Origin of the sequence: Saccharothrix sp. S26 (genome assembly GCF_021390395.1) — a bacterium.
Taxonomy (GTDB): Bacteria; Actinomycetota; Actinomycetes; order Mycobacteriales; family Pseudonocardiaceae; genus Actinosynnema.
In genome coordinates, this window is sequence record NZ_JAJUWT010000004.1 from 227,591 (window position 1) to 340,382 (window position 112,792).

Below are 112,792 nucleotides of genomic sequence, written 5' to 3' on the forward strand. Positions count from 1 at the left end.
CGTTCTCGGGCGGGGAGCTCATGCGGCCGGAGGTGGCCGAGCGGTTCGCCGCCGCCTACGGCTTCACCGTCGGCGAGTGCTTCGGCACCACCGAGACCGGCGCGCTGACCATGGACGCGGCGGGCACGTCCCGCCCCTCGGTGGGCAAGCCCCTGTCCGACACCACGATCCGGGTGCGCGACGGGCTGGTCGAGGTGGCGCTGGACCAGTCGCCGTACCTCGACCACGACGACCCCACCCGTTACCTGGACGGGTGGTTCCGAACGGGTGACCGGGGCGAGTTCGACGCGCGCGGGAACCTGCGGCTGCTGGGCCGGGCCGACTCGCTCGTCGTGGTGCGCGGCAGCAACGTCGACCTGACCCAGGTCGAGGCGACGCTGCGCGCCCACCCCCTGGTCACGGAGGCGATCGCGGTGCACGACACGGTGATCGAGGCCTACGTGTCGACCGGGTCGGACGCGCTCACGCCCGACGAGCTGGCGGCGTGGTGCGCGCAGCGGTTGGCCGAGTTCAAGCGGCCCCAGCGGGTGCACGTGCTGCGTGCGCTGCCCCGCACGCCGACCGGCAAGCTCGTGCGCAACCCCAGGGTGCTCGCCGACGCGAGGTGATCGACGGTGTGGCAGGGTGGGCGCGTGGAACAAGTCGTGCTCTTGGACGAGTCCGGTGCGGGGGTCGGTGTCGCCGACAAGGCCTCCGTGCACCACGCGTCCACCCCGCTGCACCTGGCGTTCTCGTCGTACCTGTTCGACGCGGCGGGCCGGCTGCTGCTGACCCGGCGCGCCCTGCACAAGAAGACGTGGCCGGGCGTGTGGACCAACTCGTGCTGCGGCCACCCGGCGCCGGACGAGCCGATGGTGTCGGCGGTGTCGCGCCGGCTGGCCGACGAGCTGGGCCTGGTCGACGTCGACCTCGACCTGGTGCTGCCCGCGTTCCGCTACCGGGCGGTGATGGAGAACGGCGTCACGGAGAACGAGATGTGCCCGGTCTTCCGCGGCCTGCTCGCCACCGACCCCGAGCCGAACCCGGACGAGGTGGACTCGTTCGAGTGGGCCCCCTGGACCGAGTTCGCCCCGGCCGTCCTGGCCGGCGCCCGCCCGGTGTCCCCGTGGTGCGCCCTCCAAGTGGCCGAACTGTGGGCCCTGGGCCCCGACCCGCTGGCCTGGCCCACCGCCTCCGCGTCCGCCCTGCCACCCGCCGCCCGCCTGTCCTGAGCGTTCACCTCACCCGTCCTGGACGCAGGACTCTCGCGTTCCGAACGCAGGATTCGTGAGAGAGCGCTCTCTCGGCCGCCGTTACGGGATGACCGGAACTGCCGCATTTCCTTGACTGACCTTGGGGGCCGCCTTACGTTCCGCTGTGAGAGCGCTCTCTGAACCCTCCCTGCAAAGCCCTTCGAAAGGGGAGTCGTGATCCCCACCATTCGCCGATGGCGTCGACTGGTCACCGCAACCACCGTCGCGGTGCTGACCGCGTCCGCACTGACCTTCGTCACCTCTCCCGCCTCCGCCGCCCCGGAACTGCTGTCCCAGGGCAAACCCGTGTCCGCCTCCTCCACCGAGAACGGCGGCACGCCCGCCTCCGCCGCCGTCGACGGCAACACCGGCACCCGCTGGTCCAGCGCCACGGCCGACCCCCAGTGGCTCCGGGTCGACCTCGGCACGTCCACCGCCATCAGCCAGGTCACGCTCAACTGGGAGGCCGCCTACGCGCGCTCCTTCCAGCTCCAGACCTCCGCCGACGGCAACACCTGGACCACCGTCGCCACCGCGTCGGGCAACGTCGGCGTGCAGAACCTCACCGTCTCGGCCACCGCGCGGTTCGTCCGCGTCTACACCACCGCCCGCGCCACCCAGTACGGCGTCTCGCTGTGGGAGTTCCAGGTCTTCGGCGTGCCCAACAGCAGCGGCCCGATCGTGCGGGTCGCCGAGTTCCTCGCCGAGTGCCCCTACAGCCACCGCCTGCCCGACGACCCGATCGTCGCGCCGAACCTGCCCGGCGCGTCGCACATGCACAGCTTCTTCGGCAACACCACCACCAACGCCCGCTCCACCGTCCAATCGCTGCTGGCCGGCACCAGCAACTGCAACCCCGGCGTCGACCTGTCCTCCTACTGGGTGCCCACCCTCTACGCGGACAACCAGCCCGTCGAACCGACCGGCACCACGTTCTACTACCTGGGCGAAGGCGTGCGCGACGACGTGATCGCGCGCATCCAACCGTTCCCGCTCGGCCTGCGGATCGTCGCCGGCAACGCCAAGGCCACCGCGCCCGACGCCAGCACGATCTCGCGCTGGTCCTGCCTGCACGCCGGGCACGTCGGCGCTTCCAAGGACTTCGTCAACTGCCCCGCGGGCACCATGCTGGAGTCCTACCTGGACTTCCCGCAGTGCTGGAACGGCCGCGACCTCGACTCGGCGGACCACAAGAGCCACATGGCCTACCCGGTGAACGCCGACTGCCCCTCGACCCACCCGGTGCCGGTGCCGAAGCTGCGCCAGGTGCTGCGCTACCCCGTCAACGGCGACCCGGCGCGGTTCCGGCTCGCCTCCGGCCCCGGCTTCACCATGCACGGCGACTTCTTCAACGCCTGGCCGGAGGCCGAACTCGCCCGCCGGGTGCGCGACTGCATCAACCCGATCATCAAGTGCGGCGCGGACGGCCGCCCATGAGGACGCTCATCGGCGCAGTCGCCCTGCTCGCCGCCCTGGTCGTGCCCGTGACCGCGGCGGGGGCGGCGGAGTGCGGCACCGCCAACGCGGCGCTGAACGCACCCGTCACGGCGTCGTCGGTCGAACCGGGCAGCCCGTTCACGGCCGCCTCCGCGGTGGACGGCAACGCGGGCACCCGCTGGTCCAGCGCGTTCAGCGACCCGCAGTGGCTGCGGGTCGACCTGGGCGCGAGCCGGGAGCTGTGCGGCGCGACGCTGCAGTGGGAGGCCGCCTACGCGACCGCGTTCCAGCTCCAGGTCTCGACGGACGGCACCACCTGGACCACCGTCCACCAGACCACCACCGGCACGGGCGGCACGCAGAACGTCACCTTCACCGGCACCGGCCGTTACGTCCGGGTCTACACCACGGCGCGCGCCACGCAGTACGGCGTGTCCCTGTGGGAGTTCGCCGTCCGCACGGGCACGAACTCCGGTGGCGGCGGCGAGGGCCTGCTGTCCTACAACAAGCCGGCGTTCGCCTCGTCGTACCAGGACGACGGCGCGTGCCCGCAGTGCACGCCCGCCAAGGCGCTGGACTTCAACCCGGCCACCCGGTGGGCGACCAACGCCACCACCGGCTGGGTCGACCCGGGCTGGATCTACGTCGACCTGGGCGCGACCGCGCAGATCAGCAAGGTCGTGCTCCAGTGGGACCCGGCGTTCGCCACCGGGTTCGAGATCCAGACCTCCGCCAACGCCTCCACCTGGACCACGATCCACACCGTCACCAACGGCACCGGGTTCAAGCAGACGTTCGCGGTCAGCGGCACGGGCCGGTACGTGCGGGTGAACCTGACCAAGCGCAGCGGCCAGTACGGCTACTCGCTGTGGGAGTTCCAGGTCTACGGCACCGGCGGCAGCCCCACCCCGCCACCGCCGCAGGCACCCGACCCCGGCACCCCGCTGCGGCTGGTGTGGAGCGACGAGTTCAACGCGCCCTCGGGCACCCGCCCGGACGCGACCAAGTGGCGTCCCGAGGTCGGCACCGGCCAGAACGCGGAGCTGCAGTACTACACCGACAACCGCAACGCGTTCACCGACGGCGCCGGCAACATGGTGCTGGAGGCCAGGCGGGAGGTCACGCCGGGCTCGGCGTGCCCGGTCGACCCGGTCAGCGGCTCCGGCACGTGCCAGTACACGTCGGCCCGGATCATCACCGAGGGCAAGGCGTCGTGGACCTACGGCCGGTTCGAGGCCCGCGTGAAGGTCTCGGGCACCAAGGGCCTGTGGCCCGCGTTCTGGATGCTCGGCACCGACATCTTCAAGGGCACGCCGTGGCCCGCGAGCGGTGAGATCGACATCATGGAGCACCTGGGCCGCGAACCGAACACCGCGTACCAGACGATCCACGGCCCGGCGTACTTCGGCGGCGGCGGGATCGGCAAGGTGCACGACATCGGCCAGGACTACGCGAACGCGTTCCACGTGTTCCGGGTCGACTGGAACAGCAAGGGCATGGTGTTCAGCATCGACGACGTGACCGTCCTCACCATCGACAAGGCGACGGTGGAGGCGACCCGCGGCCCGTGGGTGTTCGACAAGCCGTTCTTCATCCTGCTCAACAACGCGGTGGGCGGTGACTGGCCCGGTCCGCCGGACGCCACCACGGTCTTCCCGCAGCGCATGCTGGTCGACTACGTCCGCGTCTACCAGTGACACCGCTGGTGCGGTCCCGCCTCGGCGGGGCCGCACCGCCCGGTATAAAGGCTGACGTGGACCGCAGACCAGTCACGTTGGAAGAGGTCGCGCGGATCGCGGGGGTATCCCGGGCCACGGTGTCCCGGGTCGTCAACGGGGTCGCCACGGTGGACCGTGAGCTGCGCCAAGTCGTGGAGAAGGCGATCTCCACGACCGGGTACACACCCAACCGCGCGGCGCGTTCGCTCGTCACCCGCCGGGCCGGGGCCATCGGCCTCGTCCTGCCGGATGAGGGCCGCACCGTGCACGACCCGTACTTCGGCCGGGTGGTCAGCGGCGTCCTGCCGGTGATCCGCCCACTCGGCGTGCAACTGGTCCTGACCACCGGCGACCACCGCGAGGTCGTCGACGACATCCGCCAACACCGGCTCGACGGCGTGATCCTCATCCACACCCACGCCACCGACCCCCTCCCGCGCCAACTGATCGAGGCCAACCTCCCGGTCGTCCTGGCCGCCCGCCCGGTCCGACCGATGTCGATCACCTACGTCGACGTCGACCAGGCCGCCGGCGCCGCCCTGGCCGCCGACCACCTGATCTCCTCGGGCTGCCGCCGCCTGGCCACCATCACGGGCCCACTGGAAACCCCCGCCGGCCAGGACCGCCTGCGCGGCTTCCTGGACACCACCACCCGCCACGGCCTGCCCGAGCCACTCGTCGTGGAAGGCGACTTCTCCCGCGAGGGCGGCGCCGAAGCCGCCCGCCACCTGACCGACGCCGGCCTCGACGGCCTGTTCGTCGCCTCGGACCTGATGGCCACCGGCGCACTGCCGATCCTGCGCAACGCGGGCCTCCGCGTCCCGGAAGACCTCAAGGTCGTGGGCTTCGACGACAGCAGCCCCGCCGTCGAGTGCGACCCACCACTGACCACCGTGCGCCAACCGGTCGAGGACATGGCCGCCGAGATGGCCCGCCTCCTGGTCGACCGCGTAGACCGCCCAGACCGCCCGGTGAGCTCGGTCGTCTTCGCCCCAACCCTGGTCCTCCGCGAGTCCGCTTGACCGCACCCCGCCCGAACCGCACCCCGCCCGAACCGCACCCCGCCCGAACCGCACCCCGCCCGAACCGCACCCCGGGCTGCCCTTGCCACGCCTCCTCGCCGCCGGGCCGGCCGTTTTATCCGGCTAACGTGAGAAATGCGGTTCAGGTTGTCAAAGGTTGCACTCTTCCCCCGATCGAGCGTCACCACATCGGACCCGGAACGAGGCCGGACTCAACCCCCGACCACCACATCCGCGCCCTGTCGACAACCTGTCGATCCCCACCAACCGGAACCCCACCCCACCCCTCGTCCGTTCTGTCCGTTGTGCCGACCGCCGACCCCACCTCGACCACCACCCCCTCCAACTCCCCGACCCGCTTCATCGCCCTCGCCGGCTCCCTCTCCGTCCTCCTCACCGTCGCCCTCGTCGGCGGCCTGGACCTGTACCGCCTCACCGACTCCACCAGGCACCTGCGCCGCACGATCAGCGAATACGCCCTCGGCCCGCACCGCTGGGTGTTCGACACCGCGGTCCTGTTGCTGGTGTTCGGGTCGGTCGCCATCCTGACCGTCCTGGTCCGCCGGGGCATCGCCGAGTGGAACTCCGCGGGCTCCGTGGCGTTCGCCGCGTGGTCGGTCGGCTTGACGCTGGTCGTGATCTTCCCGAAGAACAACTGGGCCATCGGCCCGAGCCTGAGCGGCAGCATCCACCGGTTCGGCAGCCTGCTCGCGTTCGTCGCCCTGCCGATCGCGGCCACCCTGCTCGCCCGCCCGTGGCGGCACGACCCGGTGTGGGGCGGGCACGCCCGGTGGACGTTCCGGTTCGGCCTGCTGTCGGCCCTGGCGTTCACGCCGATCCTGTACGCGATCGGCGTGAACGCGGTCGTCGGCACGTCGTGGTGGCGGGTGATCCCGCTGGGCTACGTCGAACGGCTGCTGGTGCTGACCGAGGTGGTGGCCGTCCTGGTCGCCGGCGCGTGGGCCATCGCCGTGGCGCGGAGCGCCCAGCCCTCGGCTCAGGAGTACAGGCCGTCCAGCACGTCCTGGTAACGCGACTCGATCTCCTTGCGCCGCATCTTCAGGCTCGCCGTGAGCGTGCCGTCGTCCACCGAGAAGTCCTCCGGCAGCACGGCGAACTTCTTGATCGTCTCGTGTCGCGCGAGCTTGCGGTTCGCCGCCTCGACGGCCCGCCCGACCTCGGCCTCCGCGTCCAACCCGGCAGGCGCCAGATCGGCGTCGATGGTGACCAGCGCCACGCAGTAGTTGCGCCCGTCGCCGTGCACGAGCACGTTGCCGATGTACGGGCTGCCCGCCTTGACCAGTCCCTCCACCGCCTGCGGCGCGACGTACTTGCCGCCGGAGGTCTTGATCAGCTCCTTCTTCCGGTCGGTGATGCGCAGCCGGCCGGCCTCGTCCAGCTCGCCGATGTCGCCGGTGTGCAGCCACCCGTCGCGCAACGTCGCGGCGGTCTCCTCGGGCAACCCCCGGTACCCGCGCATGATGCCGCGCCCGCCGATCAGCACCTCGCCGTCGTCGGCGATGCGGACCTCGGTGCCGGGCAACGGCTCGCCGACCGTGCCGAGCTTGTTCGCGCCGGGCCGGTTCACGAACGACGCCGCCGACGACTCGGTCAGCCCGTACCCCTCCAGGATCGTGATCCCGGCCCGGTCGAAGAACTCGCCGACCGGGCGCGACAGCGGCGCGGAGCCGGACACGAAGTACTTGATCCGGCCGCCGACCCGGTCCCGCAGCTTGCTGAACACCAGTTTGTCGGCGATCCGGCGCCGCACGGTCCACTCCGGGTGCTCGGCCACCACCAACGCCCAGTCGAACAGCTTCGCCTTCACCCCGCCCGCCTCGCGCATCGACGCCACCACCCGCTGGTGGATCTTCTCGAAGATCCGGGGCGCGGCGGCCACCACGGTCGGCCGCAGCTCGAGCAGGTTGGCCGCGATGCGGTCCACGTCGCCGTCCACGGCGGTGGGCACGCCGGTCGCCAGCATCCCAACCTGGAGCACCTTGCCGAACGCGTGGGACATCGGCAGCCACAGGAAGTGGAGCTCGTCCGGCGTGAGCACGCCCAGCTCGCGGATCGCCTCGGCGGTGTACAGCCAGTTGTCGTGGGTCAGCTCGACGCCCTTGGGCGTGCCGGTCGTGCCGGACGTGTAGATCAACGTGGCCAGCCGGTCGGGCGTCAGCTCGTCCACCATCGCGTCGTAGTCGCCGTCGACCTCGTCGGGTTCCCAGTCGGGCGTGACGACCTTCGCATCGACCTTGCCGGCCAGCTCCGGGTCGGCGACCACGAGAACGCTTTCCGAGTCGCGCACGATGTGGGCGACGACCTCCGGCGTGCTGCTCGGGTAGATCGTCGTCGTCACGCCGCCCGCCGCGAGCACGGCCAGGTCGGTGAGGATCCAGTCCGCGCTGGTCGTGGCCATGATCGCGACCCGGGCCTCGTCCCGCACGCCGAGCTCGCGGAAGCCCAGCGCCCGCCTGCGCACGTGCTCGCCGACCTCGGCCCAGGTCAACGACGTCCACGCGGTCGCGGTCCGGTAGCGCAGCGCCTCGGCGTCCGGGGTCTCGCGCACGCGTTCGCGCAGCAGATCGGGGATGGAACGGGCCACGGTGACCTCCAGGGGAGCGACGCTCTAGAGCGGTACTCTAACCCCGTGAGATCGACCGGTCGGCGGGCTGTCCTCGACGCGGCCCTCGCGCTGGTCGACGAGGGCGGGCTCGACGCGGTCACGATCAGCGCGCTGACCGCGCGGTCCGGCGTCTCCAACGGCAGCGTCTACCACCACTTCGGCAGCCGGGCCGGGCTGTTCGCCGTGCTGTACGGGGAGAGCTTCGCGCACTGCGTGGCGGCGATGCTGCCCGCGCTGGACCTCGGCGACGCGGAGAAGGCCGTGCGCGCTCTCGTGGCCCGATACCTCACGTGGGTGGTCGACCACCCCGGCCGGGCCCGGTTCCTCTACGCCGCGCCGTCCACCGCCGATCCCGCCGTGAAGGCGGAGGTGTTCGAGCCGGTCGCCCGCTGGTTCGCGGCCCGGATGGCGGCGGGCGAGCTGCGGGAGATCCCGTTGTGGGCGTTGGACCCCGTGGTGATGGGGCCCGCGCACGAGTGCGCCCGGCGCCACCTGACGGGTTCGCTCGACCTGGCCGCGGCGTCCGATCAGGTCGGTGATGCGGTGTGGTCGGTGGTCGCGCCCGTAGGGTGATCGCATGGCCACTTGGGGCGACCTCGCCGCATACGTGCACGACACCTATGACGTGATCGCGGAGAACGAGGACGAGATCCGGATCCTGTTCAACTTCGAGCAGTACGACGAGGACGACGAGCGGACGCAGGTGGTCATCCTGGTCCGCGAAGTGCTCGACAAGCTGCACGAGTGGGTGCAGATCGCCTCGCCGATCGGGTTGGCGGCGAACGTCGACCTGCACGCGTTCCTCGCCGAGGTCGGCAACTCGACCATCGCCTGCGGCGCGGCGATCATGGGCGACCACGTGGTGCTGCGGCACTCGTTGCCGTTGGCGGACCTGGACATCCACGAGTTCACCGAGCCGCTGGCGCTGCTCGCGGGCACGGCGGACCGGCTGGAGGAGACGTTCTTCGGCGGCGACGACTACTAGTGCTAACTTAGCCTTACCTAACCGAGGGAAGGCGCCGCGTGTCCAGACGGCCTGTCGTGATCGCCGGGTACGAGTCCATGGCAGTGCAGGTGCGCGCGGGGCTGGGTGAGCGACGGTTGGTTGCCGCCGTGCGATCGCTGTTCGTGCGGCACGAGGTGCTGCGCGCCGACGGCTTCACGGCCGACTCGTGCGTGCGCCGGGTGGTGTTGCCCCCGGGCCTCGTGCCGCCGGCCGCCGTCGAGGACGCCTGGGGCGGAGTGCCGGGTGACGCGCCGCTGCGCGTGGTGTGGTTCGACGGCGGCGCGTCCGGCCGGATCGTGCTGGCCGTGCGCCGTGACGTGCTGCTCCGCCTGCCGTGGCACGTGCTGCTGCCCGGGCTGGTGTCGGCGTGGAGCGCGAGCGCCCACCTGCGGGCCCGTCCGGTCGCGATCCCGGTCGCCTGAACCGTTGACAGCGCACGTCCCGGGGTGCTGTGATCCCACGCAACAGATAGGAAACTTTCCTAACTGAACCGCCGTCACCACGTTCCACCTCACCCCTGCACCGTGGGAGGCACCCTGTGGCACCCCGATGGCCCGTACTTCCCCTCCTGGCACCGCTGGTCGCGGCCGTCCTGTCCGTGCCGACGGCCTCGGCCGACGTCCACGCGGCCGCCGTCACCGAGCACCAGGCCGAGAGCGCATCCATCTCCAACGGCGTGGTGGAGTCCAACCACGCGGGCTACACCGGCACCGGATTCGTCAACTACGACAACGGGACCGGCGCGTACGTCGAGTTCACCGCGACGGCCGCGTCGGCGGGCCCGGCGACCCTGTCCTTCCGCTACGCCAACGGCACCACCGCCAACCGCCCGGTGACCGTCACCGTCAACGGCTCGGCCGGCGTCAGCGTGGCGTTCCCCTCCACCGGCGCGTGGTCCACGTGGAGCACCGCCACCGCCACCGTGTCCCTGGCGGCCGGCACGAACCGCGTGCGCGCCACCGCCACCACCTCCGTCGGCGGCCCGAACCTCGACCGGCTCACCGTCGACACCGGCACGACCGGCGTCGGCCGGCCCGCGGACGTCAACGGCCAGTTGCGGGTGTGCGGCGTGAAGCTGTGCAACCAGTACGGCAAGCCGATCCAGTTGCGCGGCATGAGCACGCACGGCATCCAGTGGTACGCCCAGTGCGTCAAGCCCGCGTCGCTGGACGCGCTGGCGAACGACTGGGGCGCCGACGTGCTGCGCATCTCGATGTACGTGCAGGAGGGCGGCTACGAGACCAACCCCCGCAAGTTCACCGACCTGGTGCACGGCTACATCGAGGAGGCCACGCGGCGCGGCATGTACGCGCTGGTCGACTGGCACCAGCTCGACCCCGGCGACCCGAACGCCAACATCTCGTTGGCGCGCACGTTCTTCACCGAGGTCGCGCAGCGCCACCGCGACAAGACCAACATCATCTACGACATCGCGAACGAGCCGAACAACGTGTCGTGGGCGGCTATCAAGTCCTACGCCGAGCAGATGATCCCGGTGATCCGGGCGCAGGACCCCGACGGCGTGGTGTTCGTCGGCACGCACGGCTGGGGTTCGCTCGGCGTCTCCGACGGGCGCAGCGAGCAGGACATCATCTCCAACCCGATCAACGCCACGAACTTCATGTACACGTTCCACTTCTACGCGGCGTCGCACCAGGACGAGTACTTCGCGGCGTTGCAGCGGGCGGCGGCGCGGCTGCCGATCTTCGTGACCGAGTTCGGCACCCAGACCTACACCGGTGACGGGGCGAACGACTTCACCTACAGCCAGAAGTACCTGGACTTCCTCGCCGCGAACAAGATCGGCTGGACGAACTGGAACTTCTCCGACGACTTCCGCTCGGGCGCGGTGTTCAAGGAGGGCACCTGCGCGGGCTCCACGTTCACCGGAACGGGTGTGCTCAAGCCCGCCGGCGTGTGGATCCGCGACCGGATGCGGACGCCGGACAACTTCCCGACGAGCTGATCGCTCCCGGTGGAGTGCGGCGTGCGCTGGACATCGCGCACGCCGCTCTCCCTTGAGGGGAGTGCCGCCGTGCGGGAGCATCGGAGGTGGGGGACGACGTCCGGGGGGCGCACGTGGGCAAGAAGGCGGACACCGGCGACACGGCGGCCGTGGTCGGTTTCGGGGTGGCCGCGGCGCGCAGCGGCAACGTGGCCGAGGCGGAGGTCTGGTACCGCGCCGCCGCCGACCGCGGTGACGTCGACGGCATGAACCTGCTGGCGTTGCTGTGCGAGGAGCGTGGCGCGTTCGCCGAGGCTGCCCGCTGGTACACCCGTGCCGCGCGCAGGGGTGACGTGGTCGCGATGCACGGTCTGGCCCGTCTCGCGCGGCAGGACGGCAGGCCGGACGACGCCGAGCGCTGGTACCGGGAAGCCGCGGACCGCGGTGACGCCGAGGCCATGACCGCGCTGGCCGACCTGGCGCCGTCCCCGGACCGGTCGGACGAGTGGTACCGCCGTGCCGCCGAGTCGGGCGACCCGCGGGCGTTCGCGGTGCTCGGCACCCGGTTGCGGGCCAGGGGCGAGGTCGACGAGGCGGAGCGGTGGTTGCGCCGGGCCGTGGAGGCGACCGGTGAGCCGTTCTTCATGGTGGAGCTCGGTTCGGTGCTCGCGGGGCGCGGTGACGTGGACGAGGCGGAGACCTGGCACCGGCGTGCCGCCGAGGCCGGTCACGTCGAGGCGATGGGCTGCCTGGGCGCGGTGCTGGTGGCGAAGGGGGAGGTGGGGGAGGCCGAGGACTGGTACCGGAGGGCGGCCGGGGCCGGCCGGACGTCCGCGCCGGCGGACCTCGCGTTGCTGCTGGTGCACCGGGGTGACACCGCGTCGGCCGAGACCTGGCTGGAGCGGGCGTCGACCGCCGCCGGGGTCGAGGTGGACCAGGAGCTGTGGTCGGCCCTGCCACCCCTGACCTCCCGCGACCTGGACGACCGGGAACGCGCGGCGGGGCACCGGGTGCTCGTCGTGCTCGGTGTCCTGGCCCGGCGTGACGACGTCGACCGGGCGGAACGCTGCTTCCGGCGTGCGGCGGACGCGGGCGACACGCAGGCGATGTACGAGCTGGGGATGCTGTTGACGCGCTGGGGGAGCGCCGCCGACCGTGCGGCGAGCAACCGCCCGGGCCGACGGCTCCGGGACGCGTCCGACCGACCGGAAACCTGGTTCCACCGCGCCGCCGGGGGCGGCCACCCGGACGCCATGTTCAGCCTGTCGGCGCTGCACCAGGGAACCGCCGAGGGCGACCTGTGGTGGAACCGCGCCGTCGAAGCCCGCCAGTCCGACGCCATGCGATCCCTGCCCACCTGACCACCGCCCGCCCTCAACCGTGCCTACGGCCGAACCTCTCCACGCCGACCAGCCACACCCGCCGAATGCCTGCCGTCCGACCAGGTGCCAACCGCCGCCCGACCCCGCTCAGCCGATCCCGGCCGACCGGCCCTTTAGCCGCTCAGACCGGGCCGACCACCCAGACCCGGGCCGACCGCGCCTGACCCGCGCCCACCGGCCGCTCGCCTACCAACCGCGCGCCCACCGACCGATCGCTCGCCACGCACTCCAACCGCGTGAATGCTTCGCAGGGGTACTCGCCCAGGGGACCCCTGTTTTCATTCTGCCGGCGGGGTCCGACAATTCCGGGCGTCAGGACACCGGCCAGGTGTGCACCGGCTCGTTGCTGTGCATCAAATCCCGGTACGTGCGCAGCATCCGCCGCAGCGCCTCGGGCCGGTCCAGCGCGGTGTGGTCGTAGTGCCGGTGGAACGCCCGCGCCTGCCACGTCGCCCCGTTCACCCCGGTCAGGCAGCGCTGCTCGATCACGCCCAGCAGCCGGTCGCGCTCGGCCGGGTCCACCTTCATCCGCACCAGGCCCTCGTGCGCCATCGGCAGCAGCCGGCGCAGCACCAGCTCCGCCACGGGCACCGTGCCGAGCCCCGGCCAGTACACCTGCGCGTCGATCCCCGACCTCGCACCCGCCGTGAAGTTCTCCTCCGCCGCGCTGAACGACATCTGCGACCACAGGGGCCGCTCCTCCTCGGCCAGCACGCGCACCAGCCCGTAGTAGAACGCGCCGTTGGCCAGCATGTCGACCACGGTCGGCCCCGCCGGCAACGTCCGGTTCTCCACCCGCAGGTGCGGCTGGTCGCGCACGACGTCGTACACCGGCCGGTTCCAGCGGTAGATCGTGCCGTTGTGCAGCCGCAGCTCCGCCAACGAGGGCGTGTCGCCGCGCTCCAGCACCTGCAACGGGTCCTCCTCGTCGCAGATCGGCAGCAACGCCGGGAAGTAGCGCACGTTCTCCTCGAACAGGTCGAAGATCGACGTGATCCACCGCTCCCCGAACCACACCCGCGGCCGGACGCCCTGTTCCTTCAGCTCGTCGCTGCGCGTGTCCGTGGCCTGCTGGAACAACGCGATCCGCGTCTCCCGCCACAGCTCCTTGCCCAGCAGGAACGGCGAGTTGGCCCCGATCGCCACCTGCACGCCCGCGATGGCCTGGGCCGCGTTCCAGTACGCCGCGAAGTCCTCCGGCGACACCTGCAGGTGGAACTGCGTGCTGGTGCACGCGGCTTCCGGCACGATCGAGTCGGCCGTGAGCTGCAACCGCTCCACGCCGTTGATCGCGATGTGCAGGTCCTCGCCCCGCGCGGCCAGCACCTGCTCGTTGAGCAACGTGTACCGCGGGTTGCCCGACAGCGCGTCCACGGCCAGGTGCTTGGGCTGCAACGTCGGCAGGATGCCGATCATCACCATGTGCGCGTCCACGCCGCGCGCCTTGTGCTCGGCCTCGTTCAGCGACCGCCGCACGACGTCCTCGAACGCCGAGATCCCGCCGCCGGTCAGCAGCCGGGGCGCGACGTTGATCTCCAGGTTCCACTGGCCGAGCTCGGTCACGAAGTCCGGGTCGGCGATCGCCTCCAGCGCCTCGGCGTTGCGCATCGTCGGGTCGCCCGCGTCGTCGACCAGGTTGAGCTCGATCTCCAACCCGGTCGTGGGCCGGTCGAACTCGAACCGGGACTCGCTGAGCATCCGGGCGAACACGTCCAGGCACCGGCGGACCTTCGTGCGGTACCGCGTCCGGTCATCTCGGGTGAACTCCTGCCGACCGACCTCGTCGCCCATACCGCCGCCCTCCACCAACCTTGATCAGCGCGCGGGTACCGCGATCGCGGTCACCACAAACCCCTCCCGCGCGAGCCAGCGGCCGGTGAACCCGTCCAGCGCCACGCCGTCCACCACGGGCGGCTCGACGAGGATCCGCGCGGTGAACGTGCCGTCGTCCGGGTTGATGGCCACCTCCGCATCCTCGAACCCCAGCCACGTCCGCGCCAGCGGGAACCACGCCTTGTAGACGGCCTCCTTCGCGCTGAACAGCAGCCGGTCCCACGCCACCTTGTCGCCCGCCGCCCTCAGCTCACCCATCCGGGCCAGCTCGCCGGGCACCGCGATCGCCTCCAGCACCCCGTCCGGGGTCGGCTCGTTGGGCTCGGCGTCGATCCCGACCGTCCACACCTCGGACTTGCGGCCCACGGCCGCCGCCCGGTAGCCCTTGCAGTGCGTGATGCTGCCCACGACCCCCTCGGGCCACGTCGGCTCGCGCTTCGGGCCGGGCAGCAGCGGCACGGGCGGGAAGCCGAGCTCGGCCAGCGCGGTCCGCGCGCAGTGCCGGCCGGTGGTGAACTCCTTGCGCCGTTTGTCCACCGCTCGGGCGATGTGTTCCTCCTCTTCGGGGAACAACATCACCCCGTCGGGGTCGTCGAACAGGTCGACCGCCGCCATGGGCGGCCCGAGCAAATCCCTGATCACCGCGCGTCCCCCTCACGCAGCACGTCCAGCAGCGGCGCGGCGGTCCAGCCCCGCGGCTGCCACTCCCGCGGGTAGCCGAGCGACACCTCGTCGAAGCGGACGCCGTCCTTGCGGATCGTGCGCGGGATGTGCAGGTGCCCGTAGACCATCACCGCCGCGCGGAACCTCACATGCCAGTCCGCGGTGCGCTCCGTGCCGCACCACAAGGCGAATTCGGGGTACCGCAGCACGAACGTGGGGTCGCGCACGAGCGGCCAGTGGTTGATCAGCACGGTGCGCAACGACTCGTCCACGGCGCGCAACCGGCGTTCGCTCTCCTCGATCCGAGCCGCGCACCACGCCTCGCGGCTCGGGTACGGGTCCGGGTGCAGGAAGTACTCGTCGGTGCAGATCACCCCGGCTTCCTGCGCCACCGCCAGCGCGGACGCCTTGTCCGTGGTGCCCGCCGGCCGGAACGTGTAGTCGTAGAGCGTGAACAGCGGCGCGACCGCCACCGGCCCGCCCGCGCCCTCGAACACCGCGAACTCGTCCTCGGGCGTGAGCACGTCGATGCCGCGGCACAGCTCCACCAGCTGCTTGTAGCGCACCTCGCCGCGCGCCTGCGCCGGGTCGTCCTTGGTGGTCCACAGCTCGTGGTTGCCCGGCGACCAGACCACCTTGGCGAACCGGCTCCGCAGCACGCCCAGCGCCCACTCGACGTCGTCGAACTTCTCGGCCACGTCACCCGCCACGATCAGCCAGTCGTCGGGCGAGTGCGGGCGGATCGCTTCGACGAACTCGCGGTTCTGCTGGTACGTCACGTGCAGGTCGCTGGTGGCGAGGAGTCGCGGCGCAGTGCTCACACCTTCGAGGGTATCCGTGCGCGGACGGTATCGGGGAGTGACCGTTCATCCGCTCGTCGCTCCTGTGGGGCCGTTCGACCGGGTGAGGGTGTCCGCGTGACGCTGGACCACTCCCGTTCGTCGCGCGTTCCCTTACCAGGGGGCTGCGGTGTTCCTAGCGTGATGGGCATCACGACGTCCTGGGCGGAGGACCTGATGACCAACTACGTACGACCAGCGCAACCGTTCGGTCGGACGGTGGGCGCGGAGATCGCCCGCCAAGTGCAGCAGCACGCGCACCCCGCGGTCGCCCCCAGGCGCACCGACGACGCCGCCCTGGCCATGTTGCTGCGCGCCCGCCAGCGCGGCGACGCCCAGCGGCAGGAGCCGTGGGTGCGCCGGGCGCCGGAAGCGCCGCCCCGACCGCCGCACGCCGACGTGATCGAGCAACTGGCCGTGCGCCTGGTGCCGCCGTCGCTGTGGGCCGTGGTGGAGCCGCTGCTGCCGCCCGCGAAGGTGCGCCGCCAGGGCGGCGGCCGGGGCCGGGTGTCCGACCGGGCCATCTTCACCGCGATCGTGTTCGTCCTGACCAGCGGCTGCGCGTGGCGGCACCTGCCGCCGACGTTCGGCGTGACCGTGCCGACCGTGCACCGCCGGTTCCAGGAGTGGAGCGAGGCCGGGCTGTGGCTGCGGCTGCGGCGGGTGGTGGTGGACGGCCCGGCGGCCGACGCCGAGTGGCTGCGGCTGGTGCTGGAAGCAGCGGAACGACGCGGCGCGCGCGCCGTGGGCTGAACGAGTACGGGAACGACGGTGGCAGCGCGGACGTCCCACGGAGTGAACCGGGACGTCCGCCGCGCCGTTCGCCCCACTGGAGGTGTTCGACATGGACGAGTTGTCCAGACGCGAGGTCGCGCTGCTGAAGGCGACGGCCGCGAACCGGGTCGACCTGACCGGCAGCGCCGAACCGGACGTGCGCGTGGACGGCCTGCCGTTCTGCGACCCGACCACGGCCCGCGCCCTGGTGCACGCGGGCCTGATCGAGGCGTCGCACCCGGTCGCACCGGGCGACCGCGCACCGGCCCGCCTGACCGCCGCCGGCGCCGCGGCCCTGGGCCTGGCCACGCTCGCCGCCTGACCGGCCGACCGCTGGAGCGCTCCCGGTCGAACGGCTACGCGTGCACGCCGGCCTGGTACTTCGGCACCCTCACGCTGATCTTCGTGCCCAGCCCCTGGGCCGTTTCCACGACCAGGCCGTAGTCGTCGCCGTAACAGCGCCGGAGCCGTTCGTCGATGTTGCCCAGCCCTATCCCGGCGGTCTCGCCGACCTGGCCCGCCAGGGTGCGGCGCAGGGCGTCGGGGTCCATGCCGATGCCGTCGTCCTCGATGGTGATGTGGGCCTCCTCGCCCGCGTCCGCCGCCAGGATCGAGATGTGGCCCGGCCCGACCTTGCCCTCCATCCCGTGCCGCACGGCGTTCTCCACCAACGGCTGGAGGCACAGGAACGGCACGGTCACCGGCAGGACCTCGGGTGCGATCTGCAACGTCACCTTGAGCCGCTCGCCGAACCGCGCCCGTTCCAGCGCCAGGTACTGGTCGATCGACTTCAGCTCCTCCGACAACGTGGTGAAGTCGCCCGCCCGGCGGAACGAGTAGCGGGTGAAGTCGGCGAAGTCCAGCAACAGCGTGCGAGCGCGCTCGGGATCCGTGCGCACGTAAGAGGCGATGGCCGACAACGAGTTGTAGATGAAGTGCGGCGAGATCTGCGCCCGCAGCGCCCGCACCTCCGCCTCCACCAGCCGGGTCCGCGAACGGTCCAGTTCGGCCAGTTCGAGCTGGCCCGACGCCCAGCGCGCCACCTCGTTCGTCGCCCGCACCAAGCCCGCCGACGCCTCCCGGCTGTAGGCCGCGAGCACGCCCACCACCCGTCCCTCCACGGTCAACGGCGCGAGCACGGCCGTGTGCACGGGGCAGTCGGGCGCGGAGCACGTGATGTCGAACGCCCGGGTCCGGCCGGTGTCGAAGACGTCGGCGGCCAGGCCCATCGCCTCGGCCGCGTGGTGCTCGCCCTCGCCCTCCCACGCCACGACCTCGGTCTCGTCGGTCAACGCGAGCGCGGGCGTGCCGAGCAGCGTGCGCAGGTGCTTGGCCGACTTCTTGGCCGCCTCCGGCACCAGCCCGGCGCGCAACGGGGGAGCGGCCGACCACGCGGTGTGCAGGGTCTCGAACGTGATGCGCTGCTCGTGGGTGAGGAAGTCGTTGCGGGTGCGGGAGGTCCACCACAGCGTGATCACCACCGCCAGGCCGACGACCAGGATCGCGCCCGCCGTGATCAGCGCGGTCACAACCGGTCCTGACTGCGCAGACCCAGGTTCTCCGGCGCGTGCAAGCGCACCATGACGTGGTTCACCCCCGGCGGCACCTTGCGCGGCGTCAGCAGCGACACCACGTACATCACGACGAACCCCAACGGCACGGTCCACGCGGCGGGCCGGGCCAGGAACACGTGGTACCACGCGCCGCCGCCGCGCGAGCTGATCGTCACCAGCCCGGCCACCAGCGCGGGCAGGCCGCCCGCGACCATCCCGGCCACCGCGCCGACCGTGGTGATGCGCGTGCTCCAGATGCCCAGCACCAGCAGCGGGCACAGCGAGGACGCGGCCACCGCGAACGCCAGGCCCACCATGTCCGCCACCGGCACCTTGCCCACCAGCCACGTCATGCCCAACGGCACCAGCACGGCCAGCACCGTCGACACCCGGAACCCGCGCACGCCGCGCAACCGCAGCACGTCCCGGCTCAGCACGCCCGCCAGCGACACCATCAGGCCCGACGAGGTGGACAGGAACGCGGCGAACGCCCCACCGGCCACCAGCGCGCCCAGCAGCTGCCCGCCCAGCCCGTCGATCATCCGGCTGGGCAGCACCAGCACCACCGCGTCCGTGTCACCGGTCATCAGCAGCTCCGGCGTGTACAGCCGGCCGAGCGCGCCGTAGATCGGCGGCATCAGGTAGAACACGCCCAGCAGGCCCAGCACGATCAACGTGGTGCGGCGGGCCGCGCGGCCGTTCGGGTTGGTGTAGAAGCGCACGATCACGTGCGGCAGGCCCATCGTGCCCAGGAACGTGGCGATGATCAGCGAGTACACCGCGTAGAGCGGGAAGCGCTCGCCGCCGCGCATCGGCAGCGCCCACACGTCGTTGGTGTTCGACGGGATCGACCGCACGTGCGGCACGGCCGCGCCCTCGGGGAACGTCAGCCTGGTCCCGGCCGCCACCACGTGCTGCCCGGCGGTCAGCTCGCCGCCGCCGTCGACCCGCTGCCCGTCCACCCGTCCCGCCCCGTTGTAGACCGTCGAACGCGGCACGTCGACCGTCGTGTCGGAGTCGAACGCGACCGTGGTCTGCTTCGGGAACTCGGGGAAGCCCGGCCCGGTCAGGTCGCGCGCACCGTGCGCGTGCCAGGCCATCACCAGGAACACCACCGGCACCGCGATCGCGGTCAGCTTGAGCCAGTACTGGAACGCCTGCACGAACGTGATGCTGCGCATCCCGCCGGAGATCACGTTCGTGGTGACCACCACCGCCACCACCAGCGCGCCCACCCAGTCCGGCGCGCCCGTCACCGTGTTCAACGTCAGCCCCGCGCCCTGCAGCTGCGGCAGCAGGTAGAGCCACCCGATGCCCAGCGCGAACACGCTCGCCACCGCCCGCACCACCGGTGAGGCGAACCGCGCCTCGGCGAAGTCCGGCAGCGTGTACGCGCCGCTGCGGCGCAGGGGAGCGGCCACCAGTGCGAGCAGCACCAGGTAGCCCGCCGTGTACCCGACCGGGAACCACAGCATGTCCGGCCCGTGCGCGAAGATCAGCCCCGCGATGCCGACGAACGACGCCGCCGACAGGTACTCGCCGCCGATCGCGGAGGCGTTCCACCACGGCGAGACGGTGCGCGAGGCGACGAAGAAGTCCGACGTGGTCCGCGAGATCCGCAGCCCGTAGGTGCCGACCAGCATCGTGCCGACCGCCACGACCAGCACCGCGACGATGCCGTAGCCACTGCTCACGAACGCTCCACGAGCTCGGCGAACTCACGCTCGTTGCGCTCGGCCTGGCGCACGTAGAACCAGCCCGCCAGCACGAACACCGGGAACACCAAAAAACCCAGCAGCAGCCACGGCAGCGGCAGGCCCAGCAGCCGTTGCGCGCCGACGTCGGGCGCGAACGTGAACACCAGCGGCAGCGCCGCCACGCTGCCGCACACGACCGCGCACAGCAGCAGCCCGAGCCGCCGCTGGGTGCGGATCAGCGACCGCATGTAGACCGCGCCCAGCTCGCTCTGCTCGTCGATCTCCCGTGAGGCGGGGTACGGGCGGGGCGCGCGCGGCGCGCGGGTGCGCGGGCTCGTCACCACGACCCGCTGGGTGGGCGGTCGCTGCGGCGAGGTCACGACGGCTGCCGGTTGCGGCGCACCAGCAGTTGCCGCAGGTGCCGGGCGTGCCGCCGGCTGACCGGCAGCACCGCGCCGCCGATGTTGACGCTCAGGTGCCCGTCCTCCAGCCGCAGCTCGTCGATGTGGCCGAGCGACACCAGGTGGCTGCGGTGGATGCGCACGAACCCGGCCGAGCGCCACCGCTCCTCCAGCCCGTTGAGCGCGGCGCGGACCAGGCCGCTGCCGGTGGCCGTGTGCAGCCGGGCGTAGTCGCCGTGCGCCTCGACGTACCGGATGTCGGCCAACCGGATGAACCGGGTGATGCCGCCCAGTTCGACCGGAATCACTTCGTCACCCACGTCGGGCGTTTTCTCGGCGGGCGCGGCGGCGGCCGGTTCCGGCGCCTTCGAATCGAGCACTTCGTGCACGATCCGGTGCACGGACTCGGCCAGCCGTTCGGCCCGGACGGGCTTGAGCAGGTAATCGAGCGCTTTCAGCTCGAATGCCTCGACCGCCGGTTCCTGGTGCGCGGTGACGAAAACGATGCGCGGCGGTTGGGCGAACCGGGACAGCACGCGGGCCAGGTCCAACCCGTCCAGGCCGGGCATCCGGATGTCGAGGAACACCGCGTCGACGGGCTGACCGGCGTCCATCGCGCGGTGCAGCGTCCGCAGCGCCTTGGTCGCGTCCGTGACGGCTTCGACGTGGGCGACGCGCGGGTCGGAGCGCAGCAGGTAGACGAGGTCCTCCAGCGCGGGGGCCTCGTCGTCCACGGCGAGCACCCTCAGTGTTCGTTCAAGCGCCCCACGGCGCTCCGGGCCCTCGCAGAGCGGGCAGGGAAGTCCTGAGGTCATGGAGTTCCAATGCGGTGTGGTCGGCAGCGTCGGCGATTAGACCACCGGACGCCTATCCTCACCCTTCGGGGTGGCCAAGGGCAATGACCGGCGCGCTGCCTGGGCGTCACCCAGCGTCATCTCCAGTTCGAGGAACGCCTCCTCCGCCCGGCGCGCGGCCAGCGCGACCGAGGCCGCGGCGGCGCTGCCGACCAGCCGCCGCGTCGGCTCGTGCAGCCCGCGCACCGCGTCCGACCACTCGTTGGCCAGCCGCGCCAACTCCGTGAGCGCGCAGACCAATTCGGCGGAAGTGCGTGGCGCCGGCCCCACGATCCGCGCCACGTCGACGTGCGGATCGGAATCCATGACATCCCCCACGAGTGAGCCGCCGAAGTATCGGAACTTGATGCTCTCGTTCACCGACCACCCGGTCAACGACCCGGAGGAGTGGTCTCAATTGGACCCCCCGGAAATCGCGGGTCGAACGCTCACGTCCCCCGTGCCCGAGCGTTGAATTCGGGGTACCCGGACGTAGGACTCTCGCGTCCCGAACGTAGGACTCGCGCGAGAGTCCTACGTTCGCGTCGCGTGTGTCCTACGTTCGGAACACCCGAGTTCAACGTTCAGGTCAGGTCGGCCAGGGCGGTGGCGGCGTGGGACTCGAGCTCGGCGAAGCCGGCACGGGCGGCCAGGTCGCGGGCCACGCGGGCGTGGCGGAGGGCTTCGGCGCGCCGGCCGTCGGCGGCCAGGGCGCCGATCAGGTGCACGTGCGAGCGGGCGACGCCGTAGCGGTAGTCCGAGGACGTGGCCAGTTCCAGCGCGCGCAGGTGCGCGGCCACGGCACGGGCCGGTTTGCCCAGGTGGCGCAGGACCAGGCCGAGCGCGTTGTGCACCTCGGACTCGATGCGCGGGCTGCCGCCCAGCTCCTGCACCAGCGCCAACGACCGCTGCGCCGTCCGCAGCGCCTCCACGTGCTCGCCGGCCAGGCACAACGCCGCCGCCAGGTGCGCCATCGCCTCGGCCCGCGCGTGCCGCGCCCCGGTCCGGTGCCACGCCGCCAACGCGTGCCGCAGCAGCTCCACGGCCCGCTCGTAGTCGCCCGCCGCCGTGTGGCACCGCCCGAGCAGCGCCGCGCACGCCGCCTCCAGGTTCAGCCCCTCCGCCGCGCGCGCCAGCTCCAGCCCCTCGGCCAGCAACGACCGCGCCAGCTCCGGCTCGCCGCGCATCATCCGCACCGCGCCCAGCCCGGCCAGCGCCCCGATCCGCACGTGCGGCCCGGCCCACTCCTCGTCGCTCAACGCCACCAGCCGCTCGAACGACGCGACCGCCGCCGGGAACTCGCCCAGCTCCAGGTGCACGACCCCGGCCAGCCCGGCGTGCAGCCACTCCGTGCGCCCGGACGGCCGCGCCGACCGCAGGTGCCGCCGCGCCGCGCGCAGGTCGCCCAGGTTGCGGTGCTCGGCCGCGAGCCACACCAGCATCGCCGTCTCCGCGTCGCGGTCGCCCGCCGCCCGCGCCGCGCCCAGGGCCGCGTCGATCGCGTGCAGGAACTCCACGTGGTGGCCGTGCGAGCCGAAGTAGCCGCCGACCGCGTCGATCAGCTGCCACGCCAGCGGCAGCGGCCCGTGCGCCGCGCAGTGCTCGGTCGCCGCCAGCACGCTGGGCCGTTCCGCCTCCAGCCACGCCCGCGCCGCGTCCGGCGTCACCCGCGGCGGCCCGGACGCGCCCAGCTCCGGGTACAGCACGTCGCCCACCTCGATCGACGTGCGCAGGTACCAGTCGAACAGCCGCCGCCGCGCCGCCTCCACGTCCTCGCCCGCGGCCTCGGCGCGGTCGGCCGCGTAGTCGTGCAGCAGGTCGTGCAGCCCGAACCGGTCCGCGCCGACCCGCTGCACGAGGTGCGCCGACGCCAGGTCCTCCAGCAGCCCGCGCGCCACGTCCTGCGACGCGTCCAGCAACGCCGCCGCGCCGAACGCGCTGAAGTCCGGCCCCGGCAGCAGCCCCGCCAGCCGGAACAGCCGCGCCGCCTCCGGCGTCAACGCCGCGTACGACAGGTCGAACGCCCGCCGCACCGCCGCGGTGTCGTCGTTGTCCACCGCCAGCGCCGCCAACCGGTCGCCGCCGCGCAGCTCCTCCACGTACGACGCGACGTCGACGTGCGACGAGCCGACCAGGTTGCCCAACGCGATCCGCAACGCCAGCGGCAGGTACCCGCACAGCCGGGCCAGCTCGGCGAGCGCGTCGAACTGCGCCACGGCCGCCTCCGCCCCGAGCGACCGGGCCAGCAGCTTCCACGCCTCGTCGCCGCGCAGCACGTCCAGCCGCACGGTGGTGGCCCGCAACCGCAGCTCGTTGCGGCTGGTGACCAGCACCGAGCAGCCGGGGTCGCCGGGCAGCAGCGGCAGCACCTGCTCCACCGACGCGGCGTTGTCCAGCGTGATCAGCACCCGCCGGCCGCGCAGCCGGGCCCGGTAGCCGCGGACCAGCTCGTCGGTGTCCACCGGGATGTGGTCGGCCCGCACGCCCATCGCCCGCAGGAACCGCGCCAGCACCGCGGACGTCGGCAGCGGCGGCGACGTGGAGTGCCCGCGCAGGTTCACGTACAACTGGCCGTCGGGGTAGCGGTCGCGCACCGCGTGACCCACCGAGATGGCGAACGCCGTCTTGCCCACGCCCGGCGGCCCGCACACGACCACGGTCGCCGTGCCGCGGGTCAGCAGCCCTTTGACCCGGGTCAGCTCCGCGCCGCGGCCGACGAAGTTGCCCACCGGCGCGGGCAGCTGCGACACCGGCGCCCACGTGCTCGCGGCTGGCTGGTGCAGCGCCGGGTCACCGGTGAGGATCGCGTGGTGCACCGCGCGCAGCGAGTCGCTCGGGTCCACGCCCAGCTCGCGCGCCAACGCCGTGGACGCCTGCCGGTAGGCGTCCAGCGCGTCGGCCTGCCGGTCCGCCCGGTACAGCGCCACCATCAGCTGCGACCAGAACCGCTCCCGCAACGGGTGCTGCGCGGTCAGCCGGCGCAGGTCGGCGATCACCTCGTCGCACCGGCCCAGCCGCAGCTTCACGTCCACCAGCTCGGAGATCACCCGCAGCCGCTGCTCGGCCAGGCCCGGCGCGGCCGTCTCGTGCAGCGACTCCGACGGCACGTCGGCCAGCGGCGGGCCGTGCCAGCACTCCAGGGCGCACGCGTAGGCCTCGGCCGCGGCGGCGAAGTCCTCGGCGGCGGCCAGCCTCGCGCCCTCCTCGGCCGCGTCCTCGAACCGGTGCAGGTCCAGCGCGCCGGGCGGCAGGTCGATCCGGTAGCCGGTCGGCGTGGTGTGGATCAACGGCGGCTCGCCGAGCGTGCGGCGCAACCGCATCACGTACACCGGCAGCGTCTGCGCGGCGCGGTCGGGCGGCGTCTCGCCCCACACCCGGCGGATCAGGTCGCTCGCGGGCACCGAGCGGTTGGCGTCCAGCAGCAGGGTCGCCAGGACGATGCGGTGCTTGGCGGCGGTGACGGGGACCGAGCGGCCGTTCCGGCGGACCACGAGGGACCCCAGCACGCCGAACTCGTCCTGCGACAGGGTCAACCGCCTCCGCTCCGTCCCGACGTTGACATGCTCGTACCCCGGCTGACGTCGGAGTACCACCGGATGGACCCCGCTACAGCGGGCCGACTTCGGTGATCCGCACGGCCGCCGTGCCGATCTCGTCGGACTCGGCCAGGTCCACCTCGGCGGTGAAGCCCCAGTCGTGGTCCTTCGCCGGGTCGTCCAGGATCTGCCGGACCCGCCACAGGCCCGGCTCCTCGGTGATCACCAGCAGCGCCGGGCCGCGCGCGTCCGGGCCCATGCCGATCTCGTCGTGCTCCTCGAAGTACGGCTCCAGCGCGTCCCGCCAGTCCTCGGCGCTCCAGCCCGCGTCACCGTCCAGCTGACCCAGCTCGTAGTAGTTGCGCCGGGCCGCCAGCTCCACCCGCCGGAACAACGCGTTGCGCACCAGCACCCGGAACGCGCGCACGTTGCCCGTCACGGCGGGCGGGGTGTCGGTCAACGAGGTGTCCACGGCCTCGTCGGTGGGGTTGCGCAGCTTCTCCCACTCGTCGAGCAGGCTGGAGTCGACCTGGCGGACCAGCTCGCCCAGCCACTCCTGAAGGTCGCTGAGCTCCTCGGTCTTGGCGTCCTCGGGCACGGTCTGCCGCAGGGCCTTGTACGCGTCGGCCAGGTACCGCAGCACCAGGCCCTCCGAGCGCGCCAACTGGTAGTGGGAGACGTACTCGGCGAACGTCATCGCCCGCTCGAACATGTCCCGCACCACGGACTTCGGCGACAGGTGGTGGTCGGCGACCCACGGGTGGCCGCGCCGGTAGGTGGTGAACGCGGCCTCCAGCAGCTCCGCGAGCGGCTTCGGGTAGGTCACCTCCTCCAGCAGCTCCATCCGCTGGTCGTACTCGATGCCCTCGGACTTCATCGCGCCGATGGCCTCGCCGCGCGCCTTGTGCTCCTGCGCGGACAGCACCTGGCGCGGGTCGTCCAGAGTGGACTCGACCACCGACAGCACGTCCAGCGCGTACGACGGCGACTCGCGGTCCAGCAGCTCGATCGCGGCCAGCGCGAACGGCGACAGCGGCTGGTTGAGCGCGAAGTTGACCTGGAGGTCCACGGTGAGCCGGATGTCGCCGTTCTGCCGCTCCACCACGCCCGCGGCCAGCAGCCCCCGGTACATCTGGATGGCCCGCAGGATGTGCTTGCGCTGCGCGGGCCGGTCCTCGTGGTTGTCCTCCAGCAGGTGCCGCATCGCGGCGAACGCGTCGCCGGGCCTGCCGATCACGTTGAGCAGCATGGCGTGGCTGACCTGGAAGCTCGACGTCAGCGGCTCGGGCTCGGCGTTCTTGAGCCGCTCGAAGGTCTGGTCGCTCCACGACACGAAGCCCTCGGGCGCCTTCTTGCGCACCACCTTGCGCCGCTTCTTCGGGTCGTCGCCCGCCTTGGCCAGCGCCTTCTCGTTCTCCACCACGTGGTCGGGCGCCTGCACGACGACCGTGCCGACGGTGTCGTAGCCCGCGCGGCCCGCGCGTCCGGCGATCTGGTGGAACTCGCGCGTCTTGAGGTGGCGGGTGCGCTGGCCGTCGTACTTCGACAGGGCGGTGAACACGACCGTGCGGATGGGCACGTTGATGCCCACGCCGAGGGTGTCCGTGCCGCAGATGACCTTCAGCAGGCCGGCTTGCGCGAGCTGCTCCACCAGCCGCCGGTACTTCGGCAGCATGCCCGCGTGGTGCACGCCGATGCCGTGCCGGACCAGGCGGGACAACGTCTTGCCGAACCCGGAGGTGAACCGGAACCGGCCGATCATGGCCGCGATGTCGTCCTTCTGGGCGCGCGTGGCGACGTTGACCGACATCAGCGACTGCGCGCGCTCCAGGGCGGACGCCTGGGTGAAGTGCACGACGTAGATCGGGGCCTCGTTGCCGTGCAGCAGCTCCTCGATCGTCTCGTGCAGCGGGGTGGTGACGTACTGGAAGTTCAGCGGCACCGGGCGTTCGGCGGAGCGCACCACCGCGGTCGAGCGGCCGGTGCGGCGGGTCAGGTCCTTCTCGAAGAACGTGACGTCGCCCAGGGTCGCCGACATCAGCAGGAACTGCGCCTGCGGCAGCTCGATCAGCGGCACCTGCCACGCCCAGCCGCGGTCGGGCTCGGAGTAGAAGTGGAACTCGTCCATGACGACCTGGCCGACGTCGGCGCCGGTGCCGTCGCGCAGCGCGATGTTGGCCAGGATCTCGGCGGTGCAGCAGATGATCGGCGCGGTCTCGTTGACGCTGGCGTCGCCGGTCATCATGCCGACGTTCTCCGCGCCGAACGTGTCGATCAAAGCGAAGAACTTCTCCGACACCAGGGCCTTGATGGGCGCGGTGTAGAACGTCCGCTTGCCCTCCGCCAGGGTGGCGAAGTGCGCGCCGATGGCCACCAGCGACTTGCCGGAACCGGTGGGCGTGCTGAGGATGACGTTCGAGCCGGAGACGATCTCGATCAACGCCTCCTGCTGCGCCGGGTACAGCGACAGCCCCCGTTCCCGCGCCCACTCGGCGAAGGTGTCGTAGAGCAGGTCGGGGTCGGGGGTGGCCGGCAGGCGGTCGGTGAGAGTCATCGCAGGCAGAGCATAGTGGTAACGCGCCGTGGCCCGTGCCGGCGCGCGGTGTGACCGGAATCGTTGTTGCACGGAGCTGGCCATTGCGCAGGACTTGCAACTAGCGTGGTCACCGTGTCCGAACCGGTGGCAATGCACATGAGCGACGGCCTGCTGAACGCGCCGACCTCGCTGCTGTTCGTCGCGGTCGCGGTGGCCGGGGTGGGGGTGGCGCTGGCCAAGGCGCGCGGCGACCTCGACGACCGGACGGCACCGATGGCCGGCCTGGTGGCGGCGTTCGTGTTCGCCACGCAGATGCTGAACTTCCCGGTGCTGCCCGGCGTGAGCGGGCACCTGCTCGGCGGCGCGCTGGCCGCCATCCTGGTCGGGCCGTGGGTCGGCGCGCTGTGCGTGACGATCGTGCTGGTCGTCCAGTCCCTCTTCTTCGCCGACGGCGGCGTCACCGCGCTCGGCGCGAACGTCACCAACATGGCCCTCATCGGCACGGCGGTCGGGTACCTGACCGCGGTGGCGCTGCGCCGGCTCGCGACGCGCAACAAGGGCGGCCTGGCCGCCGTCGCGTTCGTGTCCGCGCTGGTCAACACGGTGCTGGCCTCGCTCGGCTTCGTGCTGGAGTACGCGATCGGCGGTCAGGGCGGTGTCGCGTTCGGCACGGTCGCCGCCGCGGTGCTCGGCGTGCACGTGCTGATCGGCATCGGCGAGGGCCTGATCACGGCGGTCACCGTGACCGCGGTCGCGGCCGTCCGGCCGGACCTGGTGCACCTGTTGCGCGGCGTGCCGCAGAAGCTGGAGCTGAGGGCGTGAAGCGCTTCTTCCTGGGGTTCGCGGTGGTCAGCCTGCTGCTGGCCGGTGTGGTGTCCTACTTCGCCGACTCCGACCCCGACGGCCTGGACCACGTCACCGAGCAGCACGGCATCGCCGAGCACGCACAGGACCACCCGCTGGGCGGTGGCCCGCTGGCCGACTACGCCGTGGCGGGCGACGACCGGCTCACCGGGCTCGCGGGCGTCGTCGGCGTCGTGCTCACGCTGGCCGTGGCGGGCGGGCTGTTCTGGTTGCTGCGCAGGCGCAAGGGCGTCGACTCCGACGCGAAGTCCGGGTGAGCGCGGGGCACGGCTTCCTGCACCGGCCGGGCGACTCGCCGGTGCACCGACTCGCGCCGCAGGTCAAGATCGTGGCCGCGGTGGTGGCGGTGCTGTGCGTGGTGGCCACGCCGCGCGAGGCGTTCTGGGCGTTCGGCGCGTACCTGCTCGCGCTGGGCGTGGTCTGGGCGGTGGCGCGCGTCCCGGTGCGGTGGTTCGCCGCGCGGTCGGTGATCGAGCTGCCGTTCGTGCTGCTGGCGCTGGTGCTGCCGTTCACCGGCGCGGGGGAGCGGGTGGACGTGCTGGGCCTGTCGGTCTCGGCGGAGGGCGCGCTGGCCGGGTGGAACATCCTGGCCAAGGGCACGCTCGGCCTGCTCACGTCGTTGACGCTGGCCGCCACCACCGCGCCGCACGACCTGCTGCTCGGGCTGCAACGGCTGCGGATGCCGTCGGTGCTGGTCACCATCGCCACGCTGATGCTGCGCTACGCCGAGGTGATCGTGGGCGAGGCCAGGCGGATGCGGGTGGCGCGGATCTCGCGCGGCGACGACCCGCGGTTCCTGTGGCAGCTCGGCGCGACCGCGCGGGGCGTCGGCAGCCTGTTCATCCGGTCCTACGAACGTGGCGAGAGGGTGCACCTGGCGATGGTGTCGCGCGGCTGGACGGGCCGGATGCCCGATGGCGGTGCCGGCGGCGCGGTGGTCGAGCCACAACGATCCGCGCCCGCGCTGGTGGTGGAACGGCTGGCCTACGCCTACCCGGACGGCCACCAAGCGCTCTACGGCGTGAACCTGCGGGTCGAACGGGGTGAGCGCGTGGCCGTGCTCGGGCCGAACGGCGCGGGCAAGACGACGTTCGTGCTGCACCTCAACGGTGTGCTCGGCGGCGGTTCGGGCCGGGTCGAGGTGGCCGGGCTGCCGGTGGAGAAGGCGCATTTGAAGGAGATCCGACGCCGGGTCGGCGTGGTCTTCCAGGACCCCGACGACCAGTTGTTCCTGCCCACCGCGCGGCAGGACGTGGCGTTCGGCCCGGCGAACTTCGGGTTGCGCGGCGCGGAGTTGGACGAGCGGGTGGACCGCGCGCTGGCCGCGGTGGGCATGGCCGAGTTCGCCGACCGGTCGCCGCTGCACCTGTCCGGCGGTCAGCGCCGCCGCGTCGCGCTGGCCACCGTGCTGGCCTGCGACCCCGAGATCCTGGTGCTCGACGAGCCCTCGGCGAACCTGGAACCGGTGGCCCGCCGAGAGCTGGCCGAGGTGCTGCTGGGGTTGGACCGCACCATGCTGATGGTCACCCACGACCTGCCTTACGCCTTGCAGCTGTGCCCGCGCAGCGTGTTGATCGACGGCGGTGTCGTGGTGGCCGACGGACCGACGCGGGAGCTCCTGGCCGACACCGGGCTGCTCGCCCGGCACCGGCTGGAGCTCCCGTTCGGGTTCCGCCTGCCGTGATGCCCGGATCAGGTGATCAGGGGCTGGTGCAGCTCACCGTGGGCAGGGAGTTGGCGCCCGAGTAGGTGGCGGTGAAGCCGAACTTCACCGACGCCTCGGGTGCCACCGTGCCGTTCCACGGCGCGTTCTTGACGATCACCTGCGAGCCGGAGCCGGACTTGACGCCGCTCCACAGGCTGTTGATCGCCTGGTCGCCGCCCCACGTCCACGTCGCGGTCCAGCCGCTGTACGCGCTCTTGCTGTGGTTCATGAGCTCGACCTCGGCCTGGAAGCCGCCCGTCCACGCGCTGGTGATCTTGTAGATCGCCATGCAGTTCGCGTCACCCGGCTGGGTGGGCGTCGTGGTGGTGGTGGTGGGCGTGGTGGTCGACGTCGGGGTCGTCGTGGTGGTGCTGGTGGTCGTGGTCGTCGTCGTGGTGGTGGTCGTCGTGGTCGTCCCACCGCCGTTGCCGACGCCCGTCTCCTGGCCGTTGCCGCCGTCGAACACGACGTCCGAGCAGTTGTAGAACGTCTCGGCGCTGTCCGAGCGGGTCCACACCGAGTAGATGATGTGGCGGCCGGACTTGCCGGAGGGCAGGGTCGCGTTCCAGTAGTACTTGCCGTCGACCGTGCCGACCGCGCCGCTGTTCGGCGGGTTCGTGACGCTGTGGAACGGCGTGCTCTCCAGGTCGCTCCACGCCAGCGGCCGGGTCGGGCTCCAGCTGTCCTTGGTGATGTACAGGTGGAACGTGCCGGGGTGCGCGGCCCACTTGTTGTAGGTGAAGTTGAAGTTCGCGCCGGCGGTCAGGTGGGTCACCGGGTAGTCGTTGCGCGCGATGTCGAACCCGGAGAACGTCGGGTTGCCGCCGCTGCACAGCTTGCCGTCGGGGATGAAGCCGCTGGTGCGGCCTGCGCCGTCGGATCGCAGCACGCCGAACCAGTTGTAGAGCGCGTTGGTCCCGCCGGCCGCCACGGCGGCGGAGCAGGCCGGGTTCTGCGGCCGGATGTCGCCCTGCGGGGACAGGCCGTCCTTCCAGCACAGGAAGGTCCGGCTGCCCGGGGTCATCATGGCGCCGTGTGCGGACGCCGCGGTCGGGCCGATCACGTTCACGAGCGTCGCGATCAGCAGGCCGGCCGCACCGGCCGCGGCCAGCGCGATCCATCGTCGGGCCGTCACGTCGTTCACCTCCTCGTTGAGGTTCTGGGAGCGCTCCCAGGAACAGGCATGACTGTAACCGCGAGTACGCCGATCTGTGAATGGGCGACTACGCAGTGCATCTCAGCGGCGCAGCGCGTGCCGCCTTGCGGACGCCACCGGTTACACCCGGACGCGCGCACGCCGCCTGGGACGTTTCGCGGGGCGCACTGGGCCGTGCGGGTGACCGGCGGGCGGCGCGGGGTGGTGCGGCCCGCGCAGCACGCGGTGCGCCAACGCCGTGCGGCGATGCGGCGGCGCGGCCAGCACCGACGCGGCGAACACCGTCACCAGCAACGTCACGAGCCCCGCGAACACCAGTGTCTCCGGCGCGCCGATCCGCTCGCACAGCCAGCCGAGCAGGGGAGCGCCCACCGCGCCCGCCGCCGCGCCGACGGCCGAGTTGACCGCCAGCAGCCGACCGCGCATGCCGTCCGCGGTGTCCAACTGGATCCGCGTGCTCATGGTGGTGTCGATGACGACCGCGCCCGCCGCGATCGGCAGCAGCACGACGGCGAAGCCGAGCACGCCCGGCACCAGCCCGCTGGTCACCTGGAGCAGGCTCGTCGCGCACGCGACCACCAGCAGCAGCCGGACGGTGAGCGTGCGGCGGGCCGCCGCGGCCAGCCCGCCGAGCACGGTGCCGATGGCGAACACCGTGGACAGCAGGCCGTACGCGGTCGCGTCCGGGCTCATGACGGCCATCGTCACCTGGTAGTTGCGGCCCAGGCTGGACAACGTGAAGCCGAGCGCGAACAGCAGCACCAGCCGGCCGCTCGCCGCCACGTACCGCAGACCCGCGGCCACGCCGACCCGGTCGGCCGGGCTCTGCGCCAACGGGTGCAGCTCGTCGCGCCGGATCGCCAGCACCGCGCCCACGACGGCCAGGAAGCTCACCGAGTTGATCAGGAACAGCGCGGCCGGGCCGAGCGCGGCGGCCAGCACCGCGGCGCTGCTCATGCCCAGGATGCGGCCGGTCGAGCTGAGCACCGAGCCCAGCGCGACCGCGTTGCCCAGGTCCTCCCGCGCCACCACCTGCCCGCCGAACCGACCCAGCGCGGGCCCGTCGAACACCGACACCAGCCCCGCGGCGAACGTCAGCGCGAACACCGCCGCGACCGGTGCGCCCCGCCACACCACCAGCGCCAGCACGGCGGCCAGCACGGCGTGCAGCACCTGGCAGGCCAGGATGATCCGGCGCACCGGCAGCCGGTCGGCCACCGCGCCCGCCCACGGGCCCAGCAGCACCGACGGCAGCGCGCCCACCAGCACCGAGAGGCCGACCGAGGTGGCCGAGCCGGTGCGTTCGAGCACGACCCAGTTGAGGCCGATCAACTGCATCCACGAGCCGGTCACCGAGATCAGGTCGGCGAACGCCCAACGGCGGTAGTTGCGGCCGCGCAGAGCGCGGAACATCGAAGCTCCCTCGAAGTGGAACCAGGGGCCTCGACGTGCAGACGTGCCCGGGTGAACGGCAGCAACAGTAAATGTGGCTTTTCGCGGTTCAAACCTGGATCGGGGTGAAAACCGTCACGTAACGCTCTGCGTCGCCAGCGCCGCGAGCCGGTCCAGTGCCTGGACGAGGTGCTCGTCGGCGATCTCGTGCGCCTCGCCGCCGACCGCCGCCGGGTGGTCGCCGCCGACTTCGAGGTGCAGCACCACGCGGCTGCGGTCGGGGCCCTCCTCGTCCACCTGGAGCCACCCCGAGTAACCGCCGCCCTCCAGGTCGCCCCACTCCAGCCGGCGCTGCTCGGCGTCGGTGGCCAGGTAGCCCTCGGCCTCGTCGATCTCGTCGCCCATCGACACCCGCCCGGTGACCCGCTCCGGGCCGCTGGGCTCGACCTGCAACCCGTCGGGCAGCCACGCCTCCATCGCGGACACGTCGCGGGCCAGGTCGAACACCACCCGCGCGTCCACCGGGATCGTCCGCTCGTGCTCGTACTCAGCCATGCCGGCAGCAGTACCCCCGGCACGTCCGGGCTACACCGCCGCGGGCGCCATGCCCCCGATCGTGGCGAGCTCGACCCGGTGCGGGCGGACCGGGCGCATGCCCGCGTCCACGCAGCGGCGGACGACGGCGGGGTGCTCGCGCAGCAACCGCAGGCCGCGGCGGGCCAGCAACGGCACCGGCTTGCGCGCCTCGGCCACGTCCCGGGCGAACCGGCGGGCGAACGTCACCACCGCGTTGGGCGCGAGCACGATCGCGTCCGCCAGCACGCCCGCATCGCGGCAGCCCGCCACGAGCCGGTCCGCGAACAGGCCCTCGGCGATGAACAGGCCGGGCGCGGTCACCGTGCGGCAGCCGACCCGCCGGTCCTCGCCGAGCACGTAGACCGGGGCCTCGACCGTGCCGGTGGTCGCCAGCTCGATCACGGCGGCCAGCGCGTCGGCGGTGTTCCACGAGCCCTCGGCGTCCCAGTCCGGGCGGCCCGCCTCGTCGCGGGGCAGCAGCGGGTCGTCGCCCTCGCGGTAGAAGTCGTCGAGCCGCAGCACGGGCAGGCCGAGGTGGGCGGCGAGGGTGGACTTGCCCGAGCCGGAGGGACCGGCGAGCAACACGGCGCGCGCGTGAACGGCAGGTGACGGCACGGGTGACGATTTTCGCACAGCTCCGCCCGAAATCGAGCACCGCTCCCACGTCGGCCTCGCCACGTCACGCGGTGGTGTCCTGCGGTCGCTTCGCCCGCCGGCGAGCCGCAGCCTTGCGGTCGCCTTGTCCGATCGTGCACCGACGTTGCTCCCGCTGTGCACCCGCTCTGGCCACCCGCGCGCGGGCCCACCACCATGTGCCCATGGTCGTCAGGGTGCGTGGCGTCGAGCACGCCAAGCAGATGCGCGAAGAGCTGCGCGAGGAACAGCGCGGGTCGCGGGACGTCGCGCTGCCGGAGGTGTCCGCGCCGACGGGCGCGGGTGCGGCGGGCGTGATGGCGGAGGGCGGTGACCGCATCGAGCTGGACCTGGGCTCCTTCGGCACGGCCGTGGCCGACCTCGAGCGGTTGCACGGGGTGCTCACCGACCTGCTGGCCCGTGCCGAGCGGGAGCTGGAGCAGCCCCTGGGCGACGGCAAGGGCCCGGTCGCGCGGAACATGCGCGAGGCGTTCGGGCTGCGCGGCGGCGACGTCGGCGGCGGCGTGCGGGCGGCGCTGCGGTCGTACCTGGCCGAGCTGACCGAGGTGCGCGAGGCGTTGCGGCAGGTGAGCGCGACCCAGCAGGCGCAGGACGAGCAGGTCGCCCAGGCCCTGGGGAGGCTGCGGTGACCGAGCGCAAGGGCGGGTACTGGTCGGAGTTCCACGACTACTCGCCGGCCACGCGCCGGCGCAACGACAAGCGCGTCCGGCAGCGCCGGGAGAACCGCAAGCCGGAGAACTTCGGCAAGATCAACTGGCGGGCGTACACGCACCGGCAGCTCTGGGACATGGTCAAGTCGGCGGACGCGGCGCAGATGGCCACCCGCGCGCACGAGTGGAAGCGGCTGGCCGAGGACATCGACCAGGCGACCTCGGACGTGCGCAAGATCGTGCAGGGCCTCGCGCTGTCGTGGCGCGGTCCGTCCGCGGTCGCGGCGTCGGCGTCGGTGACGCGGCTGACCCGGTGGGGCGCGGACGCCTCGCAGCGCGCGTTCCAGGTCGGCGGCGGTCTCGACGGCTACACCTCGGCGGTGGCCGAGGCGGCGCGGGCGATCCCCGAGCCGGTGCACCCGGACGCGGAGAAGTGGTTCCGCGAGGGCTACGACGTGACCGCGCTCGACGGGCCGCAGGGCGCGTACATGCTCGACCAGCTCCTGGACGACCACCGGCCGTCCAAGCAGGAGCAGCGGGAGGCGATGGACCGGGCGGTGCGCGTGATGGAGCAGTACGAGGCCGCCGCGCACGGCATCGGGCGGGAGCTGCCGGTGTTCGACCAGGCCCCGGTGGTGACCAACCGCGACGCGGAGCAGTGGTCGCCACAGGCGCCCTTGCCGTGGCACGACCCCGCGCCCACCCCGAAACCGCCGACGTACGAGCGACCCGACTCCACCGACCCCGGGACCCCGCGGCCCGACGAGGTCGGCACGCGTCCGGACGGCACGACGACCGCCGCGTCGCTCAGCGGACCGGCGGTCGGCGGACCCGGTTACGCGGGTGCGGGCGGTCCCGGCGGGTTCGGCGCGAACCCGGGCCTCGGCTCGTTCGGCCCCGGTCACGGTTACGGTCCCGGCGTGGCGACCGGCAGCGGCGGCCACGGTGGCGTCGGCCACGGCGGGTTCGGTCCGGGTGGCTCGTCCGGCGTGCTCGGCGCGGTGCCCGGCGGTGCGGCGGCCCGGGGCGGCGTCGGCCCGGTCGTCGGCGCGGGTGGTCCGCCGGGCTTCGGCATGTACCCGCCGGTGGCGCCGGGCAACCGCGAGGAGGACGCCGAGCACCGCAACCGCTACGACCTCGGCCTGGACCTGCTCGACGACCTGCCGCCCGCGTTCCCGCCGGTGCTCGGCGAATGAGCGGCGGCTACCGGGTCGACCCGGACGCGTTGAGCGCGTTCGCGGTCCGGTTGGACGAGGTGGCCGACGACGTGCGCGCCGTCGCGTCCACGTTGGAGGAGCCGACGGGCGACCTCGGCCCGGAAGGCGTCACGGAAGCGGTCGCGCGGGCGGCGGCCGAGTGGGCGGGGGTGCTGCGCGGCGTGGAGCTGGACGCGCTGGCGGACGCGTTGCGCGCGGCGGGTGAGACCTATCGGCAGGCCGACGAGCTGCGCCATGACTGACTACCGGGGTCTGGGTTTCGACCCCGCGCCCGGCCAGGCGGGCGCGGTGGCGGCGGCGAGCGAGCGGTTCTCGGTCGCCCTCGCGGTCACCGGCGCGCCACCGGAGCAGTGGACGGGCGCGGCGGCGGACGGGTTCAGGACGCGGTTGGAGGCGGTGGTGTCGGAGCTGACGGCGGTGCGGCGCGCGATGCGGGCGGCGGCCGAGGTGCTCGACGGCTGGGCCACCACGCTGCTGGGCAACCAGCGGCGGGCCGAGGAGCTGGATCGCAGCGCGCTCGCGTTGCGGCGTGCGCTCGCCGAAGCGTCCGACGAGGTCGACCGGACCGGCGCGATGGCCGCGTTCACCGCCGCCGACGGCGAGGCGCACGACCGGGCCGTGGCGCGGCACGACGAGCTGCGCCGGCGCCTGGACGACGTGCTGGAGGAGGCCCGGCTGCTGGAGCGCGACCACCGCGCGGAGGCCAGGCGGGTCGCCGAACGGCTGCGCGCCGAGGAGCCCTCGACGGCGGTCGCCGACACGCTGACGAGCTTCTCGTCCCTCACCGCCGAGCTGGCGTCCGTGCTGCTCGGCCCACCTCGACCGGCGTCCACCAGGGGCGCGGCGGCGGCGTTCCGGGCGGGCCTGGGGTGAGACTGGCTCCCGTGCCGGGGGTGACCCCGGTGGCACTCGGCACCCCTGAACGCACCGCGGCGGAACTCTTGGCCGTCCTGCACCGGCTCAAAGGCACCCGTGACCCCGGGTTGGAGGTGTCCGCCACGCAGGCCGCGGAACTCGCGCACCAGCACGGCGCGGGCCTGCTGGCCGTCGTCGAGCACCGGGACGCGGACCCGGCGCTGCTGATGGCGGGCGTGGTGCCCGTCGACCGGCCCACCGACCCCGGAGAGCTGGGCTTCCACCTCGACGGCCCGGCGATCCGCGAGGTCACCACGGGCGAGACGGCGACCGGCTACCCGGTGGTGATCGTGGAACGCATCCCGGTCACCGGTCCCGGGGCCCAGTTGCAGGTCGTGGTGACCGACCCGGACCACCCCCGGATCGCGGTGTTCACGCTGCACTCGCCGACCGGGCGCGGCTGGCTGGAGGTGGCGGGCATCGCGGGCCGGTTCGTCTCCGGCGTGGAGTTCAGCGGTGCCGGAACTCGCTCGGCGTCTGCCCGACCACCTGGCGGAACGTCCGGGAGAAGTGCGCGGCGCTGACGAAACCGCAGTCCTTGGCGATCTCGCCGATGCCGCGCGCGGCCTTCGCCGGGTCGGCCAGCAACGCCTTGGCCCGGTCGATGCGCAAACCCCGGATGCGCTCGGACACGCCCTGCCCGTCGTCGAACAGCTGGTAGAGGCGGCGGCGGGAGATGAACAGCGCCTCGGCGACCCGGTCCGCGCTCAGCGTCGGGTCCGCCAGGTGCTCGCGCATGTAGTCCAACGCCTCGCGCCGCCGTGCGACCGGGGAGTCCACCCGTTCCAGCTCGGCGCGCAACGCGCTGCGCAGCACGAGCTCGGCCAGGCCCAGCAGGTGGTGGGACAGGCCGTGCGGGTCGAGGGCGTGCGCGGCGGCGAGCACGTGCGCGACCGCGCCGGCGAACACGGCGTGCAGCGCGGCGTCCACCGGCACCTGTTGGAACATCAGCGGTTTCAGCTCGCCGAAGCCGACGGTGAGGCGGGCCTCGGCGACGGTCAGCATCACCACGTCGGGCAGGACGTGCAACGCGCAATCGGGAAACCGAAGCGCGGCGCGGTGGCCGGCCGCGCCCGCGACCGTGCAGCCGACCAGCAGCTGGATGTGCTCCGGGGTGGCCGCACCCCCGCTGAGCGCGGCTTTGGCCGCGGCCGCGCCGGAAGCCCGCACCGTCAGGAACCCGCCGGGGACGTCCACGTCGAGCAGAGTAGCCACCGGTGTGGCCGAACCGGCCGCGCAAGCCGCCGCCGACCGCTACCTTCTGGCGGCATGGCGCGACGTTCGGCGACCGCGGTCGTCCTGTCCCACCTGGAATTCGACCTGCTGTGGGAGGACCTGGGCGTCGGCGAGCCGCCCTACCCGCTCGAGGTGCCGTCGCACGGCGGGACGATGGACGACCGGGACGCCCTCGGCTCGGCGGTGCTGCGCACGTTGACCGAGGCGGGCCTGGCCGACGGCGAGGACGTGTCGCCGGAGCTGGAGGACCTGTTCACGCTGCTCGCGCACGGCGAGGTGTCGGTGGACGCGCTGGTCTTCCGGCCGCACCCGTGGCGGGTGCTGGCCACCTCGCGCGGCAACCGGGGCGTGCTGGCCGTGCTGAACGACCGCGAGGTGGCGCTGGAGCCGGTCACCGACCTGACGTCGGCGATCACCCGCGTCATCGGCGACGCCCCGGCCGGCCCCGGTGAGCAGGTGCGGATGCCCCGCCCGGTCTTCGCCGCCGCGATGGACGCCTACGCCAAGTCGGGCCACCCGGCGCTGGAGCGGACGCTGGCCCAGGCCGGCATCACCGGCCGCGCCACCCGGTCGATCACCACCCTGGTCGACTCGCCGCGCCGGTCGACCGGCCAACTGGCCGCCACCGGCCCGTCCGGCCGTTCCCGCGTCCTGAGCTGGACCGAGACCGCCGCGGGCCGTTACGCCCTGACCACGGAACAGTCCCCGGACACCGAGTGGGTCCACCTCTCACCCGCCGACACCGCCTGGCTGACCCGCCACCTGACCACCCTGCTCTCCCACGCCCGCCGCTCCTGAACGTTCGACACGCGGCCCCTGAACGTAGGACTCGCGCGAGAGTCCTACGTCCAGAACGCGAGTGTCCTACGTCCAGAACGCGAGTGTCCTACGTTCGGGACCCCCGAGTTCAACGCTCAGGACGGCAGCAGGTCCGAGGGGACGACGTCGGCCAGGATCGAGCGGGCCTCGGTGACGGCCGCGGTGGCGGCTTCGGCGGCCAGGTCGCGGATCACGGCGGCCAGGTCGTCCGGGCGCAGGGACAGCGCCTCCCGCGTGAACGCCAGGTCCACCGGCTTGCCGTGCAGGTCGACGACCACCGTCACGCCCCGGCCGGACGCCTCCGCCCGCACCGCGTCCAACCGCTCACCGAGCCCCATCACACCCGCCACGTCTCGGGAGTCGTGTCCTCGACCGACTCCGCCATCCGGCTCTCGACCGCCAGCCCGAGCGCGCTGACGTCACCCACCGCGCGCTGGACCCGCGCGTTCGCCCGCGCCGTCGCCGTGTCGACCAGCGCCAGGATCGCCCGCGCCAACCCCGACTGCCCCAGCCGCAACGACCGCGAGTCCAGCACCAGGTCGCGCAACCCGCCGCCGGGACCGACCTCCACCGAGATCCCCGTGTCCGGGTCGTGCGCGTTCGCCGTGATCACGGGTGCACCCCTCCGTAGAACGTCGCCGAGCTCAGCCGGTGCGTGTTGCGCCGCACGCTGTCGCCCGAGTTGCCCTCGATCAGCGTCACGGTCCCGCCGGACACCTTCTCCACGATCCCGATGTGCGTGCTGGTCGCCGGGCTGCTCGGCCCGCTGCCGAACAGCAGCACGTCACCGGGCTTCACCGCGCTCAACGACGTGTACGCCTTGCCGCGCCGCTGCCCCCACCGGAACACGTCCCCGGTGAACGGCAGGAGCGGGATGTCCACCCCGGCCTTGCGCCACATCGCCGTGGCGAACGACGAGCACCACGCCGCCGTCGGCCCGTACGGGTTGCGGTTGCTGCCGGGCGGGTTCTCCCGGGTGCCCAGCTCGCGCCGGGCGGCCGAGATGATCGTCCGAGCCCGGCCGCGGGCACGCGCCCGGGACGGCTTGGTCGAGCCGCGGGTGCGTTCGGCCCGGCCGTCGGCGACCCCGTCGTGCTCGACCTCCTTCTCCAACGCCCGCAGCTTGCGCGCGGCGTCCTCCAGCTCGCCCCGCACGTGCCGGACGGTCGCCGCGGTCTCCTTGGTGTACGCGGGCTCCAGGTCCGCCGCCCGCGCCACGGCCTTGAGCAACGCCGCCTGCGTGCCGACGGCCTTGCCCGCGTCCAGCAGCCGCGTCGCCTGGTCGAGGTACTCCTCCACGGCCTGGCGCGCCCGCGTGTGCCCGGTCGTCAACGCGCTCGTGACGCCGGCGACGATCTTCTCCGCGTCACGGGCGGCGTCCGCGGTGACCCGCAGCTGCCTGCCCAGCCGGTCCGAGCGCTGCTCGAAGCCCTCGGAGTTGCCGCCCTTCCAGTGCTCCAGCACGGTCTTCGCGGCCTTGCGCTGGTCCTCGTGCCGGTCGGTGAGGCCGGCCGCGGTCTGGTGCAGCGCGTACTGCACCTTCACCGCGTCCTCGGCCTTGCCCGCCAACGAGTTGCGGTGGCCGATCATGCTCTCGGCGAAGTGCCGCGCCATGGCCCGGGTGTCCACTTACCCCTCACCTCCGCCGGTGATCACGCGACCGCCCAGCGACCGCGCCACGTCGTCGTCCTGCTCCCGGTACGCGCGGGCGGAGCGGCTCGCGGACGTCGCCAGCGCGTCGGTGTTGCGCGCGACCGCCTTGACCTGCTTGCGCAGGGCCGCGCCGAAGTTGTCCAACGCCTCGGCGAACCCGGACTGCTTCCCGATCCGGCCGAAGCTGTCGTCGGCGATCTCGCGCACCTCGCGCACGTGCCGCCGGCCCAGCGCGGTGAGGTCGTCGGCCGAGTCCCGGGTCCGCCGCGCGTAGTCCCGCAGCACGCCCACGTCCACGGAGAACCCGCCGCCCCCCGAACCCCCGCCTCGCGAACCCCCGCCGGACCCGCCCGATGAGCCGCCGCGCTTCATCGCCTCGACGCCCCGCCGCGCCCGGTCCAGGTGACGCTTGTACGCGCCGCTGGTGTAGGTCGACCACGGCGTCCAGGACCGGCCGCGACCGGAGATCTCGTACGCCGCACGGGCGTTCTCCGCCGGGTCGAACAGCTCCCGGTTGGACTCCAGCCCGAACTCGCGCCGCCGCGCGGGCCCCATCGCGCCGAGCATGTTGATCTGCCACAGCCCGTAGGAGTTGTCCGGCGGGGTGGGGTTGTGCGCCCGCGGGTCGCCGCCGGACTCGGCCAGCGCGACCGCCACCGCGATCGTCAGGTCCTGGCCGCGGAACCCCGCGTCGTGGGCGTGCCGGGCGATCCGCTCCGGACTCAGCTCGCTCATGCCGCACACCCTGCACCGCCGGTGACCTGCGGCGGAACCGGCGTTGCACGCTGGGACAGCGGCAGTGCACGGGGAAGCTACAGTCGAACACGTGAACGAGGGAGGCCTGTTCGACGACGGCTTGTTCGGCGTCGACCCGGAGGAGAAGGCGGCGCGCATCGCCGCCAACGCGCCGTTGGCCGTGCGGATGCGCCCGCGCACCCTGGACGAGGTGGTCGGGCAGGACCACCTGCTCGGGCCGGGCGCGCCGCTGCGCAGGCTGGTGGAGGGCTCGTCGCCCGCCTCGGTCATGCTCTACGGCCCGCCGGGCACCGGCAAGACCACGCTGGCCACGCTCGTCTCCCAGGCGACCGGCAGGCGGTTCGCCGCGCTGTCGGCGCTGTCGGCGGGCGTGAAGGAGGTGCGCGCGGTCATCGAGGAGGCACGCCGCCGCCTGGTCCGCTCCGGCGAGTCGACCGTGCTGTTCATCGACGAGGTGCACCGGTTCTCCAAGACCCAGCAGGACGCGTTGCTCGGCGCGGTCGAGGACCGGATCGTGCTGCTGGTCGCGGCCACGACGGAGAACCCGTTCTTCTCCGTCGTCTCGCCGCTGCTGTCGCGGTCGCTGGTGCTGCAACTGCGCCCGTTGACCGACGACGCGGTGCGCGTGCTGGTCCGGCGCGCGGTCCAGGACGAGCGCGGTCTCGGCGGCACGATCACCGTCGAGCAGGAGGCCGAGGACCACCTGGTGCGGCTGGCCGGCGGTGACGCCCGACGCGCGTTGACCGCGCTGGAGGCCGCGGCGGACGCGGTCGGCGAAGGCGGGTCGCTCGACCTGGCCACGCTGGAGGCGACGGTCGACAGGGCGGCCGTCCGCTACGACCGGCAGGGCGACCAGCACTACGACGTGACCAGCGCGTTCATCAAGTCGATCCGCGGATCGGACGTGGACGCGGCGCTGCACTACCTGGCGCGGATGATCGAGGCGGGGGAGGACCCGAGGTTCATCGCGCGCCGGTTGGTCATCCACGCCAGCGAGGACGTCGGCATGGCCGACCCGACGGCGTTGCAGACGTGCGTGGCGGCCGCGCAGGCCGTGCAGCTCATCGGGCTGCCGGAGTGCGCGTTGAACCTGGCCCAGGCCACCATCCACCTGGCCACCGCGCCCAAGTCGAACGCCGTCACCACCGCGATCGGCGAGGCCATGGCGGACGTGCGCAAGGGCGCGATCGGCTCGGTGCCCGCGCACCTGCGCGACGGCCACTACGCGGGCGCGGCCAAGCTCGGCAACGCCCAGGGCTACCGCTACCCGCACGACGTGCCGGAGGGCGTGCTGACCCAGCAGTACCCGCCGGACGACCTGGTCGGCCGCGACTACTACCAGCCGACCGGCCGCGGGGTCGAGCGCGTGATCGCCGAACGGCTGCCGAAGCTGCGCAAGGTCGTGCGTGGCCAGGAGTAAATCCATTTCCGATCCGTCGGCGTTCTGACACGGTGTGCCCGTGACGGACGCACCGCTGAACGGCCATGCCCTGCTCGACTTCAACTCGCCCCTCTCGGACGCCACGGCCTACGACCTGATCGGCGGCCTGCGCCTCGGCGCGGGTGCGACGGTGGTCGACTACGGCTGCGGGTGGGCGGAGTTGCTGCTCAGGGCGGTGGAGCACGAGCCGGGCGCACGGGGGCTCGGCGTCGACAGCGACGATTACGCCATCGACCGCGGTCGGGCGAACGCCGAGGCGAGGGGGTTGACCTCCCGCGTCACGCTGGAGCGGGCCGACGTCACCACCTGGCGGACCGAGCCGGCCGACGTGGCGATCTCCATCGGCTCCTCGCACGCGTGGGGCGGCACGAAGCAGGCGTTGGAGGCCCTGCACGCCCGGCTGCGCCCCGGCGGCACCCTCCTGCTCGGCGACGGCTTCTGGGAGCGGCCGCCCAACGCCAAGTCGGTGGAGATCTTCGGCGAAGAGGAGTTCGGCACCCTCGCCGAGCTGGTCGACCTGGCGATGACCTGCGGCTACCGCCTGCTCAACCTCGCCACCGCCACCCTCGCCGAGTGGGACGCCTTCGAGTCCCGCTGGTGCGCGGCCCGTGAACTGTGGCTGCTGGAGCACCCCGACCACCCCGAGGCCGACGAGGTCCGCAAGGTCGTCGACGACCACCGCGACGGCTGGCTCACCGGCTACCGCGGTCACCTCGGCTTCGCCTACCTGACCCTGGCCCGTCCCTAGTGCTCCGGCCGCCTCGCCCGGCCGGGGATACCGGACGAGGCGGCCGACCCCTCACCAGCCGTCCGCCGGGGGGATCGGCACGACGTCGTGCAGCGGGTTGGGCAGGGTGCCCGTCCTGGGCACCGGCGGTCGGGTGGTCAGGTCCTGGTAGCCCAAGGTGATGCGGTAGCCGTTGAGCGGGTAGCGGAGGAAGTGCGGCGAGGTCAGGGAGCCCGCGTCCATCCGGTCCGCCAGGGTGGGGAAGCGGGCGCGGTAGGCGTCGACCTCGCCCCGGACCAGGCCCCAGAACCGGTCGTGGTCCAGCGGGTACAGGGTGGACAGCGGGCGCAGGACGCCGACCAGCAGGGCGTCCACGATGTACTGGCGCAGCACGGGCCACGGCTTGCGCGGCAGCACGGGGTCGTGCGCGTCCGGCTCCAAACCGCGCGCGGGCACCCGGTCCACCGACACGTTCACGTCGTCCACCAGGTCGAGCAGGGCGACGCGGACCGGCACGTGGTCGCGGCCGGTGATCACGACGACGTTCTCGCCGTGCGGGTTGACCGTGATTCCGTAGGTGTAGAGCACGTGCAGCAGCGGCCGGAGCAGGGAGCGCAGCAGCGCGGCGAACCACACCGCGGGGTCGGTCCGGCCGAGGTACTCCAGCACGAGCGGCCGGCCGGCGCGGTCCACGTGCAGCAACGCGGCCAACGACCACGAGCGCTCACCGGGCCGCAGCGCCACCGGCTCGCGCCAGATGCACCCCATCGTCTCCAGCCACTGGTACGGCACCGCGCCCGCGCGCGACAGCTGCGGGTGCCGGACGGTCACCGACGCCACCTCGCCCAGCAGTTGCGTGCCCCACTCGCCGATCAGCTTGTCCGACGCCCACAACCCCGCGAGCCACTGGGTGACGACCGGCGCGGCCAACGCGCAGTGCGGCGGGATGCCCCGGTACACCGACGTGTTCAGCACCTTCAACGGCAGCTTGACCTGGTAGCGGGTCGGCGAGTCGACGTTGGACGCGGTCCGGATCGCCTGGGTCGGCAGGTACCAGTCCGGGGCCTCGCCCAGCTCCACGATCCGGCCGGTGGCCAGCTCCGGCGCCCACAGCGTGCGCACCACGTGGTCGAGCTGCCACGGGTGCACGGGCAGCCACACGTACGCCGCCGGGTCGACCCCCGCCTCCTGCAACGCCTCGGTGAACCGCTCCACCGTCGCCGGGTCCAGCTCGTGCGCCCGCACGGCCTCCTCGGACAGCGACGACGTGCCGCGGAACTCGGCCAGCCCCCGGTGCACGGCCAGCCACGGCAGCCGCAAGGGCGTGCGCGCCTCCGGGCTGTGCCGGGCCAGGTCGTCGGCCGAGAACCCGACCCGCCCCTTGTTCGCGATCAGCCACGGGTGCCCGGTCAGGTGCCCGTCCAGTTCCTCCCGCGGCAACGACACCAGCTCCGCCGCGGGCCGCGCGGTCGAGGCGAGCGCCACGTCCGCGGCCAGGGTGGCGGTGACCTCGGCCAGGAAACCGGCGGTCGTGGTCGGGTCGACGCCCAGGAACCGGAACGCGTCCACCACGAACCGCTGCACGTCGTCGCACGGCTCCACCACGTCGTCGCCGAGGATCCCGGCCGCCGCCCGCCGCACCGACCCCGGCCGCACCACCCACCCCCCGAACGCCGTGCGCGTCGCCGAGAACGTGTACACCGCGTCGTCGAACCGCAGCTCACGGCCGTCGGTCGGGGTCAGCAGCCCTTCGAAGCACAGCTCGCCGATCGCCTTGGCCAGCAACGCCGCCGAGCACTCGCGCCACAGGTCAGTCAAGGTCGTCTCCCGGGGCGGTGAAGCCGGTGTAGGCGGTGTGCTCGGGCAGCGGGTAGACCTCGCGGCCGGTGACCGCGTTGAGGATGGTCGCGTTGCGCACTGCCCCGATGCCGAGGTCGGGCGCGGCCACGCCGTGGCTGTGCAGGTCGGCGTTGGCCACGAACACCCGGCCGGTGACCGACGGGTCCAGCGAGATCGAGTGGTCCAGCGCGACGACGTACCGTCCCTGGTCGTCACGGCGGATGAACGGCTCCAACGGCCCCAGGAACGGCGTCGGGGCCTGGCGGTAGCCGGTGGCCGCGACGACGAGGTCGGTGCGGTGCCGGAACGTCCGCCCGGTGTCGCGGTGCGCGCACTCCAGCACCACCTCGTCGGACTCGACGGAGGCCGACACGACGGTGACGCCGGGCCGCAGCTCGACCGGCGCCAGCCCGTGCTCCCACTCCCGCCGGTACAGCAGGTCGTGCAGCTCCTCCAGCGTCTGCGCCGAGATCGCCCGGTAGTGCCGCCAGTGCTCGGCGCGCAGCGCGTCCCGCCGGTCCTGCGGCAGCGAGTGGAAGTGCCGCACGTACGACGGCGTGGTCATCTCCAGCACCAGCTTGGTGTAGTCCAGCGGTGCGAACACCGGCGTGCGGGTCAGCCACGCGACCGCCGGCCCGCCGACGAGGTTGCGCCGCAGCAGGTCCAGCACGACCTCCGCGCCCGACTGCCCCGACCCCACCACGGTCACCCGATCGGCGGAAATCGACCGGTGCAGGTAGTCGGAGCTGTGCACCAACCGGTCGCCCAGGCCCGTCAACGCGGGCGGCACGGACGGCGTGGTGCCGACCCCGAGCACGAGGTGCCGCGCGCCCACCGAGAACCCCGGGCCGGACACGGCGAACCGGTCGCCCTCCCACCGCACGGACGTCACGGCGTGCGAGAAGCGCACCGGCAGCCGGGACGCGGCCCACCTCAGGTAGTCCTCGTACTCGCGCCGGGTCGGGTGGAACCTCTCCCGCACGTAGAACGGGTACAGCCGGTCCGCGTCACGCAGGTAGGCCAGGAACGACATCGGGTGCGTGGGGTCGACCAGCGTCACCAGGTCGGCCAGGAAGCTCACCTGGAGGACCGCGTCGCCGAACATCACCCCGCTGTGCCAGCGCAGCTCCGGCCGCGCCTCCAGCACCACCACGCGCAGGTCCTCCACCGTGGACGCGAGCGCGGCCAGGCCGAGGTTGAACGGGCCGCACCCGATCGCCACCACGTCCGCGGTGGTCATCGGGAGCGCACCATCAGCAGGGCCACCTTGTCCGGCAACAACACCTCGCCCACCGGCGCGAACCCGCCCGCGGTGAACGACGCGATCGCCCGCCGGTTGCGCACGTCCGGTTCCAGCAGCACCCGCGTGCACCGGGGGTCGGCGTCGAACAGCGCCTCCGTCACCACCGGCAGCAGCCGGCGCACCAGCCCCTGGTCGGTCATGGCCAGCTCGCCGACGGCGACGTGCAGCCCGAGGTCGTGCGGCCGGGCCGGGTAGACGCGCGCGACCACGTCCCGCGCCGCCCGGTACACCTCCAGGTAGATCACCGGGTCGCCGTCGCCCCGGCTGACCAGCACGGGCAACGAGTGCCGCCCGGACCGCTGCCGGCGCAGCTCCTCCTCCCAGCGTTCGCGCGGCCACGCCTGGTGCCAGAACGCGACCACGTGCGGCGCCTGCATCCAGCGGTGCACCAGGTCGAGGTCACGGGTGTCGGGATCGGCCGCGCGGGCGTGCCAGCCGTCGGTCAGCACCGGCAGCGGGGGACCGGGCACGCCCGACAGGTCGTCGGCCCGCCGGTAGGCGTCGAGGTGGGTCACCGGGCGCACCTGCCCTCCCGCAACGGGTTGGGCGCGTCGAAGTACACCGACTGCGCGTCCACCGGGGCCAGCACCTCGTCGATGCCCGCCAACCGGGTCAGCAGGTTCGCCTTGCACGGCAGCACGTCCGCCTCCAGCCACCGGCGTGCCAGCCGGTCGCCGTCCGGGCCGGCCTCGGCCAGCGAGGGCAGCGCCGCCTCCAGCCGTGACGCCATCACGCCCAGCAGGTCGCGTTCGTCGGCCAGCCCTTCCACGCCGATGCAGCCGATCACCGCAAACGCCTGGTTGCGCAGCAGGTAGTAGGTGAGCCGGTCGTCCACGATCGCGTCGTCGGCCACGGCCAGCGTCGACTCCTCGGCGCCCAGCCGCTCCAGCACCCGCGGCAGGTGCGAGGCCGCGAGGTAGTAGCCCTGGTTGTCCCGGTAGCGGCCGCCGACCACCCGGCCCGCCGGGTCCAGCCGCACCAGCGTGTTCTGCTGGTGGGCCTCCAGCCCGATGCCGGTCTCCGCGTACAGCCGCAGCATCGGCACCAGCACGCGGTCGGTGTAGTCGGCCACCCACTCGGCCGCGTCGAGCCGCAGCACCAGCTCGCCGAGCAGCGAGCGCCCGATGCCCGGCCGCGGCGCGACCATGCCGGCCAGGCAGCGCGAGTCGCCGATGCCCTCCGGTGTCGCCCGCACGGCCACGTCCAGCCCGGTGACCTCGCCGCCCTCGTCCACCGCGAGCCACGCCGGGTCGCGCACCACGTCGAACTCCGGGTGCGCCTTCTCCGTGCCCGTCGCGTAGCCGGACTCCAGCAGCCGGTGGACCTCCGGGCCCCGGCGCAGCTCGGTCGACGTCGACTCGCGCCGCGAGTTCGTGATCCGCAGGCCCAGCGACAGCTTCAGCATCACCGGCGCACCGGTCCGGTACACCGTGCGCAGGCTCGACGTCGGCGACCACGCCGGCCCGAACTGGCCCAGCGGCTCCAGCAGCCCGCGCGAGACCAGCGACGCGATCCGCGGCCTGCCCAGCAGGTCGTGCGCCTGCCACGGGTGCGCGGGCACCAGCACCCGGCCCGGCTCGGGGCTGCGCCCGGCCAGCGTCGACATCAGCGTCACCGCGTCCGGCCCGGCCACCGAGCCGTGCGACACGACCTGCTCGGCCGCCGAGAACCAGAACAGCGGGAACGACCCGCGCAGCTCCGGCGCGTACCGGGCGTCGTCGGCGTCGGACAGGCCGTCGCGGCTCTTGGGCGCGGGGTGGTGCAGGTGCCCGAGCATCAACCGCTGCTCGCTGTCGAGGAACCGGTCCGCGGGCCCCACCGGCACACGACGCCGGTAGGACACGTACTCGGTGACCCGTCGCACCGACTCGGCCGTGCGCTCGACCAGGTCGGCGACCTCGCCGCCCAGCTCGGCCGCGACGAGCGCCACCGCCACCACGGGATCGGCCGGCCGGCCCGCCAGCGTCACGGGCCCGAACCGGTGCCGCCCGGTGGGGGAGGCGTAGCGCACCTCCGCCTCCAGCGGCAGCCCGAGCACGTCGACCCGCACCCGTCCGCCCGGGGTCACCGGCACGGTCCGCTCCCGCACCCAGCAGCGCAGCAACGCCTCCAGGTGCGCGTGCTCCGAGGTCGACCGCGGGTCGCCTTCCAGCGGATCGGGTGTCATGCCGCTCCTTCCAGCAGTCGTTCGGCGGCGGAACCGGCTTCGCGGACCAGGGCCAGCAGCGCGACCAGGTCCGACTCCCGGGCGTCCGGGTTGAGCAGGGTCAACTTCAGGCACGTCGCCTTGTCCACCTCGGTGCGGCCGACCAGCGCCGCGCCCGCGCGCAGCAGCGCCCGGCGCAGGCGCGCGTTCACCTCGTCGGCCAGCGACCGGTCGGCCGTGCGGTAGCGGAACACCACCGTGGTCAGCGTCGCCCCGCCGACCAGCTCGAACGACGGGTCGGCGGCGATCAGCGCGGCCGCGTGCCCGGCCAGCTCGTGGCACCGGTCCACCAGCGCGCCCAGCCCGGCGCGGCCCAGCGCGAGCAGCGTCGCGGCCACCTTCACCGCGTCCGGCCGGCGCGTGGTCTGCAACGACCGGCCCAGCGTGCCGTCGTAGCCCTCGGCCCGGTCGTCCTCGGGGTTGAGGTAGGCCACCGACCGCTCCAGCGGCTCGAACAACGCCGCCGAGCGCACCAGCAGCACGCTCGCCGCGGCCGGCTGCCAGCCGATCTTGTGCAGGTCCGCGGTCACCGAGTCGGCCAGCGCCAGCCCGTCCACCAGCCCGGCCAGCTTGGTCGAGAACACCGCGCCGAAGCCGTAGGCGGCGTCCACGTGCAGCCACGTGCCGTGCGCGCGGGCCAGCTCGGCCAGCTCGGGCAGGGGGTCCACCGAGCCGAAGTCCGTGGTGCCCGCGGTCGCCACGACGGCCACCGGCGTGCCGCCCGCCCGCAGCATCGCGGCCAGCGCGTCCGGCCGCATCCGGCGGTGGGAGTCCACCGACACCGTGCGCACCGCGTGCTCGCCGATGCCCAGCGCCGCGCACGCGCGCGCTACGGAGAAGTGCGCCAGCTCGGAGCAGAAGACCACCGGATCGGGTAACGCGGCCACCCCGTCGGACCGGACGTCCACGCCGAGCCGGGCCGCCGCCGCGTCCCGGGCCAGCAGCAGCGCGGTGAGGTTGGACAGCGTGCCTCCGGGGGTGAACACGCCGTCGGCGTCCGCGCCGAACCCGGCCAGCCGGGCCAGGGCCGCCACCACCCACCGCTCCACGGCGAGCGCGGCCGGGCCGGAGTCGTAGGTGTCCAGCGAGGCGTTGCCCGCGCTGGCCAGCGCGTCCGCCGTGACGGCGACGGCCAGCGGCGGCGGTTGCAGGTGCGCGACGGCGAACGGGCTGGTCAGGTCGACGCCGCCGGTGGCGAGCACGGTCGTGACGCGGGCCAGCGCGGCGTCCGCGCCGATGCCGTGCTCGGGCAGGTCGCCGAGCACCCGGCGGGCGTGGGCCAGCACGTCGGCGGGGTCGCCCGGTGGTACCGGCCGGCCGGAGGGACTGACGGCGAACACGGCACCTCCGGCCATCGAATAAGGTTAGCCTTACCTCATCTAGTCGGCGTGGTGGGTGTCAAGCCCTCCGTGACCATCCGTGGTGTGACGATCACTCGCGTGCCCACGCTAGCCGTCGCGCCCACGATCGAATCGACGGCCAAATGGGGGGTCTTGGGCCCCGTCCCACCACGTGGCACGGCCCTGCCCTGATCTCGTTCGGAGGCCCCGACCGGCTCGCGGTAACCTTGGCCACCACCTTGAGCCTTGCCATCCCCCAGGAGGATCCGTGTCGCCAGGGCAGATCGCCGCGCTGGTCGCCGCCGGCGCGTTCGTGCTGCTTGTGCTCCTGCTGGCGATCCCGTTGATCAAGTTGGGGCGGACGCTGGACGAGGCCACGATCGCCATCCGCAAGGCGCACCAGAACAGCGACCCGCTCTTCACCGGCGCGAACACGACGATCACGCACGTGAACACGCAGCTGGAGCGGGTGGACGGGATCACCGCCAACGCCCGCGCGGTCACCGGCAACGTCTCCGCGCTCACCTCGCTGTTCACCGCGACCCTGGGCGGCCCGCTGGTCAAGGCCGCGGCGCTGTCCTACGGCGTCAGCAAGGCCATCCGCGCCCGGCGCGCGGCCAAGGAGGCTCCCAGCAAGCACATTCGACGCAGGGGCAGGCGATGAGGCGGCTGTTCTGGTTCGGGCTCGGCATCGCCGCGGGCGTGTTCGCCACCCGCAAGGCGGGCCAGGCCGCGCACGCCGCCACGCCCGCGGGCATCGGCGAGAACGTCGGCCAGGGCCTGCGCGAGCTCGCGGGCGCGATCGGCTCGTTCGGCGCCGAGGTGCGCGCGGGAATGTCGGAGCGCGAACAGGAGTTGCAGGACACCGTGGAACGTCAGACGGGCTTCACGCCGGGTCGGCGAGCGCGCAGGGCGAACGACGCCAGGTAGGCCGTTCGTTCGCCTCGCCACGCCCTGACCCGATCGTCGTCTCCGCCGACGCGATCTTCCACACTCCCGAAGGACGAGACCCGTGCAGACCCACGAGATCATCAAGCGCTTCCGCGAGCACTTCGAGAACGCCGGCCACAAGTACGTGCCCAGCGCCTCCCTCATCCTCGACGACCCGAACCTGCTGTTCGTCAACGCCGGCATGGTGCCGTTCAAGCCGTACTTCCTGGGCGAGGCCCCGCCGCCGCACCCGCGCGCCACGAGCATCCAGAAGGTCGTGCGCACCGGCGACATCGACGAGGTGGGCAAGACCGCCCGGCACAACACGTTCTTCCAGATGGCCGGCAACTTCTCGTTCGGCGACTACTTCAAGGAAGACGCCATCCGCTTCGCCTGGGAGCTGATCACCAAGTCCCAGGACGAGGGCGGCTACGGCTTCGACCCCGAGCGCCTGTGGGTGACCGTCTACCTGGACGACGACGAGGCCATCGAGCTGTGGCAGAAGGTCGCCGGCCTCCCGCTGGAGCGCATCCAGCGGCGCGGCATGGCCGACAACTTCTGGTCGATGGGCGTGCCCGGCCCGTGCGGCCCGTGCTCGGAGATCTACTACGACCGGGGCCCCGAGTACGGCGCCGAGGGCGGCCCCGTCGCCGACGAGAACCGGTACCTGGAGATCTGGAACCTCGTCTTCATGCAGAACATCCGCGGCGAGGGCGGCACCAAGGAGGAGTTCCCGATCGTCGGGGACCTGCCCGCCAAGAACATCGACACCGGCATGGGCGTCGAGCGGGTGGCCGTGCTGCTCCAGGACGTGGACAACGTCTACGAGACCGACCTGGTCCGCCCGGTGATCGCCAAGGCCGAGGAGCTGTCCGGCCGCAAGTACGGCGACAACCCGACCGACGACGTCCGCTTCCGCGTCATCGCCGACCACGCCCGCAGCGGCGTGCTGATCGTCGGCGACGGCGTCACGCCGGGCAACGAGGCCCGCGGCTACGTGCTGCGCCGCCTGCTGCGCCGGATCGTCCGCTCGGCCCGCCTGCTCGGCGTGACCGAGCCGGTGCTGGTGCAGTTCGCCGAGGTCGTCCGCGACGCCATGGGCCCGGCCTACCCGGACCTGGTCAAGGGCTTCGACCGGATCGCCCAGGTGCTCAAGGCCGAGGAGGACACCTTCCTGCGGACGCTGGACGCCGGGTCGCGGATCTTCGAGACCGCCGCCGGGCAGGTCAAGGCCGACGGCCGCGCCACCCTGCCGGGTGACAAGGCCTTCCAGCTGCACGACACCTACGGCTTCCCGTTCGACCTCACCCTGGAGATGGCCGCCGAGGCCGGCCTCACCGTGGACGAGGACGGGTTCCGCAAGCTGATGGCCGAGCAGCGCGCCCGCGCCAAGGCCGACGCCGCCGGCAAGAAGACCGGCCACGGCGACCAGACCGTGTACCGGGAGCTGCTGGAGCTCGGCGCCACCGAGTTCACCGGCTACACCGAGCTCGCCAGCGAGGCCACCCTGCGCGGCATCGTCAGCGGCGGCAAGCGGGTGAGGTCGGCTCGCGAGGGCGACATCGTCGAGGTCGTGCTCGACCGCACCCCGCTGTACGCCGAGTCCGGCGGCCAGGAGAGCGACGCCGGCACGATCGTCACGGCCAACGCCGAGCTCGAGGTCGTGGACGTGCAGAAGGTGGCCCGCAAGCTGTGGGTGCACCAGGTGCGCGTGCTCAGCGGCGAGATCGCCGAGGGCGAGCAGGTCGAGGCCCGCGTCGACCCGGAGTGGCGCGTCGGCGCCCGCCAGGGCCACTCGGGCACGCACGTCGTGCACGCCGCCCTGCGTCAGGTGCTCGGCCCGTCGGCCCTGCAGAGCGGCTCGTACAACAAGCCGGGCTACCTGCGGCTGGACTTCGCCTGGACGGGTGGTCTGTCCGACGAGGCCCGCAGCGAGATCGAAGAGGTCTCCAACCTGGCGGTCCGCAAGGACCTGCCGGTGCGCGTGGTCTACACCGACATGGGTGGCGCCCAGGAGATGGGCGCCGTGGCCCTGTTCGGCGAGACCTACGACGAGACCGTGCGCGTGGTCGAGATCGGCGGGCCGTGGTCGCGCGAGCTGTGCGGTGGCACGCACGTCGAGCACTCGTCCCAGATCGGCCCCATCACGGTGATCGGCGAGTCGTCCGTGGGCTCGGGCGTGCGCCGCCTGGAGGCCTACGTCGGCATCGAGGCCTTCAAGTACCTGGCCCAGGAGCGGGCCCTGGTGCAGAACGTCGCCGCCCTGCTCAAGGTGCCCGACGCCGAGGTGCCCGCCCGGGTCGAGGCCCTGGTGGAGCGGCTGCGGGTGGCCGAGAAGGAGCTGGAGAAGGTCAAGGCCGCCCAGCTCGTCGCCAACGCCGGGTCGCTGGCCGAGCAGGCCCTCGACGTGCGCGGTGTGTCCCTGGTCGCCCTCCGGTTGCCGGAGGGCACGTCGGGCGGCGACGTGCGGACCATCGCCGGCGAGGTGCGCAACCGGCTCGGCGACAAGCCGGGCGTGGTCGGCCTGTTCGCCCCCGACGGCGACAAGGTCAGCTTCGTGGTGGCCACCACGTCCGCCGCCCGCGACCTGGGGCTGGCCGCCGGCAAGCTGGTGCCCGCCTTCGCCCCGGCCGTCGGCGGTCGCGGCGGCGGCAAGCCCGACCTCGCCCAGGGTGGCGGCACGAACCCGGCGGGTGTCGGCGACGCCATCGCCGCCCTGCGCACCGAGGTGGACCGCGCCCTTGAGCAGCGCTGACCGCCCCGGCGTCGACGACCCCGGCCTCGGCCGGAGGCTGGGCGTCGACGTCGGCGCGGTGCGCGTCGGGGTGGCGTTGAGCGATCCGGGCGCGTTCCTCGCGACGCCGCTGGTTACCCTGGCGCGTGACGTGAAGACCGGGCGGGACCTGCGGGACCTGGCCGGCCTGGTCGCCGAGCACGACGTGGTCGAGGTCGTGGTCGGGCTGCCCCGCACGCTGGCGGGCAAGCACGGGCCGGCGGCGGAGAACGCCACGGCGTACGCTGCGGCGTTGGCCGAGCGCGTCGCCCCGGTTCCGGTGCGGCTCACCGACGAGCGGCTGACCACCGTGACGGCGAGCCGGGTGCTCGCCGAACGGGGGGTGCGCGGCAAGAAGCAGCGCGCCGTGGTCGACCAGGCTGCCGCGGTCGAGATCCTGCAGTCCTGGCTGGACGCACGGGCGCGACAAGTGGCTCGATCCGCTGCGGAGCGGGCCCCCGGAGCTAAGGACGGCTCGTGAACGACGACCTCGGGTTGTTCACCGATCCCGACACCCGCCACGACGAGCGGGTGGCACGCGGCAGGAGCGACGCCGCGGCCCGCCGTGCCAAGCGCAGGCGCAAGCGGACGATCCTGTGGGTCGTCGTGGCGCTGGTGCTGACCGGCGGCGGCGTCGGCGCCTACTACGGCTACCGCACGTTGAGCGGCATCGGGTCGTACGACGACTTCGCCGGGGCGGGTGAGGCCGACGTGGTGGTCGAGGTCAAGGACGGCGACCTGGTCACCACGATCGCGACCACGCTCAAGGAGCAGGGCGTGGTGGCCAGCGCGCGGGCGTTCACCGAGGCGGGCGCGAACGACTCGCGGGTCACCGCGATCCAGCCCGGGTTCTACCTGATGAAGACGAAGATGTCCGGCCAGGCCGCGGTCGCGCGGATGGTCGACAAGGCGTCCAAGATCGTGCCGCTGGAGGTCAGGGGCGGCAACGTGCTGCACGACCTCACCGCGCAGGACGGCAGCGTCACCAAGGGCATTCTGTCGAAGCTGTCCGACGCGTCCTGCGTGGAGCTCGACGGCGTCAAGCAGTGCGTGACCCCGGCGCAACTGCGCGAGGCGGCCGACGGCGCCGACCCGGCCGCGCTCGGCCTGCCCGACTGGGCGCTGCCCGACGTCGCCGCCGCGCCGAAGGAGAACCGGCTCGAAGGGCTCATCGTGCCGGGCCTGTACCACGTCAAGCCGGGTGCGAACGCCACCGAGCTGCTCAAGGGCGTGATCGCCACGTCGCTGTCCCGGTTGCAGGGCTACGGCATCCCCAACGGCTCCGGCAAGACCGGTTTCCGGCCGTACGAGGTGCTGGTCATCGCCTCCCTGATCGAGAAGGAAGGCATCACCGACGACTTCGGCAAGATCTCGCGGGTGATCTACAGCCGGTTGGCCAAGCCGCAGCGGCTGGAGCTGGACTCCACGGTCAACTACAAGCTGGACCGACCGCACATCACCACCAGCGACGAGGACCGCGAGAAGTCCGGCCCGTACAACACCTACAAGGTGCACGGGTTGCCGCCGACGCCGATCGGCTCGCCCGGCCAGAAGGCGATCACCGCCGCGATCACGCCCGAGGACGGGCCGTGGATGTACTTCGTGAAGTGCCAGAAGGACGGCAAGTCCTGCTTCACGAACACCTACGAGGAGCACCAGGTCGCGGTGGACAAGGCTCGCGCGGAAGGCGTCTTCTGACCGTGGCCCGCCGTGCGGCGGTCATCGGCTCGCCGGTGGCCCACTCGTTGTCACCGGTGCTGCACAACGCCGCGTTCGCGGCCCTGGGCCTGTCCGACTGGGAGTACACGCGGGTCGAGTGCGTGGCCGACGAGGTGCCGTCCCTGGTGGCGGGCCTGGACCTGGCGTGGGCGGGCCTGTCGGTGACCATGCCGAACAAGCGGGCCGCGCTGGCGGTCGCCACCGCCGCGACGCCCCGGGCCGTTCAGGTGGGTGCCGCGAACACCCTGGTGCCGGTCGACGGCGGGTGGCGTGCGGACAACACCGACGTGGACGGCGTCCTGGGCGCGCTGCGCGCGTCGTGCGGCTTCACGTCCGGCACCCGTGCCGTGCTGTTGGGTGCCGGTGGCACGGCCACCGCCGCCCTGGTGGCCCTCGCTTCGGTCGGTGTCCGCACCGCGTCGCTCGTCGTCCGCTCCGCGAGCCGTGCCGCGGAGGCCGAGTCGTGCGCGTCCCGCCTGGGCCTGGCCCTCGACGTGGTGACCTGGGACACCGCGGACTTCGCCGCGCTGGCGTCGTCGTCGGACGTCCTGGTCAGCACCGTGCCCCCGGACGCCACCGCGCCGATCGCCGCGGCGCTGGCCGAAGCACCGTGCGTGCTGGACGTCATCTACCACCCGTGGCCGACGCCGCTGGCCGACGCCGTGGCGAAGCGGGGCCGCACCCTGGCCACCGGCCTGGACATGCTGCTGCACCAGGCGTTCGGCCAGTCCGAGCAGTTCACCGGCCTGCCCGCCCCGCGCGAGGCGATGCGCGACGCCCTGCGCACCGCCACCGACGACCTCCTGCCGCTGCCGATCTAGCCGTCAGTCGACGCGGGCGTCCTCGATGCGGTCCAGGACCTCGCGCACGGTCTCGTCGGGGGTCTGGTCGGTGGTGTCGAGCCACAGCCCGAGGCGCGGCGTGCCCTCGCGCAGCCCGCGGTCGAGGTCTTCGACGGTGTACGCGTCGCCGTACCCGGTCTTCGCGCGCCGCTCCTCGCGGGCGCGCAGCGCGTCGGGCGACGGCGCGAGCACGACGACGTACCGGGGCCGGGTGCGCACGGCGTCGACGTAGGAGGCGAGGTGGTCGCCGAGGATGACGTCCTGCACGACGGCGGTCCACCCGTGCGCGGCGTACTCGTCGGCCACCATCGCCGACAGCCGGTAGCGCAGCCGCAACTGGGCCTCGGCCTCTTCGTCACCGGGCCGCATGTCCACCCGCCCGGACACCACCATCCGCCGGAACACGTCACCGCGCACGTGCACCGCCCTGGGCAACCTCTCCGCCAGCAGTTGCGCCACCGTCGACTTCCCGGCCGCCATCGCCCCCGTGATCACCACCACCGCCCCCACCCCCACATCCTCCCACCCGCGTGTCCTACCCCCAGAACGCGAGAGTCCTACGTCCAGAACGCGTGTGTCCTACGTTCAGAACACCCGAATTCAACGCTCAGAACGCGGCCGGGCCCTGCTCGCGGACAGTGCGAGCAGGGCCCGGCCGGTCGTGCGTCAGGCAGCTCAGCCCTCGTCGTGGTCGGTGGCGATGATCTGCGCGATGGCCTCGAGAGCGGCGTCCGCGCCGTCGCCGTCCGCGGCCAGCACGACCTCGTCGCCGTGCATCGCGCCGAGCGTCATCAGACCGAGCACGCTCGCCGCCTCGACCGGTTGGCCGTCGTCCTTGCGGATGGTGACCTTCACCGGCTGACCTGCGGCCGCCTTCGCCAGCAGTGCGGCAGGGCGCGCGTGCAGTCCGACCTTGCTCGCCACGGTGACCCGTCGCTCAGGCATGACCCGTCCTCTCCTTGGCTTCTCTTCCGCCGGTTCAGGACGCGGTGGCGTCCGGCCGGCCTTCCTGGTCGCGCTTGGCCGACCTCGCGGTCGTGGCGGTCGTCCCGCCCTCGACGACGCTCGGGTCGGCTTCCGGGTCCTCGTCCTCGCTGCGGCCCGGCGTCCTCAGGTTCCACTTCGTGATGACGAAGCGGAACAGGAAGTAGTAGATGGCCGCGTAGATCACGCCCAGCACCAGGATCAGCAGGGGCTTGGTCGAGATGTTGAAGTTCAGCGCGTAGTCGATGGCGCCCGCGGAGAACCCGAACCCGCTGTGGATGCCCAACGCGTTGCTGATGGCCAGCGCCGTGCCGGTGAGCACCGCGTGGATCACGTACAGCGGCCACGCCACGAACATGAACGCGAACTCCAGCGGCTCGGTCACACCCGTGATGAACGAGGTGAGCGCCGCCGAGCCCATGATGCCCGCGATGACCTTCTTCTGCGTCGGCCGCGCGGTGTGCACGATGGCCAGCGCCGCCGCCGGGAGCGCGAACATGAAGATCGGGAAGAAGCCGGTCATGAACGTGCCCGCGGACGGGTCGCCGGCGAAGAACCGCTGGATGTCGCCGGTCTTGCCCTCGTACTCGCCGAAGACCTGCCACATGAACGTGTTCGGGATGTGGTGCAGGCCCAACGGGAGCAGCAGCCGGTTGATGGTGCCGTAGATGCCCGCGCCGATGATCGTGCTGCCGGAGATCGCCTCGCCGACCGAGGTCAGACCGGCGTCGAACCACGGGTAGACCAGCCCCATGACGACCGCGACCGGGATCATCACGCCCGCGACCAGGATCGGCACGAACCGCCGGCCGCCGAAGAACGCCAGGTAGGCGGGCAGCTTGATGCGGTGGTACTTCTGCCACAGCACCGCGGTGATCAAGCCGACCACGATGCCGGTCAGCACCGAGTAGTTGATCAACTCCTGCTTGGCGTCCGCCGCCGCGTCGTCCGGCAGCGGCAGCACGAGCGGCGACATCGCCTTGAACACGGCCTCGGTCACCACGAAGCCGACCACGGCGGCCAGCGCGGTGGAACCGTCACCGCGCCGGGCGAAGCCGATCGCCACACCGACGGCGAACAGCAGCGGCAGGTTGGCGAACAGGGCGTTGCCCGCCCCGCCGATGACGCCGGCCACCGCGTTCCAGCCCAGCCAGTCCTTGCCGAGGATGTCGTCCTGGCCGAGTCGAAGCAGGAGCGCGGCTACGGGCAGCGCGGCGATCGGCAGCATGAGGCTGCGACCGAAGCGCTGGAGACCGGCCAGTCCCTTGATCTCACGACCGCCGGTCGCCTGTGGGGCGCTGGCGCTCATGGGGTACCTCCCTTGGCGGAGTGGTGCGGGCCGGATTCCGGGACGGTCCGGTCCAATTGCATGGTCACCTGGTAGAGATCGCCCCGGTACCAGGACGTCATGTCCTCGACGGGCCTGCCTCGTGAGCTGGAGACCCGGCGGAAGACGAGCAGCGAGCCGCCGGGGCGGATGCCCAGCAGCTTCGCGGTCTCGGGGTCGGCCGCCTCGGCCCACACCGTCTGCGCGGCGTGGTCGAGCTGGACCCCGTAGGTGTCGGCGAGGAGCGTGTAGAGCGAGCTGGTGAGGTCGTGCCGGTCGAGGTCGGGCACGACCCGCGGGTTGTACCAACCCCGTTCCACGGCCAGCGGCACGCCGTCGGCCAGGCGCACGCGGACGAGTCGGCACGCCGGTTCGTGCGGCAGCAGGCCGAGCGCGGCGGTCGCCTCGGGCGACGGGGCCTCCTCGGCGCAGGCCAGCACCTCGGTCGCGGGGGTGAGGCCGCGCCGGCGCATGTCGTCGGTGAACGACTCCAGGTACAGCTGGACGTCCATGCGCCGCCGGGCGGTGAACGTGCCCCGGCCCTTCGCCCTGGTCAGCAGGCCCTCGGCGACGAGCTGGCCCACGGCGGCGCGTACTGTGATGCGGGACACACCGTACTGCTGGGCGAGGTCGCGCTCGGACGGGATCGGCGAGCCGGGCGGGAGCTCCTGCTCCGCCATGCGCCGCAGGATGTCGCGGAGCTGGGCGTGCTTGGGCTTGGGCCCGTCGACGATCTCGTTGCGGCTCATGACACCTCCCCGGTGCTCGCGCGTCCACACCGGGATTGGTACTTTCCGGTCTAGACCAGTTGGTGCGGGGAGGATGCTCCGCGCGCCGACCGGGTGTCAACCGCCGTTACGGGACCGTGCCCGAGCGGTGGCACCCTCGGGCCAGGTGTCGAGAGAGGACTTGAAGTGGCGGACGACAAGGCGGAGCGGATCCTCGCGGCGCTCGGCGGCGCGGACAACATCGTGGAGATCGAGCCGTGCATCACGCGCCTGCGCTGTGAGCTGGAAGACGGTTCCCTGGTGGACGAGAAGGCGTTGAAGGGCCTGGGCGCGCACGGTGTGATGCGTTCGGGCAACGTCGTGCAGGTGGTCGTGGGGCCCGAGGCCGACACGATCGCCAGCGAGATCGAGGACCTCCTGTGACGCTGCGCGTGGCCAGCCCGGTCAGCGGTCGCGTGGTGCCGCTGACCGAGGTGCCGGACCCGGTGTTCGCGCAGGCCATGGTGGGTCCGGGCGTGGCGGTGGAGCCGGACCGGGGCCGGGCGGAGGTCGTGTCCCCCGTGGACGGGACCGTGGTGACGCTGCACCCGCACGCGTTCGTCGTGGCCACTTCGGAGGGCGCGGCGGTGTTGGTGCACCTCGGGATCGACACGGTGAAGCGCAAGGGCGAGGGCTTCACGCTGCACGTGGTCAAGGGCGAGGCGGTGCGCGCGGGGCAGCCCGTGGTGACGTGGGACCCGGCCGAGGTGGAGGCGGCGGGTTACGCGCCGATCTGCCCGGTGATCGCGTTGGACGCCGCGCCGGAGGTGCTGCTGGACCAGGCCGGTGGTCCGGTGTCGGCGGGTGACGCGCTGTTCTCCTGGCAGCGCTGAGCGTTCCGCTCGGGACGAGTGCGGGTGAATGGACCATTCATCCGCACTCCTCCTTGCCGTCAGGGGATTCCCGCGACGACGCTGGTCCCATGGTCATCTCGGGATTCCTGGCCGGCGCCGCGGGCGCCGGGTTGTTGCGCCGCCTCCCGCGCGGGGCGGACGTGTGCTGGCTGTGGTGCGCCGCGCCGACGGCCGTGTTGTGGTTCGTCGCCTGGGCGCTGGCCCCACCGCCGTGGCTGCCCGTGCCGCTGCTGCTGGGGTGGCTCGGCGTGCTGCTGACCGTGACCGACCTGCGTCACCGCCGCCTGCCGGACGCGTTGACGCTGCCCGCGTACCCGGCGGTCGGCGTCACGTTGTGGCTGTGCGGCGCGGACCTGTGGCGGGCGTTGGCGGGTTGCGTCGTGTTCGGCGGCTTCCACCTGCTGGTCCGGCTGCTGGCGCCGTCGGCGATGGGCGGGGGAGACGTGAAGCTGGCCGGTCCGCTGGGCGCGGTGCTGGCTTCGGTCTCCTGGGCGGCCTTGCCGCTGGCCGCCGTGCTGGCTAGCGCGGTGACGCTCGTGCTGGGCGTGTGGTGGCGAGGTGACGGCTTACCGCACGGCCCGGGGCTGCTGGCGGCGACCTGGCTGGTCGCGGTGTCAGCCGGGTGAGGCCGCGTCCTGCCGCTTGCGCGCCAGCACGACGATCGGCCCGATGATCGCCAGGCCGATGCCGCCGAACCCGCCGACCACCATCCCGAGCGTGTTCACCGTGGGCCCGTTCGTGCGGTGGAAGGTGGTGGCCTTCTTGCCGCTGCGCGTCCGGTTGGCGGTCATCTCGACGCCCTCGTCCGCGGGGGACAGGCTGTTGGCGAAGCTGGCGAACCGGTGGCGACCGCCGTCGGGGGTGACCACGGTCGCTTCGCACGACCAGGTGGCGCCGAGGACGAGCCAGTTGCGCGAGCACGTGACGTCCTGGGCACGCCCGTCGACCTCCCGCGTCCCGTCGCCCGAGTACGGCTCGCTCTCCCGGCCGACGCTGAACACGACGAAGCTGAAGAAGGCGCAGTAGGCCCCGATCAGGAACAGGCCGAGGGCGCGGAGGCGGCGGGAGCGCTCACTGCGGGCGGTCATGCTCGTCCCACTTCTGGTCGTCGTCGGCGAGGAACTGCTTGTTCAGCTCCTTCGCGCCCTCCTTCACGGGGGCCACGAGGTCGCCGGGCGTGGGCATGAGGTGGCCGATGTCGCGGCTGGCGACGGCCCGGACCCAGTTCTGGCCGTCGAGGATGCCGCCGCCGGTGCGGCTGTCCACGCGGTCACCGGCGCGCTGCACGGCGTTGCCGGGATCGGGCATGTCGGCGCTGCGCGTGCTCAGCGGAGGTTGGCCGAGCCTGGCGTACAGGTCCTCGACCTTCTGCCGGCGCGCCGGACCGCCCTGCTTGACGCGGTCGGCCCAGTCGCCCACGCGCTGGTTGGTGCTCGCGGCCCAGTCGTCGGCCCGGCGGGTGAGGTTGTCGAGGCCGTCGCGCCCGCGCGCGGCGGTGTCGGCGAGGCGGTCGCCCGCCGAGTCCAGGCCGTCCGCCCGGGACGCCCGCGTGGTGGAGCGGTGCAGCAGGTCGGCGGCGGTCTGGTTGCCGTGCGGGGTGTTGGGCGCCTGTCGCGCGAGCGCGGCCAGGTCGTCGGACTGCTTGCGCATGGCGCTGCCCGCGCGCTTGGCCAGCGCGGAGAGCTTGTCCAGCGCGCCGAACAGCTTCTTCAGGAACTGGGCGATCTTGCCGCCGATCTGCACGGCCTTGGTGATCGCCCGGGTGATGAACGCCGCGATCGAGGCGCCCGCGGACGGCACCGCGGCGGCCGCGGCCGGGATGCCCCAGGCGATCAGGGTGCCCGCGAGGTCGGCGAGCAGGTCGCGGATCAGCGTGCGGGTCGCCGCGACCAGCGCCGCCGCGACCTTGATCTTGTTCGCGGCCGACTCGGCGGCCTCGGCCGAGTTCGCCAGGCCGGTGATCAGGTCACCCGCGCGCTGCTTGTAGGCGTCGGCGGCGGGCCCGGTCCACCCGGCGAGCTTGGTCAGGTCGGCCTGCTGCGCCTCCTGGACCTCCTTGAGCCGCGCGCCGATGTTGGTCCACGTGTTCGCGGCGGCCTCGATGGCGGCCGGGTCGCCCGCCAGGTCGTCGAACGGCTTGCGCACGAAGTCGACGTTCTCGATGATCCAGCCGACCACCGAGGACGCGAGCGTGCCCAGCGGGTCGGCGACCGCGCCGGCGACGTCCATCGCCATCGCGGCCGAGTCGATGCCCAGCGCGACCGGGTCGATCGACTTGCCCTCCTGGAACGGCAGCGCGATGTCGCGGACGAGGTCCTCGGCCGTGTCGAACGGGCCGGCGCCGGTCAGGAGCTTGGTGTCCTTCTGGGGCTTGGCGATCAGCTCGTTGGTCACGCGTGGATCCCCTCGAACCCGGTGGCGTTGCCGCCGTCGACGTCGCGGTAGGTGGCGGCGGTCGCCTTGAGCTCGACGCCGGTGGTCTCCACCGCCGCGGGCAGCTTGGCGACGAGGTCCTGCGCCTGCTGCAACTCGTCGTCGAACACGAACGTGTACACCTGGCAGATCAGCCCCATCACGTCCGCGCCGAGCTTGGTGTGCGACGCGGAGACGGCTTCCTGGAGGTCTGCCGCGAGCTGGTCGGACAGCAGCCTGCCGTGCGCCTCGACCGCGTCGGCCCTGGTTTCGAAACCGCTCATCGCAGGAACGTGCCGCCTTCGAACTCGTCGTCGTCGCGGGTCGCCGGGCGCTGCGGCGTCGGCGACGCGGCCGGCGGAGCGACCGGGTCGATCACCGCGATGCCCTGCTCGACCTGTTCACGCAGGTAGCGCATGCTCTCGCCATCACCGAGCAGCGGGCGCACCGACTCCTCGACCTTGCGCGCGACCTCGACCTGCGCACGCCGGATCGTGTCCACGATCGTGCGGCCGAGCGCGGTGTGGCCGAGGTCCATCGCCTTCGGGGTGAGCTGGAGCGACTCGATCCGGCCACCGGAGGCGACCGCCACCACGACCGCCCCGTCGGGGCTGCGCGCCTCGGCGCGGGACTCGCGGAAGGCGCCCTGGATCGCGTCGGCCTTGCGCTGCGCGTCCTGGAGCTGCTGTTCGAAGCGTTCGACGTACTGGTGCGGGTCGGTCATGGTTCCCTACATCGGTCGGTCGAGAAACGCGGCCATCGTGGCACGAACCCACGACCGCGCACGGCGGAAAGGCGGAAATGAACCGACCACCGATCACCCCGGAGATGAGGGCGAGGGCGCGCACCACCCCGAACGCCTGGCTGCACGTGGTCGACCCGAACCACCGGGTCTCCACCGCCATCCCCCCGGCCGAGTCGGTGATCGGCCGGTACCTCGTGGACGGTCGCGGCGAGATCACCGACCAGTACGTCCCCAACCCCCGCTACCGCCCGATCCCCACCCCACCGCCACTCGCCCATCGGGCCACTCGGCCGCCTGCCGCGGCTGCTGGTCAGCCCGCGCCCACCCGACCCGCCGCACCGCCTGCGGCAGCACCGCCTCCGGCCGCGGCCGCCCGACCCGCCGCGCCGACTCCGGCCGCGCCGACTCCGGCCGTGCCCGCCGGCTCGCGCGCGCCGACCGGGAACGCGGTCGCCGGTTCGCCTGGGCACGCAGCCCCTGCACCCGGTGCCGTGGCTGCCGGCCCACCCCCGCCCGCGCACCTCGCCGCGTCATCCGGTGTCGTGGCCGGCAACCCGTCCGCGCACGTGGCCCCATCCCCGAGCCCCGCCTCATCCGGAGCCGCCCAGCCGAGTGCCACCGCGCCGCGCGCCACCGACCGGCCGGCGGCCGACGTCGAACCGGCCAACGAGCTGGAAGCCGTGCTGCGGCTGGCCCACCAGGGCGAGCTGGACCGGGACGACCTGCTCGCGGCCGTGTTGGCGGCCGACCTGGTGCTGCCCGCCGATCCCGCCCGCCCACCGCGCGGCCACCTCGTGACGCGCGGCCCGGTGGTCGACGCGTTCGCTTCGCCGAAGGCGCTGCCGGGTGACTGGCCGCCCCGGTGGCACCGGTTCACCGGGGTGGAGCTGGCGGTGCTGTTCGACCGGCTCGGGGAACCGCTGTGGCTCAACCTGGGCGATTCCTCCGGGCGGTCCTGGGAGATCACGTCGGACGCCCTGGTGGCGGCGTTGCGGGGCGCGGTCGGCGTCGGCTGAGCGTCCACCTGGCGGGACACGCCCGAACCGCTCTCACCGGGCCGTCCGGCCCTCGTTCACACTGTGGAAGGATCGTCGCTGTGCTGCGCTGGATCACCGCTGGGGAGTCCCATGGACCGGCCCTCGTCGCCGTGCTGGAAGGCATGGTCGCCGGGGTCGAGGTCACCACTGCCGACCTGACCGCTCAACTGGAGCGCCGCCGGCTCGGCTTCGGTCGCAGCCCGCGCATGGGCTTCGAGGCCGACGAGGTCGAGATCCTCGGCGGTGTCCGCCACGGGCTCACGCAGGGCGGCCCGATCGCGGTCCGGATCGGGAACACCGAGTGGCCCAAGTGGCAGAAGGTGATGTCCGCCGACCCGGTCGACCCGTCCGAGCTCAAGCCCACCGGCCGCAACGAGGCGCTGACCAGGCCGCGGCCCGGCCACGCCGACCTGCCCGGCATGCAGAAGTTCGGCTTCGACGAGGCCCGTCCGGTGCTGGAACGCGCCAGCGCCCGGGAGACGGCCGCCCGCACCGCGCTCGGCACGGTCGCCCGCCACTTCCTCAAGCAGGTCTTCGACGTGGACGTGATCAGCCACGTCGTCTCCATCGGCAAGGCGAAGACGCCCGCCGACGCGGCCGTGCCCGGCCCGGGTGACCTGGCCGCGGTGGACGCCAGCCCCGTCCGCGCGTTCGACGCGCGCGGCACGGAGGCGATGGTGGCCGAGGTCGAGGCGGTGAAGGAGGCCGGTGACACGGTCGGCGGCGTGATCGAGGTCATCGCCTACGGCCTGCCGCCGGGCCTCGGCTCGCACGTGCACTGGGACCGCCGCCTCGACGCGCGGCTGGCCGGCGCGCTGATGGGCGTGCAGGCGATGAAGGGCGTGGAGATCGGCGACGGCTTCACCACCGCCGAGCGGTGGGGCAGCCAGGCGCACGACGAGATCGACCGGGGCGACGGCCCCAAGGGCGTCACGCGCCGCTCGAACCGGGCCGGCGGCCTGGAGGGCGGCATCACCAACGGCGAGCCGCTGCGCGCCCGCGTGGCCATGAAGCCGATCTCGACCGTCCCCCGCGCGTTGTCCACTGTGGACGTCCGAACGGGAGAGCCCGCGGTCGCGATCCACCAGCGGTCGGACGTGTGCGCGGTGCCGCGCGCGGGCGTGGTGCTGGAGTCCGTGGTGGCGCTGGTGCTGGCCGAGGCGGCGCTGGAGAAGTTCGGCGGCGACTCGATCGTGGAGACCAAGCGCAACGTGGCCGCCTACCTGGAGGCGCTGGAAGCCCGCTGGGAGGGCCTGTGAGCCCCCGCTACGTCGTGCTCGGCCCGCCGGGAGCGGGCAAGACGACGGTCGGCACGATCCTTGCCGAACGCCTCGGCGTCGCCTTCCGCGACACCGACGACGACATCGTGGCCACCGCGGGCAAGCCGATCTCCGACATCTTCACCGACGACGGCGAACCCGCGTTCCGCGCGATGGAGGAGGAAGCGGTCGCCGAGGCGCTCAAGACCCACGACGGCGTGCTGGCGCTGGGCGGCGGCGCGGTGCTGTCCGCGACCACCCGCGGCCGCCTGGTCGGCCACACCGTGGTCTTCCTCAACGTCGGCATGGCCGAGGGCGTGCGGCGCACCGGCATGTCCAGCGCACGGCCGCTGCTGGCGGGCGTGAACCCGCGGGCGACGTTCAAGTCCCTGCTGGACGCGCGCCTGCCGCTGTACCGGGAGGTCGCCACGATCGAGGTGACCACCGACGACCTCACCCCGGAGCAGGTGGTCGACGCGGTGCTCCGCCCGACGGGACCGGCGCAAGGGACCTGAGTGGACCTGACCGGGGCGCGGGTCCTGGCGCACCGCGCCGCGGTGCAGGGCCTGCACGGCGACGACCCCGACGCGGTGCTGCCGCTGGGCGTGGTGGACAGCCCGCCCGGGACGGGCGCGGCGGCGTTGGGCGTGCGGGGTCGCCGTGAGGGCACCGAAGACCTGGCCCGCGTGCTGAGCCTGCGCGGGGCGCCGCACCTGCACCGCCGTGCCGACCTGCCCGCGTTGCGCCGGCAGCTCCGACCGCGCACGCCCCGGCAACTGGCCGCGTGGTGCGGGGCGCACCCCGTGCCCGACCTGGCGCACGTCGACCTGGTCGTCGACCTGCTGCACCGCGAGTTCCCCGGCGAGACGGCCACCAAGGGCGAGCTGTCCGCGGCGATCAGCCCGCTGCTGCCCGACGCCGTCACCCCGTACTGCCCGACGTGCGACGCCCACCACGTCATCGAGAACGTCTTCCGCCTCGCCACCCTCCTCGCGGGCATCGAGCTGGAGCACCGGGGCCCGAAGCTCGTCTTCCGCCGCCCGACCGCGAGACCGGAGGTCGAGGAGCCCGGCGAGCCGACCCTGCTGCTCGATTACGCCCGCCTGGTCGGCCCGTTCGCCAAGGTCGACGCGGAGAAGTGGCTCGGCGCGGGCCCTCAGGACGCCTGGCCGGACCTGCGCCCGGTCCGGGTCGAGGGCAAGCGGCTGCTGGCGCACGAGGACGTCGCCGAAGCACCCGACCCGCCCGCCGGCCTGCTGCTGTTCCCGCGCGACCCCTACCTGCTCGGACCGCGTCACCTGGTCGCCGACCCGGACGTGGCCAAGCGGGTGTGGCGGCCCGTCGGCAGCCCCGGCGCGCTCGTGCTGCACGGCCGGGTGACGGGCGCGTGGCGGCACGAGTTCCGCGGCCGCACGGTGACGTTCCAGGTCACGGGCTGGTCGAAGGTCAAGGGCGAGGCGCGGCGGGCGATCAGGCACCAGGCCGACGTGCTGGCCGGGGTGTGGGGCGGCGCGGTGCTCGGAGCGGACGTGGTCGAATGGTGACCCGACGAGGGGAGTGGTGATGGGCGAGCCGGTGCGGATCCGCGTGGCCGCGGAACGACCGTACGACGTGGTGGTGGGCCGCGGCCTGCTCGGCGACCTGGTCGAGGGCCTGAAGGGCACGGCCAAGGCGGCGATCGTCCACACGCCCACGCTGGCCGAGACCGCCGAGGCGGTCCGCGGCGAGCTGGAGGCGGCCGGGATCGACGCGCACCGCGTCGAGGTGCCCGACGCCGAGGACGGCAAGGACCTGCGGGTCGCCGGGTACTGCTGGGACGTGTTCGGGCGCATCGGCCTCGGCCGCACGGACGCCGTGATCGGCCTGGGCGGCGGCGCGGTGACCGACCTGGCCGGGTTCGTCGCCTCCACGTGGATGCGCGGGGTGAAGCTGGTCCACGTGCCCACCACGCTGCTGGCCATGGTGGACGCCGCGGTCGGCGGCAAGACCGGCATCAACACCGACGCGGGCAAGAACCTGGTCGGCACGTTCTACGAGCCGGACGCCGTGCTGGTCGACCTGGCCACGCTGGAGACGCTGCCGCGCAACGAGCTGGTGGCGGGCATGGCCGAGGTGGTCAAGGGCGGTTTCATCGCCGACCCGGTCATCCTCGAGCTGATCGAGGCGGACCCGGGGGCCGCGCTGGACCCGTCCGGCGACGTGATCGAGGAGCTGGTGCGGCGCAAGATCCAGGTCAAGGCCGACGTGGTGTCGACCGACCTGCGCGAGTCGGACCTGCGCGAGATCCTGAACTACGGCCACACCCTCGCGCACGCCATCGAGCGCCGCGAGCGCTACCGCTGGCGGCACGGCGCGGCGGTCAGCGTCGGCCTGGTGTTCGCCGCCGAGCTGGCGCGCCTCGCGGGCAGGCTGGACGACGCCACCGCCGACCGCCACCGCTCGATCCTGTCCTCGCTCGGCCTGCCGACCGGCTACGACCCGGACGCGCTCGGCCAGCTGCTGGAGGGGATGCGCTCGGACAAGAAGACAAGGTCGGGCGTGCTGCGGTTCGTGGTGCTGGACGGCCTGGCCAAGCCGGGTCGGCTGGAGGGCCCGGACCCGGCGCTCATCGCCGCGGCGTACTCGGCGGTCGCGGCCGAGCCGAAGTCGGGTGGGAGCGTCCTGCTGTGACCGCGAGGTGACCGCGGGCCACCTCCACCACGTGGAGCTGTGGGTGCCCGACCTGGCCCGCGCCGAGCGCAGCATCGGGTGGCTGCTCGGCGAGCTGGGCTGGGTCGAGTACCAGCGCTGGTCCGCGGGCGTGAGCTGGCGACTGGGCCCCACCTACCTGGTGGTCGAGCACTCACCCGCGCTGGACGCCCACCACCGGCTCGGCACGGGCCTGAACCACCTGGCGTTCCACGTCGCGGGCCGCGCGGAGGTGGACCGGCTGGCCGCCGCGGCGACCGGGCACGGCTGGTCGCCGCTGTTCGCGGACGCCTATCCGCACGCGGGTGGGCCGGAGCACTACGCGGCCTACTTGGAGAACGTCGACGGCTTCGAGGTGGAGCTGGTGGCCGCCTGACGCGGTCCGGCTTCACGGGGTTGGGGCAGGGCGTTGCCCAGGCCCATCCCGACCGCCGCCGTCGCCATGACCAGCAGCGCGGTGAACGCCGCGCCGCCGGTCAGCGCCGGGCCGAGCGCTTCCGAGCCGGTCTGGTCCACCAGCGACCGGCCGACCACGCCCGCGATGCCGGCCAGCGGCCCGGCCACCAGCGCGGCGGCGAACCACACCATGCCGCGGCCTTCGAGGCCGCGCCACGCGTCCAGCGCGCCCCACAGCAGGCCGATGACCACGACCAGCGCCAGCGCGATGTACCGGGTGGACGAGGCCGCCTCGGGGCTGTGCACGCTCACCGCCGAGGTGCCGGTCTGCACCCCGCCGTGGAACAACCCCAACCAGAAGCCCCGGACCAGCCACGCGCGCATGGGCCCACCCTAGGCGCGACCGGACGCCCGTCCCAGGCCCGGCACCGTCCGTCACGCGAACAGTCGCACGATCCAGCACGGTTCACCCGAACGAGTGGCACGCTGCGCCGCACCACCCGGCCTTAGGCTGCTGACATGCCGCACTCCACTCGCCGCGCCGCCCTGCGCGCCACGCTCCGGGACCGGGAGCTGGACGCCCTGCTGGTGACGAACCTGCTCAACGTCCGCTACCTGACGGGGTTCACCGGGTCGAACGCGGCACTGCTGGTGCACGCCGACTCCGACGACGCCTCCGTGTTCTGCACCGACGGCCGCTACCTCACCCAGGCCGCCGCGCAGGTGCCCGACCTGGAGCGGGTCATCGACCGGCCGTGCGACGTGGCACTGGTGGAGCGCGCCGTGAAAGCGGGCTCGGCCCGGGTCGGATTCGAGAGCGGGCACGTGACCGTGGACGGGCTGGACGCGCTGGCCGACGCCGCGGCCGGCGCGGAGCTGGTGCGCGCGTCCGACCTGGTCGAACGACTGCGCCTGGTCAAGGACGACGCCGAGGTCGAGGCGCTGCGCATGGCGTGCGCGGCGGCCGACCGGGCGCTGGCCGACCTCATCGAGCACGGCGGCCTGCGGGCCGGCCGCACCGAGAAGGAGATCGCCCGCGAGCTGGAGAGCCGGATGCTCGACCACGGCGCGGCCGGGCCGTCGTTCGAGTCGATCGTGGCGGCGGGCGCGAACTCGGCCGTGCCGCACCACCGGCCCACCGAGGCCGTGGTCCGCGACGGCGACTTCGTCAAGCTCGACTTCGGCGCGCTGGTCGACGGCTACCACTCCGACATGACCCGCACCCTGGTCGTCGGCCGGGTCTCCGACTGGCAGCGCGAGCTGTACCAACTGGTCGCGGCCTCGCAGGCGGCGGGCCGGGCCGCGCTGGCGGTCGGCACGCCGTTCGCGGACGTGGACGCCGCGGCGCGCGGCGTGATCGAGGAGGCCGGGCGCGGCGACGAGTTCCTGCACGGCCTCGGGCACGGCGTCGGCCTGCAGATCCACGAGGCTCCAGCGCTGTCCAAGGCGGGTGACGGTACACTTCTGCCCGGTATGGCGGTCACCGTCGAGCCCGGCGTGTACCTGGCCGGGAAGGGTGGTGTCCGCATCGAGGACACGCTCGTGGTGCGCGAAGGCGCCCCGGAGCTCCTCACCCTGACCACGAAGGAGCTCGTGGTCATCTGAAGTCGGACGCCTGGAATCGGATCCGTCGGCCGAGCCGACGTCGTCCCCCACTCACGCAACAGGAGAGCCCACCACCGTGGCCACCACCAACGACCTCAAGAACGGCCTGGTGCTGAACCTCGACGGCCAGCTGTGGACCGTCACCGCGTTCCAGCACGTGAAGCCGGGCAAGGGTGGCGCCTTCGTGCGCACCACGTTGAAGCACGTCCTGTCCGGCAAGGTCGTGGACAAGACCTTCAACGCGGGCACCAAGGTCGAGACGGCCACCGTCGACAAGCGCGGCATGACGTTCCTGTACAAGGACGGCGCCGACTTCGTCTTCATGGACGGCGACACCTACGACCAGATCAGCATCCCGGCCGAGACGGTCGGCGACGCGGCGAACTACATGCTGGAGAACCAGGAAGCGATCGTCGCCATGCACGAGGGCGTCGCGCTCTACGTCGAGCTCCCGACCTCGGTGGAGCTCGTGATCCAGCACACCGACCCGGGCCTGCAGGGCGACCGCTCCACCGGCGGCACCAAGCCCGCCACGCTGGAGACCGGCGCGGAGATCCAGGTGCCGCTGTTCGTCACCACCGGCGAGAAGATCAAGGTCGACACCCGCGACGGCCGTTACCTGGGCCGAGTGAACGGCTGAGATGGGCGCACGGAGCAAGGCCCGCAAACGCGCGGTCGACGTCCTCTACGAGGCCGACCTGCGGGGCGTGGACCCGGTGACGCTGCTCGCGGACCGGGTCGGTTCGACCGACGTGCCGCCGGTGAACGACTACACGATCGTCCTGGTCGAAGGCGTCACGGCGCACCGGGCGCGCATCGACGACCTGATCTCCGAGCACGCGGAGGGCTGGACGCTGAACCGCATGCCCGCGGTCGACCGCGCGGTGCTGCGGATCGGGCTCTACGAGCTGCTGTGGGCCGCGGACGTGCCGGACGCGGTCGCGATCGACGAGGCGGTGGAGCTGGCCAAGGGCCTGTCCACGGACGACTCGCCCCGGTTCGTCAACGGCGTGCTGGGCCGGATCGCGGTCATCGCCGACCAGTTGCGGGCCGTGCTCTAGCCCCACCTCGCGCCCCGGCCGCACCCGCTGCGACCTGCGCGAAGAGACCGACAGGGCCACCCGGCGCGCCGGGTGGCCCTGTTCGCGTTCAGTCCTCCTTGGCCGGACGGGCCTCGGGAGGCAGCACGCCCCAGTCGATGAGCTGCTCGGTCAGCTCGCCGGGCGTCATGTCGTAGATGATCGCCAGCGAGCGCAGGTCCTCGGTCCGGATGGACAGCACCTTGCCGTTGTAGTCCCCGCGCTGGCTCTGGATGGTGGCCGCGTACCGCGCGAGCGGCCCGACCTTCTCCGCCGGCAGCTGTTGCAGCCGTTCCAGGTTGATGACGATCTTGGTGGCGGGTTCCGCCCCGGAGGGCACCCGGCCTTCCGGCAGCAGCTCGGCCACCGGGACGCCGTAGAAGTCGGCCAGCTCGGCGAGCTTCTGCACGGTCACGGCGCGGTCGCCGCGCTCGTACGAGCCGACGACCACGGCCTTCCAGCGACCGCCGGACTTCTGCTCGACGCCGTGCAAAGACAAGCCCTGCTGCTGGCGGATCGCGCGGAGCTTTGCCCCCAGCGCCTTGGCGTAGTCGCCCATGTGGCGGTTCTCCGTTCATTCGCCCCGTCAGCCGGTAGGGGACTGCCGCGGGGAGGCTTAGATCAATACGCAGAGTAATGATTGCTCTCCGTGGTCACCAGGTCAAGCTGATCTCGATGGGACAGGTGGGCGAGACCACGCACACCACCCGGAAGATTGACCGCGCGCGCCTGATACGGTGCTGGTCAGCCCGGTCGCAGCCGGGTGTCCGACGTCCTTTAAGGACCCGTCCAGCGAGGCGGGGAAGGAGGTCCAACCGTGGCGCCACGTCAACGTGGCGCGACGGACCCGGCCGGGGAGCGCGAGCTCCTGTCGGCCGGCGACGTCGCGCGCACCGTCGCCCGAATGGCCCATCAGATCATCGAGAAGACCGCTCTTGATGCACCGAGCGCACCCGCAGTAGTCCTGATGGGGATTCCGAGCCGGGGAGCGCCGCTGGCCCGCCGCCTGGCCGTGCGGATCGCCGAGTTCTCGGGTGTCGAGGTGCCGACCGGCACGCTGGACGTGACCCTCTACCGGGACGACCTGCGCCGGGGCCCCACCCGCCCGCTGGAGGCCACGAAGCTGCCCGAGGGCGGTATCGACGACAAGCTCGTGGTCCTGGTGGACGACGTGCTGTTCTCCGGCCGCACGATCCGCGCCGCGCTCGACGCCCTGCGCGACCACGGCCGCCCGCGCGCCGTGCAGTTGGCCGTCCTGGTCGACCGCGGGCACCGGGAGCTGCCGATCCGCGCGGACTACGTGGGCAAGAACGTGCCCACGGCCCGCACCGAGGAGGTCCACGTGCTGCTGGACGAGTTCGACCAGCGCGACGGGGTGGTGCTGCGGTGAAGCACCTGCTCACCACCGAGGGCATCGACCCGGCCCAGGCGACCGCCATCCTGGACACCGCGGCGAGCCTCAAGCAGGCCCTGGAAGGCCGTGAGGTGCGCAAACTGCCGACGTTGCGCGGCCGCACGGTCATCACGATGTTCTACGAGAACTCCACCCGCACCCGCGTGAGCTTCGAGATCGCGGGCAAGTGGATGAGCGCGGACGTGGTGAACGTCTCGTCGTCCGGCTCCAGCGTGAGCAAGGGCGAGTCGCTGCGCGACACCGCGCTGACCCTGGCCGCGGCGGGCGCGGACTGCGTCATCGTGCGGCACCCGGCGTCCGGCGCGGCGCACCGGCTGGCCGGCTGGCTGCGCGAGGCGGGCACGTCGGTGGTCAACGCGGGCGACGGCATGCACGAGCACCCCACCCAGGCCCTGCTCGACGCGGCCACCCTGCGGGAACGCCTCGGCGACCTGCGGGACCGCCGCATCGCCATCGTCGGCGACGTGCTGCACAGCCGGGTCGCCCGGTCCAACGTGCACCTGCTCACCGCCCTGGGCGCGGACGTGACGCTGGTCGCGCCGCCGACCCTGCTGCCCACCGGCGTGGAGGGCTGGCCGGTCACCGTCTCGCACGAGCTGGACCCCGAGCTGCCCGGCCTCGACGCCGTGATGCTGCTGCGGGTGCAGGCCGAGCGCATGCACGGGGGGTTCTTCCCCTCGGCCCGCGAGTACTCCATCGCCTACGGCCTGAGCGAGCGGCGGCTGAAGCTGCTGCCCGAGCACGCGGTCGTGCTGCACCCCGGTCCGATGCTGCGCGGCATGGAGATCGCCTCGGCGGTCGCCGACTCGCCCCGCGCCGCGATCACCGACCAGGTGCGCAACGGCGTGCACGTGCGGATGGCCGTGCTCTACCACCTGCTCGCCCATGAAGAGGAGACTTCGTGAAACCCTTGATCCTCAAGGGAGTACGACCGTACGGCGAAGGCGACCCGACCGATGTGCTGATCCGCGACGGTGTGATCGCCGCGATCGGGTCCGTGGACGACGAAGGCGCGCGGATCGTCGACGGCGGCGGCGCGGTGCTGCTGCCCGGCTTCGTGGACCTGCACACCCACCTGCGCGAACCCGGCCGCGAGGACACCGAGACGATCGCCACCGGCTCGGCCGCCGCCGCGCTGGGCGGCTACACGGCGGTCTTCGCCATGGCCAACACCGACCCCGTCGCGGACAACGAGGTCGTCGTCACGCACGTCGCCCGGCGCGGCCGCGAGGTCGGCCTGGTCGACGTGCACCCGGTCGGCGCGGTCACCGTGGGCCTGGAGGGCGTGAAGCTCGCCGAGCTGGGCACCATGGCCAAGGCCGGCGTGCGGGTGTTCTCCGACGACGGCCACTGCGTGCACGACCCGCTGATCATGCGGCGCGCGCTGGAGTACAGCAAGGCGCTGGACGTGGTCATCGCGCAGCACGCCGAGGAGCCCCGGCTGACCGTCGGCGCGCAGGCGCACGAGGGCGAGCAGGCGTCCCGGCTGGGCCTTCAGGGCTGGCCCGCCTCGGCCGAGGAGTCAATCGTGGCGCGGGACTGCCTGCTGGCGCGGCACGCGGGCGCCCGGCTGCACGTCTGCCACGTCTCCACCACCGGCACGGCCGACGTGCTGCGGTGGGCCAAGGCGCGCGGCACGGAGGTCTCCGCCGAGGTCACGCCGCACCACCTGCTGCTGACCGACGAGCGGCTGGCCACCTACGACCCGGTGAACAAGGTCAACCCGCCGCTGCGCACGGCGGCCGACGTCGAGGTGCTGCGCCGGGCGCTGGCCGAGGGCGTCATCGACTGCGTGGCCACCGACCACGCGCCGCACGCCGTGCAGGACAAGGACTGCGAGTGGTCGGCGGCCCGGCCCGGGATGCTGGGCCTGCAGACCGCGCTGTCGATCGTGGTGGAGACCATGGTCCGCACCGGCCTGCTGGACTGGCGGGGCGTGGCGCGGGTGATGAGCGAGCGGCCCGCCGGGATCGCCGGGTTGGCCGACCAGGGCCGGCCGATCGAGGTCGGCGAGCCCGCGAACCTCACCCTGGTCGACCCGGACGCCACCTGGACGGTGCGCGGCGCGGAGTTCGCCAGCATCGCGGCCAACACCCCGTTCGAGGGCATGGAGCTGCCCGGCGTGGTGGTGGCGACGGTGCTGCGCGGGCGCGTGACCGCCCTCGGCGGAAGGATCGCCGAATGACCAGGGTGCTGCTGTCCCTCGCCGTGCTGGCGATCTTCCTGCTGTGCCTGTACGGCATGTGGCACGGCTGGCGGCGGCGCGCCCGCCGCCAGGCCGAGGTGCTGCCGGAGTTCCCGCAGCCGCCTGCCGAGACCGGCGCGACGATGCTGGAGACGACCGGTGTGTACGTGGGCACCACCCTCGGCGGCGACTGGCAGGACCGGGTCGCGGTCGGCGACATCGGCCACCGCGCCGAGGCGACCCTCAAGCTCACCGAGCAGGGCGTGCTGGTGGAGCGCACGGGTGCGAGCGCGCTGTGGATCCCGGCAGACCGGGTGGACGGCGCCCGCACGGCCCGCGGTCTCGCGGGCAAGGTGATGACCGCGGACGGCCTGCTGGTCGTCCGCTGGCACCTCGGCGACCAGGTGTTCGACACCGGGTTCCGGGGCGACGACAAGGACGTGTACGAGCAGTGGGTGCAAGCGCTGGGAGGCCCCGCATGAACAACTCGGTCAAGACCAACGCGGCACTGGTGCTGGAAGACGGCCGCGTGTTCCGCGGCGAGGCCTACGGCGCGGTCGGCGCGAGCCTGGGCGAGGTGGTGTTCTCCACCGGCATGACCGGTTACCAGGAGACCCTGACCGACCCGTCCTACCACCGCCAGATCGTGGTGCAGACCGCCCCGCAGATCGGCAACACCGGCTGGAACGACGAGGACGACGAGTCGAACCGCATCTGGGTCGCCGGGTACGTCGTGCGCGACCCGGCCCGCGTGCCGTCCAACTGGCGGTCCACCCGCGGCCTGGACGACGAGCTGGTCCGGCAGGGGATCGTGGGCATCTCGGGCATCGACACCCGGATGCTGACCCGCCACCTGCGCGAGCAGGGCGCGATGCGCGCCGGCGTGTTCTCCGGCGACGAGCTGGGCGGCGCCGAGGAGATGCTGGAGCGCGTCCGCAGCGCGCCGCAGATGAAGGGCGCGGACCTGGCGGGCGACGTGACCACGCCCGAGCCGTACGTGGTGGAGGCCGTCGGCGAGCGCCGCTTCACCGTGGCGGCGCTGGACCTGGGCATCAAGTCGAACACGCCGCGGATGATGGCCGCCCGCGGCATCGAGGTGCACGTGCTGCCGCTCACCTCGACCGTGGACGACCTGCTCTCGGTCAAGCCGGACGGCGTGTTCCTGTCCAACGGCCCGGGCGACCCGGCCACCCAGGCGCACGCGGTCGAGCTGACCCGCGGCGTGCTGGACCGGCGCATCCCGCTGTTCGGCATCTGCTTCGGCAACCAGATCCTGGGCCGCGCGCTGGGCCGCGACACCTACAAGCTGCGCTACGGCCACCGGGGCATCAACATCCCGGTGATCGACGTGGCGACCGGGAAGGTGGCGATCACCTCCCAGAACCACGGGTTCGCGCTGGAGGGCGAGCCGGGCGAGGAGTTCACCTCCGACTTCGGCCGCGTGCTGCTGAGCCACTACTGCCCCAACGACGGCACGGTCGAGGGCGTGCGGGCGCTGGACGTGCCCGCGTTCAGCGTGCAGTACCACCCGGAAGCGGCGGCCGGACCGCACGACGCCGCACCGCTGTTCGACGAGTTCGTGACGATGATGGGCGAGGGTCGCTGATGCCGAAGAGGACTGATCTCAAGCACGTTCTGGTCATCGGCTCCGGCCCGATCGTCATCGGCCAGGCCTGCGAGTTCGACTACTCCGGCACCCAGGCGTGCCGGGTGCTGCGCGAGGAGGGCCTGCGGGTCTCCTTGGTCAACTCCAACCCGGCGACGATCATGACCGACCCGGAGTTCGCCGACGCGACCTACGTCGAGCCGATCACCCCGGAGTTCGTGGAGAAGGTGATCGCGGCCGAGCGGCCCGACGCCGTCCTGGCCACGCTGGGCGGCCAGACCGCGCTGAACACGGCCATCGCGCTGCACGAGCGCGGTGTGCTGGAGAAGTACGACGTGGAGCTGATCGGCGCGGACATCGACGCCATCCAGCGCGGCGAGGACCGCCAGATCTTCAAGGACCTGGTCCGCAAGATCGGCGCGGACGTGCCGCGCAGCGCGGTGTGCAAGACCATGGAGGACGTCCGCGCGACCGTCGCCGAGCTGGGCCTGCCGGTCGTGATCCGGCCGTCGTTCACCATGGGCGGCCTCGGCTCGGGCATGGCGCACACCCCCGAGGAGCTGGAGCGGCTGGCCGCGAGCGGCCTGGCCGAGTCCCCGGTGCACGAGGTGCTCATCGAGGAGAGCGTGCTCGGCTGGAAGGAGTACGAGCTGGAGCTGATGCGCGACCGCAACGACAACGTGGTCGTCGTCTGCTCCATCGAGAACATCGACCCGATGGGCGTGCACACCGGCGACTCGGTGACCGTGGCCCCGGCGATGACGCTGACCGACCGCGAGTACCAGCACATGCGCGACGTCGGCATCGCGGTCATCCGCGAGGTCGGGGTGGACACCGGCGGCTGCAACATCCAGTTCGCCATCCACCCCGGGAACGGCCGAATGGTCGTCATCGAAATGAACCCGCGGGTGTCCCGTTCGTCCGCTTTGGCGTCGAAAGCGACCGGTTTCCCGATCGCCAAGATCGCCGCGAAACTCGCCATCGGCTACACGCTGGACGAGATCCGCAACGACATCACCGGCGAGACGCCCGCGAGTTTCGAGCCCGCGCTCGACTACGTCGTGGTGAAGGTGCCGCGGTTCGCGTTCGAGAAGTTCCCCGGCGCGGACAGCACCCTGACCACCACGATGAAGTCGGTGGGCGAGGCCATGTCCATCGGCCGCAGCTTCATCGAGGCGATGGGCAAGGCGCTGCGGTCCATGGAGACCAAGGCGGGCGGCTTCTGGACCACCCCCGACCCGGACGAGACGCTGGAGTCCACCCTGGACGCCCTGCGCGCCGGGCACGACGGCCGGCTGTACACGGTGGACCGCGCGCTGCGCCTGGGCGCGACCGTCGAGCAGGTGCACGAGGCCTCCCGCATCGACCCGTGGTTCATCGAGCAACTGGCCTGGCTGGTCGAGCTGCGCCGGGAGATCGAGACCGCGCCGGTGCTGGACGAGCGGCTGCTGCGCAAGGCCAAGCGGGCGGGCCTGTCCGACCGCCAGGTCGCCGCGCTGCGCCCGGAGCTGGCCGGCGAGGACGGCGTCCGCACCCTGCGCCACCGCCTGGGCGTGCGGCCGGTGTTCAAGACGGTCGACACGTGCGCCGCCGAGTTCGCCGCCCGGACCCCCTACCACTACTCGGCCTACGAGCTGGACCCCGACGCCGAGACCGAGGTGACCGAGCAGCGGGACAAGCCGAAGGTGCTGATCCTCGGCTCGGGCCCGAACCGGATCGGGCAGGGCATCGAGTTCGACTACTCGTGCGTGCACGCGGCCATGGCGCTGCGGGCCGCCGGGTACGAGACCGTGATGGTCAACTGCAACCCGGAGACCGTCTCCACCGACTACGACACCTCGGACCGGCTGTACTTCGAGCCGCTGACGTTCGAGGACGTGCTGGAGGTGTTCCACTCCGAGCAGCGCTCCGGCACGGTCGTGGGCGTGATCGTGCAGCTCGGCGGCCAGACGCCGCTGGGCCTCGCGCGGCGGCTCGCGGACGCGGGCGTGCCGGTCGTGGGCACCCCGCCGCACGCGATCCACCTCGCCGAGGAGCGCGGCGCGTTCGGCCAGGTCCTCGCCGAGGCCGGGCTGCCCGCCCCGAAGTACGGCATGGCCACCTCGTTCGCGCAGGCCAAGGCCATCGCCGACGAGATCGGTTACCCGGTGCTGGTGCGGCCGTCGTACGTGCTCGGCGGGCGCGGCATGGAGATCGTCTACGACGAGGAGACGCTGGGCGGCTACATCGAGCGCGCCACCGAGGTCAGCCCGGAGCACCCGGTGCTGGTCGACCGGTTCCTCGACGACGCCATCGAGATCGACGTGGACGCCCTCTACGACGGCAACGAGGTGTTCATCGGCGGTGTGATGGAGCACATCGAGGAGGCCGGCGTGCACTCCGGCGACTCGGCCTGCGCCCTGCCCCCGATCACGCTGGGCGAGTCGGACATCGACGCGGTCCGGCGCTCCACCCTGGCCATCGCCGAGGGCATCGGCGTGCGCGGCCTGCTCAACGTGCAGTACGCGCTGAAGGACGACGTGCTGTACGTCCTGGAGGCCAACCCGCGCGCCTCGCGCACCGTCCCGTTCGTCTCCAAGGCCACGGCGGTGCCGCTGGCCAAGGCCGCCGCCCGGATCATGCTCGGCGCGACCGTGGCCCAGCTGCGGGCCGAGGGGATGCTGCCGAAGGAGGGCGACGGCGCGAAGCTGCCGCCGCACGCCCCGGTCGCGGTCAAGGAGGCCGTGCTGCCGTTCCACCGGTTCCGCACGCCGGAGGGCAAGGGCGTGGACTCGCTGCTGGGCCCGGAGATGAAGTCGACCGGCGAGGTCATGGGCATCGACGTGTCGTTCGGCATGGCCTACGCCAAGTCCCAGACCGCCTCCTACGGCTCCCTGCCCACGTCCGGCCGGGTGTTCGTGTCGGTGGCCAACCGGGACAAGCGGGCCATGATCTTCCCGGTCAAGCGGCTCGCCGACCTGGGCTTCGAGGTGCTGGCCACCGCGGGCACGGCCGAGGTGCTGCGCCGCAACGGCATCCCCTGCACGATCGTGCGCAAGCACTTCGAGGGCGCCGACAACATCGTCGACGCGATCCTCGCGGGCACCGTCGACATGATCATCAACACGCCGTACGGCAACAACGGGCCGCGCATCGACGGCTACGAGATCCGCACCGCGGCCGTGGCCAAGGACATCCCGTGCGTGACCACGATCCAGGGCGCGGCGGCGGCCGTGCACGGCATCGAGGCCGCCATCCGCGGCGACATCGGCGTGCGGCCCCTCCAGGCCCTCCAGGCGGCCCTGCGGGGTGACGCGTGAGGTTCGGCGAGCGGTTGACGAAGGCGGTGGCCGAGCACGGACCCCTGTGCGTGGGCATCGACCCGCACCCCGGCCTGCTGGCGTCCTGGGGGCTCACCCAGGACGCCGCGGGGCTGGAGCGGTTCGCGCTGACCTGCGTGGAGGCGTTCGGCGGCCGGGTGGCGCTGGTGAAGCCGCAGGCGGCGTTCTTCGAGGCGCACGGGTCGCGGGGGGTGGCGGTGCTCGAACGCGTCATCGCCGACCTCAGGGACAGCGGCACGCTGGTGCTGGTGGACGCCAAGCGCGGTGACATCGGCTCGACCATGGCCGCGTACGCCGCCGCCTACCTCACCGAGGGCTCCCCGTTGGCCGGCGACGCGGTCACCGCGTCGCCGTTCCTCGGCTTCGGGTCGCTCGACCCGGCGGTGGAAGCCGCCTCGGCGAGCGGTCGCGGAATATTCGTGCTCGCGTTGACTTCGAATCCCGAGGGCGCCTCCGTGCAGCGCGCGGTGGGCGCCGACGGGCGTTCCGTGGCGCAGTCGATCGTGGACTCCGCGGCGCGGGCGAACGCGGGCGCCCAGCCCTTCGGCGACGTCGGCCTGGTGGTCGGCGCGACCGTGGACGACCTCGGCGTGGACCTCTCTGACCTGCACGGATACGTCCTCGCGCCGGGTTTCGGCGCGCAGGGCGCGACGGTCGGGGACCTGCGCGCGCTGTTCGGCCCGGACCTGCGCGGAGTGCTGCCGACGTCGTCGCGGGACGTGCTCAAGCACGGTCCCGAAACCGCAAAACTGCGGTCGGCGGTGGACGCCGTCCGAGCCTCCCTGGCGGTGTGATCACGATCAAATCGCGACACGCTTCGCGTGGTCCGCTCACCTGCGCAAACGGTGCCTGGTACGGTCCTGGCCACCGGCGGGTCCATCACCCATCGAGCGCATACCACACCTGGCGTGCGCAGGGCGTTACCGGTGGCGGTGATGGGCCTGTTGGAGGGTGTTGGTACTACTACCACCCGCCGCGACCACTCCAGCGCTGACAAAGATTCACCTGACTGGGACCCACGTTGTACCCAGGCAATTGCGCTCGGTACGGTCGCGGCACCGATCCAGAATTGAAATTCCCACACCACGGAGGAAATCGTGGCCCTTCCCCAGCTTACCGAGGAGCAGCGGGCCGCAGCGCTGGAGAAGGCTGCTGCCGCTCGTCGCGCTCGGGCTGAGCTCAAGGAGCGCCTCAAGCGTGGCGGCACGACCCTGACGGACGTGCTGAAGGCCGCCGAGAGCGACGAGGTCCTTGGCAAGATGAAGGTGTCCGCGCTGCTCGAGGCGCTTCCGGGCGTCGGCAAGGTGCGTGCGCAGCAGATCATGGAGCGCCTTGAGATCGCTCCGTCCCGTCGGCTGCGCGGCCTGGGTGAGCGGCAGCGCAAGGCGCTGCTCACCGAGTTCAGCGGCGAGTGAGTGATGGCACCGGGGTGGGGTCGGGCGTTCGCGCCCGGCCCCGCCTCACCGTTCTGTCCGGGCCCTCCGGCGTCGGCAAGTCCAGCGTGCTGGCCGAGCTGCGCCGGATGGGGCCGGAGATCCACTTCAGCGTCTCGGTGACCACGCGGAAACCGAGGCCGGGCGAGGTCGACGGGGTGCACTACCACTTCGTCGACGCCGCCGAGTTCCGCGAGATGGTCGCCCGGGGCGAGTTCCTGGAGCACGCCGAGTTCGCGGGCAACTGCTACGGCACGCCCAAGGCGCCCGTCGAGCGGGCCCTGGCGTCCGGCACGCCGTCGTTGCTGGAGATCGAGCTGCAAGGGGCCAGGCAGGTCCGGGTCGCGATGCCGGAGGCCCAGCTCGTCATGCTGGCCCCGCCGTCGTGGGAGGACCTGGTCGGCCGGCTGACCGGCCGCGGCACCGAGGACCCCGCCGTCGTGGCCCGCCGGCTGGAGATCGCCAGGGAGGAACTGGCGGCCGAGCCGGAGTTCGACGAGGTCGTGGTGAACGACGACGTGCGGTCGGCCGCCGCGAGCTTGCTAAACTTGGTGGTCGGCCCGGCGCCCGACGCGTGACACGCGTGTCGCGAGGCGCGGGACGACCGGCAGACCCACCCCTGAACCGCAGGAGCGTTGACGAGTGACCACGCACACCGAGCTGGGCCCGCTCTCGGGTACTCCGGAGGGCATCACCAACCCCCCGATCGACGACCTCTTGGAGCAGGTCAGCTCGAAGTACGCGCTGGTGATCTACGCGGCCAAGCGGGCGCGCCAGATCAACGACTACTACGCGCAGCTCGGTGAGGGCCTGCTCGAGTACGTCGGCCCGCTGGTCGAGCCGGGCCCGCGCGAGAAGCCGCTGTCGATCGCGCTCCGGGAGATCCACGCGGGTCTCCTCGAGCACACCGAGGGCGAGTGACCGAGGCCGTCGCCGCCCCCGACCGCCCCACCGTGATCCTCGGGGTGGGCGGGGGCATCGCCGCGTACAAGGCGTGCGAGGTGCTGCGCCGGCTCACCGAGTCCGGCCACGCCGTGCGCGTCGTGCCCACGGACGGCGCGCTGAAGTTCGTCGGCGCGGCCACGTTCGAGGCGCTGTCCGGCCAACCCGTGCAGACCGGGGTGTTCGAGGACGTCCCCTCGGTGCCGCACGTGAAGCTGGGGCAGAACGCCGACCTGGTCGTCGTCGCGCCCGCCACGGCGAACCTGATCGCCAAGGCCGCCCACGGCCTGGCCGACGACCTGCTCACCAACACGCTGCTGACCGCGCGCTGCCCCGTGCTGCTCGTCCCGGCGATGCACACCGAGATGTGGGAGCACCCGGCCACCCGGGCGAACGTGGCGCTGCTGCGCTCGCGCGGCGTGGTCGTGGCCGAACCCGCCAGCGGCAGGCTGACCGGCAAGGACACCGGCAAGGGCAGGCTGCCCGAGCCCGCCGAGATCGTCGAGCTGGCCCGGTTGCTGCTGGCGCGCCCCGACGCGCTGCCGCGCGACCTGGAGGGCGTGCACGTCGCCGTGTCCGCGGGCGGCACGCGCGAGCCGCTGGACCCCGTGCGCTTCCTGGGCAACCGCTCGTCCGGCCGGCAGGGCTACGCGCTGGCCCGGGTCGCCGCCCAGCGCGGCGCGCGGGTGACGCTGGTCGCCGCGCACACCGCGGACCTGGTCGCGCCCGCCGGGGTGGACGTGGTGCGCGTCGGCTCCGCGCTGGAGCTGCGTGACGCGATGCACACCGTCGCCGCCACGGCGCAGGTCGTGGTGATGGCCGCCGCCGTGGCCGACTTCCGGCCGGTGGACCTGGCCGAGCACAAGATCAAGAAGACCGACCGCGACCCCGACCCGGTCGCGCTCACCCGCAACCCGGACATCCTGGCCGAGCTGGTCGCCGCCCGGCGCCCGGGCCAGGTCGTGGTGGGTTTCGCCGCCGAGACCGGCGACCCCGCGACGAGCGTGCTGGAGTACGGTCGCGCGAAGCTCAAGCGCAAGGGTTGTGACTGGCTCGTCGTCAACGCCGTCGGCGACGGCCGCGCGTTCGAGGTCGAGGACAACGCGGGCTGGCTGTTGTCCGCCGACGGCGCCGAGACCCCGATCCCGCTGGGCTCGAAGGCCCGGTTGGCGTCCGCGATGTGGGACGCCGTAGCTCCGACGGTCGAACGTTGACGCTCGCGCCCGGCCCCTCAGTAAGCTCTAAGTCATTCGCAGATCGGACAGTTAGGGAGTGTCGTGAGCCAGCACAGCAGCAGGCTGTTCACCAGTGAGTCGGTGACCGAAGGGCACCCGGACAAGATCTGCGACGCCATCAGCGACTCGATCCTCGACGCTCTGCTGGCGAAGGATCCGCGCTCGCGCGTCGCGGTGGAGACGATGGTCACCACTGGTCAGGTGCACGTGGCCGGTGAGGTGACCACCGAGGCGTACGCCGACATCCCGTCCATCGTGCGGGACAAGATCGTGGAGATCGGCTACGACTCCTCGGCCAAGGGCTTCGACGGCTACTCGTGCGGCGTGAACGTCGCCATCGGTTCCCAGTCGCCCGACATCGCGCAGGGCGTGGACACGGCGTTCGAGAAGCGGGTCGAGGGCACCGAGGACGAGATCGCCAAGCAGGGCGCGGGCGACCAGGGCCTGATGTTCGGCTACGCCTGCACCGACACCCCCGAACTCATGCCGTTGCCGATCGCGTTGGCGCACCGCCTGTCCCGGCGGCTGACCGCGGTCCGCAAGGACGGCACGGTGCCGTACCTGCGCCCCGACGGCAAGACCCAGGTGACCATCGAGTACGCGGGTGACCAGCCGGTGCGCCTGGACACCGTCGTGGTGTCGACGCAGCACGCGGACGGCATCGACCTGGAGAAGCTGCTCGGCGTCGACATCCGCCAGCACGTGGTGGCCCCCGAGATCGAGGCGCTCGGCCTGGACGCCACCGACGTGCGGCTGCTGGTCAACCCGACCGGCCGGTTCGTCATCGGCGGCCCGATGGGTGACGCGGGCCTGACCGGCCGCAAGATCATCGTCGACACCTACGGCGGCATGGCCCGCCACGGCGGCGGCGCGTTCTCGGGCAAGGACCCGTCGAAGGTGGACCGCTCCGCCGCGTACGCGATGCGCTGGGTGGCGAAGAACGCCGTGGCCGCCGGCCTGGCCACGCGCATCGAGGTCCAGGTGGCGTACGCGATCGGCAAGGCCGCCCCGGTGGGTCTGTTCGTGGAGACCTTCGGCACCGAGACCGTCGACCCGACCAAGATCCAGCAGGCGATCAGCGAGGTCTTCGACCTGCGCCCGGCCGCGATCATCCGCGACCTGGACCTGCTGCGCCCGATCTACTCCCCGACCGCCGCGTACGGCCACTTCGGCCGCACGGACATCGACCTGCCGTGGGAGAACACCGACCGCGCCGACGCCCTGCGCGCGGCCGCCGGCGCCTGACCGCCGCGCAGTTCCGCTGGACGAACGCGAAGCAGGGGTCCCCGCCCGGGGACCCCTGCTTTTCCCTTCTGTCGTCGACCCGAGCCCTGGTGAGCCGGTCGCTCGGTCCGGGCTCAGACGAGCGCCGGCCCCAGGGCGGTGAGCAGGCTTCGGGTTCGGTTCATCGGTCTCTCCTCCGTGGTCGTTCGACCTGGGGCGGACGTCGTCGACCGCACGGAGGGCAGCGTCGGGGTCCGTTCGTGTGAACGGCCGGCGAAGTTCCTGCGCTGCCCTGGTCAGGGCGCCATCCCTGGACCGCGCTCGCCTGGGCCTGGAGCAACGCAAAAGACCACCACCAGGCCCTCGACCACGCCACCCGGGGCCTGGGCCACCTCGACAATCCCCGTCGAGGAAGCCCTGTCGCGCTGCCTCGCCGCCTGCTACGCCGCCCTGGCCGGCGACTGCGCGCCGGCGTCCACGCACGGCGAGGTCGGGCTCGCCCAGTGCGCCGAGCTCGGCCTCCGCGAAGGCGGGGCCGCGTTGCTGAACGCGATGGGCTACCTCAGCCACCACCACCGGGCGATCCGCCACTACGGCGCGGTGATCGCCGCGCACCGCGCTATGGGCGACACCGGGAACAGGGGCGCGACGCCGACCGGGTCCGCCGGCAGCTCGACGCGCTGGTCGAGGAGGCGGCGATCACCCGGACGTGATCTTGCTCGGGTCGAACGGTTGTTCGATACTGGGGTCATGACTGCACGGTGCGCGGTACGGGGCCGGGGTGCGGGTGGCCGTCCCGGTCTCTGGTAGACCTCCACCCGTGGCGGGCAAGGCGACTACCAGGCGCGGCGAGCGGGTTCCCGCCGCCGGGCTGCCGGTTGCCCGCGTGTGCGTCGACGTGCCGCTGGCGCACCTCGACCGGCCGTTCGACTACCAGGTCTCCACCGAGCAGGACGCCGACGCCGTGCCCGGCTGTCGGGTGCGGGTGCGGTTCGCGGGGCAGTTGGTGGACGGCTACCTGCTGGAACGCGCCGAGTCGTCGGAGTACGGGCGGAAGCTGACGTTCCTGGACCGGGTGATCTCGCCGGAGCCGGTGCTGTCGCCGGAGGTGGCGGAGCTGGCGCGGGCGGTGGCCGACCGGTACGCGGGGTCGTTGATCGACGTGCTGCGGATGGCGATCCCGCCCCGGCACGCGCGGGTGGAGGCGAAGCCGTCGCCGGAGCCCGTGCCGCCGCCCGAGCCGCCGTCGGACGAGGGCTGGGCGCGGTACCCGTTCGGGCCGAACCTGCTGGACGCGCTGCGGTCCGGTCGGGCCGCGCGGGCGGTGTGGCAGGCGCTGCCCGCCGAGGACTGGCCCGCCCGGCTGGCCGAGGCGGCGGCGTCGATGGCGAGCACGGGCCGGGGCGCGCTGGTGGTCGTGCCCGACCACCGCGACCTGGCCCGGTTGCAGCGGGCGTGCGCGGCGCTGGTGGGGGAGGCGGGCGTGGTGACGCTGTCGGCCGACCTCGGGCCGTCCGAGCGGTACAAGCGGTGGCTGGCCGTGCGGCGCGGGTCGGTGCGGGTGGTGCTGGGCACGCGCGGCGCGGCCTTCGCGCCGGTGCGCGACCTCGGGCTGGTCGCGGTCTGGGACGACGGCGACGACCTGCACGCCGAGCCGCGCATGCCGTACCCGAACGTGCGGGACGTGCTGGTGCAGCGCGCGCACCTGACCGGCGCGTCGTTGCTGGTCGGCGGCTTCGCCCGGACCGCCGAGGCGCAGCTGCTGGTGGACAGCGGGTGGGCGCACGAGGTGGTCGCGGCCCGCGACGTGCTGCGGGCCGTGGCGCCGCGGGTGGCGGCCGTGGGCGAGAGCGAGTGGCAGGAGGTCAAGGATCCGGCGGCGAGGTCGGCCCGGCTGCCGTCGATCGCGTTCGACGCGGCGCGGGCCGCGCTGGCGGCGGACACGCCGGTGCTCATCCAGGTGCCGCGGCGCGGCTACGTGCCCGCGCTGGCGTGCGGCCAGTGCCGGTCACCGGCCCGTTGCCGCCGGTGTGCCGGTCCGCTGGCCCTGCCGGGCGGCACGCAGGACGGCGTGCCGCGACCCGCGTACTGCCGGTGGTGCGGTGCGACGGAGGCCGCGTACCGCTGCCCGAACTGCGGTTCGCGTCGGCTGCGCGGCCAGGTGATCGGCGCGCGCCGCACGGCCGAGGAGCTGGGGCGCGCGTTCAGCGGGGTGCCGGTGCGCACGTCCGGCGGTGACGAGGTGCTGGCCGACGTGCCGGGCGGTCGGTCGCTGGTGGTGGCCACGCCGGGCGCGGAGCCGCTCGCGCGGGGCGGGTACGGCGCGGCCCTGCTGCTGGACGGCTGGGCGCTGTTGGGCCGGGCCGACCTGCGGGCGGCGGAGGAGACGCTGCGCCGGTGGATGACGGCGGCCGCCCTGGTGCACGAGGCCGGGCGGGTGGTCGTGGTCGCGGACTCGTCGTTGGCGCCGGTGCAGGCGCTGGTCCGGTGGGACCCGGTGTGGCACGCGCGGCAGGAGTTGGCCGCGCGGGCCGAGCTGGGGTTCCCGCCCGCGGTGCGGATGGCGACCGTGGACGGCGCGCCGGACGCGCTGGCCGGCGTGCTGGAGGAGCTGCACCTGCCGCCGACGGGGGAGGTGCTGGGCCCGGTGCCGTTGTCGGAGGACAAGGAACGCGCGCTGGTCCGGGTGTCCCGGGCGGAGGGCCGCGCGCTGGCCACGGTGCTGGCCGAGGTGCTGGCCGTGCGCAGCGCCCGCAAGGAGCCGGACGTGGTGCGGGTCAAGCTCGACCCCCTCGAAGTCCTCTGACGCCGACCCGACACGGCGACTCCCGGGTGGTTCTGCTTTCCGCCGGGGTGGAGTAGAAGGGAACGATGCTCCGGTCGACTGTCACCAGCGTCCTCGCATCACTCCTCGTCGCACCACTCCTGCCCGCCGCCGCTTCCGCCGCCGAGGCGCCGCCGCGCGTGCCCGAAGCCGTCGGGTTCGGCGGCGTGGTCTCCAGCATCGACCCCGACGCCTCGCAGATCGGCGTCGACGTGCTGCGCCGCGGCGGCAACGCGGTGGACGCGGCGGTCGCCGTGGCGGCCGCGCTGGGCGTCACCGACCCGTTCTCGGCCGGCATCGGCGGCGGCGGGTTCTTCGTGCACTACGACGCCCGCACGCACCGCGTGTCCACTGTGGACGGCCGGGAGACCGCGCCCGCCTCGGCGAAGCCGGACCGGTTCGTGGAGGACGGCGTCGCGATCCCGTTCGCCGAAGCCGTGACCAGCGGGTTGTCGGTGGGCGTGCCCGGCACCCCGCGCACGTGGCAGCAGGCGCTGCGCCAGTGGGGCACCTGGTCGCTGGACCAGGCCGTGCGGCCCGCCGAGGAGCTGGCCCGGCGCGGCTTCACCGTCGACGCCACCTTCCACCGGCAGGTCGGCGACAACGCCGCCCGGTTCGCCGACTTCAGCTCGACCAGCGCGCTGTACCTGCCCGGCGGCGCGCCGCCCGCGGTCGGCAGCACGTTCCGCAACCCCGACCTCGCCGACACCTACCGCGAGCTGCGGCGGCACGGCGTGTCGGCGTTCTACCGGGGCGAGGTGGGCCGCGACCTGGTGGCCGCGGTCCGGCAGCCGCCGGTGGTGGCCGGCACGACCCGCAAGGTCCGGCCCGGTGACCTGACCGAGGCCGACCTGGCCCGGTACGAGGCGCCGTTGCGGGAGCCCACGCGGGTGCGGTACCGCGACTACGACGTGGTCGGCATGGCCCCGCCGTCCTCCGGCGGCACGACCGCCGGCGAGGCGTTGAACATCCTGGAGACCACCGACCTGGGCGCCGAGACCCCGGTCCAGTACCTGCACCGGTTCCTGGAGGCGAGCCGGCTGTCGTTCGCCGACCGCAACCGCTGGGTGGGCGACCCGGCGTTCGTCGACGTCCCGACCCGGGAACTGCTCTCGCAGCGGTTCGCCGACAGCCGCGCCTGCCTGATCTCCCCGACCGCCGCGATGACGGGCCCGGTCGCGCCGGGCGACCCGCGCGACCCGAAGCCGTGCGCGGCCACCGGGGAACCGGCCGCCACGCCGTACGAGGGCACCGACACCACGCACCTCACGGTGGCCGACCGCTGGGGCAACGTGGTCGCCTACACGCTGACCATCGAGCAGGAGGGCGGCAGCGGGATCGTGGTGCCCGGCCGCGGGTTCCTGCTCAACAACGAGCTGACCGACTTCTCGTTCACCCCGGTCACGCCGGGCGTGCCCGACCCGAACCTGCCCGGCCCCGGCAAGCGGCCCCGCTCGTCCATGACGCCGACGATCGTGCTCCAGCACGGCAAGCCGGTGCTGGCGCTGGGCTCGCCCGGCGGCGCGAGCATCATCACCACCGTCCTCCAGGTGCTGACGCAGCGGCTGGACCGCGGCACGCCGCTGGTGCAGGCCATCGCCGCACCGCGGGCGTCCCAGCGCAACGCCGCCACGACCCAGGCCGAGGCCGCGTTCCTGGCGAGCCCGGAAGCCGAGCCGCTGCGCGCGTTGGGGCACCGGTTCACCTCGACCGCCGAGATCGGCGCGGTCACCGCGGTCGAACGCCTGCCCGACGGCCGGTGGCGCGCGGCGGCGGAGACGTCCCGGCGCGGTGGCGGCGCGGCCCGGGCGGTGTGGCCCACCCGGTGACGTGGGGGTGCGGTCCCACCCGCCCCCTCGGTCGGGTGGGACCACACCGGTCCTCAGCCCAGCGCCACGGTCTCGACCAGCCGGCCCTCGCGGTCGAACGCGCTCAGCTGGAAGCCCTGGTCGAGGGGGTTCGAGCGCAGCGGGGGCTGGTGGTCCAGGCGGACGGCGAACGTGCCGTCGCGCACGGCGGCCGGGACCGTCCGGCCCTGCGGGTCGGTGACCTCGACGCCGCCCACCCGCGCCGCGTCGACCGTGCCGGCCAGCAGCACGTGGGCGCCGTCCGGTTCCGCCTCGCTGCCGGTCACGAGGTGGACCTCGAACGACGAGCCGCGCCGCGGCGACGCGTCCCGCTCGTAGGCCCGGAACGCCAAGCCGTCGCGGAACTGGCAGTACGCCGTCGTCCCGGCCTGGTCGTGGATCGCCAGCAAGGCGTCGGCCGCGGGCCCCGAGAACGCGCCGGGGCGCCACCTCAGCGGGTCACCCACCCACGTCGCGCCGTCGCGCAGGACCCGGTCCAGGCACCGGGCCACGTCCGGGTCGCCCGGGGGCAGCTCCTCCCACGACGTCGACCACTCCGGGCCGGGCAGCCCGTCCGGCTCCAGCCCCGCCGTGACCGGTCCGGCCGGCGTGGCGAACACCACCGACATCCCCGGGTCGGTGTACGGCGTCACGAACAGGTCGCCGACCAGCGAGACCGGCATGGGCTCCCGGCCGGTCCGCTCGCCGGAGGTCGACCGCACCTGGCGGGTCCCGGCCGGCACCCGGCCGATGAGCACACCGCTGCCGGAACGCCACAGCACCGACGCCGCGCCGCCCGCGAACCCGACCGGGCCCACCTCGGGGTTGTTCCGGGAGACGGTCGTGTGGGTGAGCTCGCAGAACCGGTCGTCGGTGGCCACGAGCACCCGGCGGCCGGCCAGGCCGAGCGTGAACCGCACGTCCGCCGCGCCGAACCCGCACCGCGCCGCGTCGTCCGGGGTCGCGCCGGGCGAGACGGCGGTCACCGGCGAGCCGTCGGCGTTCGGCCGGGTCGTGGTCGACGCGGGGGGCGCGACGGCGTCCCTGCCGCCCCCGGTCGACTGCACGACGACCGCCCCTCCGGCGACGAGCAGGGCGACGGCCGCGGCGGCGGCCAGCGGCACGCGCGCCGCCTCACCGCCCAGCACCCGGCGGCGCAACCGTTCCCGCACGTCAGGCGGCATCGGTCGCCGAGGCGGCAGGCCCGGCGTGATCATCTCCGGCTGGTTCATCGCTCCTCCGCGGCACGCAGTCGGGCGCGGGCCCGCGAGATCCGCGAGCGCACGCTCACCTCGGCGACACCGAGCACCTCGGCCGCCTCGGCGGTGGACAGCTCACCCAGCAGCACCAGTTCCACGGCCTCCCGCTCGGCCCTCGGCAACGACGCCACCACCTTCAGGACCCGGCGCAACGCGCGGTCGTCGTCCACCGAGGCGATGACGCTCTCGGCGTGGTCGGGTACCACGTCGTCGTCGGGCACCCGGCGCAGCGCCCGCCGGAACCGGCCGAGCCGGCGGAACTCGGTGCGCGCGAGGTTGCCCGCCACGGTGTAGAGCCACGGCAGGGCGCTGTCGCGCACCAGGGTGATGTCGGACCGGCGTCGCCACGCGGCGAGGAACGTGGCGGAGGTGAGGTCCTCGGCGAGCGACCACGACGCCGTCAGCCGGTAGGCGTGGTTCCACACCGCCTCGGCGTGCCGGTCGAACAGCGCGGCGAACGCCTGCTTGTCGCCGCGCGCCCACAGCTCCGCGTCGGTGCCCCGCACCTGTGCCGCCCCCTGCCGACCCGATGTCGCAGCAGTCATGCCAGTAGGTAGCCGCGGCTGCCCCCGCGTTGCAGTCGACCTCATCCCGCGGGATGAGACCGGTCCGCTACCACGAGCGGACGCCCGCCGACGTCCTCCCGGCGCACGCTGGAGGCACGCGACGAGCTGAGGAGCGGACATGACCACGATCACCATGACAGCCACGACCGGCGCGGTCACCAGGCCGGTGGCCGGCGCGGCGGTCCCCGTGCTGACGGCGGCCCGCTTCCTGGGGCACTTCCTGGCCGCGCTGGTCGGCGTCACCTTCCTCGGCCGTGACCTGGAGCACTGACCGCTCTTTCGTAGACTGGAACCTCCCCAGGCTTCGAGGAGTGCGCGTGACCGTCCAACCGATCCGGCTGTTCGGCGACCCGGTGCTGCGGACGCCCGCCGTCGAGGTCACCGACTTCGACGCGGAGCTGCGCAAGCTGGTCAAGGACCTGTGGGACACCATGAGCGACGCGGGCGGCGCCGGCTTGGCCGCGCCGCAGCTGGGCGTCGGTCTGCGGGTGTTCACCTACCACTGCGACGGCTTCGCCGGTCACCTGGTCAACCCGACGTTCGACGTGGTCGGGGAGGAGGAGCAGGACGGCCCGGAGGGCTGCCTGTCCATCCCGGGCCTGTCGTGGGACTGCCGCCGGCACCGGCACGTGGTGGCCAGGGGCTGGAACATGCACGGCGAGCCGATCGAGGTCGAGGGCACGGACCTGCTGGCGCGCTGCATCCAGCACGAGACCGACCACCTCGACGGCGTGCTGTTCCTCGACCGGCTGGACGAGCGGACCCGCAAGGAGGCCATGCGGGCGATCCGGCAGCAGTCGTGGTTCGACGGCGGCGTGCCGACGATCAAGCAGTCACCGCACCCCCTGTTCGGTGTCTGATCGCCGCCGCCACGCGGGCGGCGGTGAGGTCGCCCGCGAGCTGGGGTGAAGGCGCTCTTCTAGACTTGCGCCCTGCGGTCGCGCGGCAGATGCGAGGAGAGTGCGTGTTCGTCCAGGAAACCAGGCCGTCCCGGTGGAGTCCCGACGTGCGTTGCGGGGGGATCTGACATGCGGCTGGTCTTCGCGGGCACGCCCGAGGTCGCGCTGCCGTCGTTGCGGGCGTTGGTGGAGTCCGACCGGCACGAGGTCGTGGCCGTGGTGACCCGGCCCGACGCGCCGGCCGGGCGTGGCCGCCGGGTGGAGCGCTCACCGGTCGCGGCGCTGGCCGACGAGCGCGGCATCGAGGTGCTGACGCCCGCCAAGGCGTCCGACCCGGTGTTCCAGGCGCGGCTCAAGGAGCTGGAGCCCGACCTGTGCCCGGTGGTGGCCTACGGCGCGCTGCTGCCCGAGTCCGCGCTGGCGATCCCGCGCCACGGCTGGGTGAACCTGCACTTCTCGGTGCTGCCGGCGTGGCGCGGCGCGGCACCGGTGCAGGCGTCGGTGCGGCACGGCGACGACATCACCGGCGCGACCACGTTCCGCATCGTCAAGGAGCTGGACGCCGGACCGGTGTACGGCGTGGTGACCGAACGGGTGCGTGAGCGGGACACGGCCGGTGAGCTGCTCGGCAGGCTCGCCGAGTCCGGCGCGCGGCTGCTGTTGTCCACTGTGGACGGCATCGCGGACGGCTCGCTGCGGGCCGTGGAGCAGCCCGAGGAGGGCGTGAGCTACGCGCCGAAGGTGACCGTGGACGACGCCCGGCTGGACTTCGGCACGCCCGCCGTCGCGATCGACCGGGTGGCCCGCGCGGTGACGCCGGAGCCCGGCGCGTGGGCGGAGTTCCGCGGCGAACGGCTCAAGCTCGGCCCGGTGACGCCGGTCGAGGCGCAGGAGCCGCTCGCGCCCGGCGAGATCCGGGTGGAGCGCAAGCGCGTGCTCGTCGGCACGGCCACCGACCCGGTGGCGCTGGGCGACGTGCAGGCACAGGGCAAGAAGCGGATGGCGGCGACCGACTGGGCGCGCGGCGCCCGGATCGAGGCGGGGGAACGGATTTCATGACCCAGAGGTCTTCGCGTCCATCCCGCCCGCAGCGCGCGCACCCGCCGCGCGGGCGCACCGGCCCGGCCCGGCCGCCGGTGGAGGACCCGGCGCGGCAGGCCGCGTTGGACACCCTGCGCGCCGTGCGGCAGCGCGACGCCTACGCCAACCTGGTGCTGCCGGGGATCCTGCGCGAACGTCGGATCACCGGACGTGACGCGGCGCTGGCGACCGAGCTGACCTACGGGTCGCTGCGGGCGCAGGGACTGCTGGACGCGGTGCTGGCCGCGTGCACCGACCGGCCGTTGTCCGAAGTGGACGGCGCGGTGCTCGACGCGCTGCGGCTGGGCGCCTACCAGCTGCTGCGCACGCGCATCCCGGCGCACGCGGCGGTCGCCTCGACGGTGGACCTGGTGCGCGCCGACCGCGGGTCGGGCGCGGCGGGCTTCGCCAACGCGGTGCTGCGCCGCGTCACGGGCCAGGACGAGGCCGCCTGGGTCGAGGAGGTCGCGCCGGACGAGGACACCGACCCGATCGGGTACGTGGCCATGGCCAACGCGCACCCGCGGTGGATCGCGCAGGCGTTCGCGGAGGCGCTGGGCAGCCGGGGCGAGCCGTTGCGGGACGCGCTGGCGGCCGACGACACGCGGCCGGCCGTGCACCTGGCGGCCCGGCCCGGCGAGTGCAGCGCCGACGAGCTGGCCGCGATGACCGGCGGCGAAGTGGCCCCGTACTCGCCGTACGGGGTGCACCTGGACGCCGGCGCGGGCGACCCGGGCGACCTCGACGCGGTGCGCGAGCGGCTGGCGGCGGTGCAGGACGAGGGCAGCCAGTTGTGCGCGGTGGCGTTGACGCGGGTGCCGGTCGAGGGCCGGGACGAGCGGTGGCTGGACCTGTGCGCGGGGCCCGGTGGCAAGGCCGTGCTGCTGGGGTCGCTGGCCCGGCTGTCCGGCGCGTCGATGGACGCGGTCGAGAAGGCGCCGCACCGCGCCGACCTGATCCGCAAGGCCGCCGGTGACCTGCCGATCACCGTGCACGTGGCCGACGGGCGCGAGTCCGGGCTGGAGGAAGGCGGGTTCGACCGGGTGCTGGTCGACGCGCCGTGCACCGGGCTGGGCGCGTTGCGGCGGCGGCCGGAGGCGCGGTGGCGGCGGCAGCCGTCGGACGTGGCCCCGCTGGCGCGGTTGCAGCGCGAGCTGCTGACGGCGGCGTTGACGCTGGTCCGGCCCGGTGGCGTGGTGGCGTACGTGGTGTGCTCGCCGCACCTGTCGGAGACCGTGGGCGTGGTGGCGGACGTGGCGCGGCGGACCGGGGCCGAGTGGGTGGACGCGCGCGAGTTCTTCCCCGGCGTGCCCGACCTGGGCGACGGTCCGCAGGTGCAGTTGTGGCCGCACAAGCACGGGACGGACGCGATGTTCTGCGCGGTGCTGCGGCGGCCCGCGTGAGCGGTGCGGTCGAGGGCGGCGCGCGGGTGCTGGGTGTCGTCGCGGCTGCCGCCGGCGGGGTCGAGCGGTGGTTCGTGGACGGGCTCGCCCGACCCCTGGCCGAGCGGGGGTGGCGGTTGGCGATCACGTTCACCCCCTCGGCGGCCCGGTGGTTGGAACCGCAGGTGCCCGCCCTGGCGGCCCTGACGGACCTGCCGGTGCGGTGGACGTCCCGGCTGCCGACCGAGCCCAAGCCCCATCCCGTGCCGGACGCGTTCGTGTTCGCGCCGGCCACGGCGAACTCGCTGGCCAAGCTCGCGCTGGGGATGGCCGACAACCAGGCGCTCACCGTGTTGTGCGAGGCGTTGGGCCGCCGCACGCCGATGGTGGTGGTGCCGCAGCTGTCCGCCGACCAGGCGGCGCACCCCGCGTTCGACGGCCACTTGGCGGTGTTGCGTTCCGCCGGAGTGGTGCTCGCGGCCGATCACGAGTCGGTGATGCGTGAACTGGATCGGGTGGCACCACTCGTCGCATTAGGTGAAAATCGCGGTAACGGCGCAACCGGCTGAATTGACAGCCAGTCGAGACGCGTAGCAGTCTTGATTGTGTCGAAATTGTACGGCCGGGATCGTGAATGGGCTTCGGTTCTCCGCTTCCTGTCCACGCCCGGTGGCCTGCTGGCCATCGACGGCCCGCCGTGCTCCGGAAAGACCTCCCTGCTGCGCGAGGCGGTCGTCGCCGCCCGCGACCGCGGCCATGCCGTCCTGGTCGTGCCCGGTGGGGAGCTGGCCGCCTCGCCCGCGGTGGCGCAGGCACTCGATCGGGTGGAGGGCGATCGGGTGCCGCGGCTCGTCGCCGTCGACCAGGCGCACCAGGACCCGGCGGCGCTGGTGGAGCTGCTGCGGTGGGCGGAGGCGACGGGTGATCCGCTCGTCTCGGTCGTGGTGGCGTTGTGCGGCGACCTCGCCGGCGCCGAGGCGCGGCAGGCGTTGGCGCGAGGTGAGGTGCTCGCGCTCGGCCCCCTCGACGACGACGCGGTCGCGCGGATGGTCACCGACCTGGTGGACGCGACACCGCACCCGGACCTGCTGGCGTTCACGGCGGGCGCGGGCGGCAACCCCCGGCTGGTCGTGGAACTCGTCGCCGGGTTGCGCGAAGAAGGACGGCTCGACGTCGTCGACGGCGTGGCCCGGCCGCGTGGCGGGTGGCTGCCGCGCCGCGTCGGGGTCGTGGTGCGCGGTCAGGTCGAGGCGATGTCGGCCAAGGCGACGCAGGTGCTGCGGGTCGCGGCGGTGATCGGCCGGTCGTTCCTGCTGCGGGACGTGGCCGCGATGATGAACGAGACCACCGGCGCGTTGCTGCTCGCCGTGGACGAGGTGCTGGCCTCCGGGCTGGTGGGGTGCGGCGGCGAGCGGCTGGAGTTCGGGTCGGACCTCGTGTGGCGGGCGGTGGTGGACTCGATGCCCGGTTCGGTGCGGCACGCCCTGCGGCACGACGCCGACGTGCTGCGGGCGAGGTCCGCCGAGGTGCGTGGAGCGCCGGCGAGGTCGGTGGAGCGGGTGGAGGAGAGCGGGCAGGAGCCGGGTGCGGTCGGCGGGCAGGCGCGGGGTGCGGTCGCGGTCGACGGGCAGGAGCAGGGCGCGGTCGCGGTCGGCGCGCAGGAGCAGGGCGCGGTAGCGGTCGGTCGGGTGCGGGCGTTGGCGGCGAACGGGAAGCTCGGTTCCGCCATCGCGTCGGCCCGGCAGAGCCTGGCGGTCGGCGTGCCCGCCGGCGCGGCCGCGGAGCTGCACGTGGTGCTGGCCGGGATCCTGCTGGCGGACGGTCGGCCCGCCGACGCGGCGTCCGAGCTGGACCACGTGCTGACCTCGCCGGGCGTGCCCGGGCCGCTGCGCCGGCTGGCCGGGGCGGGGCGGCTGCTGTCGCTGTACTTCGCCACCGGCAGCCGGGCGGGCGCGCACGCGTTGTCGGTCCTGACGACCCGGGACCGCGAGCCCGCGGACGCGGACGTGGTGATGGCGGCGACCGTCCATTCCTGCCTGGAATGGAGCGCGGGACGGATCGCCGAGGGCATGTACTGGGGCCGTCAGTCGACCCGCTGGGAGCTGGACCGGCCGACGGCGTGGTGGCAGTCGCAGTCGGCGGTGTCGTACGCGTTGAAGCTCGCGGCGCTGGGCGAGTTCGAGGCGGCCGAGCGGTGCGTGCGCGACGGCGTGGAGTGCGACGACGAGGCCGTGCGGGCCGGTGCGCCGACGGCGCGCACGATCGCCCGGGCCAGGGTGCTGGTGCAGGCCGGGAAGTTGGCGCAGGCGCTGGCGGCCGCGCGGCGCGGGCTGTCGACCGCGCGGGACCGGGGGCTGCGGATCCTGGTGCCGCTCGCGTCGACCGTGGTGGCGACGGTGGCGTTGCACCGCGGCGAGGTCGCGGCGGCGGCCGAGCACGTGCGGCGGTACCGGGCCGACCTGGCGGCGGGCGAGGCGGTGCTGCACTCCGGGCAGTACGACTGGGTGGAGCTGCTGCTCGCGCACGCCCGGGGTGGGGCGGAGCGGGCGGTGGAGCTGGCACGGGACCGGGTGGGCGACGCGGGCGCGGTGCTGCGGATCCTGATCGAGGAGCCGGGCGCGGCGGCGTGGCTGGTGCGGCAGGCGTTGGCGGCGGGGGACGGCGGGCTGGCGCGGGACGCGGTCGGCGCGGCGGAGCGGTTGGCCGCGGAGAACCCCGGGTTCGAGGTGGTGTCGGTGGCGGCCGGGCACGCGCGGGCGTTGCTGGACCGGGACGCGCAGCGGTTGCTGGAGGTGGCGCGGCGGCACCGGCACCCGTGGGCGCAGGCGAACGCGAACGAGGACCTCGCCGCGGTGCTGGCCGAGGCCGGTCACGTGGAGCGGGCTTCGGCGCACACGGCGGTGGCGTCGCGGATCTTCGAGCGGATGGGGGCGGAGGGGGAGCTGGCGCGGTTACAGGGGGGTGATGGCGGGGACGGTGGGGGTGAGGCGGGGGTTGAGGGGTGGCGGGTGTTGTCGCGGGCGGAGCGGGACATCGCCCGGTTGGTGGGGGCGGGGTTGACGAACCGGCAGGTGGCGAAGCAGTTGTTCCTGTCGCCGCACACGGTGAACTACCACCTGCGCGGGATCTTCCGGAAGCTCGGGATCAGCTCGCGGGTGGAGCTGGCGCGGGTGGCGCACGAGCAAGAGGGGACGCACGAGCAGGAGGGGGCGCAGGAAGGCGCCGGCGTGTCCCCCACCTGACCCCCACCTCCCGCGCGTGTCCTACCTCCAGAACGCGAGAGTCCTACGTTCAGAACGCGAGAGTCCTACGTTCGGGACCCCCGAGTTGAACGCTCAGGTGCGGTGGGTGCGGGTCCGGGGGGTGTAGGTCCGGGGGAGAGTCCGGCTCGGTGGGCTGGTTCCCGGTCCGTTGTGGGTGGTGGGTGGCTGTGGTCAAGCGCTGACGGCGTTGGGGTGGGGTGTGGGGTCGGTGAGGAGGAACTTGACCTCGTCGGTGACGCGGTGGGGGTCGGTGGGGGCGACGACGGCGCAGTGGACGCCGTGGGGGGAGACTTCGACGGCCAGGCACTCGGTGTAGGTGATGGCGGCGGCTCGTGACGCTGCGTAGGCGGCCATTCCCGATCTCGGGACGGCGACCGCGTGGGCCGGGACCATGATGATCGTGCCCCGGGACCGGTCGACCATCCTGGTGGCGACGGCTCGGGAGATGTTGAACACGCCGTTGACGTTGACGGCGAAGCTGTGCGTCCAGTCGGCGTCGGTGATCGACAGGACCGGGCCCGGGCGCAGGGCGCTCGCGGTGGCGACCAGGGCGTCGATCGGGCCGAACTCGCGTTCCACCTGGTCCACGAGGGCGTCCACGGCGGCGCTGGACGTGACGTCGATCTGCCTGCCCGCGATCCGCAGTCCTCGGGCGTGGAGGCGTTCGACCAGGTCGGCGAGTCTCGCGCCGTCGCTGTCGACGGCCACGACCAGCGCCCCCTGCCCGGCCAGCGACTCGACCACCTCGGCCCCGAGCGGTGAGCACGCCCCGGTGATCAGTGCGATCTTGTGACGGAATTCGGCATTCATCCCCAGTGCTCCCCAGTTGCTGCTCCCCCGGTGTGAACGTAATGGCCGGCACACGGCTAGGGAACTACCCGCGTGAGTAGTCGGAAAAGCAGGGGGCGAAATGGGCCGCCCGGGCAGGTCCGGGCAATCGCCGAAGCCTAGACTCGGCACCCGTGGTCCACCAGCCGATGATCGCCCCGAGCATCCTGTCCGCCGATTTCGCCCGACTCGCCGACGAGGCCGCCGCCGTGGCGTCGGCCGACTGGCTGCACGTGGACGTCATGGACGCGCACTTCGTGCCCAACCTGACCATCGGCTTGCCGGTGGTGAAGTCACTGCGCAAGGCGACCGACCTGCCGCTGGACTGCCACCTGATGATCGACGACCCCGACCGCTGGGCCATCGGGTACGCGGAGGCCGGCGCGTACAACGTCACGGTGCACGTGGAGGCGGCGCGGGATCCGGTGGCGTTGGCGAAGGACCTGCGCGCGGCGGGGGCGAAGGCGGGGTTGTCGTTGAAGCCGGGCACGCCGCTGGAGCCCTACGTGGACGTGCTGAAGCACTACGACACGTTGCTGGTCATGTCGGTGGAGCCGGGGTTCGGAGGGCAGTCGTTCATGGCCGAGGTGCTGGACAAGGTGCGTGCGGCGCGGCGGTTGGTCGACACCGGGCACCTGCGGTTGGTGGTCGAGATCGACGGTGGCATCAACGAGGACACGATCGAGCAGGCGGCGCGGGCGGGGGTCGACTGCTTCGTGGCCGGGTCCGCCGTGTACGACGCGGCCGATCCCGGTGCCGCGCTGGAGCGGTTGCGCGAGCAGGCGGCGCGGGCCCGGTGAACGTCGACGAGGCGATGGCGCTGGCCGTCGCGGCGAGTGAGCGGGTGCGCGGCACGACCAGCCCGAACCCGCCGGTCGGGTGCGTGATCCTGGACGCGGGCGGTGAGCTGGTCGGTGAGGGTGCCACCCGGCCGCCCGGTGGGGCGCACGCCGAGGTCGTGGCGTTGGGGCGGGCGGGGGAGCGGGCTCGCGGCGGGACGGCCGTGGTGACGTTGGAGCCCTGCGCCCACCACGGGCGGACGCCGCCGTGCACCGGGGCGTTGCTCGACGCGGGCGTGGCGCGGGTGGTGTACGCGGTGGCGGACCCGAACCCCAAGGCGGCCGGTGGGGCCGAGGTGCTCAGGGCGGCCGGGGTGCGGGTCGAGGGCGGTTTGTCGGGCGAGGAGGTGCGGCGGGGGCCGTTGCGGGCGTGGTTGCACTTCGCGCGGACCGGGCGACCCCACGTGACCTGGAAGTACGCCGCCAGCCTCGACGGGCGGGTGGCGGCGGGCGACGGCACGAGCCGGTGGATCAGCTCGCCGCAGTCGCGGGCGGAGGTGCACGAGTTCCGGGCCAGGGTGGACGCGATCGTGGTCGGCACGGGAACGGTTCGCACCGATGATCCCCGATTGACCGCGCGGGCGGCGCGTCCGGGGCAGGATGGGGTCAGGCAGCCGTTGCGGGTCGTGGTCGGGAAGAGCGACCTGCCGCCGGGTGCCCGTGTGCTGGACGACGAGGCGGAGACGATGCACCTGCGGACGCACGACCCGGACGTGGTGCTCGGCGCGCTGGCCGCGCGGGGCGTGGTCGACGTGCTGCTGGAGGGCGGGCCCACCCTGGCGGGCGCGTTCACCGCGGCCGGCCGCGTGGACCGCGTGCTCGCCTACCTCGCCCCGAAGTTCCTGGGTGACGGTCCGCAGGCCCTGCGGGACGCGGGGGTGTCGACCGTCACCGACGCTGTGGGATTGGTCGTGGAGCAGGTCAGTATGTGCGGGCCGGACGTGCGGGTCTCCGCAGTCCCCGCGCGTTGAGGAGGAACGGTGTTCACCGGGATCGTCGAGGAGTTGGGTGAGGTCGTCGCCGTCGCGGACCTGCCGGACGCGGCCCGCGTCACCATCGCGGGGCCGTTGGTGACCAGCGACGCCAAGCACGGCGATTCGATCGCGGTCAACGGCGTGTGCCTCACGGTGGTGGACGTCGCCGGCGGCGCGTTCACCGCGGACGTGATGCGCGAGACGCTGACGCGCAGCAGCCTGGCCAAGGTGGCGCAGGGCGACCCGGTCAACCTGGAGCGCGCCGCCGCGCTCGGCCAGCGCCTGGGCGGCCACATCGTGCAGGGCCACGTGGACGGCACCGGCGTGGTGCTGGCGCGGGAGAAGGCCGAGCACTGGGAGGTCGTCCACATCGGACTGCCGCCGGGGCTGGCCCGGTACGTGGTGGAGAAGGGCTCGATCACCGTGGACGGCGTGTCGCTGACCGTCGTGTCGGTGTCGGAGGCCGAGTTCACCGTGAGCCTCATCCCGACCACGTTGGAACTGACCACCCTCGGCCGGCGCGCGCCGGGCGACCACGTCAACCTGGAGGTGGACGTGCTCGCGAAGTACGTCGAGCGGCTCGCGCTGCCCCACCTGCGCGCCGAGGAGGCCCGGTGAACGACTTCGCCGACATCGAGCGGGCCATCGCGGACATCGCCGCGGGCAGACCCGTCGTCGTCGTGGACGACGAGGACCGCGAGAACGAGGGCGACCTCATCTTCGCGGCGGAGAAGGCCACGCCGGAGCTGCTGGCGTTCATGGTCCGCTACACGTCCGGGTACGTGTGCGTGTCGTTGACCGAGAGCGACTGCGACCGGCTCGACCTGCCCCCGATGTACCACACGAACCAGGACCAGCGCGGCACCGCGTACACCGTGACCGTGGACGCCCGCGAGGGCGTCTCCACGGGCATCTCGGCGGCGGACCGGGCGCGGACGATCCGGCTGCTGGCCGACCCGGAAGCGGGTCCGAAGGACTTCAACCGGCCCGGTCACGTGGTGCCGCTGCGCGCCCGCGACGGTGGCGTGCTGCGCCGCCCCGGGCACACCGAGGCCGCCGTCGACCTGGCCCGGCTGGCCGGGCTGGCGCCCGCGGGCGTGCTCTGCGAGATCGTGTCGCAGAAGGACGAGGGCGACATGGCCCGCCGCGACGAACTGGAGGTCTTCGCCTCCGACCACGACCTGGCGCTGATCACGATCGCCGACCTGATCGCCTACCGGCGGCGGGTGGAGACGCAGGTGGTGCGGGTCGCCGAGGCGCGCATCCCCACCGCGCACGGCACGTTCACCGCGGTCGGCTACGACAGCAAGCTCGACGGCATCGAGCACATCGCGATGGTCTACGGCGACCTGGGCGACGGCGAGGACGTGCTGGTGCGGGTGCACTCGGAGTGCCTGACCGGCGACGTGTTCGGCTCGCTGCGCTGCGACTGCGGCCCGCAGCTGGACGCGGCGCTGGAGGCGGTGGCCGCGCAGGGGCGCGGGGTCGTGCTCTACATGCGCGGGCACGAGGGCCGCGGCATCGGCCTCATGCACAAGTTGCAGGCCTACCAGTTGCAGGACAGCGGCGCGGACACGGTGGACGCGAACCTGGGGCTGGGGCTGCCCGCCGACGCGCGCGACTACGGCACCGGTGCGCAGATCCTGAGCTCGCTGGGCATCAAGTCGATGCGGCTGCTGACCAACAACCCGGCCAAGCGGGTGGGCCTGGAGGGCTACGGGCTGACCGTGCTGGACCGGGTGCCGTTGCCGATCTCGCCCAACCCGGAGAACCTGCGGTACCTGCGCACCAAGCGCGACCGGATGGGCCACGAGCTGCACCAGCTCGAGCAGTACGAGGCGCTGTCGCAGGGCGGCGCGGTGGTGTCCACCACGGAGGGAGCGGAATGAGCGGCGAAGGGCGACCGGAGGACGTCGTCCCCGACGCGGCGGGCCTGACGCTGGGCGTCGTGGCCACGCGTTGGCACACCAAGATCACCGACAACCTGGTCGAGCGGGCGTTGGCCGCCGCGGCGAAGGCCGGTGTCGCGTCACCCACGGTGGTGCGGGTGGCCGGCGCGGTGGAGCTGCCGGTGGTGGCCCAGGAGCTGGCCCGCACGCACGACGCCGTGGTGGCGCTGGGCGTGGTGATCCGGGGCGGCACGCCGCACTTCGAGTACGTGTGCGACGCGGTGACGGCGGGGTTGACGCGGGTCGCGCTCGACTCCTCGACGCCGGTCGGCAACGGCGTGCTGACCACCAACGACGAGGACCAGGCGCTGGCGCGCGCCGGGTTCCCGGACTCGGTGGAGGACAAGGGCTTCGAGGCGTGCGTGGCGGCGTTGGACACCGCGCTCGTGCTGCGCGGGCTGCGGGCGGGCTCGTGAGGACCGCCGTGGCTGCCGACGTGATCGAGTTCCGGCCCAAGCGGATCCGCGTGGTGGCCTGGGCCAGCGCGGTGTTCCTGGTCGCGGTGTTCACCGTGGTCGGGTTGCTGCTGGGCGACACGCCGACCGGTGTGATCTTCCGGGTGTCCGACCAGGTGGCGATGGTGTGCCTGGGCGTGTTGCTGGCGTGCGGCATGTTGCTGCTGACCAGGCCGCGCGTGCGGGCCGACGCCGAGGGCGTGGAGGTGCGCAACGTGGTCACCGCGCACCGCTTCACGTGGCAGCAGGTGCTGCACGTGTCGTTCCCCGACGGCGCGTCGTGGGCCCGGTTGGAGCTGCCGGACGACGAGTACGTGTCGATCATGGCCGTGCAGGCGGTGGACCGCGACCACGCCGTGGCCGCCGTCCGCGCCCTGCGCGACCTGCACCGCTCCGCCACCACCTGACCGCGTGTCCTACCTCCAGAACGCGCGTGTCCTACGTCCAGAACGCGTGAGTCCTACATTCGCGACGCATGACTTCGTCGTTCGCGTAAGCGCTGATCGTCGTGGTGCCGTTGGGGGAGATGTGTCCTCCAACGGCACTCTTGTAGGGGGTCGGACCCCTGCCTAGGTTCGGGTGATCGACGAGCCTTGGGGGTCCGCACATGCGCAGACGTTCACTCCTGACCGGTGCCGCGGCCGTGGCGGGTGCGGTGGCGCTCGGCTTGAACCCGGTGGCACGGGCACAGCGCCCCGGCGCGTCCGACCTGCCCGACCTGGCCCTCGGCGACTACCCGGTGGTGGGCCGGGTGCGGGCGCGCAAGGCGATGGAGCACCTGCGGGTGCTCAGCGAGCGGATCGGCCAGCGCATCGGCGGCACGGAGTCCGAGCACCGGGCGCGCGACTACCTCGCCTCCGTGCTGCGCGACCTGCGCTACCAGGTGACGTTGCAGCCGTTCACCGTGCCGGACAAGTACCTGTCGACGCTCACCGTCGGCCCGGACACCTGGAACGCGGGCGCCTCCCGCTTCGGCGCCCTCGGCGTCACGGCCACCGGCCCCGTCGTGGACCTGGACACCGGCGCGTCCCTGCCCGCCGACCTGACCGGCAAGGTCGCGCTGCTGGTGAACGTGCCCTCCGGCTCCACGGCGGTGCTGGACGCGGCACGGCTGGGCGCGGTGGCGGTGCTCGTCGGCCGGGTGTCGACGCCGCCCGCGGGCAAGACCGGCGCGTTCTCGCCGACGCTGACCGCGAACGTCGCCGTGCCGGTGCTGGGCATCGCCCAGGTGCACGTGGAGCGGCTGCGGGCCGCGGGCCCCGTCACGGTCACCGTGTCCACCACCCACCTGGCGGGCCTGACCTCGTACAACGTCCTCGCCGAACGCCCCGCGACGTTCCCCGGCCGTGACGACGGCGTGGTCATGGTGACCGCGCACTACGACAGCGTGCCCGGCTCGCCCGGCGCGAACGACGACGGCAGCGGCACGGTCCTGACCCTCGAACTGGCCCGCGTGCTGCGCCACCTGCCGACGCACAAGGCGCTGCGGTTCGCGCTGTGGGGCTCGGAGGAGCAGGGCCTGCTCGGCTCCCGGCACTACGTGAACCAGTTGACCGACGCCGAGGCGGCCCGCATCGCGGGCGTGTTCCAGAACGACATGGTGGCCACCAGCCACGGCCCCGCGACCGCGTACTGGCTGCTGTCGGTGGACGGCGGGAACAACGCCACGACCGCCGAGGTCGCCGCCGCGGCCGCCCGCCTGGGTTACGGCGCGCAGGTGCACGGCCCGGTGCCGCGCGGCAGCAGCGACCACGTGCCGTTCCACGAGCGCAAGATCGCCGCGGCGAACTTCAGCTGGCGCGGCGAGGGCGGCCCGCACGAGCTGGAACCGCTCTACCACACGCCCGAGGACACGATCGCGCAGAACGTGAGCCCCGACCGGCTGCAGATCTCGCTGGAGCTGATCGGCGCCGCCGCCTACCGGCTGGCCCGCACGCGGGGCTGATCAGGACCCGGCGGCGCGCAGCAGGCGTTCCGCGGTGGCCCGGAGGTGCCGCTTGAGCTCCTCCGGGCCCTCCACCTCGAAGTCGACGCCGATCATCGAGATCCACGACCCGACTTCCTCCAACGACGGCGTGCCGACCGTGAGCCGAGTCCGCTCGTCGTCGATCCGCTCCAGGTGCACCGACGTGGAAGACGTGCGGGCCGCGACCACGTCGTACGGCGCGTGCATGATCAGCCGGGCCTGGTGCTGGTACGGCGCCACGGACAACTGCCGCGACACGTACGACGCCAGGTCGTCCGCCGGCGGCTCGCGCGGCGTGAACCGGGCGCCCGCGGTCGGCTCCTCCTCGATCCGGTCCACCCGGAACGTGCGCCAGTCCGCCTTGTCCACGTCCCACGCCACCAGGTACCACCGCCGCCCGGTGTGGGCCAGGCCCAGCGGCTCCACGTGGCGGCGGGTGCCGCCGTCGCGCCCGGCGTAGGGGAACCGCAGCCGCTGGTGGTCGCGGCACGCGATGGCGATCGCGGTCAACGTGCCCGCGTCCACCTGCGTGCCGCGCGTCGGCAGCGCCACGGTGTGCGCCTGCAACGCGTTCACCCGCCGCCGCAGCCGCGACGGCAGCACCTGTTCCAGCTTGGCCAGGGCCCGCACGGACGTCTCCTCGATGCCCGCCACGCCACCGCCCGCCGCCGTGCGCAGCCCGACGGCGACCGCCACGGCCTCGTCGTCGTCCAGCAACAACGGCGGCAGCTCGGCCCCCGCGCCGAGCTGGTAGCCGCCCGACACGCCCGGCGCGGCGTTGACCGGGTAGCCGAGGCTGCGCAGCTTGTCCACGTCACGCCGCACGGTCCGCACGTCCACGTCGAGCCGACGCGCGAGGTCCGCGCCGGTCCAGTCGCGGCGCACCTGCAACAACGACAGCAGCTTGAGCAGACGGGCCGAGGTTTCCAGCATGAGCCGCAGTCTGCCGGCCATCGCGGACGACTTCCGTCCTCGTTCAGCCGCGTCGTGCGCCGTCCGGCCACACGACCACCACCGGCACACCGGACGCGCGCGCCGTCTCGACCACGTCCGCCGTGCCGCCACGCCCGTCGGGAGGCTGCCCGTCCCACACGGCGATCAGCAGCTCCACCGACGCGAGCATCCGCTCGTTCGCCATCACGTACGCGTGCCGCCCGGACAGCTCGTTGGGCAGCACGCTGACCACGTGCGCCCGCGCCAGCAGCTCGTCGTAGTCGGCCCGCTTCTCCGGTTTCAGCCGGTCCCGGTAGTCCATCGCGGGCAGCACGACCTCGACCCGCCCGCCCAGCTCCAGCACGACCCGCGCGAACAGCTGGTCCGCGCCCGGCGCCAGGCAGGTCACCCCGACCAGGGATGACCCGCCCGCCGCCTCGGCCTCCAACGCCGTGCGGATCCCCGCCCGCACGGCGTCGACGCAGTCGGGCGCCAGCTTGCTGTGCCCGGTGATACCCACCCGCATCGCTAGGCCGTCCGCACCCCGCGGATCGCGTCACGGGTGTCGCGCACGACGGCCAGGTCGCGGTGCCGCTCGGCCTCCTTGGCGAAGTCCTGCAGCTTGCGCACCACCCGCCCGGACGCCAGGCCCGCCGCCGTCGGCAGCACCTGCTGGATCAGCCCGCACGCCTCCTCGGGCTCGCCCGCCACCATCTTCGTGCGGGCCAGCCCGATCACGTCGAACGCCCGGTTGCGCACCCTGGCCGGGTCGCGCAGGTCCAGCGCCCGCCGGATGTGCTGCTCGGCCATCGGCGCCTGCTTCGGGTCGTGCCCGGCCAAGTCGCGCATCCGGGCCCCGATGACCCCCTCCAACTCCGCCTCGTCGAACGAGTCCAGCCACCACGGGTCCGAGCCCGGCCGCCGCTGCGCGAAGCTGTCCTGCGCCTGCCCGACCGCCCGGTGGAACTCCCGCACCCGACCCATCTGGGCGTAGGCCCAGGCCTCACGGGTCAGCAGGAGCGCCTGCAACGTCGGGGTGGCGTTGCGCCTCGTGCCGTACTGGCCGAGCTGGACCAGTTCTAAACCGTCCTCGGGCCGGCCCAGGTCGAACATCTGCCGGGCCATCGCCGCCAGGCACAGGGCGGCGAACGGGTCGTTGCGCCCGGCCTTCGCCATCCGCACGCCGAGCACGTAGTAGCGCTGCGCGGCGTCGTGCATGCCCGCGTCCCACGACATGCTGGCCGCGACCTTGGACAGTTCGGCCCCGATGAAGAAGGCCCGTTCCGTGGTCGGGCCCGCCGGTGCGCGCGACAACCGCTCGGCCAGTTCCTCCAACTGCCCGAGCACCGCCTTGCGCGCCAGCCCGTACCCGCCTCGTCCGCCCCACCCGCGCAGCCCGTCGGCGACGCGCTGCAACGCCGCCAGCTCCTCTTCGCTGATGGCCGCGCTGGACGACCACTTCGACAGGGGCTGCAAGGGGTGCAGCCATCGCTGCAACGGTTCGACCAGTGCGGGACCCATCGCCACCGCGGCGGCTCCCGTGAGCGCCGCTCGTCTGCTGATCGCCAAGTCGTTCCTCGCCGTCTCCTCGACCGATCTGGCAATGCTCGACGCGTCCCACGCCGCGGCGAGCACATCGGGCGGGGCGCCGCGATCGGCGTCCGCCTGGCTTGGGATTCCGACGCGGTCGAACCACAGCCGGTCGGCCGGGACGCCGAGCACCCGCGCGAAGTGCCGCAGGCGGTCGATCCGGTCGATCGGGTTCTCACCGGTCTCGTACCGCGACAGCTGGGCCTGGGAAACGCCCAGCCAGGACGCCATGCGGTCCTGCGTGACGCGGCTGACGTGCTGGGGGTGGTGCCGGTAGGCGGCGAGGAGGGCGCCCATGTTCCGGTCGGTGAACGCGGCAGCCATCGTCTCGTGGTCCCAGAAATCCCCCGGGACCTCGGGTGGTCCGTAGAGCTCGGTCCGCGCGTTGCGGCGACAACGCTGGCAGAGCCGGTCGGTGTTGTCGGCGGCGATCAACGCCCCGCACGCCGGGCATGCGCGCCTGGTACTGGGTGCTCTTCGAGCTTTCCGTTCCATGGCTCGCTCCCGTCACTGAGCGTGCTCACGAGTGTATAGACATGTGATCAGGAGTCCATGCATTTCGTGCATAAGGCGGGGTGGGCCCCTGGTCGGACACCCCGTGACGCCGAGTGGTGGATGAGGGGCATCCGTCCGGTGCATGGTTCCCACCCGATAACGGTGTGGTGGAACGACCCGTTCGGCCGGAGGCTGCGTGGTGTGCCAGTGCCGGGTCGACCCCGCGGCCCGCGCGCACCGCCCACTCCACCCGACCGGGGAGGGACTCCCGCCGATGAGCATCACCGCCGCCACCACCGCAGACAACGGCCCGCGGTTCGGGCCACGCGACCGCGCGCACCAGCAGGCGCTCGGTGAGGCGATCGCGGGCTACCGGCTGCTGGGCTGGAAGGTGTCCGTGACCGAGCAGGGCGTCTTCCTGCCGCTCGGCCCCGCCACCACCGCCCTGGCCATGCCGGCCCGCATCGGCTCGCGCGTCCTGGCCGACCTCAAGGCCCGGATGCTCGCCGGCCCCGTCACCGTGATCCCCGGCCCGCGGGAGCACTGGATCTTCCTCGCCGAGCTGGTCGCCCTGCTGCCCACGCACCTGAAGGCGCCCGCCGAGGTCCAGTTCGTCCGCTCGCCGCAGCGCATCGCGCTCCCACCGACGATGACCCGCTACGGGTCGCTGAGGTGGGCGAACCCGCCGTCGCACTCGCGGCACTGGTTCCCGCCGTTCACGGCGGTGCTGGCGCTGGCCCGCACGGCGGTGGCCAAGGACCGGTAGGCGAAGATGGGCGGGTGGACCGACGGACGCTGCTGTGCGGACTGCTCGCCCTGACGGCCGGGGCAACCGTGACCGCGTGCGGCACGGGTGCCGGGCCGACCCGCCGGCCGGGTGTCGGTTCCGCCCGACCGGGTGACCGCGTGGCCGGCCTCGCGGACGTCCCGGTGGGCTCCGGCGCGCTGGTCGACATCGGCGGCGACGGCCAGTTGTTGCTGGTCAGGCCGTCGGAGTCGGAGGTGCGGGCGTTCAACCCGGCCTGTCCGCACCAGGGCACGACAGTGAACCCGCCCGCGGGCGGCACGATCAGCTGTCCCACGCACCGCTCCGCGTTCGACCCGGCGACCGGGGCGGTGCTGTCCGGCCCGTCACCGCGGGGGCTGGCGGAAGTCGCGGTGACGGTGTCCGGGCCGGACGTGGTGCTTTCCTGAAAAACCCGTCCCAAGGGCTGGTGTGTTGAACCTCGCTTCACGTGGTGTCGTATTGCCTGTGTGGCCGAACGACCACCCACCACGTAGCGGAGGACCTGCGTTGAGTTCAACGGAGAAGACAGGGCTGTCCCGTCGCTCGGTGCTGTGCGGCGTGCTCGTCGCGCTGGCGGTGCCGGGCGGCCTGGCCGCGTGCAGCAGCGGGTCGACCCCGAGCGGCACCGGCACCACCGGCGGCGGCACGACCGCGGCCGGCGGCACCACCCCCGCCGGCCCGCCGATCATCGCGGCCCTGGCCGACGTGCCCGACGGCGGCGGCCTGATCGCGGGCAACCCGGCCGACAGCAGGCCGCTGGTGCTCGTGCGGACCGGCGAGACGGTCAAGGCCTACGACGCCACGTGCCCCCACCAGGGGACGGCGGTGTCGCCGCCGCAGAACGGCGTGATCACGTGCCCGAACCACGGCAGCACGTTCAACGCCGCGGACGGCGCGGTGACCAAGGGCCCGGCCACCACGGGGTTGAAGGAGGTCCCGGTGAAGGTGGAGGCCGGCCAGGTCGTGCCCGCCTGACCGTCGGAGCGAGGTCGCCCGGTCGGGCCGCCCCCCGGCCGGGACCACGTCGACAGGGCTGTCGGTGCCCGCACGTAGGCTTGGCGGCGTGGCCGATCCGTCGACCTATCGCCCTGCGACAGGCACCATCCCCGAAGCCCCCGGCGTGTACAAGTTCCGCGACGCCGGCGGCCGCGTGGTGTACGTCGGCAAGGCCAAGAGCCTGCGCCAACGCCTCAACTCCTACTTCGCCGACATCGCCGGCCTGCACCCGCGCACCCGGCAGATGGTGACCACCGCCGCGAGCGTCGAGTGGACCGTCGTCGGCACCGAGGTCGAGGCGCTCCAGCTCGAGTACAACTGGATCAAGGAGTTCGACCCGCGGTTCAACGTCCGCTACCGCGACGACAAGTCCTACCCGGTCCTCGCGGTGACGTTGCACGAGGAGTTCCCCCGCCTGCACGTCTACCGCGGCCCGCGCCGCAAGGGCGTGCGCTACTTCGGCCCGTACGCCCACGCGTGGGCGATCCGCGAGACGCTGGACCTGCTGCTGCGGGTCTTCCCGGCGCGCACCTGCTCGGCGGGGGTGTTCAAGCGCCACGGCCAGATCGGCCGCCCCTGCCTGCTGGGCTACATCGACAAGTGCTCCGCGCCGTGCGTCGGCCGGGTCAGCGCGGACGAGCACCGCGACATCGTGGAGGACTTCTGCGACTTCCTCGCGGGCCGGACCGACTCCATGGTGCGCCGGCTGGAACGCGAGATGACCGCCGCCGCGCAGGAGCTGGAGTTCGAGAAGGCCGCGCGCCTGCGGGACGACCAGGCCGCGCTCAAGCGCGCGTTGGAGAAGCAGGCCGTCGTCCTCGGTGACGGCACGGACGCCGACGTGGTCGCGTTCGCGCAGGACGACCTGGAGGTGTCGGTCCAGGTCTTCCACGTGCGCGGCGGCCGGGTCCGCGGCCAGCGCGGCTGGGTGGTCGACAAGGTCGACGAGACCGGCGTGACGGGCCTGGTGGACCAGTTCGTCACCCAGTTCTACGGCGAGCAGGTCGAGTCGGCCCGGGCCAGCGGGGTGGAGTCGGCCCCGGTGCCGCGCGAGGTGCTGGTGCCGGAGCTGCCCGACGACGCCGAGGCGGTCGAGAAGTGGCTGTCGGACCTGCGCGGCGGCAAGGTGGCGCTGCGGGTGCCCCAGCGGGGTGACAAGCGGGCGTTGATGGAGACCGTGGAGCGCAACGCCAAGGAGGCGTTCCAGCAGCACAAGCTGCGGCGCGCGGGCGACCTGACGGCCCGGTCGGCGGCGTTGCAGGAGCTGCAGGAGGCGTTGGGGCTGGACACCGCGCCGCTGCGCATCGAGTGCACGGACATCAGCCACGTGCAGGGCACGGACGTGGTGGCGTCGCTGGTGGTGTTCGAGGACGGCCTGGCCCGCAAGTCCGAGTACCGCCGGTTCGCCGTGCGCGAGGGCGCGGAGCAGGGCGACGTCGGCTCGATCGCCGAGGTGGTCCGCCGCCGGTTCCAGGCCTACCTGCGCGACACCAAGGCCGACGGCGGCGCGACCCCGGGCATCGACCCGGAGACGGGCAAGCCGCGCAAGTTCGCCTACGCGCCGAACCTGCTGGTCGTGGACGGCGGAGCGGCCCAGGCGCAGGTAGCCTCCGACGTCTTGGCGGAACTCGGCATCACCGACGTGGCGGTGGTCGGCCTGGCGAAGCGGCTGGAGGAGGTGTGGGTGCCCGGCGAACCCGACCCGGTGATCCTGCCCCGCACCAGTGAGGCCCTCTACCTGCTGCAACGCGTGCGCGACGAGGCGCACCGGTTCGCCATCGCCTACCACCGGCAGAAGCGGTCCAAGCGGATGACGACCTCGGCGCTGGACGAGGTGCCGGGCCTGGGGCAGACGCGCAAGGCCGCGCTGCTGAAGCACTTCGGCTCGCTGAAGAAGCTGCGCGAGGCGAGCGTCGAGGAGATCAGCGTGGTGCCCGGAGTGGGCCGGCGCACCGCGGAGGCCGTGCACGCGACGTTGAGCACGGCCGGTACCGAAGGGGAGCGAACGTGAGCGCACCGGCCGGCGAGAAGTCCGGCATCGAAGTCGCGGTGGTGACGGGCCTGTCCGGGGCTGGCCGCAGCACGGCCGCGAAGTGCCTGGAGGACCTGGGCTGGTTCGTGGTGGACAACCTGCCGCCCGAGCTGATCGCGACCATGGTGGAGCTGGGCGCCCAGGCCAGGGGGGCGATCACCAGGGTCGCGGTGGTGATGGACGTGCGCAGCCGCGCGTTCACCGAGGACCTGGCGGCGGTCATCAAGGACCTGGACGCGCGCGGCTACAAGCCGAAGGTGCTGTTCCTGGAGGCCACCGACGACGTGCTGATCCGGCGGTTCGAGTCGGTGCGGCGCGGCCACCCGTTGCAGGCCGACGGACGGCTGGCCGACGGCATCGAGGCCGAGCGGATCCTGCTCACGCCGTTGCGCGAGGAGGCCGACCTGGTGCTGGACACCTCGGCGCTGTCGGTGCACCAGCTGCGGGCCAAGATCGAGGACACGTTCGGCACCGAGTCGGCCACCCGCACCCGCGTCACGGTGCTGTCGTTCGGCTACAAGTACGGCCTGCCGATGGACGCCGACCTGGTGATGGACGTGCGGTTCCTGCCGAACCCGTTCTGGATCCCGGAGCTGCGCGAGCAGACCGGCCTGGACGGCGACGTGCGCAACTACGTGCTCACGCAGGAGGGCGCGGAGGAGTTCCTGGACCGCTACCACGAGCTGCTGCGGCTGATCGGCGCGGGCTACCGGCGCGAGGGCAAGCGGTACCTGACGCTGGCGGTCGGCTGCACCGGCGGCAAGCACCGCAGCGTGGCCATCTCCGAGGAGCTGGCGGGCCGGCTGGCCAGCGAGGACGGCATGGCCGTCAAGGTCGTGCACCGGGACCTGGGACGCGAGTGAGCTTCACAGCGGTAGCGCTGGGCGGTGGGCACGGGCTGCACGCCACGCTCACCGCCCTGCGCGGGGTGACCGACGACGTGACGGCCGTGGTGACGGTCGCGGACGACGGCGGCTCGTCGGGGCGGTTGCGCCGCGAGCTGGGCCTGCTGCCGCCCGGTGACCTGCGCAAGGCGATGGTGGCGCTGGCCGGGTCCGACCCCTCCAGCGCGTTGTGGTCGACGCTGTTCCAGCACCGGTTCGGCGGCACGGGCGCGCTGGCCGGGCACGCGGTGGGCAACCTCGTGCTGGCGGGCCTGCTGGAGCAGCTGGGCGACCCGGTCGCCGTGCTGCGGGAGGCGGGCAGGCTGCTGGGCGTGCGCGGGCGCGTGCTGCCGATGTGCACCGAGCCGCTGTCCATCGAGGCCGACGTGACGGGGCTGGACGACGACGCCGACGTGGTGCGCCGCATCCGCGGCCAGGTCGCGATCGCCACCACGCCGGGGCGCGTGCAGCGGATCCGGCTCTACGGGCCCGGCGGTCCGGGGGAGGCGCCGCGCGGCTGCGCGCAGGCCGTCGAGGCGGTGCTGGCGGCGGACGTGGTGGTGCTCGGGCCCGGCTCGTGGTTCACCAGCGTGCTGCCGCACCTGCTCGTGCCCGAGCTGCACGACGCCCTGGTGCGCACGTCGGCGCGGAAGGTCGTGGTGCTCAACCTCGTCCCCCAACCGGGG

General features: G+C 73.1%; 116 protein-coding genes and 2 pseudogenes (2 of these 118 cut by a window edge). 76 read left to right on the forward strand and 42 right to left on the reverse strand.

Features of this window, described 5'->3' with window-relative positions; all coding sequences use genetic code 11:
• The 6 genes from LZG04_RS08160 to LZG04_RS08190 form a co-directional block, all read left to right on the forward strand.
• On the forward strand, positions 1–608 hold the 3' end of the coding sequence (locus LZG04_RS08160; protein WP_233814845.1) for a class I adenylate-forming enzyme family protein. 745 nt of this gene lie to the left of the window's left edge; 608 of the gene's 1,353 nt are visible here — the last part of the coding sequence; its start codon lies beyond the left edge, outside the window; it ends in the stop codon at positions 606–608.
• Positions 609–632: 24 nt separating this feature from the next.
• Positions 633–1,211, forward strand: coding sequence for an isopentenyl-diphosphate Delta-isomerase (gene idi / locus LZG04_RS08165; RefSeq protein ID WP_233814847.1), 579 nt, complete (start codon positions 633–635; stop codon positions 1,209–1,211).
• Between the two features lie 195 nt (positions 1,212–1,406).
• Positions 1,407–2,669: a DUF1996 domain-containing protein gene (locus tag LZG04_RS42380; RefSeq protein WP_308198999.1), complete on the forward strand. Its 1,263-nt coding sequence runs from the start codon at positions 1,407–1,409 to the stop codon at positions 2,667–2,669.
• On the forward strand, positions 2,666–4,366 hold the full coding sequence (locus LZG04_RS08180; protein ID WP_233814849.1) for a discoidin domain-containing protein: 1,701 nt from the start codon (positions 2,666–2,668) through the stop codon (positions 4,364–4,366). Before LZG04_RS42380 ends, LZG04_RS08180 begins: the two co-directional genes overlap by 4 nt.
• A gap of 56 nt (positions 4,367–4,422) precedes the next feature.
• Positions 4,423–5,409 (forward strand): LacI family DNA-binding transcriptional regulator, encoded by a 987-nt coding sequence (locus tag LZG04_RS08185; protein ID WP_233814851.1) that lies wholly within the window; start codon positions 4,423–4,425, stop codon positions 5,407–5,409.
• A gap of 305 nt (positions 5,410–5,714) precedes the next feature.
• Positions 5,715–6,440, forward strand: a complete 726-nt coding sequence (locus LZG04_RS08190) for a DUF998 domain-containing protein (RefSeq protein ID WP_233814853.1) — start codon at positions 5,715–5,717, stop codon at positions 6,438–6,440.
• On the opposite strand, the gene LZG04_RS08195 is transcribed toward LZG04_RS08190, so the two are convergent.
• Complete coding sequence (locus LZG04_RS08195) at positions 6,407–8,014, reverse strand: long-chain fatty acid--CoA ligase (protein ID WP_233814855.1); 1,608 nt, start codon at positions 8,012–8,014, stop codon at positions 6,407–6,409. The genes LZG04_RS08190 and LZG04_RS08195 overlap by 34 nt on opposite strands.
• A 45-nt stretch (positions 8,015–8,059) precedes the next feature.
• Between LZG04_RS08195 and LZG04_RS08200 the strand changes: the two genes are divergently transcribed.
• The 5 genes from LZG04_RS08200 to LZG04_RS08225 all read left to right on the forward strand — a co-directional run bounded on the left by LZG04_RS08200 (position 8,060) and on the right by LZG04_RS08225 (position 12,347).
• Complete coding sequence (locus tag LZG04_RS08200; protein WP_233814857.1) at positions 8,060–8,608, forward strand: TetR/AcrR family transcriptional regulator; 549 nt, start codon at positions 8,060–8,062, stop codon at positions 8,606–8,608.
• A gap of 4 nt (positions 8,609–8,612) precedes the next feature.
• Positions 8,613–9,020 (forward strand): YbjN domain-containing protein, encoded by a 408-nt coding sequence (locus LZG04_RS08205; protein ID WP_233814859.1) that lies wholly within the window; start codon positions 8,613–8,615, stop codon positions 9,018–9,020.
• Between the two features lie 38 nt (positions 9,021–9,058).
• Positions 9,059–9,463, forward strand: a complete 405-nt coding sequence (locus LZG04_RS08210; protein ID WP_233814861.1) for a hypothetical protein — start codon at positions 9,059–9,061, stop codon at positions 9,461–9,463.
• 116 nt (positions 9,464–9,579) lie between these two features.
• On the forward strand, positions 9,580–11,007 hold the full coding sequence (locus tag LZG04_RS42385) for a cellulase family glycosylhydrolase (RefSeq protein ID WP_308199000.1): 1,428 nt from the start codon (positions 9,580–9,582) through the stop codon (positions 11,005–11,007).
• Positions 11,008–11,093: 86 nt separating this feature from the next.
• A complete protein-coding gene (locus LZG04_RS08225) occupies positions 11,094–12,347 on the forward strand; it encodes a tetratricopeptide repeat protein (RefSeq protein WP_233814862.1) in 1,254 nt (417 codons plus the stop codon).
• Between the two features lie 333 nt (positions 12,348–12,680).
• Here the strand turns inward: LZG04_RS08225 and LZG04_RS08230 are convergent, their stop codons facing one another.
• Genes LZG04_RS08230 through LZG04_RS08240 form a run of 3 tightly spaced genes read right to left on the reverse strand, consistent with a single transcriptional unit; the run spans position 12,681 to position 15,685 of the window.
• Complete coding sequence (locus tag LZG04_RS08230; RefSeq protein WP_233814864.1) at positions 12,681–14,159, reverse strand: glutamate--cysteine ligase; 1,479 nt, start codon at positions 14,157–14,159, stop codon at positions 12,681–12,683.
• Between the two features lie 24 nt (positions 14,160–14,183).
• The gene (locus tag LZG04_RS08235; protein WP_233814866.1) at positions 14,184–14,843 is read right to left on the reverse strand and encodes a 4'-phosphopantetheinyl transferase superfamily protein; all 660 of its coding nucleotides are present in this window, start codon (positions 14,841–14,843) and stop codon (positions 14,184–14,186) included.
• Entirely contained in the window at positions 14,840–15,685 is an 846-nt protein-coding gene (locus LZG04_RS08240) for a metallophosphoesterase (protein WP_233814869.1), read from the reverse strand. Before LZG04_RS08240 ends, LZG04_RS08235 begins: the two co-directional genes overlap by 4 nt.
• Positions 15,686–16,102: 417 nt before the next feature.
• Here LZG04_RS08240 and LZG04_RS08245 point away from each other — a divergent pair.
• Positions 16,103–16,444 (forward strand): annotated as a pseudogene (locus tag LZG04_RS08245) (transposase); the annotation flags it as partial.
• A 103-nt stretch (positions 16,445–16,547) separates the two neighbouring features.
• Positions 16,548–16,799 (forward strand): hypothetical protein, encoded by a 252-nt coding sequence (locus LZG04_RS08250; RefSeq protein ID WP_233814871.1) that lies wholly within the window; start codon positions 16,548–16,550, stop codon positions 16,797–16,799.
• 34 nt (positions 16,800–16,833) lie between these two features.
• On the opposite strand, the gene LZG04_RS08255 is transcribed toward LZG04_RS08250, so the two are convergent.
• From LZG04_RS08255 to LZG04_RS08285, 7 genes are all read right to left on the reverse strand, one after another.
• A complete protein-coding gene (locus tag LZG04_RS08255; protein ID WP_233814873.1) occupies positions 16,834–18,006 on the reverse strand; it encodes a histidine kinase in 1,173 nt (390 codons plus the stop codon).
• Complete coding sequence (locus LZG04_RS08260; RefSeq protein WP_233814875.1) at positions 18,003–19,724, reverse strand: cation acetate symporter; 1,722 nt, start codon at positions 19,722–19,724, stop codon at positions 18,003–18,005. The genes LZG04_RS08255 and LZG04_RS08260 overlap by 4 nt, the downstream gene beginning before the upstream one ends.
• Positions 19,721–20,107: a DUF485 domain-containing protein gene (locus tag LZG04_RS08265; RefSeq protein WP_233814877.1), complete on the reverse strand. Its 387-nt coding sequence runs from the start codon at positions 20,105–20,107 to the stop codon at positions 19,721–19,723. Before LZG04_RS08265 ends, LZG04_RS08260 begins: the two co-directional genes overlap by 4 nt.
• A complete protein-coding gene (locus LZG04_RS08270; RefSeq protein ID WP_233814879.1) occupies positions 20,104–20,943 on the reverse strand; it encodes a LytTR family DNA-binding domain-containing protein in 840 nt (279 codons plus the stop codon). The genes LZG04_RS08265 and LZG04_RS08270 overlap by 4 nt, the downstream gene beginning before the upstream one ends.
• Before the next feature lie 36 nt (positions 20,944–20,979).
• Positions 20,980–21,342: a hypothetical protein gene (locus LZG04_RS08275; protein ID WP_233814881.1), complete on the reverse strand. Its 363-nt coding sequence runs from the start codon at positions 21,340–21,342 to the stop codon at positions 20,980–20,982.
• A 203-nt stretch (positions 21,343–21,545) separates the two neighbouring features.
• Entirely contained in the window at positions 21,546–24,494 is a 2,949-nt protein-coding gene (locus LZG04_RS08280; protein WP_233814883.1) for a BTAD domain-containing putative transcriptional regulator, read from the reverse strand.
• A gap of 73 nt (positions 24,495–24,567) precedes the next feature.
• Complete coding sequence (locus LZG04_RS08285; protein WP_233814885.1) at positions 24,568–27,051, reverse strand: RNA helicase; 2,484 nt, start codon at positions 27,049–27,051, stop codon at positions 24,568–24,570.
• Between the two features lie 114 nt (positions 27,052–27,165).
• On the opposite strand from LZG04_RS08285, the gene LZG04_RS08290 reads away from it, so the two are divergent.
• The 4 genes and pseudogenes from LZG04_RS08290 (at position 27,166) to LZG04_RS08305 (ending at position 29,581) form a co-directional block, all read left to right on the forward strand.
• On the forward strand, positions 27,166–27,855 hold the full coding sequence (locus tag LZG04_RS08290) for an energy-coupling factor ABC transporter permease (protein ID WP_233814887.1): 690 nt from the start codon (positions 27,166–27,168) through the stop codon (positions 27,853–27,855).
• A complete protein-coding gene (locus LZG04_RS08295) occupies positions 27,852–28,154 on the forward strand; it encodes a PDGLE domain-containing protein (RefSeq protein WP_233814889.1) in 303 nt (100 codons plus the stop codon). The genes LZG04_RS08290 and LZG04_RS08295 overlap by 4 nt, the downstream gene beginning before the upstream one ends.
• An 89-nt stretch (positions 28,155–28,243) precedes the next feature.
• A pseudogene (locus LZG04_RS08300) lies at positions 28,244–28,741 on the forward strand (energy-coupling factor transporter transmembrane protein EcfT); the annotation flags it as partial.
• A 63-nt stretch (positions 28,742–28,804) separates the two neighbouring features.
• Positions 28,805–29,581 carry an energy-coupling factor ABC transporter ATP-binding protein gene (locus tag LZG04_RS08305; RefSeq protein WP_233815177.1) on the forward strand — a complete coding sequence of 259 codons (777 nt, stop codon included), beginning with the start codon at positions 28,805–28,807 and terminating at the stop codon, positions 29,579–29,581.
• Positions 29,582–29,597: 16 nt separating this feature from the next.
• On the opposite strand, the gene LZG04_RS08310 is transcribed toward LZG04_RS08305, so the two are convergent.
• From LZG04_RS08310 to LZG04_RS08325, 4 genes are all read right to left on the reverse strand, one after another.
• A complete protein-coding gene (locus tag LZG04_RS08310; protein WP_233814891.1) occupies positions 29,598–30,737 on the reverse strand; it encodes a lytic polysaccharide monooxygenase in 1,140 nt (379 codons plus the stop codon).
• Positions 30,738–30,878: 141 nt separating this feature from the next.
• Positions 30,879–32,171: an MFS transporter gene (locus LZG04_RS08315; protein ID WP_233814893.1), complete on the reverse strand. Its 1,293-nt coding sequence runs from the start codon at positions 32,169–32,171 to the stop codon at positions 30,879–30,881.
• Between the two features lie 114 nt (positions 32,172–32,285).
• Positions 32,286–32,705, reverse strand: a complete 420-nt coding sequence (locus LZG04_RS08320) for an SRPBCC family protein (RefSeq protein ID WP_233814895.1) — start codon at positions 32,703–32,705, stop codon at positions 32,286–32,288.
• A gap of 30 nt (positions 32,706–32,735) precedes the next feature.
• Complete coding sequence (locus LZG04_RS08325) at positions 32,736–33,311, reverse strand: uridine kinase (RefSeq protein WP_233814897.1); 576 nt, start codon at positions 33,309–33,311, stop codon at positions 32,736–32,738.
• A gap of 233 nt (positions 33,312–33,544) precedes the next feature.
• On the opposite strand from LZG04_RS08325, the gene LZG04_RS08330 reads away from it, so the two are divergent.
• From LZG04_RS08330 to LZG04_RS08355, 5 genes are read left to right on the forward strand one after another with little or no spacing between them, the layout of a single operon-like run.
• A complete protein-coding gene (locus LZG04_RS08330; RefSeq protein ID WP_233814899.1) occupies positions 33,545–34,009 on the forward strand; it encodes a hypothetical protein in 465 nt (154 codons plus the stop codon).
• The gene (locus tag LZG04_RS41550) at positions 34,006–35,226 is read left to right on the forward strand and encodes a PPE domain-containing protein (RefSeq protein WP_308199001.1); all 1,221 of its coding nucleotides are present in this window, start codon (positions 34,006–34,008) and stop codon (positions 35,224–35,226) included. The genes LZG04_RS08330 and LZG04_RS41550 overlap by 4 nt, the downstream gene beginning before the upstream one ends.
• Positions 35,223–35,489 carry a hypothetical protein gene (locus LZG04_RS08345; protein WP_233814901.1) on the forward strand — a complete coding sequence of 89 codons (267 nt, stop codon included), beginning with the start codon at positions 35,223–35,225 and terminating at the stop codon, positions 35,487–35,489. The genes LZG04_RS41550 and LZG04_RS08345 overlap by 4 nt, the downstream gene beginning before the upstream one ends.
• The gene (locus tag LZG04_RS08350; protein ID WP_233814903.1) at positions 35,482–36,120 is read left to right on the forward strand and encodes a hypothetical protein; all 639 of its coding nucleotides are present in this window, start codon (positions 35,482–35,484) and stop codon (positions 36,118–36,120) included. The genes LZG04_RS08345 and LZG04_RS08350 overlap by 8 nt, the downstream gene beginning before the upstream one ends.
• Positions 36,121–36,149: 29 nt before the next feature.
• A complete protein-coding gene (locus LZG04_RS08355; RefSeq protein WP_233814906.1) occupies positions 36,150–36,686 on the forward strand; it encodes a hypothetical protein in 537 nt (178 codons plus the stop codon).
• On the opposite strand, the gene LZG04_RS08360 is transcribed toward LZG04_RS08355, so the two are convergent.
• Positions 36,613–37,377 (reverse strand): AraC family transcriptional regulator, encoded by a 765-nt coding sequence (locus LZG04_RS08360; RefSeq protein ID WP_233814908.1) that lies wholly within the window; start codon positions 37,375–37,377, stop codon positions 36,613–36,615. The genes LZG04_RS08355 and LZG04_RS08360 overlap by 74 nt on opposite strands.
• Positions 37,378–37,431: 54 nt before the next feature.
• On the opposite strand from LZG04_RS08360, the gene LZG04_RS08365 reads away from it, so the two are divergent.
• A complete protein-coding gene (locus LZG04_RS08365) occupies positions 37,432–38,196 on the forward strand; it encodes an ESX secretion-associated protein EspG (RefSeq protein ID WP_233814910.1) in 765 nt (254 codons plus the stop codon).
• A gap of 116 nt (positions 38,197–38,312) precedes the next feature.
• Here LZG04_RS08365 and LZG04_RS08370 read toward each other — a convergent pair whose 3' ends face one another.
• From LZG04_RS08370 to LZG04_RS08385, 4 genes are read right to left on the reverse strand one after another with little or no spacing between them, the layout of a single operon-like run.
• On the reverse strand, positions 38,313–38,567 hold the full coding sequence (locus LZG04_RS08370) for a hypothetical protein (protein ID WP_233814912.1): 255 nt from the start codon (positions 38,565–38,567) through the stop codon (positions 38,313–38,315).
• On the reverse strand, positions 38,555–38,830 hold the full coding sequence (locus tag LZG04_RS08375; protein WP_233814914.1) for a YbaB/EbfC family DNA-binding protein: 276 nt from the start codon (positions 38,828–38,830) through the stop codon (positions 38,555–38,557). Before LZG04_RS08375 ends, LZG04_RS08370 begins: the two co-directional genes overlap by 13 nt.
• Positions 38,827–39,846: a CHAP domain-containing protein gene (locus tag LZG04_RS08380; RefSeq protein WP_233814917.1), complete on the reverse strand. Its 1,020-nt coding sequence runs from the start codon at positions 39,844–39,846 to the stop codon at positions 38,827–38,829. The genes LZG04_RS08375 and LZG04_RS08380 overlap by 4 nt, the downstream gene beginning before the upstream one ends.
• The gene (locus tag LZG04_RS08385; protein WP_233814919.1) at positions 39,847–40,605 is read right to left on the reverse strand and encodes a transglycosylase SLT domain-containing protein; all 759 of its coding nucleotides are present in this window, start codon (positions 40,603–40,605) and stop codon (positions 39,847–39,849) included. It abuts the gene before it with no gap.
• A 106-nt stretch (positions 40,606–40,711) separates the two neighbouring features.
• Here LZG04_RS08385 and LZG04_RS08390 point away from each other — a divergent pair, with 106 nt between their 5' ends.
• Both LZG04_RS08390 and LZG04_RS08395 read left to right on the forward strand, forming a co-directional pair.
• Positions 40,712–42,046 carry a replication-associated recombination protein A gene (locus LZG04_RS08390; protein ID WP_374202796.1) on the forward strand — a complete coding sequence of 445 codons (1,335 nt, stop codon included), beginning with the start codon at positions 40,712–40,714 and terminating at the stop codon, positions 42,044–42,046.
• Positions 42,047–42,086: 40 nt separating this feature from the next.
• Positions 42,087–42,815 carry a methyltransferase domain-containing protein gene (locus LZG04_RS08395; RefSeq protein ID WP_233814921.1) on the forward strand — a complete coding sequence of 243 codons (729 nt, stop codon included), beginning with the start codon at positions 42,087–42,089 and terminating at the stop codon, positions 42,813–42,815.
• Positions 42,816–42,866: 51 nt separating this feature from the next.
• Here LZG04_RS08395 and LZG04_RS08400 read toward each other — a convergent pair whose 3' ends face one another.
• From LZG04_RS08400 to LZG04_RS08420, 5 genes are read right to left on the reverse strand one after another with little or no spacing between them, the layout of a single operon-like run.
• The gene (locus tag LZG04_RS08400; RefSeq protein WP_233814923.1) at positions 42,867–44,612 is read right to left on the reverse strand and encodes an IucA/IucC family siderophore biosynthesis protein; all 1,746 of its coding nucleotides are present in this window, start codon (positions 44,610–44,612) and stop codon (positions 42,867–42,869) included.
• A complete protein-coding gene (locus tag LZG04_RS08405; RefSeq protein ID WP_233814925.1) occupies positions 44,605–45,873 on the reverse strand; it encodes a lysine N(6)-hydroxylase/L-ornithine N(5)-oxygenase family protein in 1,269 nt (422 codons plus the stop codon). The genes LZG04_RS08400 and LZG04_RS08405 overlap by 8 nt, the downstream gene beginning before the upstream one ends.
• The gene (locus LZG04_RS08410; protein WP_233814927.1) at positions 45,870–46,451 is read right to left on the reverse strand and encodes a GNAT family N-acetyltransferase; all 582 of its coding nucleotides are present in this window, start codon (positions 46,449–46,451) and stop codon (positions 45,870–45,872) included. The genes LZG04_RS08405 and LZG04_RS08410 overlap by 4 nt, the downstream gene beginning before the upstream one ends.
• On the reverse strand, positions 46,448–48,103 hold the full coding sequence (locus tag LZG04_RS08415; protein WP_233814929.1) for an IucA/IucC family siderophore biosynthesis protein: 1,656 nt from the start codon (positions 48,101–48,103) through the stop codon (positions 46,448–46,450). Before LZG04_RS08415 ends, LZG04_RS08410 begins: the two co-directional genes overlap by 4 nt.
• Positions 48,100–49,497: an aminotransferase class V-fold PLP-dependent enzyme gene (locus LZG04_RS08420; RefSeq protein ID WP_233814931.1), complete on the reverse strand. Its 1,398-nt coding sequence runs from the start codon at positions 49,495–49,497 to the stop codon at positions 48,100–48,102. The genes LZG04_RS08415 and LZG04_RS08420 overlap by 4 nt, the downstream gene beginning before the upstream one ends.
• 253 nt (positions 49,498–49,750) lie before the next feature.
• Between LZG04_RS08420 and LZG04_RS08425 the strand changes: the two genes are divergently transcribed.
• The 6 genes from LZG04_RS08425 (at position 49,751) to LZG04_RS08450 (ending at position 55,725) form a co-directional block, all read left to right on the forward strand.
• On the forward strand, positions 49,751–50,146 hold the full coding sequence (locus tag LZG04_RS08425; protein WP_233814933.1) for a DUF948 domain-containing protein: 396 nt from the start codon (positions 49,751–49,753) through the stop codon (positions 50,144–50,146).
• The gene (locus tag LZG04_RS08430; RefSeq protein ID WP_073893430.1) at positions 50,143–50,412 is read left to right on the forward strand and encodes a hypothetical protein; all 270 of its coding nucleotides are present in this window, start codon (positions 50,143–50,145) and stop codon (positions 50,410–50,412) included. The genes LZG04_RS08425 and LZG04_RS08430 overlap by 4 nt, the downstream gene beginning before the upstream one ends.
• Positions 50,413–50,494: 82 nt before the next feature.
• Positions 50,495–53,167, forward strand: a complete 2,673-nt coding sequence (gene alaS / locus LZG04_RS08435; protein ID WP_233814934.1) for an alanine--tRNA ligase — start codon at positions 50,495–50,497, stop codon at positions 53,165–53,167.
• Entirely contained in the window at positions 53,154–53,666 is a 513-nt protein-coding gene (ruvX, locus tag LZG04_RS08440) for a Holliday junction resolvase RuvX (RefSeq protein WP_233814936.1), read from the forward strand. Before alaS ends, ruvX begins: the two co-directional genes overlap by 14 nt.
• Positions 53,663–54,883, forward strand: coding sequence for an endolytic transglycosylase MltG (gene mltG / locus LZG04_RS08445; protein ID WP_233814938.1), 1,221 nt, complete (start codon positions 53,663–53,665; stop codon positions 54,881–54,883). Before ruvX ends, mltG begins: the two co-directional genes overlap by 4 nt.
• 2 nt (positions 54,884–54,885) lie before the next feature.
• On the forward strand, positions 54,886–55,725 hold the full coding sequence (locus LZG04_RS08450) for a shikimate dehydrogenase (RefSeq protein WP_233814940.1): 840 nt from the start codon (positions 54,886–54,888) through the stop codon (positions 55,723–55,725).
• A 3-nt stretch (positions 55,726–55,728) separates the two neighbouring features.
• Here LZG04_RS08450 and LZG04_RS08455 read toward each other — a convergent pair whose 3' ends face one another.
• The 4 genes from LZG04_RS08455 to LZG04_RS08470 all read right to left on the reverse strand — a co-directional run bounded on the left by LZG04_RS08455 (position 55,729) and on the right by LZG04_RS08470 (position 58,806).
• A complete protein-coding gene (locus LZG04_RS08455; protein WP_233814942.1) occupies positions 55,729–56,256 on the reverse strand; it encodes an AAA family ATPase in 528 nt (175 codons plus the stop codon).
• 165 nt (positions 56,257–56,421) lie between these two features.
• Positions 56,422–56,691, reverse strand: a complete 270-nt coding sequence (locus LZG04_RS08460; RefSeq protein ID WP_233814944.1) for an HPr family phosphocarrier protein — start codon at positions 56,689–56,691, stop codon at positions 56,422–56,424.
• Between the two features lie 34 nt (positions 56,692–56,725).
• The gene (locus tag LZG04_RS08465; protein WP_233814946.1) at positions 56,726–58,039 is read right to left on the reverse strand and encodes a PTS transporter subunit EIIC; all 1,314 of its coding nucleotides are present in this window, start codon (positions 58,037–58,039) and stop codon (positions 56,726–56,728) included.
• Positions 58,036–58,806: a GntR family transcriptional regulator gene (locus LZG04_RS08470; RefSeq protein WP_233814948.1), complete on the reverse strand. Its 771-nt coding sequence runs from the start codon at positions 58,804–58,806 to the stop codon at positions 58,036–58,038. The genes LZG04_RS08465 and LZG04_RS08470 overlap by 4 nt, the downstream gene beginning before the upstream one ends.
• A gap of 165 nt (positions 58,807–58,971) precedes the next feature.
• On the opposite strand from LZG04_RS08470, the gene LZG04_RS08475 reads away from it, so the two are divergent.
• The 3 genes from LZG04_RS08475 (at position 58,972) to LZG04_RS08485 (ending at position 60,304) form a co-directional block, all read left to right on the forward strand.
• Positions 58,972–59,208, forward strand: coding sequence for a glucose PTS transporter subunit EIIB (locus LZG04_RS08475; protein ID WP_073893440.1), 237 nt, complete (start codon positions 58,972–58,974; stop codon positions 59,206–59,208).
• Positions 59,205–59,657, forward strand: a complete 453-nt coding sequence (locus LZG04_RS08480; RefSeq protein WP_233814951.1) for a PTS glucose transporter subunit IIA — start codon at positions 59,205–59,207, stop codon at positions 59,655–59,657. Before LZG04_RS08475 ends, LZG04_RS08480 begins: the two co-directional genes overlap by 4 nt.
• Before the next feature lie 89 nt (positions 59,658–59,746).
• The gene (locus LZG04_RS08485; protein ID WP_233814953.1) at positions 59,747–60,304 is read left to right on the forward strand and encodes an A24 family peptidase; all 558 of its coding nucleotides are present in this window, start codon (positions 59,747–59,749) and stop codon (positions 60,302–60,304) included.
• On the opposite strand, the gene LZG04_RS08490 is transcribed toward LZG04_RS08485, so the two are convergent.
• Genes LZG04_RS08490 through LZG04_RS08505 form a run of 4 tightly spaced genes read right to left on the reverse strand, consistent with a single transcriptional unit; the run spans position 60,293 to position 62,814 of the window.
• A complete protein-coding gene (locus LZG04_RS08490; RefSeq protein ID WP_233814955.1) occupies positions 60,293–60,766 on the reverse strand; it encodes a DUF6346 domain-containing protein in 474 nt (157 codons plus the stop codon). The two genes, LZG04_RS08485 and LZG04_RS08490, sit on opposite strands and share 12 nt — an antisense overlap.
• Positions 60,750–62,072 carry a WXG100 family type VII secretion target gene (locus LZG04_RS08495; RefSeq protein WP_233814957.1) on the reverse strand — a complete coding sequence of 441 codons (1,323 nt, stop codon included), beginning with the start codon at positions 62,070–62,072 and terminating at the stop codon, positions 60,750–60,752. The genes LZG04_RS08490 and LZG04_RS08495 overlap by 17 nt, the downstream gene beginning before the upstream one ends.
• Entirely contained in the window at positions 62,069–62,374 is a 306-nt protein-coding gene (locus LZG04_RS08500; RefSeq protein WP_233814960.1) for a hypothetical protein, read from the reverse strand. The genes LZG04_RS08495 and LZG04_RS08500 overlap by 4 nt, the downstream gene beginning before the upstream one ends.
• Entirely contained in the window at positions 62,371–62,814 is a 444-nt protein-coding gene (locus LZG04_RS08505) for a YbaB/EbfC family nucleoid-associated protein (RefSeq protein WP_233814962.1), read from the reverse strand. Before LZG04_RS08505 ends, LZG04_RS08500 begins: the two co-directional genes overlap by 4 nt.
• Before the next feature lie 77 nt (positions 62,815–62,891).
• On the opposite strand from LZG04_RS08505, the gene LZG04_RS08510 reads away from it, so the two are divergent.
• From LZG04_RS08510 to LZG04_RS08535, 6 genes are all read left to right on the forward strand, one after another.
• Positions 62,892–63,851: a hypothetical protein gene (locus LZG04_RS08510; RefSeq protein WP_233814964.1), complete on the forward strand. Its 960-nt coding sequence runs from the start codon at positions 62,892–62,894 to the stop codon at positions 63,849–63,851.
• An 80-nt stretch (positions 63,852–63,931) separates the two neighbouring features.
• Entirely contained in the window at positions 63,932–65,131 is a 1,200-nt protein-coding gene (aroC, locus tag LZG04_RS08515; protein ID WP_233814966.1) for a chorismate synthase, read from the forward strand.
• Positions 65,128–65,646 (forward strand): shikimate kinase, encoded by a 519-nt coding sequence (locus LZG04_RS08520; protein WP_233814968.1) that lies wholly within the window; start codon positions 65,128–65,130, stop codon positions 65,644–65,646. The genes aroC and LZG04_RS08520 overlap by 4 nt, the downstream gene beginning before the upstream one ends.
• Positions 65,647–66,675, forward strand: a complete 1,029-nt coding sequence (locus LZG04_RS08525) for a DNA glycosylase AlkZ-like family protein (protein WP_233814971.1) — start codon at positions 65,647–65,649, stop codon at positions 66,673–66,675.
• 19 nt (positions 66,676–66,694) lie between these two features.
• Complete coding sequence (aroB, locus tag LZG04_RS08530; RefSeq protein WP_233814972.1) at positions 66,695–67,801, forward strand: 3-dehydroquinate synthase; 1,107 nt, start codon at positions 66,695–66,697, stop codon at positions 67,799–67,801.
• Between the two features lie 7 nt (positions 67,802–67,808).
• The gene (locus tag LZG04_RS08535) at positions 67,809–68,195 is read left to right on the forward strand and encodes a VOC family protein (protein WP_233814974.1); all 387 of its coding nucleotides are present in this window, start codon (positions 67,809–67,811) and stop codon (positions 68,193–68,195) included.
• Here LZG04_RS08535 and LZG04_RS08540 read toward each other — a convergent pair.
• Positions 68,147–68,599: a B-4DMT family transporter gene (locus LZG04_RS08540; RefSeq protein ID WP_233814976.1), complete on the reverse strand. Its 453-nt coding sequence runs from the start codon at positions 68,597–68,599 to the stop codon at positions 68,147–68,149. The genes LZG04_RS08535 and LZG04_RS08540 overlap by 49 nt on opposite strands.
• 135 nt (positions 68,600–68,734) lie before the next feature.
• On the opposite strand from LZG04_RS08540, the gene LZG04_RS08545 reads away from it, so the two are divergent.
• The 3 genes from LZG04_RS08545 (at position 68,735) to nusB (ending at position 70,881) form a co-directional block, all read left to right on the forward strand.
• A complete protein-coding gene (locus LZG04_RS08545) occupies positions 68,735–69,820 on the forward strand; it encodes a Xaa-Pro peptidase family protein (protein ID WP_233814979.1) in 1,086 nt (361 codons plus the stop codon).
• A gap of 76 nt (positions 69,821–69,896) precedes the next feature.
• Positions 69,897–70,460, forward strand: a complete 564-nt coding sequence (gene efp / locus LZG04_RS08550; RefSeq protein WP_233814981.1) for an elongation factor P — start codon at positions 69,897–69,899, stop codon at positions 70,458–70,460.
• 1 nt (position 70,461) lies between these two features.
• On the forward strand, positions 70,462–70,881 hold the full coding sequence (nusB, locus tag LZG04_RS08555; protein ID WP_233814983.1) for a transcription antitermination factor NusB: 420 nt from the start codon (positions 70,462–70,464) through the stop codon (positions 70,879–70,881).
• 88 nt (positions 70,882–70,969) lie between these two features.
• Here nusB and LZG04_RS08560 read toward each other — a convergent pair whose 3' ends face one another.
• Positions 70,970–71,458: a transcriptional regulator gene (locus tag LZG04_RS08560; RefSeq protein WP_015103676.1), complete on the reverse strand. Its 489-nt coding sequence runs from the start codon at positions 71,456–71,458 to the stop codon at positions 70,970–70,972.
• 258 nt (positions 71,459–71,716) lie between these two features.
• Here LZG04_RS08560 and pyrR point away from each other — a divergent pair, with 258 nt between their 5' ends.
• From pyrR to metK, 12 genes are all read left to right on the forward strand, one after another.
• Positions 71,717–72,289 carry a bifunctional pyr operon transcriptional regulator/uracil phosphoribosyltransferase PyrR gene (pyrR, locus tag LZG04_RS08565; RefSeq protein ID WP_308199004.1) on the forward strand — a complete coding sequence of 191 codons (573 nt, stop codon included), beginning with the start codon at positions 71,717–71,719 and terminating at the stop codon, positions 72,287–72,289.
• The gene (locus LZG04_RS08570; RefSeq protein ID WP_233814985.1) at positions 72,286–73,218 is read left to right on the forward strand and encodes an aspartate carbamoyltransferase catalytic subunit; all 933 of its coding nucleotides are present in this window, start codon (positions 72,286–72,288) and stop codon (positions 73,216–73,218) included. Before pyrR ends, LZG04_RS08570 begins: the two co-directional genes overlap by 4 nt.
• Positions 73,215–74,498 carry a dihydroorotase gene (locus tag LZG04_RS08575; protein ID WP_233814987.1) on the forward strand — a complete coding sequence of 428 codons (1,284 nt, stop codon included), beginning with the start codon at positions 73,215–73,217 and terminating at the stop codon, positions 74,496–74,498. The genes LZG04_RS08570 and LZG04_RS08575 overlap by 4 nt, the downstream gene beginning before the upstream one ends.
• Positions 74,495–74,980 (forward strand): transporter, encoded by a 486-nt coding sequence (locus LZG04_RS08580; RefSeq protein WP_233814989.1) that lies wholly within the window; start codon positions 74,495–74,497, stop codon positions 74,978–74,980. The genes LZG04_RS08575 and LZG04_RS08580 overlap by 4 nt, the downstream gene beginning before the upstream one ends.
• Positions 74,977–76,104, forward strand: a complete 1,128-nt coding sequence (gene carA / locus LZG04_RS08585) for a glutamine-hydrolyzing carbamoyl-phosphate synthase small subunit (RefSeq protein ID WP_233814991.1) — start codon at positions 74,977–74,979, stop codon at positions 76,102–76,104. Before LZG04_RS08580 ends, carA begins: the two co-directional genes overlap by 4 nt.
• Positions 76,104–79,403, forward strand: coding sequence for a carbamoyl-phosphate synthase large subunit (gene carB / locus LZG04_RS08590; protein WP_233814993.1), 3,300 nt, complete (start codon positions 76,104–76,106; stop codon positions 79,401–79,403). The genes carA and carB overlap by 1 nt, the downstream gene beginning before the upstream one ends.
• On the forward strand, positions 79,400–80,218 hold the full coding sequence (gene pyrF / locus LZG04_RS08595) for an orotidine-5'-phosphate decarboxylase (RefSeq protein ID WP_233814995.1): 819 nt from the start codon (positions 79,400–79,402) through the stop codon (positions 80,216–80,218). The genes carB and pyrF overlap by 4 nt, the downstream gene beginning before the upstream one ends.
• Before the next feature lie 303 nt (positions 80,219–80,521).
• Entirely contained in the window at positions 80,522–80,839 is a 318-nt protein-coding gene (gene mihF / locus LZG04_RS08600; protein WP_033427832.1) for an integration host factor, actinobacterial type, read from the forward strand.
• Positions 80,836–81,435, forward strand: a complete 600-nt coding sequence (gmk, locus tag LZG04_RS08605) for a guanylate kinase (protein ID WP_233814998.1) — start codon at positions 80,836–80,838, stop codon at positions 81,433–81,435. The genes mihF and gmk overlap by 4 nt, the downstream gene beginning before the upstream one ends.
• A 64-nt stretch (positions 81,436–81,499) precedes the next feature.
• Positions 81,500–81,778 (forward strand): DNA-directed RNA polymerase subunit omega, encoded by a 279-nt coding sequence (rpoZ, locus tag LZG04_RS08610; protein ID WP_053721631.1) that lies wholly within the window; start codon positions 81,500–81,502, stop codon positions 81,776–81,778.
• The gene (gene coaBC / locus LZG04_RS08615; protein ID WP_233815000.1) at positions 81,775–83,013 is read left to right on the forward strand and encodes a bifunctional phosphopantothenoylcysteine decarboxylase/phosphopantothenate--cysteine ligase CoaBC; all 1,239 of its coding nucleotides are present in this window, start codon (positions 81,775–81,777) and stop codon (positions 83,011–83,013) included. The genes rpoZ and coaBC overlap by 4 nt, the downstream gene beginning before the upstream one ends.
• A gap of 63 nt (positions 83,014–83,076) precedes the next feature.
• On the forward strand, positions 83,077–84,279 hold the full coding sequence (gene metK, locus LZG04_RS08620) for a methionine adenosyltransferase (protein ID WP_233815002.1): 1,203 nt from the start codon (positions 83,077–83,079) through the stop codon (positions 84,277–84,279).
• Positions 84,280–84,848: 569 nt separating this feature from the next.
• On the opposite strand, the gene LZG04_RS08625 is transcribed toward metK, so the two are convergent.
• Positions 84,849–85,010 (reverse strand): hypothetical protein, encoded by a 162-nt coding sequence (locus tag LZG04_RS08625; RefSeq protein ID WP_233815004.1) that lies wholly within the window; start codon positions 85,008–85,010, stop codon positions 84,849–84,851.
• Positions 85,011–85,078: 68 nt separating this feature from the next.
• Here LZG04_RS08625 and LZG04_RS08630 point away from each other — a divergent pair, with 68 nt between their 5' ends.
• Positions 85,079–87,064, forward strand: coding sequence for a primosomal protein N' (locus tag LZG04_RS08630; protein ID WP_233815006.1), 1,986 nt, complete (start codon positions 85,079–85,081; stop codon positions 87,062–87,064).
• 65 nt (positions 87,065–87,129) lie between these two features.
• Entirely contained in the window at positions 87,130–88,911 is a 1,782-nt protein-coding gene (ggt, locus tag LZG04_RS08635) for a gamma-glutamyltransferase (RefSeq protein WP_233815008.1), read from the forward strand.
• A gap of 53 nt (positions 88,912–88,964) precedes the next feature.
• On the opposite strand, the gene LZG04_RS08640 is transcribed toward ggt, so the two are convergent.
• Positions 88,965–90,161, reverse strand: a complete 1,197-nt coding sequence (locus LZG04_RS08640) for a hypothetical protein (RefSeq protein WP_233815010.1) — start codon at positions 90,159–90,161, stop codon at positions 88,965–88,967.
• Positions 90,158–90,733 carry an RNA polymerase sigma factor gene (locus LZG04_RS08645; RefSeq protein WP_233815012.1) on the reverse strand — a complete coding sequence of 192 codons (576 nt, stop codon included), beginning with the start codon at positions 90,731–90,733 and terminating at the stop codon, positions 90,158–90,160. The genes LZG04_RS08640 and LZG04_RS08645 overlap by 4 nt, the downstream gene beginning before the upstream one ends.
• 139 nt (positions 90,734–90,872) lie before the next feature.
• Between LZG04_RS08645 and LZG04_RS08650 the strand changes: the two genes are divergently transcribed.
• The 6 genes from LZG04_RS08650 to LZG04_RS41555 all read left to right on the forward strand — a co-directional run bounded on the left by LZG04_RS08650 (position 90,873) and on the right by LZG04_RS41555 (position 97,357).
• Positions 90,873–91,025 carry a hypothetical protein gene (locus LZG04_RS08650; protein WP_233815014.1) on the forward strand — a complete coding sequence of 51 codons (153 nt, stop codon included), beginning with the start codon at positions 90,873–90,875 and terminating at the stop codon, positions 91,023–91,025.
• Between the two features lie 46 nt (positions 91,026–91,071).
• The gene (gene def / locus LZG04_RS08655; protein WP_233815016.1) at positions 91,072–91,614 is read left to right on the forward strand and encodes a peptide deformylase; all 543 of its coding nucleotides are present in this window, start codon (positions 91,072–91,074) and stop codon (positions 91,612–91,614) included.
• Between the two features lie 168 nt (positions 91,615–91,782).
• Positions 91,783–92,712 (forward strand): methionyl-tRNA formyltransferase, encoded by a 930-nt coding sequence (gene fmt, locus LZG04_RS08660; protein WP_233815018.1) that lies wholly within the window; start codon positions 91,783–91,785, stop codon positions 92,710–92,712.
• A complete protein-coding gene (locus LZG04_RS08665) occupies positions 92,709–94,136 on the forward strand; it encodes an RsmB/NOP family class I SAM-dependent RNA methyltransferase (protein WP_233815020.1) in 1,428 nt (475 codons plus the stop codon). The genes fmt and LZG04_RS08665 overlap by 4 nt, the downstream gene beginning before the upstream one ends.
• On the forward strand, positions 94,133–94,684 hold the full coding sequence (locus LZG04_RS08670; protein WP_233815022.1) for a flavoprotein: 552 nt from the start codon (positions 94,133–94,135) through the stop codon (positions 94,682–94,684). Before LZG04_RS08665 ends, LZG04_RS08670 begins: the two co-directional genes overlap by 4 nt.
• 36 nt (positions 94,685–94,720) lie before the next feature.
• Positions 94,721–97,357 carry a LuxR C-terminal-related transcriptional regulator gene (locus LZG04_RS41555; protein ID WP_308199009.1) on the forward strand — a complete coding sequence of 879 codons (2,637 nt, stop codon included), beginning with the start codon at positions 94,721–94,723 and terminating at the stop codon, positions 97,355–97,357.
• 192 nt (positions 97,358–97,549) lie between these two features.
• Here LZG04_RS41555 and LZG04_RS08680 read toward each other — a convergent pair whose 3' ends face one another.
• Positions 97,550–98,188, reverse strand: coding sequence for an SDR family NAD(P)-dependent oxidoreductase (locus tag LZG04_RS08680; RefSeq protein ID WP_233815024.1), 639 nt, complete (start codon positions 98,186–98,188; stop codon positions 97,550–97,552).
• Positions 98,189–98,355: 167 nt separating this feature from the next.
• Between LZG04_RS08680 and rpe the strand changes: the two genes are divergently transcribed.
• The 7 genes from rpe (at position 98,356) to LZG04_RS08715 (ending at position 104,368) form a co-directional block, all read left to right on the forward strand.
• Entirely contained in the window at positions 98,356–99,006 is a 651-nt protein-coding gene (gene rpe, locus LZG04_RS08685) for a ribulose-phosphate 3-epimerase (RefSeq protein ID WP_233815184.1), read from the forward strand.
• A gap of 14 nt (positions 99,007–99,020) precedes the next feature.
• Positions 99,021–100,016 (forward strand): bifunctional diaminohydroxyphosphoribosylaminopyrimidine deaminase/5-amino-6-(5-phosphoribosylamino)uracil reductase RibD, encoded by a 996-nt coding sequence (gene ribD, locus LZG04_RS08690; RefSeq protein ID WP_233815186.1) that lies wholly within the window; start codon positions 99,021–99,023, stop codon positions 100,014–100,016.
• A 9-nt stretch (positions 100,017–100,025) separates the two neighbouring features.
• Entirely contained in the window at positions 100,026–100,637 is a 612-nt protein-coding gene (locus LZG04_RS08695; RefSeq protein WP_233815026.1) for a riboflavin synthase, read from the forward strand.
• Positions 100,634–101,908: a bifunctional 3,4-dihydroxy-2-butanone-4-phosphate synthase/GTP cyclohydrolase II gene (locus LZG04_RS08700; RefSeq protein ID WP_233815028.1), complete on the forward strand. Its 1,275-nt coding sequence runs from the start codon at positions 100,634–100,636 to the stop codon at positions 101,906–101,908. The genes LZG04_RS08695 and LZG04_RS08700 overlap by 4 nt, the downstream gene beginning before the upstream one ends.
• The gene (ribH, locus tag LZG04_RS08705; protein WP_233815031.1) at positions 101,905–102,384 is read left to right on the forward strand and encodes a 6,7-dimethyl-8-ribityllumazine synthase; all 480 of its coding nucleotides are present in this window, start codon (positions 101,905–101,907) and stop codon (positions 102,382–102,384) included. Before LZG04_RS08700 ends, ribH begins: the two co-directional genes overlap by 4 nt.
• Before the next feature lie 8 nt (positions 102,385–102,392).
• Positions 102,393–102,830 (forward strand): PH domain-containing protein, encoded by a 438-nt coding sequence (locus LZG04_RS08710; protein WP_233815033.1) that lies wholly within the window; start codon positions 102,393–102,395, stop codon positions 102,828–102,830.
• Positions 102,831–103,030: 200 nt separating this feature from the next.
• Positions 103,031–104,368, forward strand: coding sequence for a M28 family peptidase (locus LZG04_RS08715; protein ID WP_233815036.1), 1,338 nt, complete (start codon positions 103,031–103,033; stop codon positions 104,366–104,368).
• On the opposite strand, the gene LZG04_RS08720 is transcribed toward LZG04_RS08715, so the two are convergent.
• From LZG04_RS08720 to LZG04_RS08730, 3 genes are read right to left on the reverse strand one after another with little or no spacing between them, the layout of a single operon-like run.
• Complete coding sequence (locus LZG04_RS08720) at positions 104,369–105,322, reverse strand: YafY family protein (RefSeq protein ID WP_233815188.1); 954 nt, start codon at positions 105,320–105,322, stop codon at positions 104,369–104,371. It lies immediately after the preceding gene.
• 43 nt (positions 105,323–105,365) lie between these two features.
• Positions 105,366–105,848 (reverse strand): hypothetical protein, encoded by a 483-nt coding sequence (locus tag LZG04_RS08725; RefSeq protein ID WP_233815038.1) that lies wholly within the window; start codon positions 105,846–105,848, stop codon positions 105,366–105,368.
• 2 nt (positions 105,849–105,850) lie between these two features.
• Positions 105,851–107,236, reverse strand: coding sequence for a helix-turn-helix domain-containing protein (locus tag LZG04_RS08730; protein WP_233815040.1), 1,386 nt, complete (start codon positions 107,234–107,236; stop codon positions 105,851–105,853).
• A gap of 445 nt (positions 107,237–107,681) precedes the next feature.
• Between LZG04_RS08730 and LZG04_RS08735 the strand changes: the two genes are divergently transcribed.
• The 6 genes from LZG04_RS08735 to yvcK all read left to right on the forward strand — a co-directional run.
• On the forward strand, positions 107,682–108,173 hold the full coding sequence (locus LZG04_RS08735; RefSeq protein WP_233815042.1) for a hypothetical protein: 492 nt from the start codon (positions 107,682–107,684) through the stop codon (positions 108,171–108,173).
• A gap of 14 nt (positions 108,174–108,187) precedes the next feature.
• Positions 108,188–108,601, forward strand: a complete 414-nt coding sequence (locus LZG04_RS08740) for a Rieske (2Fe-2S) protein (protein ID WP_233815044.1) — start codon at positions 108,188–108,190, stop codon at positions 108,599–108,601.
• Positions 108,602–108,701: 100 nt separating this feature from the next.
• Positions 108,702–109,169 (forward strand): Rieske (2Fe-2S) protein, encoded by a 468-nt coding sequence (locus LZG04_RS08745; RefSeq protein WP_233815046.1) that lies wholly within the window; start codon positions 108,702–108,704, stop codon positions 109,167–109,169.
• Between the two features lie 88 nt (positions 109,170–109,257).
• Entirely contained in the window at positions 109,258–111,201 is a 1,944-nt protein-coding gene (gene uvrC, locus LZG04_RS08750) for an excinuclease ABC subunit UvrC (protein ID WP_233815048.1), read from the forward strand.
• A gap of 26 nt (positions 111,202–111,227) precedes the next feature.
• Positions 111,228–112,085 (forward strand): RNase adapter RapZ, encoded by an 858-nt coding sequence (gene rapZ, locus LZG04_RS08755; protein ID WP_170232487.1) that lies wholly within the window; start codon positions 111,228–111,230, stop codon positions 112,083–112,085.
• Positions 112,082–112,792 carry the 5' portion of a uridine diphosphate-N-acetylglucosamine-binding protein YvcK gene (gene yvcK, locus LZG04_RS08760; protein ID WP_233815050.1) on the forward strand. It continues 321 nt past the right edge of the window, so the window shows 711 of its 1,032 coding nt (coding positions 1–711); its start codon is at positions 112,082–112,084; its stop codon lies beyond the right edge, outside the window. Before rapZ ends, yvcK begins: the two co-directional genes overlap by 4 nt.

Excerpts from the sequence above, each read along its gene's own strand:
- LZG04_RS08715 (WP_233815036.1), top strand. The coding sequence starts at position 103,031 with ATGCGCAGACGTTCACTCCTGACCGGTGCCGCGGCCGTGGCGGGTGCG.
- LZG04_RS08510 (WP_233814964.1), top strand. The coding sequence starts at position 62,892 with ATGAACCGACCACCGATCACCCCGGAGATGAGGGCGAGGGCGCGCACC.
- LZG04_RS08725 (WP_233815038.1), bottom strand. The coding sequence starts at position 105,848 with ATGCGGGTGGGTATCACCGGGCACAGCAAGCTGGCGCCCGACTGCGTC.
- LZG04_RS08720 (WP_233815188.1), bottom strand. The coding sequence starts at position 105,322 with ATGCTGGAAACCTCGGCCCGTCTGCTCAAGCTGCTGTCGTTGTTGCAG.
- LZG04_RS08460 (WP_233814944.1), bottom strand. The coding sequence starts at position 56,691 with ATGCCTGAGCGACGGGTCACCGTGGCGAGCAAGGTCGGACTGCACGCG.
- LZG04_RS08485 (WP_233814953.1), top strand. The coding sequence starts at position 59,747 with ATGGTCATCTCGGGATTCCTGGCCGGCGCCGCGGGCGCCGGGTTGTTG.
- carB (WP_233814993.1), top strand. The coding sequence starts at position 76,104 with ATGCCGAAGAGGACTGATCTCAAGCACGTTCTGGTCATCGGCTCCGGC.
- LZG04_RS08420 (WP_233814931.1), bottom strand. The coding sequence starts at position 49,497 with ATGGCCGGAGGTGCCGTGTTCGCCGTCAGTCCCTCCGGCCGGCCGGTA.
- LZG04_RS08640 (WP_233815010.1), bottom strand. The coding sequence starts at position 90,161 with ATGAACCAGCCGGAGATGATCACGCCGGGCCTGCCGCCTCGGCGACCG.
- fmt (WP_233815018.1), top strand. The coding sequence starts at position 91,783 with ATGCGGCTGGTCTTCGCGGGCACGCCCGAGGTCGCGCTGCCGTCGTTG.
- LZG04_RS08470 (WP_233814948.1), bottom strand. The coding sequence starts at position 58,806 with ATGAGCCGCAACGAGATCGTCGACGGGCCCAAGCCCAAGCACGCCCAG.
- LZG04_RS08315 (WP_233814893.1), bottom strand. The coding sequence starts at position 32,171 with ATGTTCCGCGCTCTGCGCGGCCGCAACTACCGCCGTTGGGCGTTCGCC.
- LZG04_RS08385 (WP_233814919.1), bottom strand. The coding sequence starts at position 40,605 with ATGAGCGAGCTGAGTCCGGAGCGGATCGCCCGGCACGCCCACGACGCG.
- LZG04_RS08580 (WP_233814989.1), top strand. The coding sequence starts at position 74,495 with ATGACCAGGGTGCTGCTGTCCCTCGCCGTGCTGGCGATCTTCCTGCTG.
- ribH (WP_233815031.1), top strand. The coding sequence starts at position 101,905 with ATGAGCGGCGAAGGGCGACCGGAGGACGTCGTCCCCGACGCGGCGGGC.
- LZG04_RS08285 (WP_233814885.1), bottom strand. The coding sequence starts at position 27,051 with ATGACTCTCACCGACCGCCTGCCGGCCACCCCCGACCCCGACCTGCTC.
- LZG04_RS08330 (WP_233814899.1), top strand. The coding sequence starts at position 33,545 with ATGGTCGTCAGGGTGCGTGGCGTCGAGCACGCCAAGCAGATGCGCGAA.
- LZG04_RS08730 (WP_233815040.1), bottom strand. The coding sequence starts at position 107,236 with ATGGCTGCCGCGTTCACCGACCGGAACATGGGCGCCCTCCTCGCCGCC.
- LZG04_RS08645 (WP_233815012.1), bottom strand. The coding sequence starts at position 90,733 with ATGACTGCTGCGACATCGGGTCGGCAGGGGGCGGCACAGGTGCGGGGC.
- LZG04_RS08230 (WP_233814864.1), bottom strand. The coding sequence starts at position 14,159 with ATGGGCGACGAGGTCGGTCGGCAGGAGTTCACCCGAGATGACCGGACG.
- LZG04_RS08665 (WP_233815020.1), top strand. The coding sequence starts at position 92,709 with ATGACCCAGAGGTCTTCGCGTCCATCCCGCCCGCAGCGCGCGCACCCG.
- LZG04_RS08465 (WP_233814946.1), bottom strand. The coding sequence starts at position 58,039 with ATGAGCGCCAGCGCCCCACAGGCGACCGGCGGTCGTGAGATCAAGGGA.
- LZG04_RS08365 (WP_233814910.1), top strand. The coding sequence starts at position 37,432 with ATGGCGCGACGTTCGGCGACCGCGGTCGTCCTGTCCCACCTGGAATTC.
- carA (WP_233814991.1), top strand. The coding sequence starts at position 74,977 with ATGAACAACTCGGTCAAGACCAACGCGGCACTGGTGCTGGAAGACGGC.
- LZG04_RS08680 (WP_233815024.1), bottom strand. The coding sequence starts at position 98,188 with ATGAATGCCGAATTCCGTCACAAGATCGCACTGATCACCGGGGCGTGC.
- aroB (WP_233814972.1), top strand. The coding sequence starts at position 66,695 with ATGGGCGAGCCGGTGCGGATCCGCGTGGCCGCGGAACGACCGTACGAC.
- LZG04_RS08625 (WP_233815004.1), bottom strand. The coding sequence starts at position 85,010 with ATGACCCCAGTATCGAACAACCGTTCGACCCGAGCAAGATCACGTCCG.
- nusB (WP_233814983.1), top strand. The coding sequence starts at position 70,462 with ATGGGCGCACGGAGCAAGGCCCGCAAACGCGCGGTCGACGTCCTCTAC.
- LZG04_RS08250 (WP_233814871.1), top strand. The coding sequence starts at position 16,548 with ATGGACGAGTTGTCCAGACGCGAGGTCGCGCTGCTGAAGGCGACGGCC.
- LZG04_RS08405 (WP_233814925.1), bottom strand. The coding sequence starts at position 45,873 with ATGACCACCGCGGACGTGGTGGCGATCGGGTGCGGCCCGTTCAACCTC.
- LZG04_RS08500 (WP_233814960.1), bottom strand. The coding sequence starts at position 62,374 with ATGAGCGGTTTCGAAACCAGGGCCGACGCGGTCGAGGCGCACGGCAGG.
- ribD (WP_233815186.1), top strand. The coding sequence starts at position 99,021 with ATGGCGCTGGCCGTCGCGGCGAGTGAGCGGGTGCGCGGCACGACCAGC.
- ggt (WP_233815008.1), top strand. The coding sequence starts at position 87,130 with ATGCTCCGGTCGACTGTCACCAGCGTCCTCGCATCACTCCTCGTCGCA.
- LZG04_RS08540 (WP_233814976.1), bottom strand. The coding sequence starts at position 68,599 with ATGCGCGCGTGGCTGGTCCGGGGCTTCTGGTTGGGGTTGTTCCACGGC.
- LZG04_RS08320 (WP_233814895.1), bottom strand. The coding sequence starts at position 32,705 with ATGGCTGAGTACGAGCACGAGCGGACGATCCCGGTGGACGCGCGGGTG.
- LZG04_RS08270 (WP_233814879.1), bottom strand. The coding sequence starts at position 20,943 with ATGACCTCAGGACTTCCCTGCCCGCTCTGCGAGGGCCCGGAGCGCCGT.
- LZG04_RS08505 (WP_233814962.1), bottom strand. The coding sequence starts at position 62,814 with ATGACCGACCCGCACCAGTACGTCGAACGCTTCGAACAGCAGCTCCAG.
- LZG04_RS08735 (WP_233815042.1), top strand. The coding sequence starts at position 107,682 with ATGAGCATCACCGCCGCCACCACCGCAGACAACGGCCCGCGGTTCGGG.
- LZG04_RS08345 (WP_233814901.1), top strand. The coding sequence starts at position 35,223 with ATGAGCGGCGGCTACCGGGTCGACCCGGACGCGTTGAGCGCGTTCGCG.
- LZG04_RS08650 (WP_233815014.1), top strand. The coding sequence starts at position 90,873 with ATGACCACGATCACCATGACAGCCACGACCGGCGCGGTCACCAGGCCG.
- LZG04_RS08350 (WP_233814903.1), top strand. The coding sequence starts at position 35,482 with ATGACTGACTACCGGGGTCTGGGTTTCGACCCCGCGCCCGGCCAGGCG.
- LZG04_RS08305 (WP_233815177.1), top strand. The coding sequence starts at position 28,805 with ATGCCCGATGGCGGTGCCGGCGGCGCGGTGGTCGAGCCACAACGATCC.
- LZG04_RS08180 (WP_233814849.1), top strand. The coding sequence starts at position 2,666 with ATGAGGACGCTCATCGGCGCAGTCGCCCTGCTCGCCGCCCTGGTCGTG.
- LZG04_RS08545 (WP_233814979.1), top strand. The coding sequence starts at position 68,735 with ATGCCGCACTCCACTCGCCGCGCCGCCCTGCGCGCCACGCTCCGGGAC.
- LZG04_RS08560 (WP_015103676.1), bottom strand. The coding sequence starts at position 71,458 with ATGGGCGACTACGCCAAGGCGCTGGGGGCAAAGCTCCGCGCGATCCGC.
- LZG04_RS08490 (WP_233814955.1), bottom strand. The coding sequence starts at position 60,766 with ATGACCGCCCGCAGTGAGCGCTCCCGCCGCCTCCGCGCCCTCGGCCTG.
- LZG04_RS08205 (WP_233814859.1), top strand. The coding sequence starts at position 8,613 with ATGGCCACTTGGGGCGACCTCGCCGCATACGTGCACGACACCTATGAC.
- LZG04_RS08415 (WP_233814929.1), bottom strand. The coding sequence starts at position 48,103 with ATGACACCCGATCCGCTGGAAGGCGACCCGCGGTCGACCTCGGAGCAC.
- LZG04_RS08430 (WP_073893430.1), top strand. The coding sequence starts at position 50,143 with ATGAGGCGGCTGTTCTGGTTCGGGCTCGGCATCGCCGCGGGCGTGTTC.
- rpe (WP_233815184.1), top strand. The coding sequence starts at position 98,356 with ATGATCGCCCCGAGCATCCTGTCCGCCGATTTCGCCCGACTCGCCGAC.